Below are 115,343 nucleotides of genomic sequence, written 5' to 3' on the forward strand. Positions count from 1 at the left end.
CATTGGGATATCGTAGTTTACAACCAGGCTGATACGTTCAACGTCCAGACCACGTGCTGCCACGTCAGTTGCAATCAGGATATCCAGACGACCGTCTTTCAGACGTTCCAGAGTCTGCTCGCGCAGTGCCTGGTTCATATCGCCGTTCAGTGCTGCGCTGTTGTAGCCGCTACGTTCCAGAGCTTCAGCCACTTCCAGGGTCGCGTTTTTGGTACGAACGAAGATAATCGCCGCATCAAAATCTTCTGCTTCCAGGAAACGTACCAGCGCTTCATTTTTACGCATGCCGTAAACAGACCAGTAGCTCTGGCTGATGTCCGGGCGAGTCGTAACGCTGGACTGGATACGCACTTCCTGCGGATCTTTCATGAAACGACGGGTAATACGACGGATCGCTTCTGGCATGGTGGCAGAGAACAGAGCGGTCTGATGACCTTCCGGGATCTGCGCCATAATAGTTTCTACGTCTTCGATGAAGCCCATGCGGAGCATTTCGTCAGCTTCATCCAGTACCAGACCGCTCAGTTTAGAGAGATCCAGAGTACCACGCTTCAGGTGATCCAGCAGACGGCCCGGCGTACCGACAACAATCTGTGGGCCCTGGCGCAGGGCGCGTAACTGCACGTCATAACGCTGGCCGCCGTACAGAGCAACCACGTTCACGCCGCGCATGTGTTTAGAGAATTCAGTCATTGCTTCCGCTACCTGAACAGCCAGTTCACGGGTCGGAGCAAGTACGAGGATCTGCGGTGCACGCAGGTCCGGATCAATGTTGTTCAGCAGCGGCAGCGAGAACGCTGCAGTTTTGCCGCTACCAGTCTGGGCCATGCCCAGCACGTCACGACCAGCGAGTAAATGCGGGATGCATTCAGCCTGGATCGGAGATGGTTTTTCGTAACCCAGATCGTTAAGGGATTCAAGGATAGGAGCCTTCAGGCCCAGATCTGCAAAAGTGGTTTCGAATTCAGCCATGTAGTACAAGTGCCTCGATATTAATGGCGGCCAGTCTACATAACTCGTCGTGAAAATGATTAGCAATTTTCATTGAAAAGTGTGAACCGGCTCAAAGTAGGTGTATTGACGAACAACAACGCCCTCACCAATGAAGGTGATGGCAATCAAAAGATTACGGGCTGATGTTTATGTCGTCAGCTATTGCTGGTCCGATTCTGCCAGGTCGTCTTGCTCCTGGCCCAAGAGCGATAATTCCAACAATGCATAACGGTGCTCAACGAAGTTGTGTACGTTGTTAGCAACCGCTAATTTGAACAGTGCCGTGGCGCTGTCCTTATCCCCCAGACTTAGGTAGTACTTACCTAAATAGAAGTTGGTTTCACTGAGATGCTCAGCGAGCGAGGTGTTATCCGTTGCGTCCGCCTTGAGGCGTTCCATCAGCGTTGCTTCGCTAATGTTGCCCAGGTAGAACTCGACAATGTTCCATCCCCACTGTTCCTTATCCGATTTCTCGAAGCGTTGTTTTAACGCATCTTTGGCCTGCTTTTCATCGAGCTTTCGCTCAGCGATGTAAAGCCACAGGCTACGGAAAGGATCATTAGGATCGTCATGATAAAACGCCAGCAGATCATCTTGCGCTAACTTATCACGACCGCCGTAATACAATGCGATACCGCGATTCAAGTGCGCGTAGTTGTAAGTTGGATCAAGCTCAAGTACAGAATCAAACGCTTCATAGGCAGCATCAAAATTGCCTGCCTGCGTTAAATATATGCCTAAATAATTGAATACTTCTGGCATATCAGGTCGGATTGCAAGCGCTTGTGAAAAATCATTACGCGCTAATGCCCTCAGACCGAGACTATCATACAACACTCCGCGCTCATATAAAAGCTGTGCGCGTTCGTCATCGGTTAAAGCCCGACTGGCAAGAATTTGTTCCATGCGTGCCAGAATCACTTCCTGCTGCAAAGTCGGTTGCAATGGCACTGCGAGGACTTCGCTCTTACGCCAGGCAGAGTTGCTGCATCCTGCCAGCGTTAAAGCTGTCGCAACGAAACACCAGCGCAAAAAAGGCTTCATTTCCCACTCCCGAAGACAACTATTGGATGAACGTCCTGTCCCCCGGCGGCTCAACAAGGCGTCCTGCCTGATAATAAGCCCTCCGCAAAGCGGAGGGCAAATGGCAACCTTACTCGCCCTGTTCTGCGGCCGGAGCTTCCGGCGCGGCAGCAGGCTGAGACTGCTCGGTCGCTTCTTTAATGCTTAAACGAATACGGCCCTGGCGGTCAACTTCCAGAACTTTAACCGGTACTTCCTGACCCATCTGCAGGTAATCAGTCACTTTCTCAACACGCTTATCAGCGATCTGAGAGATGTGAACCAGACCTTCTTTACCACCACCGATGGCAACGAATGCACCAAAGTCAACGATACGGGTCACTTTACCGCTGTAGATACGGCCCACTTCGATTTCTGCTGTAATCTCTTCGATACGACGAATAGCAAATTTCGCTTTCTCGCCGTCGGTTGCTGCGATTTTCACAGTACCGTCATCTTCGATTTCGATAGTGGTTCCCGTTTCTTCGGTCAGAGCACGGATAACAGAACCGCCTTTACCGATAACATCTTTGATCTTATCTGGGCTGATCTTGATCGTGTGAATACGCGGTGCGAACTGAGAAATGTCACCACGTGGCGCATTGATCGCCTGTTCCATCACGCCCAGGATGTGCAGACGTGCACCTTTAGCCTGGTTCAGAGCAACCTGCATGATCTCTTTGGTGATCCCTTCAATTTTGATATCCATCTGCAGGGCAGAGATACCTTCGCGGGAACCCGCAACTTTGAAGTCCATATCACCCAGGTGATCTTCGTCGCCCAGGATGTCAGACAGAACGACAAAGTTGTCGCCTTCTTTCACCAGACCCATCGCGATACCTGCGACAGCGGCCTTGATCGGTACACCCGCATCCATCAGCGCCAGAGAAGCACCACATACGGAAGCCATAGAAGAAGAGCCGTTGGATTCGGTGATTTCAGAAACCACACGAACGGTGTACGGGAATTTGTCAGCATCCGGCATTACAGCCAGCACACCGCGCTTCGCCAGACGACCGTGACCAATCTCACGACGCTTCGGCGAACCAACCATACCGGTTTCACCTACGGAGTACGGAGGGAAGTTGTAATGGAACAGGAAGCTGTCAGTACGCTCACCCATCAGTTCATCGATGTTCTGTGCGTCACGTGCCGTACCCAGTGTTGCTGTTACCAGCGCCTGAGTTTCACCACGGGTGAACAGTGCAGAACCGTGAGTACGTGGCAGAACGCCAGTACGAACATCCAGACCACGGATCATGTCCTTTTCACGACCATCAATACGTGGTGCGCCAGACAGCACGCGACTACGAACGACATTTTTCTCGATTGCGTGCAGGATTTCGCCCAGTTCGTTAGCGTCCAGGGCTTCGTCTTCAGCTACCAGCGTGGCGATAGTTTCAGACTTGATCACGTCAACCTGAGCATAACGCTCTTGTTTGTCGGTGATGCGGTAAGCGTCACTCAAACGAGACTCAGCCAGCGCAGCAACGCGCGCGTTCAGCGCTTCGTTTACCGCTTCAGGCTGCCAGTCCCAACGTGGTTTTCCAGCTTCTTTCACCAGATCGTTGATGTTCTGAATAACAACCTGCTGCTGGTCGTGACCAAATACCACAGCGCCCAGCATCTGATCTTCACTCAGCAGTTCAGCTTCAGATTCAACCATCAGAACCGCAGCTTCAGTACCGGCAACAACCAGGTCCAGCTTGCTTTCTTTCAGCTCTTCCTGAGTTGGGTTCAGTACGTACTGGTCGTTGATATAACCCACACGAGCAGCACCAATTGGGCCGTTGAATGGAATACCGGACAGGGAAAGTGCAGCAGATGCACCAATCATAGCAACGATGTCTGGGTTAACCTGTGGGTTAACGGAAACAACGGTAGCAATAACCTGAACTTCGTTAACGAAGCCTTCCGGGAACAGCGGACGAACCGGGCGGTCAATCAGACGCGCAATCAGGGTTTCGCCTTCGCTTGGGCGGCCTTCACGACGGAAGAAACCACCCGGGATTTTACCGGCAGCATAAGTACGCTCCTGGTAGTTTACGGTCAGAGGGAAGAAGTCCTGACCTGGTTTTGCTTTTTTCTGGCCAACAACGGTAACGAATACCGCAGTGTCATCCATGCTCACCATAACGGCAGCAGTAGCCTGACGTGCCATCATGCCGGTTTCCAGCGTGACGGTATGCTGACCATACTGGAATTTACGAACGATCGGATTCAGCAAAGTTCTGTCCTTTCTTAAATGTTTGACAGCACACCATTCGGTGTGCTGACGATTTTAACCCGACCTTCTTCGCATCCTCGCGACTAATGACAACCGACACCCCCATGGGTGAAGCCTCTCATTAGCCGCGCGAACCTCTGCAATGAAGATCATTTATAGCAACAATACAATAGTTTCCAGTGAATTGCTGCCGTCTGGTTGAAAAAAGGGGCCATCAGGCCCCCTTTTCTGAAACTCGCAAGACTTAGCGACGCAGACCCAGACGCTCGATCAGCGCGGTGTAGCGTGCAACATCTTTACGTTTCAGGTAGTCGAGCAGTTTACGACGCTGAGAAACCATGCGCAGCAGACCACGACGGCTGTGGTGATCTTTTTTGTGCTCTGCAAAGTGACCCTGCAGGTGGTTAATCTGTGCAGTCAGCAGTGCAACCTGAACTTCGGTAGAACCGCTGTCGTTAGTACCACGACCAAACTCAGAAACGATTTTAGCTTTAGCTTCAACGCTTAGAGACATTTTAAAACTCCAAAGTATAAAGAATGTAAGGATGCCAATCTCTAATTCAGCAATCCCAGTGTATACACTTCATCCTTCAAGCCGCCTCTGCGTCTGCTCACCTCAGTCACTTACTTGGGTAAGCTTCAGAGGATTCTCAGACTTGTCGCCTTGACGCAACTCGAATGATTTTGTGTATGCGCCCAGCAGATTGTTAAACAATTTGCCGGACGTTAAGCGGCGATATTCTACTCGTCTCCCCTGCTTACCGCAAGGCAAGCCGTTATGCAGGATATTCAACCACCAGACGACGCGGCGCTACACGACCCTCGTCATCCATTTCGCCCATGCCAATGAACGTATTGTTCTCGCCTTCCGTCACACGCACCAAGCCTTCATACGGGGTTTCAGTGGTACGAACTGGGTTACCATTTTTAAAGTAAACAGAAGACGTTAACGGCAAATTGACGACTGGAAAATCAGAGGCCGGACTGTCCATTGGCATCAGCAGCGGATCAAGCAAATCCGCTGTAGGGATCCCTTGTGCTTCAGCCTGCTCAACCAATGAGTAAAGATGCTCAAGCGTTACCATACGCTCAACCGGGTACTTACTCACGGCTAAACGACGCAAATAAATCACATGCGCACCACAACCCAGCTTTTCGCCCAGGTCATCGATGATAGTACGAATATAGGTCCCTTTCGAACAATGAACTTCCAGCTCTAGTTCATCACCTTCATGGCGAATGAAGAGCAGTTCATATACAGTGATTGGGCGAGCTTCGCGCGGAACCTCAATTCCTTGACGCGCATATTCGTAGAGTTTTTTACCCTGAGACTTCAACGCCGAATACATCGACGGAACCTGCAAGGTATCGCCCCGGAAACTTTCCAATGCGGCATCAAGCTGCTCGGCACTAAACGCTATCGGGCGCTCTTCAACGACCAACCCATCAGCATCGGAGGTATCGGTACGTTGGCCAAGTTTCGCAATGACACGGTAGCGTTTATCAGAATCGAGCAGATACTGAGAAAATTTTGTCGCTTCCCCCAGACAGACAGGCAACATACCTGTTGCCAGAGGGTCCAGCGCACCGGTATGTCCGGCACGGTTAGCATTATAAATTCGTTTTACTTTTTGCAGCACGTCATTGCTGGAAGCCCCTTGAGGTTTATCCAGCAGCAACACGCCGTGCACATCGCGACCGCGACGACGAGGACGACTCATCAGTCCTCCTTGCTGTCGTCCGGGTTAACACGACGCTCATCGTCATGCTTAACCACGCTTGTCACCAGGTTGGACATGCGCATACCTTCTACCAGTGAGTTGTCATAGAAGAAAGTCAATTCCGGCACGATACGCAGACGCATCGCTTTACCAAGAAGAGAGCGGATAAATCCTGACGCTTCCTGTAATGCTTTGATGCCGTTTTTCACTGCGGCTTCGTCCTGATCGTTCAGAAACGTCACGAATACTTTGGCATAGGCCAGGTCGCGAGACATTTCAACCCCCGAAACTGTCGTCATCATGCCGACACGTGGGTCTTTAATTTCACGCTGCAGGATGAGCGCAATCTCTTTCTGCATCTCCTGCGCAACGCGCTGCGGGCGACCAAATTCTTTCGCCATAATAAATTCTCCTGACAAAAAAGGGGCTATAAGCCCCTTTTGAAATTTCTTGCCGGGTGGCGCTTCGCTAACCCGGCCTACACGTTCACTAATCCTCTTCGGATTAGTCGATGCTGCGTTGGATCTCGATGATTTCGAACACTTCGATCATATCGCCCACGCGAACGTCGTTGTAGTTCTTAACGCCGATACCACATTCCATGCCGTTACGGACTTCGTTAACATCGTCTTTGAAGCGGCGCAGGGATTCCAGCTCGCCTTCATAGATAACCACGTTATCACGAAGAACGCGGATTGGATTGTGACGCTTAATCGTACCTTCCGTCACCATACAACCTGCGATAGCACCGAATTTCGGCGATTTGAACACGTCACGTACTTCAGCCAGACCGATGATCTGCTGTTTCAGTTCCGGAGACAGCATACCGCTCATTGCCGCTTTCACTTCGTCGATCAGGTTATAGATGACGGAGTAGTAGCGCAGATCCAGGCTTTCAGCCTCAATAACTTTACGCGCAGAAGCATCAGCACGAACGTTGAAGCCAACCAGGATAGCATTGGATGCTGCTGCCAGGGTTGCGTCGGTTTCGGTGATACCACCTACGCCAGAACCGATGATCTTCACTTTAACTTCATCAGTAGACAGTTTCAGCAAGGAATCGGAGATCGCTTCCACAGAACCCTGAACATCCGCTTTCAGAACGATGTTCACTTCGTGAACTTCGCCTTCGGTCATGTTCGCAAACATATTCTCGAGTTTGGATTTCTGCTGACGAGCCAGTTTAACTTCACGGAATTTACCCTGACGATACAGTGCAACTTCACGTGCTTTCTTCTCGTCACGAACGACGGTAACTTCGTCACCCGCAGCAGGAACACCGGACAGACCCAGGATTTCTACTGGAATGGATGGACCCGCTTCCAGAACTTCCTGGCCCAGTTCGTTACGCATCGCACGAACACGACCGTATTCGAAACCACACAGTACGATATCGCCTTTGTTCAGCGTACCTTCACGAACCAGAACTGTGGCTACCGGACCACGACCTTTATCCAGGAAGGATTCGATAACTGCACCGCTCGCCATACCTTTACGGATAGCTTTCAGCTCCAGAACTTCAGCCTGCAGCAGGATTGCGTTAAGGAGGTCGTCGATACCCGTACCCGCTTTTGCAGAAACAGGGATGAACTGAGCCTCACCGCCCCACTCTTCCGGCATAACACCGTACTGAGACAGTTCGTTTTTAACGCGATCCAGATCGGCTTCTGGTTTATCGATCTTGTTCACAGCAACAACCAGCGGAACCTGCGCTGCTTTCGCATGCTGGATAGCTTCGATAGTCTGCGGCATCACGCCGTCGTCTGCTGCAACAACCAGAACAACGATATCTGTAGCCTGAGCACCACGAGCACGCATTGAGGTAAATGCGGCGTGACCTGGGGTATCCAGGAAGGTGATCATGCCATTTTCAGTTTCTACATGGTATGCACCGATATGCTGTGTAATACCACCCGCTTCACCGGAGGCTACTTTCGTAGAACGAATGTAGTCGAGCAGAGATGTTTTACCATGGTCAACGTGGCCCATGATGGTCACAACTGGTGCACGTGGCTCAGCTGCAGCGCCGGTGTCACGGTCGCTCATTACTGCTTCTTCCAGCTCGTTTTCACGACGCAGGATAACTTTATGGCCCATCTCTTCAGCAACCAGCTGTGCTGTTTCCTGATCGATAACCTGGTTGATGGTTGCCATTGCACCCAGTTTCATCATCGCTTTGATGACCTGAGAACCTTTAACTGCCATCTTGTTCGCCAAATCGCCAACGGTGATGGTTTCGCCGATGACAACATCACGGTTAACAGCCTGAACCGGCTTCTGGAAGCCCTGCTGCAGAGCGGAGCCTTTACGCTTACCGCCTTTACCGCCACGAACCGCTGCACGCGCTTCTTCGCGATCAGCTTTAGATTCAGCGTGCTTGTTGCCTTTCTTCTGAGGACGCGCAGCTTTTGAAGCTGTACGGGCACGACCACGACCACCTTCAACTTCACGGTCATTGTCGTCTTCAGCCTGGCGAGCATGCTGGGAAGTGGTTACATGATAGTCACTGGAATCTTCTGAAGGTGCTTCAGTCGTTTCAGTCCAGCCTTTCTCATTTGATTCCGCCATGCGACGAGCTTCTTCAGCTACGCGACGAGCATCTTCTTCGAGCTTGCGACGGGCTTCTTCTTCCGCTTTACGCTTCAGCTCGGCAGCTTCATTTTCACGGCGGGCTTTTTCTGCCTGGGCGGTTTTGGTCATTTCGTCTGTCTGTTGATTGCTCACTTTGTCTTTTTCCGCAGCTTCACGCTTCGCTTTATCACTTGCGTCGCGTTTCGCTTTTTCTGCGGCCTCACGTTCAGCTTTTAATTCTGCCTCACGTTTGGCGATTGCTTCCGCCTCACGCTGAGCTTGTTCTTCCGCTTCACGCTGTGCCTGCTCTTCCGCAGCGAGGCGTTCAGCCTCTTGCGGATCACGTTTTACAAAGGTGCGCGTCTTGCGGACTTCGATTTGTACCGATTTACTTTTTCCACCGGTACCTGGAATATTCAACGTGCTGCGCGTTTTACGCTGCAACGTCAGCTTGTCAGGCGTAGAACCGTGTTCACGGTTCAAATGCGCTAACAGCGTTTGTTTCTCGTGCGCAGTCACCGAGTCATCAGCGGACTTCGGGATCCCTGCATCAGCAAATTGCTGTACCAGGCGGTCCACGGAGGTCTGAATCTCGGCAGCCAGCGATTTTACAGTTACATCAGTCATGCTGTTCCTTCCTGCTACAGTTTATTACGCTTCGTCGCCGAACCAGCAAATATTACGTGCGGCCATGATGAGTTCGCCGGCTTTCTCGTCGGTTAAACCTTCGATATCAGCCAGGTCATCAACGCCTTGCTCAGCGAGATCTTCCAGCGTACAAACACCACGGGCAGCCAGCTTGAACGCAATCGCACGATCAAGACCTTCCAGATTCAGCAGGTCATCAGCCGGCTTGTTATCACCTAGGCTTTCTTCCTGAGCCAGTGCCAGGGTGGTCAGTGCGTTTTTAGCGCGTTCACGCAGGGCTTCAACGGTGGATTCATCCAGACCGTCAATTTCCAGCAGCTCTTTCATTGGCACATAGGCCAGTTCTTCCAGCGTAGAGAAGCCTTCTTCGACCAGGACAGTGGCGAAATCTTCGTCAATATCCAGGTATTTCGTGAAGGTATCAATTGCCGCATGGGCTTCAGCCTGATGCTTAGCCTGCAGGTCATCAACCGTCATTACGTTGAGTTCCCAGCCACTCAGTTGCGAAGCCAGACGAACGTTCTGACCGTTACGACCGATAGCCTGTGCAAGGTTACCAGCTTCAACGGCGATATCCATGGTGTGCTTATCTTCGTCTACCACGATGGACGCAACATCTGCCGGAGCCATCGCATTGATCACGAACTGCGCCGGATTATCATCCCACAGAACAATATCGATACGCTCGCCGCCCAGCTCTGTAGAAACAGCCTGAACACGCGCACCACGCATGCCGACACAAGCACCTACTGGATCGATACGTTTGTCATTGGTTTTCACAGCGATTTTCGCACGAGAACCAGGATCACGAGCCGCAGCTTTAATTTCGATTACTTCTTCGCCGATTTCTGGCACTTCGATACGGAACAGTTCAACCAGCATTTCTGGTTTAGAACGGGTCACGAACAGCTGTGCACCACGAGCTTCCGGACGGACGGCATACAGAACACCACGGATACGGTCGCCTGGACGGAAGTTTTCACGTGGCAACATATCTTCACGCAGGATAACCGCTTCAGCGTTGCTACCCAGATCCAGAGAGATATTGTCACGGTTAACTTTTTTCACCACACCAGTGATGATTTCGCCTTCATGCTCACGGAACTGATCGACAACCATAGCTCGTTCAGCTTCACGTACTTTCTGTACGATAACCTGTTTTGCCGTTTGGGTCGTGATACGGTCGAAAGTGACAGATTCAATCTGATCTTCAACATACTCACCGACATTCAGGCTTTCGTCTTCAAAACGCGCCGCTTCCAGCGTGATTTCTTTGGTCGGTTGAGTCACTTCTTCAACAATCACCCAACGACGGAAAGTATCGAAGTCACCGCTTCTACGATCGATTTCTACGCGAACATCGATCTCTTGTTCATATTTTTTCTTGGTTGCTGTAGCCAGTGCACTTTCCAGCGCTTCGAAAATCTTCTCACGCGGCAGTGATTTCTCGTTGGAGACGGCTTCAACAACAGCCAAAATTTCTTTGTTCATCGCGGGCTTTTCACCTCAATCCAGACTGTTAAAAGTGGGGAACCAGGTTCGCCTTCTGGATATTACTCAGCGCGAACACTTCATCTTTGCCTTCGACTGTTACTGTGATCATCTCACCATCAACGGCCTTGATTATACCCTGCCATTTACGGCGGTTCTGTACAGCCATACGCAGAACAACTGCCACTTCTTCCCCGGTATAGCGGGTGTAGTGTTCAGCAGTGAACATAGGGCGATCGAGGCCAGGCGAGGAAACTTCCAGGTTATACGCAACAGTAATAGGATCTTCAACGTCAAGAACCGCACTAACCTGGTGGCTAACATCAGCACAATCATCAACATTGATGCCATCTTCACTATCAATGTAGATGCGCAGCGTGGATGTACGGCTGCGAATAAATTCGATGCCGACCAGTTCGTAGCCCAGTGCTTCGACTGGTGCTGTAATCATCTCTGTTAATTTTTGCTCTAATGTGGACAAGCCCACCCCCAAGACATAAAAAAAGGGCATAAAGCCCAGTTATTCTGTAGTCAGATAACAAAAAACCCCGATAAATCGGGGCTTTAGATAACTGAACCCTATAGCCGCAACTGCGGCCTGGAGCACTTTCCGAAAGAATTTTTTCAAATCCAGCTACGAAGGCGCTAAGTCTTCACAGTATATTTGAAAAAGAACTTTATAGGAAAATGGTTGCGGGGGCCGGATTTGAACCGACGACCTTCGGGTTATGAGCCCGACGAGCTACCAGGCTGCTCCACCCCGCGCCTGAAACGTGGCAAATTCTACGCGTTTTAGGTAGAAAATGCAAATAATGCTGGGATTTGGTACCGAAGACGGGACGTAAAACCGGCGCTCAGTATATTGATAGTTGACCCTGACTGTCAACCCTGTGAACTATGCGCTTTGTTGAATACACCAACGCACACTATTCTGTTCTGACACTACTGCGCCAACTGGCTTGCCGTGAGGGAAATTTTTACAAAAAACACACGAATGTCTTCCGGTCATCGGCAAAAGATGATTAAATGAAAACTCACTTATTTTGCATAAAAATGCAATAAGCGCGAAAGTGGTCTCTCTCAGTCAATCAAGCAGGGTTTTATTTTATGACGACGATTCTCAAGCATCTTCCAGCAGGTCAACGTATAGGCATCGCCTTTTCCGGTGGACTAGATACCAGCGCTGCACTGCTGTGGATGCGCCAAAAGGGAGCGGTTCCTTATGCATATACAGCGAACCTGGGTCAGCCAGATGAGGACGATTATGATGCGATTCCTCGTCGTGCCATGGAATATGGTGCAGAGAACGCACGTCTGATTGACTGCCGTAAACAACTGGTGGCTGAAGGTATTGCGGCTATCCAGTGCGGGGCATTCCATAACACGACCGGCGGCCTCACCTATTTTAACACCACGCCTTTGGGTCGTGCTGTTACCGGTACAATGCTGGTTGCAGCAATGAAAGACGATGGAGTTAACATCTGGGGCGATGGCAGCACCTATAAGGGCAACGATATTGAACGTTTTTATCGTTATGGCCTGCTGACCAATGCCGAACTGCAGATTTACAAGCCGTGGCTGGATACTGACTTCATCGACGAGCTGGGTGGCCGTCATGAAATGTCTGAGTTCATGATCGCCTGCGGTTTTGATTACAAAATGTCAGTGGAAAAAGCTTATTCCACCGACTCCAACATGCTGGGTGCAACACACGAAGCAAAAGATCTCGAATTCCTTAACTCCAGCGTGAAGATCGTTAACCCGATCATGGGTGTGAAATTCTGGGATGAAGACGTCAAAATCCCGGCAGAAGAAGTGACTGTACGTTTTGAACGTGGCCATCCGGTTGCCCTGAACGGCAAAACCTTCTCCGATGATGTAGAGCTAATGCTGGAAGCTAACCGTATCGGTGGTCGTCACGGTCTGGGTATGAGCGATCAGATTGAGAACCGTATTATCGAAGCAAAAAGCCGTGGCATCTATGAAGCTCCGGGGATGGCGCTGCTGCATATCGCTTACGAGCGTTTACTGACGGGTATTCATAACGAAGATACTATCGAACAGTATCACTCCCATGGCCGCCAGTTGGGTAAACTGCTGTATCAGGGCCGCTGGTTTGATCCGCAGGCACTGATGTTGCGTGATGCTCTGCAGCGTTGGGTTGCAAGTGCAATCACGGGTGAAGTCACACTGGAACTGCGTCGTGGTAACGACTACTCCATTCTGAATACTGTATCAGACAATCTGACTTACAAAGCAGAGCGTCTGACCATGGAGAAAGGTGAGTCTGTGTTCTCTCCTGACGATCGTATTGGTCAATTGACCATGCGTAATCTGGACATTACCGATACCCGCGAGAAGCTGTTCAACTATATTGAAACAGGTCTGCTTTCCGCTAGCTCCGGTAACGGTCTGCCGCAGGTCGAAAATCTGGAACACAGCGATAAGAAATAATCGCTAAGACAGAATGCAAAAAGCACCTTCGGGTGCTTTTTTTGTTGTGCACAGAAAACCCCCAGCTAGGCTGGGGGTTCCGGAAAGCTTTCAGCTTTGAGCCAGTTATTAAAACCCCTTTTGATTTGTTAAAACACCTTGCGGTCTGGCAACTGCAAGAGTCAAACAAGAAATCAAAAGGGGGTCCCAATGAGGGACGAAAAGAGCTTAGCGCACACCCGATGGAACTGTAAATATCACATAGTTTTTGCGCCGAAATACCGAAGGCAGGCGTTCTACGGAGAGAAGCGTAGAGCAATAGGCGGGATTTTGAGAAAGCTATGTAAATGGAAAAACGTACGAATTCTGGAAGCGGAATGTTGCGCAGATCATATCCATATGCTTGTGGAGATCCCACCGAAAATGAGTGTGTCGGGTTTTATGGGATATCTGAAGGGAAAGAGTAGCCTGATGCTGTATGAGCAGTTTGGAGATCTGAAGTTCAAATACAGAAACAGGGAGTTCTGGTGTCGGGGTTACTATGTGGATACGGTAGGGAAGAACACGGCGAAGATACAGGAATACATAAAGCACCAGCTTGAAGAGGATAAAATGGGAGAGCAGTTATCGATCCCTTATCCGGGTAGCCCGTTTACGGGCCGTAAGTAAAGAAGTTGGATGCAAATGTCAGATCGTATGCGCCTGTTAGGGCGCGGCTGGTAACAGAGCCTTACAGGCGCATTTGAAAAACCTCCGGCTATGCCGGAGGATATTTATTTAACGGCCAAGGAGAACCGATCCATGTACTTTTCTTCAGGCGAAAAAAAGACATCTTTCGATGTCTCTTTTTCGGAATATTGGTACCGAGGACGGGACTTGAACCCGTAAGCCCAATCGGGCACTACCACCTCAAGGTAGCGTGTCTACCAATTCCACCACCTCGGCACAGATACAACTTTTAGTGCGGGATATCGCTGGTCGGCTTAGCCGGTTCAGCTGGCTGAGTCTGCTCAGTTTTAGACGGAGCATTCAGATTTTCCCACTCGCTTCCTTTACTGGTCTTGTTGCTGTTGATATTGCCCAGCGCCAGACTGATGATGAAGAACAGCGTAGCCAGAATCGCCGTTGTGCGGGTCATGAAGTTCGCAGAACCACTTGAACCAAACAGCGTACCAGAAGCGCCTGCTCCGAAGGAGGCTCCCATATCAGCGCCTTTACCTTGCTGCAGCATAATCAGCGCTACAAGAGCGATGGCTACAATAAGGAAAACAACCAAAAGAGCTTCGTACATAATCAACCTGTTCCTTGCGGATTTGCCGCATACCAATGCTTCGACCAATTTAGCAGGATTTTTGTTTCCCACTGAAGCGGGTGTGAATACTAACCAAAGCGCATGACCCACGCAAGCGCAATTTTGATGCATTGTATCAAGTGAGGAAAAAAACAGCAAAAAGCGATTATTTGCTCAAAACAAAGGCGGCAAGCGCCGCCTTTTTAAACACTTACAGTGCAACGTTATGCAGCTTTCACCGCATCTGCAATACGATGCGCAAATTCATTGACCTGCGTTTCGTCTTCACCTTCCACCATGACACGGATTAGCGGTTCAGTTCCTGACTTACGCAGAAGGACGCGCCCACGATTACCCAGTGACGCTTCGACTTCTGCCATCACCGCTTTCACATTCTCATTCTCCAGCGGATCGCCGTGACCTGCAGTGAATCGAACGTTGACCAAAATCTGTGGGAACATTTTCATTCCACTGCACAGGTCATGCAGGCTCATATGATTACGCACCATCGCTGCAACCACCTGAAGCCCAGCCACAATCCCATCACCAGTGGTGGTTTTATCAAGCAGGATCACATGACCAGAGTTTTCAGCACCAATACGCCAGCCTTTCTCCTGGAGTTTTTCCAGTACGTAGCGGTCACCTACTTTTGCACGTGCAAACGGTATGCCTAGCTGTTTCAGCGCCAGTTCAAGCCCCATGTTGCTCATCAGGGTCCCAACAGCACCACCACGCAGTTGCCCCTGACGAAGGCCTTCACGGGCAATGATATACAGGATCTGATCGCCATCGACCTTGTTGCCTTCATGATCAACCATGATGACACGGTCACCATCACCATCCAGGGCAATCCCCAAATCGGCTTTTTCAGCAAGGACACGCGCCTGCAGGGCACGAACGTCCGTCGCCCCCACTTCTTCGTTGATATTCAGACCATCAGGCTCGCAGCCAATGGTGATGACCTTCGCACCCAGCTCGCGGAAAACATTCGGTGCAATGTGGTAGGTCGCACCATTAGCGCAGTCCACCACAATCTTCAGATGAGCCAGGCTTAATTCGTTAGGGAATGTCCCTTTGCAAAATTCGATGTAACGACCAGCAGCATCAACAATACGGCTGGCTTTACCCAGTTCCGCTGAGTCTACACAGGTAATCTCTTTTTCCATTTCAGCTTCAATGGCCTCTTCGACTTCATCCGGCAGCTTAGTGCCGTCAATGGAGAAGAACTTGATCCCATTATCATAAAATGGGTTATGGGATGCTGAGATCACAATCCCTGCTTCCGCACGAAAAGCACGCGTCAGATAAGCCACTGCGGGTGTTGGCATTGGGCCAGTGAAAGAGGCTGACAGCCCGGCAGCGGCAAGACCCGCTTCCAGAGCTGACTCCAGCATATAGCCCGAAATGCGGGTGTCTTTGCCAATAATGATTTTACGGGAGCCGTGGCGCGCCAGCACCTTCCCCGCAGCCCAACCCAGCTTCAGGACAAAATCTGGAGTGATTGGTGTATCGCCCACACGACCACGGATACCATCAGTGCCAAAATATTTACGATTACTCATAGCGTTTGTTTTCCTTCGCTGCCAGTGTAGCTTCAACCACACGCATGGCTTCTACTGTCTCTTTAACGTCGTGGACACGAATAATGTGCGCACCTTGCATTGCCGCAATCACCGCGCAAGCCAGACTGCCACTCAGGCGTTCACTTGGCCCAACATTCAATAATTGCCCTACCATCGACTTTCTCGACATGCCCACCAAGAGGGGCAAGTCAAAATGGTGAAATTCGGATAAACGAGCAAGTAACGCGTAATTATGCGACAGATTTTTACCGAAACCGAACCCTGGGTCGAGCAGCAATTTCTCTTTTGCGATACCCGCACGTTCACAACGGTCGATTTGCTCAATAAAGTAGCGATTCACATCGGCATAAACATCGTCATATTTTGGGGCTTCCTGCATGGTTTTTGGCTGCCCCTGCATGTGCATCAGACACACAGGTAAACCTGTTTCGGCGGCAGCGTTCAGCGCCCCCGGTTCAGTCAGCGAGCGAATATCATTAATAATGTGGACGCCAGCTCGCGCCGATTCGCGGATAACGTCTGGTTTTGAGGTATCGACAGAAATCCATACCTCAAAACGCTGAGCAATAGCTTCGACGACAGGGATAACGCGGGCCAGTTCCTCTTCGACGGAGACGTCTGCAGCACCAGGACGAGTCGACTCCCCACCGATGTCAATGATTGTCGCGCCCGCGTTAATCATCAGATTCGCGTGTTTAACGGCCTCAATCAACGTGTTATGCGTTCCGCCATCAGAAAAGGAGTCAGGCGTAACGTTCAGGATCCCCATCACATGTGGATGTGAGAGATCGAGAAACGAATCCTGGGCATAAAGTTTCATGGCTAACTCCCTGTTATTTTTATGGTTAAACGAATAAGAAAAACCCCGGAGCAAGCTCCAGGGTTTCAGGCGAAGATATCATCATCTACAGCAGTGACTTACTTGTCATCCAACTGTTCTGACATGGTATTACCCGGGTTCGGCGTACGAGGTTCATCAACCGGACGCGGCGCACGCGGAGTGCCATTATTGTCAGAATTATTGGACGTACCTGGATCTTCCCAGCCCGCTGGCGGACGCACTTCACGGCGAGCCATCAGGTCATCAATCTGAGGAGCATCAATAGTCTCATATTTCATGAGCGCATCTTTCATTGAGTGCAGAATATCCAGATTGTCGTTCAGAATCTCACGAGCACGGCCATAGTTACGTTCAACCAGTAATTTTACTTCCTGGTCAATGATACGTGCTGTCTCATCAGACATGTGTTTTGCCTTCGCGACAGAACGGCCCAGGAATACTTCACCCTCTTCCTCTGCATACAGCAGTGGACCAAGTTTGTCGGAGAAGCCCCACTGAGTCACCATGTTACGCGCCAGGTTAGTCGCAACTTTAATATCGTTAGACGCACCGGTAGAAACATGCTCTACGCCGTAGATAATCTCTTCTGCCAGACGACCGCCATACAACGTTGAAATCTGACTTTCCAGTTTCTGACGACTTGCACTGATTGCATCACCTTCCGGAAGGAAGAATGTGACACCCAGAGCACGACCACGAGGGATGATCGTCACTTTATGCACCGGATCGTGTTCCGGAACCAGACGACCAATGATCGCGTGACCTGCTTCGTGGTACGCCGTAGATTCTTTCTGCGCTTCCGTCATCACCATGGAGCGACGTTCCGCACCCATCATGATTTTGTCTTTCGCTTTCTCGAACTCCACCATGGAGACCACACGCTTGTTACCACGAGCCGCAAACAGTGCTGCTTCGTTGACAAGGTTAGCCAGATCCGCGCCGGAGAAGCCCGGAGTACCACGCGCAATGATTGCCGCGTCAATGTCTGGGGCCAGTGGTACACGACGCATATGAACTTTCAGGATCTGTTCACGGCCACGCACATCTGGCAGACCAACCACAACCTGGCGGTCGAAACGGCCTGGACGCAGCAGCGCTGGGTCAAGTACGTCAGGACGGTTAGTCGCGGCGATAACGATAATACCCTCGTTACCTTCGAAACCATCCATCTCAACCAGCATCTGGTTCAGTGTCTGTTCACGTTCATCGTGACCGCCACCCAGACCTGCGCCACGCTGGCGGCCTACGGCGTCGATTTCATCGATAAAGATAATACAAGGGGCTGCTTTCTTGGCCTGTTCGAACATGTCACGCACACGAGATGCGCCGACACCCACGAACATTTCAACGAAATCAGAACCCGAAATAGTAAAGAACGGAACTTTAGCTTCACCCGCGATGGCTTTCGCCAACAGCGTTTTACCGGTCCCTGGAGGCCCCACCATCAGGACACCTTTCGGGATTTTGCCGCCCAGCTTCTGGAAACGACTTGGCTCACGCAGGTATTCAACCAACTCACCCACTTCTTCTTTTGCTTCGTCACAACCCGCGACATCCGCAAATGTGGTCTTGATCTGGTCTTCCGTCAGCATGCGCGCCTTACTTTTACCGAACGACATGGCACCTTTGCCACCTCCGCCCTGCATTTGGCGCATGAAGAAGATCCAGACGCCAATAAGAAGCAGCATCGGGAACCAGGATATGAAGATCGAAGCCAGCAAGCTCGGCTCTTCCGGCGGCTCACCTACCACCTTGACGTTTTTAGTCAGAAGGTTATCAAGCAGCTTAGGATCGTTCACCGGGATGTAAGTCGTGTAACGGTTACTATCTTTCTTGGTAACGTTGATCTCACGTCCGTTGATACGCGCTTCGCGAACCTGGTCCTGATTGACCTCTTGCAGGAAGGTAGAATAATCCACCTTGCGGCCATTCGACTCGCTGGGCCCAAAGCTCTGGAATACTGACATCAGCACAACGGCAATGACCAGCCAGAGAATTAGGTTTTTCGCCATGTCACTCAAGGGATTAACCTCACATTACAACTGTGTTAAAAACAGCGTCAGGATACTCTATATCCAGTTTCATTCAAACTTTCGCCTGAAATCTACCGGTTATCATTTTCGCCCGGACGCTACAATATACACTTCACGAGAACGCGCTCGGGAAGAGTCCGGCTTACGAACTTTCACCTTCGCAAACAGGGAGCGAATTTCCTTCAGATACTCCTCGAAACCTTCGCCTTGAAACACCTTCACAACAAAACTACCACCAGGCGCTAGTACATCACGACACATTTCTAACGCTAGCTCCACCAAATACATGGCGCGGGGGATATCCACCGCCGGTGTTCCACACATATTTGGTGCCATATCTGACATGACAACCTGGACCTTACTATCACCTACGCGTTCAAGTAACGCTTTCAGCACTAATTCATCACGAAAATCGCCCTGAAGGAAGTCCACACCAACGATTGGATCCATCGGTAAAAGATCGCATGCGATGATTCGTCCCGTTCCACCGATCTGCGTTACAGCATACTGAGACCATCCTCCGGGTGCTGCACCGAGGTCGACAACGGTCATTCCCGGTTTAAAAAGTTTGTCACTTTGCTGTATTTCATCAAGTTTAAACCAGGCGCGGGAACGTAACCCCTTTTTCTGCGCCTGGAGAACATATTTATCGCTAAAGTGTTCCTGGAGCCAGCGGCTGGAGCTGGCAGAACGCTTTTTACCTGTCATTTAACATTTCCGTCCTGGTTCATCGTAACGTGCCTGTGACGTAAATTTCTACGCAGCTATTTGGCGATATAAGGGAGATGGCGGTAGAATGAACCGTTTTCAATCCCAACGTAAGCAAAAATATACGATGAATCTGAGTACTAAACAAAAACAGCACCTTAAAGGTCTGGCACATCCGCTCAAGCCTGTAGTTATGCTTGGCAACAATGGTTTGACCGAAGGGGTGCTTGCCGAGATTGAACAAGCGCTGGAACACCACGAGCTGATCAAGGTGAAAATCGCCTCTGAAGACAGAGACACTAAAACCCTGATCGTGGAAGCCATCGTGCGCGAAACCGGTTCCTGTAACGTACAGGTCATCGGTAAAACGCTGGTGCTCTATCGCCCGTCTAAAGAGCGTAAAATCTCGCTGCCACGCTAAGAATATCCTGAATCGAACACATTATCTGTGTAAAACGAGGGATTTCTGTTAGCAGGTGAGCAAAATGCCATGCTCTTTGAGTTGATAAAAGGCCGCTATGCGGCCTTTTTCCTTTCTTTACAATGTATCAACATCTTAGTAGAGATGCGAATTACAGGTACTCAACCTTGATAATTTCGTACTCTACTTCGCCACCCGGTGTACGGATAACGACAACATCATCTTGCTCTTTACCAATCAAACCACGAGCAATAGGTGAGTTCACAGAAATTAAATTCTGCTTAAAATCTGCCTCGTCGTCACCCACGATGCGGTAAGTCTGCTCTTCATCATTATCCAGGTTCAACACCTTCACAGTGGAACCAAAGATCACGCGGCCATTGTTCGGTATCTTAGTGATGTCGATGACCTGTGCATTAGACAATTTAGCTTCGATATCTTTGATCCGACCTTCGCAGAATCCTTGCTGCTCACGCGCGGCGTGATATTCCGCATTCTCTTTCAAATCGCCATGCTCACGCGCGTCTGCGATAGCAGCGATAATTTCAGGGCGACGGACGGATTTCAGAAAATCCAGCTCTTCGCGTAGTTTTTCAGCACCACGTAAGGTCATCGGAATAGCTTGCATTGTTATACCTCTTAAACATTCCTGTTGGGGGAAGCGTCACCTACCCCGGCCCCTGTACTCATGTCTATCAATGCCATGAGTGAGCCAGAAGCAAAAAGAAAACCGACCCGGAAGCAAAGCCCCAGGCCAGCAGCAATTTTTCATTTTGATAAGTATTTTACCCTGAAGTTCACTATGGGTCATCGTTTACTTTGCAGGGGGTTGCGCCGTAGTATGGCGGTTTGTTTCCGGGTTGTTAGCGCGAGATTATGCGATTTTCCAGATTTATCATCGGATTGACTGCCAGTATAACGTTCACCGCTCAGGCCGCGAATGTTGATGAATACATTAATCAGTTGCCAGCTGGGGCTAACCTTGCACTGGTTGTACAAAAAATCGGGGCACAAGCACCCGAGATAGACTATCACAGCCAGCAAATGGCGCTGCCTGCCAGTACCCAGAAAGTGATCACTGCACTTGCTGCACTGCTCCAGTTGGGGCCGGATTTTCGTTTTACCACTACGCTAGAGAGCAAAGGTAACGTTAATGACGGCGTACTGAAAGGCGATCTTATCGCCCGGTTTGGCGGCGATCCAACCTTTAAACGCCAGGATATCCGCAATATGGTTGCGGTATTGAAAAAATCGGGCATTCAGAAAATCGACGGTAATGTGCTGATCGACACGTCGATTTTTGCCAGCCATGATAAAGCACCGGGCTGGCCATGGAACGACATGACACAGTGTTTTAGCGCACCGCCGGCAGCGGCGATTGTCGACCGCAACTGCTTCTCTGTTTCGCTCTATAGCGCCCAAAAACCGGATGATCTCGCATTCATTCGGGTCGCGTCCTATTACCCGGTCACCATGTTCAGCCAGGTTCGCACCCTGGCAAAAGGCTCACCGGATGCACAGTATTGCGAGCTGGATGTCGTACCTGGCGACCTTAATCGCTTTACGCTCACTGGCTGCCTGACACAGCGTACCGATCCGCTGCCCCTGGCATTCGCTATTCAGGACGGTGCGAGCTACGCTGGCGCAATCCTTAAAGACGAACTGAAACAAGCTGGCATAACCTACTCGGGCACGCTTTTGCGTCAGACTCAGGCCAATCAACCCGGTACAGTCATCGCCAGCAAGCAGTCTGCACCTCTGCATGACCTGCTTAAGATTATGCTGAAAAAATCGGACAACATGATTGCCGATACTGTCTTTCGTATGATTGGACATGCACGTTTCGGCGTGCCTGGAACATGGCGAGCGGGATCCGATGCCGTACGTCAGATCCTGCGTCAGCAGGCCGGGATCGACCTTGGCAATACGATTGCCGTCGATGGTTCAGGGTTATCGCGCCATAATTTGATTTCCCCGGCAACAATGATGCAAGTTCTTCAGTACATTGCTCAACACGACACTGAGCTAAACTTTATCTCAATGCTGCCTCTTGCCGGGTACGACGGCTCACTCCAGTACCGCGCAGGTCTTCATGCTGCGGGTGTAGATGGTAAAGTCTCAGCGAAAACAGGTTCACTGCAAGGGGTGTACAACCTTGCAGGCTTTATCACTACTGCCAGCGGCCAACGCATGGCTTTTGTGCAGTATCTTTCCGGCTATGCCGTCGAACCGACAGACCAGCGAAATCGTCGTATCCCACTGGTACGCTTCGAGAGCAGGCTCTATAAGGACATCTACCAGAATAACTAGTGATGAAACTACTCATTGTTGAAGACGATTTATTGCTCCAGGAAGGGCTGGCTCTTGCACTCACGAGTGAAGGATACGCACTGGACTGTGCGGCTACCGCCGCAGAAGCAGACTCACTGATCCAAAGTGGTGAGTACAGCCTGGTGATCCTGGATTTGGGTTTGCCTGACAAAGACGGTGCAACGCTATTGAGTCAATGGCGTCGACGCGGTGTAAGTAATCCCGTACTGATCCTGACAGCACGCGATGCACTTGAAGACCGAATCAACGGACTGGACTCCGGTGCTGATGACTATCTGGTAAAACCCTTTGCTCTGGCAGAATTACAGGCGCGTGCCCGCGCCTTGATTCGTCGTTATCAGGGACACAGTGATAATCAGCTTACCGATGGCGATCTCACGCTAAACCTGCAAACCCAGCAGGTGTTACGTCAATCTCAGCCGGTTGAAGTCACTCCAAAAGAATTCGCGTTGTTAGCACGCCTGATAATGCGTTCAGGCCAAACGGTGCACCGCGAAACATTACAGCAGGACATCTATTCCTGGCAGGACGATCCGGGATCAAACACGCTTGAAGTTCATATTCATAACCTGCGGCGTAAGCTGGGCAAAGACAGAATCAAAACTGTTCGCGGTGTTGGCTATCGCCTGGAGAGCCAGAAATGAACAGCATGCGTCGGCGATTAATGGTGCTGCTGGCGCTAATTCTGCTCTTCTTCCAGTTGATCAGCGTCGTCTGGCTCTGGCACGAAAGCCGCGAGCAAATCAGCTTTCTGGTCAATGAAACACTCTCAGCAAAATCACGAAATCATCATGTAGAGAAAGAAATCAGGGAAGCAATCGCTTCGTTGCTGGTTCCTTCTCTGGTGATGGTGAGTTTCACCTTGCTCTTCTCCTTCTGGGCCGTGACCTGGATAACGCGGCCACTTAACAAATTGCGCGATAGCCTTGCTAACCGTTCAGCGGATAATCTCACTCCTCTTCCTATGTATTCTGATATGGAAGAGATTGGGGCCGTCACCACCTCCTTAAATCAGTTACTGGCCCGGCTCGACCATACGATCCAGCAGGAACGCCTGTTTACCGCCGATGCCGCCCATGAACTACGTACGCCACTGGCAGGCATCCGCCTTCACCTTGAGCTAATGGCCCAGTCAGGCACTGCGCAAGCGACTTCGCTGGTTAATCGTATCGATCAGCTCATGCACACCGTAGAACAACTTCTGATGCTGGCTCGAGCAGGACAGGCGATGGCGAGCGGCCACTACGATACCGTGCGCTGGACCGAGAATATTATTACGCCGTTATCACTGGAGCATGATTTCAGAGAGCACAATGTCGTTTGGCCTGCCAATAGCGAACTGATCGTTCAGGGAGATGCGGTTTTATTACGATTGATGTTGCGTAACTTACTGGAGAATGCTGCCCGGTATAGCCCGGAAAAGACAACTATTACCGTCTCACTGGAAGCGGTCGACGGAGGAACACAGGTCAGTGTGCGTGATCAAGGTCCGGGCATTGACGAAGCGCACAGGCAGTCGATAACCGAACCTTTCCGCCGACTGGATCAACGTTATGGAGGGAGCGGGCTTGGGTTAAGCATCGTTCAGCGTATTGTTCAACTCCATCACGGCAAACTCACGCTTGATAACCACCCTGATGGCGGGCTGTTAGTCAGTTGCTGGTTACCCTCAACATTGAGTTAAAAAAAAGCCCCCTTTGAACAGGGGGCTTTTTGCAGGAATTAGTGCTTGTAGATGAATTCGACGCCTTCTTCGTCGTCTTCATCCCAATCATCATCCCAGTCTTCATCATCTTCTTCAGTTTCCAGCTCTTCGAGCTGCTGGCGATGGTAGTCATCCCACATGAATTCCACTTTTTCAGGCTGTTTAACGTCTTCAGCCTGAGCAACTGGATTCTCGATGATAAAGGTCATCACATCCCAGCACAGATCTTTCACGCCGACCTGGCTTGCAGCGGAAATCAGGTAGTATTTCTCTTCCCAACCCATCGCTTCAGCAATCGCTTTCGCTTTCGCCTCAGCTTCTGCTTTATCCATCAGGTCGATTTTGTTAAAGACCAGCCAGCGTGGCTTAGATGCCAGCTTATCGCTGTATTTTTCCAGCTCGCCAATGATGATACGGGCGTTCTCAACCGGGTCAGAACCGTCGATTGGGTCGATATCAATGAGATGCAGCAACACACGGCAACGCTCGAGGTGTTTCAGGAAACGAATCCCCAGACCTGCACCTTCAGCAGCCCCTTCTATCAGACCTGGAATATCTGCAACCACGAAGCTCTTCTCGTTATCCATACGAACAACGCCAAGGCTTGGTACAAGCGTGGTAAATGGATAATCCGCCACTTTCGGCTTGGCTGCAGAAACAGCGCGGATGAAAGTCGATTTACCCGCGTTTGGCATACCCAGCATACCGACGTCTGCCAGCAGCATCAGCTCCAGTTGCAGGTCGCGTTTGTCGCCCGGCGTCCCCATCGTCTTCTGGCGCGGAGAACGGTTCACAGATGATTTAAAACGACTGTTGCCCAGGCCATGCCAACCGCCCTTTGCCACCATCAGACGCTGACCATGCTTGGTCATATCACCCATGGTTTCACCAGTCCCCTGGTCGATGACACGTGTACCTACAGGTACTTTGATAGTGACATCCTTACCACGTTTGCCAGTACAATCGCGGCTCTGGCCATTTTGGCCACGTTCAGCACGGAAGGACTTTTCAAAGCGGTAGTCGATCAGTGTATTGAGGTTTTCGTCCGCCTCTAACCACACGTCACCACCATCACCGCCGTCGCCGCCGTCAGGACCGCCACGGGGTATATATTTTTCACGGCGGAAGCTCACGCAACCATTACCGCCATCACCTGCTACCACCAGGATCGTTGCTTCATCAACAAACTTCATTTTACTCTCCGTAAATCATTCGCCTGAGCGGGGGACAACTACAACCGCTTCATTTTTGCGCCAACGCCCCCAGAGACGATGACCAATGGCGGAATACATCGCGCCCGCAACCACGACAAACGCACCGAGATAACCCAACAGGTTTAACATCGGCTTGACGAAGAAATCGGGCCAGGCCATTGATAACAAATCTGAAAATAACAGCGTAAACAGCGGAGTCAGCGTAATTAACGCACTCACCTGCGCTGCCTGCCAACGCGCCATAGCTTCAGCTAGCGCGCCATAACCGACCAGCGTATTAAGCCCACAGAAAATGAGGCACGCCAGTTGCCAGTCGCTTAGCTGAGAAATCACACCCGGCTTTGCTAACGGCAATAATGCTATTGTACACAAAGTGTACAGTAAAAAGAGGATCTGCTGTGAGGCTAGTCTACGCAATAACACCTTTTGCGCGACGCCGTAGCTCACCCATACTGTTGCCGCGCCTACACCAAAAATCACACCCCAGGTGTAATCTGTCAGGCGGGTAAAAATTTCTACCAAACTGGTGTTAAAGAACATCACCAGGCCACACAACAGCATACTCGCCCCGACAATCTGCGTGCCGCGCATCTTCTCTTTCAGGATGAAGACACTGGCGACCATCATGCCAACGGGTGAAAGTTGACCGATCACCTGCGACGCGGTAGGGCTAAGATATTGCAGGGAAGAACTGAACAGAATGAAATTACCGAACAGACCACCTGTTGCAATGGCAAGCAGCACAAGCCAACGAGGTTTGCGAAAAACCCGCAGTGGCGGAAGCTTTCCTTTGATAGCCAGGATAGCACCAAGGCCAATGCTTGCCATCAGGAAGCGATAGAACACCACCGTAGGGGGTTCCATCACTTCCAAAACCTGCTTCATTGCAATTGGCAATGCCCCCCAGCATATCGCTGTTGTAAGCGCCAAAAGGATACCAATGCCGGCCTGCTGCTTCATGCCCGTTTTCCCTGCAGAAAATTTTACGGACTTCTAATGTAAAAAGCCCCGCAACACGTTGCGGGGCTTTAATCCGTTACCGGACCACGAAAAACTTACTCAGCAACGATGCTGATGTATTTACGGTTGTTCGGGCCTTTAACTTCAAATTTCACTTTACCGTCTGCTTTAGCAAACAGAGTGTGGTCACGACCGCAACCTACGTTGTTGCCAGCGTGGAATTTAGTACCACGTTGACGAACGATGATGCTACCCGCCAGAACGGATTCGCCACCGAAACGCTTAACGCCGAGGCGTTTAGCTTCTGAATCGCGACCGTTACGAGTTGAGCCGCCAGCCTTTTTATGTGCCATTTAAATCTCTCCTCAGGTCTTAGGCGCTGATGCCAGTAATTTTCACATCAGTGAACCACTGACGATGGCCCTGCTGCTTACGGTAGTGTTTACGACGACGAAACTTAACGATTTTAACTTTCTCGCCACGACCATGAGCAACAACTTCAGCTTTGATAACGCCGCCATCAACGAAAGGAACGCCGATTTTGACTTCTTCACCGTTTGCGATCATCAGCACTTCAGCGAATTCAACAGATTCGCCAGTTGCGATGTCCAGCTTTTCCAGGCGAACGGTCTGACCTTCGCTTACTCGGTGTTGTTTACCACCACTTTGGAAAACCGCGTACATATAGAACTCCGCTTCCGCGCACATCCTCGTATGATTCAGAGTGCGCTATAAATATTCACAATAGGGCGCGAATATTACGCAAAACACGAGCCTTTGACAAGTGCTACCGTCAATACATGAAGAAAAAAAACACAACACGCACGGTAACGTTTATCTGAGCCATTTTTTCAGTACAATCAGAGGTACTATTGATAAACTGAAACCCTTCGTTAACCCATTTGTAATGGGATAAACAGGATAAAAAGCCCGGCTTTTGCGATGAATCTAGAAAAAATCAATGAGTTAACCGCGCAAGATATGGCGGGTGTAAATGCAGCAATCCTGGAGCAACTCAACTCTGACGTTCAGCTGATCAATCAGTTAGGTTATTACATCGTCAGCGGCGGCGGTAAACGCATTCGTCCTATGATTGCCATTCTGGCTGCAAGAGCCGTGGGTTATCAGGGAAATGCTCATGTCAGCATTGCTGCCCTGATCGAATTTATCCACACCGCCACACTATTGCATGATGACGTGGTAGACGAATCAGATATGCGTCGTGGAAAAGCCACCGCAAACGCGGCCTTTGGCAACGCTGCCAGCGTTTTGGTGGGGGATTTTATCTATACCCGTGCCTTCCAGATGATGACCCGTCTTGGTTCATTAAAAGTGCTGGAAGTCATGTCTGAGGCCGTTAATGTGATCGCTGAAGGCGAAGTCCTTCAGTTGATGAATGTTAACGATCCGGACATCACTGAAGAAAACTACATGCGTGTGATTTACAGTAAAACCGCGCGTCTGTTTGAAGCAGCAGCACAGTGTTCTGGTATTCTTGCCGACTGCACGGAAGAACAAGAGCGTGGCCTGCAAGACTATGGTCGCTATCTGGGTACAGCATTCCAGCTGATTGATGATTTACTGGACTACAGCGCCGATGGTGAAACGCTGGGCAAAAATGTGGGTGATGACCTGAATGAAGGTAAACCGACCTTGCCGCTTCTCCACGCCATGCGCAATGGCTCCCCGGACCAGGCAAAAATGATCCGTGAAGCTATCGAACAAGGGAATGGTCGACATCTTCTTGAACCAGTACTGGAAACAATGGCTATCTGTGGTTCGCTTGCCTGGACGCGACAGCGTGCGGAAGAAGAAGCAGATAAAGCAATTTCTGCCATTCAGGTGATTCCAGACAGCCCATGGCGGGATGCCCTCATCGCCCTTGCCCACATCGCAGTACAACGCGATCGCTAGCCTTTCACGCTCTCCCCGCAGCCCTTGCGGGGAGATTCCAATAAGCGCCAATAAACACCATATTCATATTAAATCATCAGCTTACATGCCGCATGAATAAAGCTGCGCCATATTCTGAATATTGCTTCCAGTAACTCGAACTTTTTAGAACCCGTGTTCGAAGAAGGTATAGTAACGCTGTTATTTCATGAGAAATGACGTGGAAGGCATACGAACACAAGGACAGCATATGGATACGAAATTTATCGACTGGCATTCAGCCGATATTATCGCGGCGCTACGTAAAAAAGGGACATCGCTGGCGGCGGAATCTCGTCGCAGTGGGTTAAGTTCTTCGACACTTGCGAATGCACTGACTCGCCCATGGCCAAAAGGGGAATTGATTATCGCAACCGCACTGGAAACACATCCGTGGGTAATCTGGCCATCGCGTTATCACGATCCCATCACACATGAGTTTATCGACAGAACACGCATGATGCGTAACAGAAGACAAGAACAAGCCCAAAAGAGCTGATAGTTGTATTTTAACAGGAACAGCAACCCCCCGGTCATCTCTGGCAGGGGGCTGCCGGTACGATTACTCGCCCTTCACACGTTCGATATTCGCACCTAACGCACGCAGTTTATCTTCGATGCGCTCATAGCCACGATCGATATGATAAATACGATCAACAATCGTCGTACCTTCGGCAATACAACCCGCCAGTACCAGGCTCGCAGAAGCGCGGAGATCGGTTGCCATCACCTGCGCACCCGACAGTTTTTCTACTCCATGGCAAATCACGGTGTTGCTTTCAATTTCAGCACGTGCGCCCATACGGATAAGTTCCGGTACGTGCATGAAACGGTTTTCAAAAATCGTTTCAGTAATGAATCCCGTCCCTTCAGCCACCAGGTTCAGCAGGGTAAACTGCGCCTGCATATCCGTCGGGAAAGCTGGATGCGGAGCCGTGCGGACATTAACCGCTTTCGGACGTTGACCATGCATATCCAGGCTGATCCAGTCTTCACCGGTTTCGATATCAGCACCAGCATCACGCAGCTTAGCCAACACGGCATCAAGCGTATCAGGCTGAGCATTGCGGCATACAATTTTGCCACCCGAAATAGCCGCAGCGATCAGGAATGTACCTGTTTCGATACGGTCAGGCAGAACACGGTAAACACCACCACCCAGACGTTCAACACCTTCGATCGTAATGCGATCGGTTCCCTGGCCGGTGATCTTAGCGCCCAACGCAACGAGGAAGTTCGCTGTGTCGACAATTTCAGGCTCACGCGCGGCGTTCTCAATAACTGTCGTTCCTTCAGCCAGCGTTGCCGCAGACATGATCGTTACCGTCGCACCTACGCTCACTTTATCCATTACAATGTGTGCGCCTTTTAAACGACCATTGACGGATGCTTTAACGTAACCTTCTTCGAGTTTGATCTCTGCGCCCAGTTTTTCCAGACCAAAGATGTGCAGATCAACCGGACGAGCACCAATTGCACAACCACCAGGCAGAGACACCTGGCCCTGACCAAAACGCGCCACCAACGGACCAAGGGCCCAGATAGAAGCACGCATAGTTTTCACCAGATCATACGGCGCACAAAAGATGTTAACGTTGCTGGCATCGATCCAGACTGAGCCATTGCGCTCTACTTTCGTACCCAACTGGCTGAGCAGTTTCATGGTCGTGTCGATGTCTTTCAGTTTCGGTACGTTCTGGATTTCTACCGGTTCTTCTGCGAGCAGCGCTGCAAAGAGGATAGGCAGCGCGGCGTTTTTGGCGCCAGAAATTGTGACTTCGCCCTGGAGACGCGTTGGCCCCTGTACACGAAATTTGTCCATGATATTGCTCTCTTATAAATTCAACCGTGCCGCGAGCCTGAAGCTCTCAGCTCAAAAACCGTTTAGCTTGCGATCGCGAGCCCACTCTTGCGGCGTGAACGCTTTAATCGACAGGGCGTGGATGCGGTTATCCGCAATGTATTCCATCAGTGGCGCGTAGACAGCCTGCTGTTTCTTCACACGGCTCATACCGTCGAAAATCTCACCCACAGCAATAACCTGGAAGTGACTGCCATCGCCAGAAACGTGGGCTTCCTGAAGGGAGAGTGCATTCATCAGCACTGTCTGGATTTCATTATTTTCCATGGGTTCTATATCATCTGATCGTGAAAACAAGCCCAACATCTTAGAGCAAAGTTGCGCCGTCTTAAACAAACAAAAAGCCCCGACAATGAAACAGTCAGGGCTTTCAGAAGTAACGTACTGAAAAAGTTAGCGAGGTAATACGTCGTCAGGCAAATTATAGAGCTGTGCAAGAGTCACTACATTGTCGCTGACGCCTGAAAGCGTAACGTGTGCGCCCTGCTTTTTACCCACCGCAACCAAATGCGTCAACAACGCAATACCTGCCGTATCCACACGAGAAACGCCGCTTAAATCAATCAATTGAATGCCTTGCATCGCTTCATGCCGCGCATCCCAAAGAGGATTCAGCAGATCCTGATCAAGCTCGCCAGACAGCCGTAATGTGTCACCTTCACGCGACCAGCTTAATTGCTGCGGCATTACTTTTTCTCGTCCAGAGTAATTTTCTGACGGGAGATGGACTGTAATTGCGCAGTCAAACCGTCAATGCCTTTGGTGCGTAGCAGATCGCTCCACTCATTCTGTTTCGTGGTAATCATACTCACCCCTTCAGCGATCATGTCATACGCCTGCCAGTTTCCCGTCTGGCTGTTTTTACGCCACTGAAAATCAAGACGAACCGGCGGCCGACCATTAGGGTCCAGAATAGTTACGCGGATAGGAATAATGGTTGCATCGCCCAGCGGTTGCTCTGGCGCGATCTGATAAGTCTGGCCATGGTACATCGCCAGTGCCTGACCATAGGCCTGTTTCAGATATTCCCGGAAAGCGGCAAAGTAGGCATCACGCTGAGCAGGCGTCGCATCTTTATAATAACGCCCTAACACAAGCGCACCGGCGTATTTGATTTGTACGTAAGGCAACAGTTCCTGATCGACCACTTCACGCAAATAATCCGGATTAGCACGAATTTTTGATTGTTCATTTTTCAAACGGTCAAACGTTTTCTGTGCAGCTTCATCCATCTGTTTATACGGATTAGTCGCATCAGCGGCAATTGCTGCCGTCAGGGGGGCGATCATCAACATCGCAACCATTAACAGTCGTTTAATCATAAATTACTTCTCCTGCGATGAATTCGTTGTGCCTTGAGCAGGCTCACTATCAGCTTTCTTATCATCACCACCTTTACTGCTGTAAAGGAACTGACCGATCATATCTTCCAGCACCATGGCTGATTTCGTATCCTGAATCACGCTACCGTCTTTAAGGATAGTCGTTCCCAGTTCAGGGTCCTCAAAACCGACGTTTAGCGCCAGATATTGTTCGCCCAGAAGACCTGAAGTCCGGATAGAAAGCGAACTGGTATCAGGAATGTGGTTGTAACGTTCTTCAATATCCATCGCAACGCGTGGCAGGTAGGTTTTCTCATCCAGTGTGATATCTGCCACCCTTCCAATAACCACACCGCCAATACGCACCGGTGAGCGCGCCTTCAGCCCTCCGATATTATCGAACGTTGCGAAAATACGATAAGTAGGTTCGGTGCGAATGGACGTAATATCTGCAGCCCGCAGGCAGATAAACAGTGCAGCCAACAGTGCCAGCAACAGAAACACGCCTACCCAAATTTCATTTTTTCTCGTTTGCATGAACTCAATTCCCAAACATCAGTGCGGTGAGCACAAAATCCAGACCCAGTACGGCCAGCGACGAATGAACGACAGTACGTGTTGTTGCGCGGCTAATGCCCGCTGACGTTGGAATGGCATCATAGCCATTAAACAACGCAATCCAGGTGACCGTAATGGCAAATACAACGCTCTTAATCAGACAGTTAACTAAATCCATACGCAGGTCGATAGCATCCTGCATGGCAGACCAGAAGAAACCAGCATCAATCCCTTTCCAGTGTACACCGACCAGCGATCCCCCCCAGATACCCACTGCCACAAAGAGAATCGTCAGCAGAGGTAAAGAGATAACGCCCGCCCAAAAGCGAGGTGAGATCACCCGGCGTAGCGGATCAACCGCCATCATCTCCATACTGGAAAGTTGCTCAGTGGCGCGCATCAGGCCAATTTCTGCAGTTAACGCCGAACCCGCGCGCCCGGCAAACAGAAGTGCAGCAACCACAGGTCCCAGCTCACGCAGCAAGGAGAGTGCCACCAGCATGCCGAGGCTGGTTTCCGCACTGTAAGTCGTCAGAACGAGATAGCCCTGAAGCCCAAGCACCATACCGATAAACAGTCCGGAGACAATGATAATGATCATCGACAGAACGCCGACATTATAAAGCTGCCGCACCAGCAGAGGGGCATGCTTACGGAATTCCGGCTTGCCGACCAGCGCGTTGAATAACATCAATCCAGCGCGCCCGAACGTCCTGATGGTTTTTACGCCACGGTGTCCAAGAGCGGCCAACGCATTTAACAACATGAGTGGCTTAACTCCCTATTCCCAATAAATCGTCACGATAGTCACCCGATGGGTAGCGGAATGGCACAGGGCCATCCGCGATACCGTCCAGGAACTGTCGTACTCGTGGATCGCCATTCTCCTGCAAGGCCTGAGCGCTACCGTGCGCGACGATCTTCTGGTCTGCCACAATATACGCGTAATCGGCAATGCTCAGTACTTCCGGCACGTCGTGAGATACCACGACACAGGTAACGCCCAGTGCACTGTTCAGCTCAGAAATGAGCTTCACCAGCACACCCATGGTGATAGGGTCTTGTCCGACGAAAGGTTCGTCAAACATAATTAAATCAGGTTCTAAGGCAATAGCACGCGCCAGTGCGGCACGCCGCGCCATGCCACCAGAAAGCTCTGATGGCATCAATTTAGCTGCACCACGTAAACCTACCGCTTCGAGTTTCATCATTACCGTGCTTTTAAGCAGCTCGGGGGGCAGACGCGTATGCTCACGCAGCGGGTAAGCCACGTTATCAAAGACGTTCATATCGGTGAATAATGCGCCTGACTGAAAGAGCATACTCATACGCTTGCGGACGGTGTAAAGACGCGAGCGCGACATGACCGGGATGTTCTCACCATCAAACAGGATCTCGCCGCTGTCTGGTGGGATCTGCCCACCAATAAGACGCAACAATGTCGTTTTACCGATCCCGGACGGGCCCATAATGGCCGTGATCTTACCACGCGGTACAGTCAGCGATATATCATCAAAGATCAATCGGTTGCCGCGAGAAAAGCTGACGCCACGGACATCGACTAAATTCGCCATAGTTTGGCTCATTTATGGTTCCTTTCTTACTCTACTTCACGTTAAGCACATCGCTTAAATCAGCCCTAATCTCAGCATTTTTACAGAATAATGCCTGGTGAGGTTAGCGAAAGCTGGCATTTGTTTTACTTTTCCGGCGCATAAAGTCAAAATTAGGAATTCGTTACGTCTCAGACTGTATGCAGCGCCAAAGATTCATTCGCTGTGGACCGGCGAGTATACCTGAATAAAGGACTTTTGATGCTTTTAGCAACGGCACTGTTAATAATTGGTTTACTTTTGGTGGTCTACAGTGCTGACCGTTTGGTATTTGCTGCATCGATCCTGTGCCGCCTTCTTGGCGTACCACCCATTATTATTGGATTAACGGTTGTCAGCGTTGGGACATCGCTTCCAGAAATTATCGTCGCTGTCTCAGCCTCGCTACACGGCCAGGTCGATCTTGCTATCGGCACTGCCATTGGCTCCAATATCGTCAATATTTTACTGATTCTTGGCCTGGCGGCATTACTGCACTCATTTCGCGTGCATTCTGATGTCTTGCGCCGTGAATTGCCGCTAATGTTAATCGTAAGTTTACTGGCAGGTTGCGTGCTTTATGACGGAGAGCTGAGCTATGGCGATGGCATCTTTTTGCTGACGCTGGCAGGAATATGGCTTCTGTATAGTGTGAAGATTGCCCGACTTGCGGAAAAACAAGGTGATGACAGCCTGATGCGTGAGCATATTGCCGAGCTACCGCGCGAAGGAACTTTACCTGTCGCGCTGCTTTGGCTTGGCGTTGCGCTCATTATCATGCCGATGGCAACACGTATGGTCGTGGATAACGCGACGGTGCTGGCGAACTATTTCGCCATGAGTGAACTGACGATGGGCCTGACCGTGATTGCCATTGGAACCAGCTTACCTGAACTGGCAACAGCCATTGCTGGCGCACGTAAAGGTGAAGATGATATCGCGATTGGCAATATCATTGGCTCAAACATTTTTAATATTGCGATCGTGACTGGCCTGCCAGCGCTGATATCGCCAGGGCCATTTAATCCACTGGCCTTCTCGCGCGATTACGGCGTGATGTTGCTGGTCAGTGTTATTTTTGCCCTGCTCTGCTGGCGACGAAAACAGCAGATAGGTAAAAGTGCAGGCGCATTGCTTACAGGTGGATTTATCGTATGGATGGCGATGCTGTACTGGCTGTCGCCTCTTCTCTCTGGGTAAACGGAAACGCATTATGTCGCAAATAGAATTGCAGCCGGATTTTGACTTTCAGAAAGCAGGCAAAGAAGTTCTGGAGATTGAACGTGAAGGTCTGGCGCAGTTAGATCAGTACATTAACCATGATTTCAGCCAGGCATGTGAGAAAATGTTCCACTGCTCAGGCAAAGTCGTGGTAATGGGCATGGGCAAATCGGGTCACATTGGCCGCAAGATGGCTGCAACCTTTGCCAGTACAGGCACATCGTCATTCTTTGTACATCCAGGTGAGGCCGCGCACGGTGACCTGGGGATGGTCACACCACAGGATATCGTGATTGCGCTGTCTAATTCCGGTGAGTCCAATGAAATACTGGCATTGATCCCTGTACTGAAACGACTGCAGGTTCCGCTTATCTGCATGACCAGTCGCCCGGAAAGCAGCATGGCCCGTGCCGCCGATATCCACCTGTGCGTCAAAGTCCCCAAAGAGGCATGTCCTCTCGGACTGGCCCCAACCTCCAGCACGACTGCCGCGCTGGTGATGGGTGATGCACTTGCCGTTGCGCTCCTCGAAGCCCGAGGTTTTACACCCGAAGATTTTGCGCTCTCTCATCCCGGCGGGGCGTTGGGACGCAAACTACTGCTTCGGGTAAACGACATTATGCATACAGGCGATGAGATCCCTCACGTCAGTAAAACTGCCTCACTTCGGGATGCATTACTGGAAATCACCCATAAAAATCTCGGTATGACTGTCATCTGTGATGAGCAGATGAAGATTGATGGGATTTTCACTGATGGCGACTTACGTCGTGTGTTCGATATGGGCGTTGATGTCCGGACATTGGGTATCGCCGATGTGATGACCCCCGGCGGAATTCGCGTTCGTCCAGGCACGCTGGCAGTGGATGTTCTCAACCTGATGCAGTCGCGCCACATCACCGCGGTAATGGTTGCCGATGGCGACCAACTGCTGGGTGTGGTACATATGCATGATCTGCTACGCGCTGGCGTAGTGTAATGAAGGATAAGACAATGAGTAATGCGGGTGCATCCCTTGCAACCTGTTATGGCCCGGTGAGTGCCCACATGATGGCGCAGGCGGAAAAGATCCGTCTGCTGATCCTGGATGTCGATGGCGTCCTCTCCGATGGCTTGATTTATATGGGCAATAATGGCGAAGAGCTGAAAGCATTTAATGTTCGTGATGGTTACGGTATTCGCTGCGCGCTCACATCGGGCATCGAAGTTGCTATCATCACCGGACGGAAGGCTAAACTGGTAGAAGACCGCTGTGAAACACTGGGCATTACCCATCTGTATCAGGGACAATCCGATAAGATGGTCGCGTTCAGGGATTTACTGACGAAACTGTCCATCGCGCCAGAACATGTTGCCTACGTCGGCGACGATCTGATCGACTGGCCAGTCATGGCTGAAGTGGGCCTGAGTATCGCGGTCGCGGATGCACATCCGCTGTTGATCCCGCGTGCCGACTACGTTACCCATATCAACGGTGGTCGTGGTGCTGTCCGTGAAGTATGCGATTTACTGCTGCTGGCGCAGGGTAAGCTTGATGAGGCCAAAGGGCAATCGATATGAGTAAAACCAGACGTTGGGTTATCATTCTGCTTTCACTTGTTGCATTGATCCTGATTGGCGTGAACCTTGCTGACCGTGACGATACGCCAACAGAAGTGGTCAACACTAATGATCCAACATATAAAAGCGATCACAGTGACACCGTGGTCTATAGCCCGGAAGGTGCGCTGAACTATCGCCTGATTGCCCAGCATGTTGAATATTTTTCGGAGCAAGGTGTTTCGTGGTTTACCCAGCCGGTAATGACTACCTTTGATACCGATAAAACACCGACATGGTCGATTAAAGCTGACAGAGCAAAATTGACAAATGACCGTATGCTTTATCTGTATGGTCATGTTGAGGTCAATGCCCTGACCGCAGACTCTCAACTGCGCAAAATTACTACGGATAATGCCCAGATCAACCTGGTCACTCAGGATGTCACTTCGCAGGATCTGGTCACATTGTACGGTACAACATTTAATTCCAGCGGTCTGAGAATGCGCGGGAACTTACGCAGCAAAAACGCCGAGCTGATTGAAAAGGTTAGAACCTCCTATGAAATTCAAAACAAACAAACTCAGCCTTAATTTCGTGATTGCCAGCGCACTGCTGGCCGCCAGTCTTCCCGCGCTTGCTGTGACTGGTGATACCGAACAACCGATTCATATTGAATCCGACACTCAGTCGCTTGATATGCAGGGTAACGTCGTCACCTTCACTGGCAACGTCGTCATGACCCAGGGCACAATCAAAATTAATGCCGATAAAGTGGTCGTCACCCGTCCGGGCGGCGAGCAGGGCAAAGAAATTATTGATGGCTATGGCAACCCTGCCACCTTCTATCAAATGCAGGATAACGGTAAGCCAGTAAAAGGCCGCGCCACACATATGCACTATGAGCTGGCGAAAGACCTTGTCATCCTGACAGGTAATGCTTATCTGGAACAACTGGATAGCAATATCACCGGTGACAAAATCACCTATCTGGTGAAAGAGCAGAAGATGCAAGCGTCCAGCGAGAAAGGCAAACGCGTGACAACCGTGCTTGTTCCATCACAGCTGCAGGACAAAGGCCAAAGCCAGGCCCCGGCACAGAAGAAGAGTAACTAATTCGTTATGGCAACATTAACTGCAAAGAACCTCGCCAAAGCCTATAAAGGCCGTCGCGTCGTAGAAGATGTCAGTCTGACCGTAAATTCTGGCGAAATTGTTGGCCTTTTAGGCCCTAACGGTGCAGGTAAAACCACTACATTTTATATGGTGGTGGGCATTGTCCCACGCGATGCAGGCAACATTATCATTGATGATGATGACATTAGCTTGCTGCCACTGCACGCGCGTGCGCGCCGTGGTATTGGCTATCTGCCTCAGGAAGCTTCCATTTTCCGCCGCTTGAGCGTCTTCGATAACCTGATGGCAGTCCTGCAGATCCGCGACGATCTTAGCGCCGAACAACGTCAGGATCGCGCCAACGAGTTGATGGAAGAGTTCCATATCGAACATCTGCGCGATAACCTTGGGCAGGCACTCTCTGGTGGTGAACGTCGCCGTGTCGAGATAGCTCGTGCGCTGGCTGCAAATCCTAAATTTATCCTTCTGGATGAGCCCTTTGCGGGTGTTGACCCCATATCGGTTATCGACATCAAACGCATTATTGAACACCTGCGCGATAGCGGGCTCGGCGTACTTATCACTGACCATAACGTCCGTGAAACGCTGGCTGTCTGCGAACGTGCATATATTGTTAGCCAGGGCCATCTGATTGCTCATGGCACGCCTCAACAGATCCTCGAAGATGAACATGTTAAGCGCGTGTACCTTGGGGAAGACTTCAGACTCTGATAGGGTAGAGGTATTGTCACGCCGAACCGGAGAATAATGCTCTGAACATGAAGCAAGGTTTGCAATTAAGGCTCAGCCAACAACTGGCAATGACGCCACAGCTACAGCAGGCTATTCGCCTGTTGCAACTGTCCACGCTAGAACTTCAGCAAGAACTCCAGCAAGCGCTGGATAGCAACCCATTGCTGGAGCAAACCGATCTTCATGACGAGGTAGAAACCCAGCAGACACAAGATACAGAAGCGCTCGACACCGTTGATGCTCTCGAACAAAAAGAGATGCCGGACGAGCTGCCTCTGGATGCCAGTTGGGATGAAATCTACACCGCAGGAACGCCATCTGGAACGCGCGTGGACTATCAGGACGACGAATTACCTGTCTATCAGGGTGAAACAACCCAGTCGTTGCAAGATTATCTAATGTGGCAAGTCGAGCTGACGCCGTTTTCTGACACCGATCGCGCTATTGCGACGTCCATTGTCGATGCCGTTGATGATACCGGTTATTTAACGGTGACGCTGGACGATATCCTGGAAAGCATCGGCAATGATGAGATTGATCTTGAAGAGATTGAAGCGGTTCTGAAACGTATCCAGCGCTTTGATCCGGTTGGCGTCGCCGCTAAAGATCTGCGCGACTGCCTGTTGATCCAGCTTTCTCAGTTTGCCAGGGAAACACCATGGATTGACGAGGCGCGATTAATCATCAGCGAACACCTGGATCTCCTGGCAAACCATGATTTCCGCACACTGATGCGCGTAACACGCCTGAAAGAAGACGTACTTAAAGAAGCGGTCAACCTGATCCAATCACTGGATCCGCGCCCTGGCCAATCGATCCAGACCAGTGAACCTGAATACGTTATCCCTGATGTGCTGGTCAGAAAACATAATGACCGCTGGGTTGTTGAACTGAATTCTGACAGTATTCCTCGCCTGCAAATCAACCAGCAGTATGCTTCGATGTGTACCAGTGTGCGCAACGACTCTGACAATCAATACATTCGTAGCAACCTTCAGGAAGCACGATGGTTGATCAAAAGCCTGGAGAGCCGAAACGATACCCTGCTACGTGTAAGTCGCTGTATCGTTGAGCAACAGCAGGCATTCTTTGAGCAGGGTGAAGAGTTTATGAAACCGATGGTGCTGGCAGATATTGCTCAGGCCGTCGAGATGCATGAATCGACGATTTCCCGTGTGACCACACAAAAGTATCTGCACAGTCCACGCGGTATTTTTGAGCTTAAGTATTTCTTCTCCAGTCATGTGAATACCGAAGGCGGTGGCGAAGCCTCGTCGACGGCGATTCGCGCACTGGTGAAGAAGTTGATCGCCGCGGAAAATCCCGCGAAGCCACTGAGTGACAGTAAGTTAACCACCATGCTGTCCGATCAGGGTATTATGGTGGCACGCCGTACTGTTGCGAAGTATCGAGAGTCTTTATCCATTCCGCCGTCTAACCAGCGTAAACAACTGGTCTGACACAACCGATAAGGAAGACACTATGCAGCTCAACATCACAGGACACAATGTCGAAATTACTGATGCTTTACGCGATTTTGTGAATGCTAAATTCGCGAAACTTGAGCAGTATTTCGAAAGGATAAACCAGGTCTACATTGTGTTAAAAGTGGAGAAAGTGACTCATATCTCGGACGCAACCCTGCATGTTAATGGGGGCGAGCTTCATGCCAGTGCGGAAGGGCAAGACATGTATGCGGCTATCGACGGCTTGATTGACAAGCTTGCGCGACAGCTTAATAAACATAAAGATAAACTAAAACAACACTAATTGTCCGGGCAGTTAACGGGTGCAGGAAGGCCTGTTGTGAAACACAACGGGCCATTTGTACAGTTAGCGCTTAGGTGAAATTATGATGAACAACGATTCCGCTCTCCAACTGAGCAACGTCCTTAACCAGGAATGTACCCGCAGTGGTGTCCACTGCCAGAGCAAAAAACGTGCGCTGGAAATCATCAGTGAACTGGCTGCAAAACAGCTGGGCCTACCACCGCAGGTCGTGTTCGAAGCTATTCTGACCCGTGAAAAAATGGGCAGTACTGGCATCGGCAACGGCATTGCAATTCCTCATGGCAAGCTGGAAGAAGATACCTTGCGTGCCGTCGGTGTTTTTGTACAACTGGAAACACCTATCGCCTTTGACGCCATTGATAACCAGCCGGTCGATCTCCTCTTCGCACTGTTGGTTCCGGCCGATCAGACAAAAACCCATCTGCACACGCTTTCTCTGGTCGCCAAACGCCTGGCAGATAAAACCATTTGCCGCCGACTGCGCTCAGCCCAAAGTGATGAAGAGCTGTATCAAATTATCACTGAAGCAGAAGGCAGTCAGGATGATGCATAACAATGAGATGGCCTTCACATCTGTTGTCCTGAGGAGAACCGGAACATGGTGTTGATGATTGTTAGCGGTCGCTCGGGGTCCGGGAAATCCGTCGCCCTTCGTGCGCTCGAGGATATGGGCTTTTACTGCGTGGATAACCTGCCGGTTGTGCTGCTGCCCGACCTTGCGCGGACGCTTGCAGACAGACAAATCTCTGCTGCCGTCAGTATCGACGTCCGTAACATGCCTGAATCACCTGAAGTCTTTGAGCAGGCAATGAATAGCCTGCCAGAAGCCTTCTCACCGCAACTGCTGTTCCTCGACGCAGATCGGAACACGCTTATCCGTCGTTACAGTGATACACGCCGTTTGCATCCACTTTCCAGTAAAAATCTGTCCCTGGAGAGCGCGATCGACGAAGAGAGCGATCTGTTGGAGCCGCTGCGCTCACGTGCAGATCTGATTGTCGACACATCAGAGATGTCAGTTCATGAACTGGCCGAAATGCTGAGAACGCGTTTGCTGGGTAAACGTGAGCGTGAACTGACGATGGTGTTTGAGTCCTTTGGCTTTAAACACGGTATTCCCATCGATGCGGATTATGTTTTTGATGTGCGCTTCCTGCCTAACCCGCACTGGGACCCTAAATTACGCCCAATGACCGGCCTTGATAAGCCCGTCGCAGCATTCCTCGACAGACACACAGAAGTTCACAATTTTATCTACCAGACGCGAAGCTACCTTGAGCTATGGTTACCTATGCTGGAGACAAACAATCGTAGCTACCTGACAGTGGCGATTGGTTGTACTGGCGGTAAACATCGTTCGGTTTATATTGCCGAGCAACTGGCCGATTACTTCCGTTCACGCGGAAAGAACGTTCAGTCCCGTCATCGCACGCTGGAAAAACGTAAAACATGACTGTAAAACAAACTGTTGAGATCACCAATAAGCTAGGTATGCATGCACGCCCGGCAATGAAGTTGTTTGAACTGATGCAGGGATTTGAAGCAGAGGTTCTGTTGCGTAACGATGAGGGAACAGAAGCAGAAGCCAATAGCGTCATTGCACTACTGATGCTCGACTCTGCGAAAGGTCGACAGATTGAAGTCGAAGCGACCGGCCCGCAGGAAGAAGAAGCTCTGGCTGCCGTCATTGCGTTATTTAATGCCGGGTTCGACGAAGACTGAACTTCTTACCCTCTCCCGCCAGGAGAGGGACATCAATACAGTTTATGCTCCACCATAAAGCTCTCCCCACCCAGTTGCCTCATCTGACGCATTATCCATGCCTGACGGCTGCGTACATATCCTGAAGGTGCATTCACCTTAAAACGGATCGGATTCGGTAGAACGGCGGCAAGTAGCGCCGCCTCGGAGAGTGTCAGCCTGCTGGCAGGTTTATGGAAGTAGCGTTGCGCCGCCGCTTCCACGCCAAATACACCCTCACCAAACTCCGCAATATTCAGGTAGACGGTCAAAATACGCTTTTTGCTCCAGACGGTTTCCATTCCGAGCGTCAAACCCGCTTCCAGTCCTTTTCGTAACCAGCTACGCCCGTCCCACAAAAACAGATTTTTGGCCGTCTGCTGTGACAATGTCGACGCACCTCGAACGCGATTCTCATGACGTTCGTTGTGCGCCAGCGCTTTCTCAATGGCCGCCACGTCAAAACCCCAGTGTTCCGGGAATTTCTGATCTTCTGCTGCAATGACCGCCAGCCCCATCAGCGGTGACATTTCATCCATGCTCACCCAATCAGAGTGCGCAACATAGCTGAAATCGCCCGATACCCATGCACCAAGCTGGCGTTCGATCATCACTGCGGAAAAGGGAACGGGCACAACACTGAATAACGCAATACCGCCCCCCCAGAATACGGCGAGCACCAGGACAATGCGGAGCAGGAGATGTTTTACCCATGCGCTCACTGCAAATTTGCGACTCATTCAGTCAGAACCAGCACTCGATCCACCAGCTTTTCAATACCCGTTGCGGCTTCCGCAATATTCTGCGCGAGCATATACGCTGGCGTGGTGACAATCTTGTTATCTTCATCAACAACAATATCGTCAACCGGGCAAGGAACATGCTCGCCCCCCATGTCCTCGATAATTTCAGCCGTATCAATATCCGTTCCAATGGTCAGGCGTAGCGGGAAATCAAAGATTTTAGGTAGCATCGCTGGCGCAATACAGATAAAACCCAGCGGCTTACCGGCACTATGCATCGCCAGTGCCAGCGCTTTCAACTCGCTATCAACATGGCATTCACTTCCCTGGGAGGCAAAGGTGCTTAAATTTTTTGCCGCGCCAAAACCGCCTGGCACAATGAGTGCATCCAGTGCAGTCGCATTTGCCTGCGCCAGAGGCTGGATGTTGCCTCGGGCAATACGCGCCGCTTCAGTCAGAACGTTACGGGTCTCCGGCATCACTTCGCCTGTTAAATGATTGATAACATCTACCTGATTTTTATCCGGAGCAAAACAAATCACTTCTGCGCCATGCCGGGCTAATGCCAGCAACGTTAATACCGATTCATGTATTTCTGCACCGTCGTAAACACCGCATCCACTCAGCACAACACCAATCTTTTTCATCATGACGATCCTTCTTTGCAACCCACTGACGGACATTAATAATTCTGATTAAACCGCTATGCTTCACACATTTCACTGATTCATGTAACAAACCATTTAAGATTTGCTATCTTATCTGCGTGCGGCCTAAATATTCAGGCTGCGTCTATGCGAAAACAACATGATAAATCAGGCGCAGCCACGATTTCCCTGGTGTTGGCGCAGTATTCGCGCACCCCGGTTTATCCGGGGTCATTTTTTTGTATTTTCCACCCACGCTTTGAGCACCGCCACATCGTTTTGCCATTCCTGTTTCATCTCTTCAACCCATTCACCAACGTTATCTTCCCATGCCGGGAGATCGGGAGATTGAATCTGTTGACCCAGTTGCTGCAAGTGGCGTAAACCAATCGAACCGGCTGCACCTTTGATCTTATGACCTTCTTCAACAATCCCTTTCTGATCGCGAGCCGTCAGATTTGACTCCAGCACGCTCAAGTAACCTGGCATCATTTTTTCAAACACAGCCAGTCCATCAGTAATCAGTTTTGGGCCAACCAACTCGATATATTGCTCAAGCATGGCGGTATCCAGTATCGCTTGTGCTTTAGCGCTATCAACAGATGTCATGGTGCTCTCCTCTTCATCACAGGTATCCCAGAACTTCTTAATCATGGCGGTTAATGCAGGGACCGCCAGAGGCTTGCTAAGTACATCGTCCATACCGGCATCAAGGTACTCTTTTTTATCCTTCAGGACGTTGGCCGTCAGAGCAACCAGTGGCGGCAACTCATCAGCAGCATATTTCCCGGTCAACTCACGAGAGATATCCAGCCCTGTCATGTCCGGCAACTGAATATCCAGCAAAACGAGGTCATACTCACCAGGCGTAAACATCTCCAGTGCCGCTTTGCCAGTCATCGCCACGTCCACACTGCTACCCAGTTTTTCCAGCACAGAACGGGCCACGATCACGTTCAGTTCAATGTCTTCCACCAGCAGCACATGCAACGCAGGGAGCGGCATATCATCACTGTCGAAGGTATCCTCTACTTCCTCAGCCACAGCGGGCGCATGGACTGTCAGCGTAAAGGTCGAACCACTGCCAGGGTGACTGGTAACGGTGATGTCGCCACCCATACTCTTCGCCAGACGTTTTGAAACCGCAAGGCCAATACCGGTTCCGGTCGCCGGTTTACCCCCATGGCTGTCCTTCACCTGATAATACATAGCAAAGATTTTATCCTGCTCTTCGTGCGGAATGCCGATACCTGAGTCTTCTACCTCAAAGTGCAGCATGTCACCTTCGTCATAGCGGATACGCACCGCAACCTTACCATTCTGGGTAAACTTCACGGCATTGCTGATGAGATTCCACAGAATTTGTCGCAGGCGTGTTCCATCTGTCACCACTTTATGCGGCAGTGGCAAGGTTGGCTCCATCACAAAGCGCAGCCCTTTTTGCTGCGCCTGTAATCCTGAGAGGTTCTCGAGATCCGCCAGGAAACTGGTGAAATCGATCGGCTGGTTATCGAGCTGAACTTTGCGGCGTTCCATTTTATCCATGTCGATAATATCATTGAAGATATTGCCAAGCGTAACAGCAGAAACATGGATCGTTTTGAGGTATTTCTCCTGCTCCCCCGTCAACTCAGTGTCCAACAGAATACGGCTTAAGCCGACAATCCCATTCAGCGGAGTACGAAGCTCATGGCTGATGGTGGAGATGAAGGTCGTCTTGTCGCGGCTCGCACGTTCCAGAGCGTCCTGATAACGCTTACGTTCAGTAATGTCGCGCCCAAAGCCCATCAGGCCATGGCGTTTACCCACACGGTCGTAATAAGGCACTTTACGGATTTCAAAGCAGGCTTTGCGCCCATCAGGATAATCCAGCCACTGTTCATAGGTGAGGGAAACATTGTGGCGGAAGACTTTTTCATCGGTCTCCATTACCTTGGCGGCCGCCTCTTCGGAATAGACATCCTGCGGCTTCAGGTTAATCAGCTGTTTTTCACTTTTCCCCGTGAGCAGCTCCATTGCCCGGTTGCAGCCTGAAAACTCTTTGTCTTCGTTGCGATAGAAAACGAGATCCGGTGACGCATCCAGGAATGAGCGCAGGAAAGACGATTGCTGTTCGAGCTGGATTTGTGTCACTTCACGCTCTTTCATCTCAATCTTGAGCTGTTCCAGCGTGGTCTGGCGCTCGGCTTCTGCTTTTTCGCGATCCGAAATCTCCTGGTTAAGCTGCGCAATATTGTCTTTCAACTGAACATTGAGTTTGAGATCGCGTTCACGCATCTCTTCCAGTTTCTCAACCAGCCGTGAAAGACGCTGACGGGACTCTTCCAGTTGCTCGACCACCACGGACAGAAAATAGACCGCCCACGGTGTGATCAACAGGCCAAAGAAGATCGAGCGAATTACGTCGATACTTTCGACCTGGCCATGCAAGACCATCGTCACGGCCATCTGCACGACAATGGCCAGCACGACTAATGCCAGTGCCAGCAACATAGAAAATCGCACCAGGCCGAGCTTCATCATCAGATCGACATAGTACTGAGCAAGCATTCGAATTTGCTTCATAGAGGATACCTTCACGACTACATCGCTCAATAATACTCAAATTCGGGGCAAGACGTTGAGGGTTGTGAGAAAAAGTGCGGGGTGAAACAGGAGATTAGCCTCACTCCGGATGTTCAGGAGTGAGGTGAAGTGTTGATCAGGAGCGTTTAAGCAGCAGCCAGAGGCTAATCAGCAGGAAGCTGGCGCTTGGCAGCAGCGCACCAATAATCGGTGGGATCCCGTAAACAAGAGTCAACGGACCAAAAATCTGATCGAGTACATAGAACACGAAGCCAAAGCTGATACCAGTGACGACACGCATCCCCATTGCGACACTTCGGAGTGGCCCGAAGATAAACGACAGTGCCATCAACATCATGACCGCAACGGACATCGGCTGGAAGATTTTACTCCACATGTTGAGCTGGTAACGCCCGGCATCCTGTCCACTCGCCTTCAGATACTTCACATAGTTATGCAAGCCGCTTATCGATAGCGCATCAGGATCCAGGGCAACCACGCCGAGTTTGTCCGGTGTCAGGTTAGTCTTCCACGTGCCAGAAACCGTTTGCGAACCGGTAATTTGTTTCGGATCTTCGAGGTTAGATTCATCAACCTGCGACAAGCGCCAAAGTTTGTTGCTGGCATCGAATTTAGCCGAGGCCGCATAGCGCACAGACTGTAAACGACGGTGCTCATTAAAAGCGTAAATGCTCACACCGCCCAGTTCATCGTCCCCTTTTACGCGTTCGATGTAGACAAAGTTATGACCGTCTTTTGCCCATAATCCCTGCTGGGTCGACAACAATGAGCCGCCATACATAGCCTGAGCACGATAGTTACGAGCCATCTGCTCGCCCTGAGGGGCAACCCACTCACCAATGGCCATGGTCAGCAAAACCAGCGGAATTGCCGTTTTCATTACCGACAGCGCAACTTGCATACGGGTGTAGCCGGAGGCTTGCATCACCACCAGTTCACTACGTTGTGCCAGCATACCCAACCCAAGCAGCGCGCCTAGCAAAGCCGCCATTGGGAAGAAAATCTGCACATCTTTTGGCACACTGAGCAGGGTATACATCCCCGCGCCCAGCGCATCGTAGCTCCCCTGACCTGCTTTTTTTAACTGGTCGACAAACTTAATGATGCCGGAAAGCGACACCAGCATGAACAAGGTCATCATGATGGTGGAAAAAATCGTTTTACCGATGTAGCGATCGAGAACGCCAAATGCCTGCATTACAACGCTCCTTTACGCGAGAACCGGGCACGAATGCGGCGCATGAGCACTGTATCCCAAAGGTTTAATGCCAAAGCCAGCAGGATATACACGCTATTTACTGCCCATGTCCAGACCATAGGATCAAGCTTGCCTTTCGCGCCATTGGAACGAATAGAGGTTTGCAGCAGGAAATAGACCAGGTAAAGCAGCATCGCCGGGAGCATTGAAAGCACACGCCCCTGACGCGGGTTGACCACGCTCAGCGGAACGACAATCAGCGCCATCATAAATACGGTAAATACGAGGGTAATACGCCAGTGGAATTCCGCACGAGCCCGGTCAGTATCCGTATTCCACAACGTACGCATATCCATCTGTTCCGTGTCGCTTGGGTCCAGCGCCACCGCCTGATGGCCAATAATGGCCTGGTAGTTCTGGAAATCCGTAATACGGAAATCACGTAGCATCGCGGTCCCTTCAAAACGCGTCCCTTTATTCAGGGTCACGATCTGAGAGCCATCTTTACTCTGAGCAAGTTGACCGGAATCCGCAACGACGACCGATGGACGTGCATTGCCTTTGGTACGCAGTTGAGCGAGGAACACGTCATTGAATTTACTGCCGTCGACACTCTCAATGAACAACACTGAGTTGCCGTCAGTCGCCTGCTGGAACTGTCCCTGTGCCAACGCGGCCATACCTGGGTTCGCTTTAGCTTCGGCTAACACTTCATCCTGATGACGAGAAGACATGGGGCCTGCCCACATCACATTCACCGCCGCCACAATTCCGGTAAACAGTGCTAATACCATTGCGGCTTTGATCAGCACGGCTTTACTCAGACCGCAGGCGTGCATGACCGTGATTTCACTTTCGGTATAGAGCTTACCGAGCGTCATGAGAAGCCCCAGGAAAAGGCTTAACGGCAGAATAAGCTGAGCCATCTCAGGCACGCCTAATCCGAGCAGAGAAAGCACCAGATTTGTTGGGATTTCGCCGTCAACGGCCGCACCGAGGATCTTGACCAGCTTCTGACAGAAAAAGATCAGCAGCAGGATGAAAAGGATCGCCAGCTGGCTTTTGAGCGTCTCCCGTACCAAATATCTTATGATTATCACTTTAAATACGCCCGTAAAAACCCGTCTCTTTGCTGGAAAATTGCTTGTTTCATGGCTTAAACGTCATTTATTCTCTTGAGTCGTCGAAATCATCGCTAAGATTATAAAACCCGGCGGATTCACGCTTCAGGACATTTTCTGACGTGCTGAAACCGTAGTAACGTAAGATTAACACGAAGTCACCACAACAGCGGACATGAGTTACGAAAGGTTTCAATTCTATCTGTAGCCGCCGCCGTTGTCTTTAAGATTCAGGAGCGTAGTGCATGGAGTTCAGTGTAAAAAGCGGTAGCCCGGAGAAACAGCGGAGTGCCTGCATCGTTGTGGGTGTCTTTGAACCACGCCGCCTCTCCCCGATCGCCGAACAACTCGATAAAATCAGTGATGGCTATATCAGCGCCCTGTTGCGCCGTGGCGAACTGGAAGGCAAACCTGGGCAGACGCTGTTACTGCACCATGTTCCTAACGTGCTGTCCGAACGTATTTTGCTGATTGGCTGTGGCAAAGAGCGCGAGCTGGATGAGCGTCAGTACAAGCAGGTTATTCAGAAAACAATCAATACGCTGAATGATACCGGCTCAATGGAAGCCGTCTGCTTCCTGACTGAACTGCACGTCAAAGGCCGTAACACTTACTGGAAAGTACGTCAGGCGGTAGAGACCGCCAAAGAAAGTCTGTATAGCTTCGATCAACTGAAGACGAATAAAAGCGAGCCACGCCGCCCACTGCGCAAAATGGTCTTCAACGTGCCTACGCGTCGTGAGCTGACCAGCGGGGAACGTGCGATTCAGCACGGTCTGGCGATTGCAGCAGGCATTAAAGCAGCAAAAGATCTGGGCAACATGCCGCCAAATATTTGCAACGCGGCTTACCTCGCCTCTCAGGCTCGTCAACTGGCAGACTCATACAGCAAGAACGTCATCACCCGCGTGATTGGCGAGCAGCAGATGAAAGAGCTGGGCATGCATTCGTATCTGGCGGTGGGCAACGGCTCCCAGAATGAATCCCTGATGTCGGTTATCGAATACAAAGGCAACCCGTCTGAAGACGCACGCCCGATCGTTTTGGTCGGTAAAGGTCTGACCTTCGACTCCGGTGGTATCTCCATCAAACCTGCCGAAGGCATGGACGAGATGAAGTACGACATGTGTGGCGCGGCTGCAGTCTACGGCGTGATGAGAATGGTGGCGGAACTTCAGTTACCGATTAACGTTATTGGCGTGCTTGCGGGCTGTGAAAACATGCCTGGCGGTCGCGCATACCGTCCGGGTGATGTTCTGACCACCATGTCCGGTCAAACCGTTGAAGTGCTGAATACCGATGCTGAAGGGCGTCTGGTACTGTGCGACGTACTGACCTACGTTGAGCGTTTCGAACCTGAAGCGGTTATCGACGTCGCCACACTTACCGGTGCGTGCGTGATTGCTCTGGGCCACCACATCACGGGCCTGATGTCGAACCACAACCCGTTGGCGCATGAACTGATTGGTGCATCTGAGCAGGCTGGCGATCGCGCATGGCGTCTGCCGCTGGGTGATGAATATCAGGAGCAGTTAGAGTCCAACTTTGCCGATATGGCGAATATTGGTGGTCGTCCTGGCGGTGCAATTACGGCGGGCTGCTTCCTGTCACGCTTTACCCGTAAGTACAACTGGGCTCACCTGGACATTGCCGGAACGGCATGGCGCTCCGGTAAAGCCAAAGGTGCTACGGGTCGTCCAGTAGCCTTGCTGTCGCAGTTCCTGCTGAATCGCGCCGGGTTTAACGGCGAAGAGTAAGTTAAGAACGGCAGCAAACTATAGGCCGGGTAAGGCGATGCCGCCACCCGGCTTAAGCATTTAAAGTGAGCAAAAGAAACCCCATATATGAAGAATGCAACGTTCTACCTTCTGGACAATGACACTACCGCAGACGGTTTAAGCGCCGTCGAGCAACTGGTGTGTGAAATTGCCGCAGAACGTTGGCGCAACGGGAAACGCGTCCTGATCGCCTGTGAAGATGAACAGCAGGCCATTCGTCTGGACGAGGCGCTGTGGGCACGACCACCTGAAAGTTTTGTCCCACACAATCTGTCGGGCGAAGGGCCACGAGGCGGTGCACCCGTCGAAATTGCCTGGCCGCAAAAGCGCAACAGCAGTGCACGCGATATTCTGATTAGCCTGCGTACAAGCTTTGCAGATTTTGCCACCGCTTTCACAGAAGTGGTAGACTTCGTCCCTTACGAAGACTCTCTGAAACAACTGGCGCGCGAACGTTATAAAGCGTACCGCCTGGCTGGTTTTAACCTGAATACGGCAACCTGGAAATAATGGAAAAGACATACAACCCACGAGATATCGAACAGCCGCTTTACGAGCACTGGGAGCAGCAGGGCTATTTCAAGCCTAATGGCGATGAAAGCAAAGAGTCCTTCTGCATCATGATCCCGCCGCCGAACGTCACCGGCAGTTTGCATATGGGTCATGCCTTCCAGCAGACTATCATGGACACCATGATCCGTTACCAGCGCATGCAGGGCAAAAACACCCTGTGGCAGGCTGGTACTGACCATGCGGGTATCGCAACCCAAATGGTAGTTGAGCGTAAGATTGCCGCTGAAGAAGGTAAAACTCGCCACGACTACGGTCGCGATGCCTTCATCGACAAAATTTGGCAGTGGAAAGCAGAATCTGGCGGCACGATTACTCGTCAAATGCGCCGTCTCGGCAACTCCGTGGACTGGGAGCGTGAGCGCTTCACCATGGATGAAGGTCTTTCCAATGCGGTTAAAGAAGTGTTCGTCCGTCTGTACAAAGAAGATCTGATTTACCGAGGCAAACGCCTGGTAAACTGGGATCCGAAACTGCGTACCGCCATCTCTGACCTGGAAGTGGAAAACCGCGAGTCTAAAGGCTCCATGTGGCATATCCGCTATCCGCTGGCTGATGGCGCGAAAACGGCTGACGGGAAAGATTACCTGGTTGTCGCCACCACGCGCCCAGAAACCCTGCTCGGCGATACCGGCGTAGCGGTGAATCCGGAAGATCCGCGCTATAAAGATCTGATCGGTAAGTTCGTGGTACTGCCGCTGGTGAACCGCCGCATTCCAATCCTCGGTGACGAACATGCCGACATGGAAAAAGGCACAGGTTGCGTAAAAATCACCCCTGCACATGACTTTAACGACTACGAAGTTGGCCGTCGTCATGCCCTGCCGATGATCAACATTCTGACCTTTGATGGCGATATCCGTGAAAGCGCGGAAGTGTACGATACCAAAGGGGAAGAGTCTGACGTCTACTCCAGTGAAATCCCGGCTGAATTCCAGAAACTGGAACGTTTTGCCGCACGTAAAGCGGTAGTCGCTGCTGTTGACGCACTCGGCTTGCTGGAAGAGATCAAACCTCACGATCTGACCGTGCCGTACGGCGATCGTGGCGGTGTGGTTATCGAGCCGATGCTGACTGACCAGTGGTATGTCCGTGCTGACGTACTGGCGAAGCCAGCCGTTGAAGCCGTTGAAAACGGTGACATCCAGTTCGTACCAAAACAGTACGAAAACATGTACTTCTCCTGGATGCGTGATATTCAGGACTGGTGTATCTCCCGTCAGCTATGGTGGGGTCACCGTATCCCGGCATGGTACGACGAAGCGGGCAACGTTTACGTAGGCCGTACTGAAGAGGAAGTGCGTCAGGAAAACAACCTGAGCGCCGACATCGCGCTGCGTCAGGACGAAGACGTTCTGGATACCTGGTTCTCCTCCGCGCTGTGGACGTTCTCCACTCTCGGCTGGCCGGAAAACACCGACGCACTGCGTCAGTTCCACCCTACCAGCGTGATGGTTTCTGGCTTTGATATCATCTTCTTCTGGATTGCCCGCATGATCATGATGACCATGCACTTCATCAAAGATGAAAATGGCAAACCTCAGGTTCCGTTCCATACCGTCTACATGACCGGTCTGATCCGTGACGACGAAGGTCAGAAGATGTCCAAATCCAAGGGCAACGTGATTGACCCACTGGATATGGTTGACGGGATCTCGCTGGAAGAGCTGCTGGAAAAACGTACCGGCAACATGATGCAGCCACAACTGGCAGAGAAAATCCGCAAACGTACCGAGAAACAGTTCCCGAACGGCATTGAATCTCACGGTACTGATGCCCTGCGTTTCACCCTGGCAGCGCTGGCCTCTACGGGTCGCGACATCAACTGGGACATGAAACGTCTGGAAGGTTACCGTAACTTCTGTAACAAGCTGTGGAACGCCAGCCGCTTCGTGTTGATGAACACCGAAGATCAGGATTGCGGATTCAACGGCGGCGAAATGGTTCTCTCTCTGGCCGACCGCTGGATCCTGGCCGAGTTTAACCAGACGGTGAAAGCGTATCGTGAAGCGTTGGACAGCTTCCGCTTCGATATTGCGGCGGGAATCCTGTACGAATTCACCTGGAACCAGTTCTGTGACTGGTATCTGGAGCTGGCTAAACCGGTGATGAACGGCGGTACAGATGCGGAACTGCGCGGCACGCGCAACACGCTGATCACCGTTCTGGAAGGTCTGCTGCGCCTTGCACACCCAATCATTCCATTCATCACCGAAACCATCTGGCAGCGTGTGAAAGTGATTGCAGGTATCGAGGCCGACACTATCATGCTGCAGCCGTTCCCGGCATTCGATGCTTCCCGTGTTGATGAAGCCGCCGCGGCCGATACCGAATGGCTGAAACAGGCGATCGTGGCTGTACGTAACATTCGTGCAGAAATGAACATTGCCCCAGGCAAACCACTGGAGCTGCTGCTGCGTGGTTGCAGCGAGGCTGCTGTTCGTCGTGTCACCGAGAACAACACCTTCCTGAAGACGATGGCTCGTCTGGAAAGCATCACAGTATTACCTGCCGATGACAGAGGTCCGGTCTCTGTGACCAAAATCATCGACGGCGCAGAACTGCTGATTCCGATGGCTGGCCTGATCGACAAAGATGCCGAGCTGGCTCGTCTGGCGAAAGAAGTGGCGAAAGTCGATGTGGAAATCGGCAAAATCGAAAGCAAACTGGCAAACGAAGGCTTTGTTGCCCGTGCGCCGGAAGCGGTCATCGCCAAAGAGCGTGAACGTCTGGTTGCTTTTGCTGATGCGAAAACTAAGCTGATCGAGCAGCAGGCCGTTATCGCTGCCCTGTAATGCTTTTACCCCTTACGCTTCATAGCGTAAGGGGTATCCTTCCTGAAATATCCTCGCTTGCACTCCCCTTTTTACGGTGCTATTAACAGCAATTGTGTGTCATTTTTGTCATGAGTAATACTATGAGCGTGATTACCCCCGTCGCCACCACCATGCGTCGGATCACTGAGCAGGACAACGCAGCCATTGCGGCGGTGATCCGTATCGTTTCAGCGGAATATGGTCTGACAGCCGATAAAGGCTATACCGTTGCCGACCCTAATCTGGATGAGTTATTCCAGCTTTATACCCAACCCGGTCATGCATATTGGGTGATTGAGCAGGATGGGAAAGTCGTGGGCGGAGGTGGTGTTGCACCGCTCAGTTGCAGTGAACCGGATATCTGCGAACTGCAGAAAATGTATTTCCTGCCCAGCGTACGCGGACAAGGTCTGGCGAAAAAACTGGCGCTGGCCGCCCTCGATCATGCCCGCACCCAGGGCTTTAAACGCTGTTACCTCGAAACCACCGAATTCCTCAAAGAGGCGATTGGCCTGTATGAGCACCTGGGCTTTGCGCATATCGATGCACCGCTGGGTTGCACCGGGCACGTAGACTGTGAAGTCAGGATGCTGAAAAGTCTGTAAATTTCGTTCCTGCCCTCTTCTGTTAAGCGGCTGTAAACTGAATGCTCTACACTCTCAGTTCACACCATAACGGGGGAAATACGATGTCGAAGATAAAAAGCTACGCCGCACCGCAGGCGGGTGCAGAGCTGGAACTGTATGAATACGATGCGGGCGATCTCAAAGCAGAAGACGTCGAAGTACAGGTTGATTACTGCGGGATCTGCCATTCAGACCTCTCGATGATCGATAACGAATGGGGCTTTTCACAGTATCCCCTGGTTGCCGGACACGAAGTGATTGGTCATGTCGTTGCCCTGGGCGCGGCAGCACAGGATAAAGGGCTGAAGATTGGTCAGCGTGTCGGTATCGGCTGGACGGCTCGCAGCTGCGGACACTGTGATGCCTGTATCAGCGGCAACCAGATCAACTGCCTCGAAGGCTCCGTCCCCACCATTCTGAACAAAGGCGGTTTCGCCGATAAACTGCGCGCCGACTGGCAATGGGTCATTCCTCTGCCAGAAAGCATTGATATCGAATCCGCCGGCCCGCTGCTTTGCGGGGGTATCACCGTCTTCAAACCACTGCTGATGCACCACATCACCGCCACCAGCCGCGTGGGTGTGATTGGTATTGGCGGTCTGGGTCACATCGCCATCAAACTGCTGCATGCCATGGGCTGTGAAGTGACCGCCTTTAGCTCTAACCCGGCAAAAGAGAAAGAAGTGCTGGCGATGGGTGCAGATAAAGTGGTTAACAGCCGCGATCCAGAAGCGCTGAAAGCACTCGCAGGTCAGTTTGATCTAATCATCAACACCGTCAACGTCGATCTCGACTGGCAGCCATATTTCGAAGCCCTGGCCTACGGCGGTAATTTCCACACCGTGGGTGCAGTGCTGAAACCGCTGCCGGTTCCGGCATTTACACTGATCGGCGGCGATCGCAGCGTTTCAGGCTCCGCAACCGGTACGCCGTTCGAGTTGCGCAAACTGATGAAATTTGCCGGTCGCACCAAAGTTGCACCAACAACCGAACTGTATCCAATGTCAAAAATCAATGAAGCAATCCAGCACGTACGCGACGGTAAAGCTCGTTACCGCGTGGTGCTAAAAGCCGATTTCTGATAGCCGTTTGCCGGAGCAACGAGCGGCCTGATGCCCTCACCTCAACCCTCTCCTTGTGGGAGAGGGTGCAAACATGAATAACGGTAACGGGTGTTACCGTTTTGCTTTTACCATGGCCTTAAAGACTTCAGCCACCGCTACCGCACCCGGATCGGTGACCCCTTCCAGATTGTCTTTATTCACATACGACGAACGCCCCGCCCCGGCTTTCACCATTTTCGCGGTCGCGTCAGCCCCTGCTTGCGCAGCCTGCGCTGCTGACTGAAGATCGCCTCGCTGTAATGCCTCCAGCGCTGGTTGCAGTGCGTCGATCAATGTACGATCGCCGAGATCCGCCCCCCCATATTGCTTCATCTGCGCAAGACCGCTCAATAACGCCTCGGGGAGTGATTGACCATCATGCAGCTTCTGCCCGGCCGCCGCGAAGAAGATCGACATCAATACGCCACTAGATCCCCCCATTACCGTCGCCAGACGCTCTCCCGTCAACAACAGCAACGCGGGCACATCGTTAAGCGGAAGTTGTTGTTTCTCAAGGCGCTGCGCAATATCACGCGCCCCTTGTGCAAAGGTTGACCCCGTATCACCATCACCCACTTTCGCATCCAGTGCATTCAACCGATTCTCCAGAGCCAGAAGTGTCTGGGTTCCCACCGCAACCAACGCACCTACCCCGGCATTCTCCGACGGCGTAAATTCAACGCGATCATGAATCGCGGTATGGGGCAATGTACGCAACGGCGCAAACGCCACAGGTTTCTGCCAGCCCAGCGTTTCAACACTTTCGTTTATCGCCTGCTCAAAGGTAGCGTTGAGCTTTAACAGCGACAGCGAAAAGCCTTTCATGTCCAGCGAACTGACCAGCGGAGCAGGGCCAATCAGGTAGGCGATATCCTCTTTCAATGCCGAGTGGGCCAGCTCTTTAGTCAGCAGAGCCATTTCCAGTGCCGACACGCCACCGAGATTATTGATTAGCACCGCAAATCGTCCCTTCCCTGCCTGCGCTTTGAGTGGTGTGACAAGCGTATCGATTATGGCTTTACTGTTTTGCGTATCGACAACAGAAGCACCTGGCTCGCCATGGATCCCCAACCCCAGTTCAACATGCCCTTTCCGGATACGCCCTTCATCGTCATCACTGCCCGGCAGATTGCAGGTTTGCATCGCGACTCCCAGGCTCCAGAGGTTATCGCAGGCCTGCCGGGCAATATCGCGCACTTCACCGAGCGATTTACCGTGTTCCGCCGCGAAGCCTGCGATTTTGTGTACCAACGCCGTCCCGGCAATTCCCCGCGGCTGTTTGTTATCCGGCAGGGCGATATCATCCGCGACGATCACCATCTCAACCTTCAGGCCATACCGCTTAGCCTTTTCTGCTGCCAGGCCAAAGTTAAGGCGATCCCCTGTATAGTTTTTCACGATCAGCAGACAGCCGCGATCGCCTGTGACCGCAACAATGGCATTGAGCACGGCGTCCACGCTCGGCGAGGCAAACAGATCCCCACAAACTGCAGCCGTGAGCATGCCTTTACCCACAAAACCAGCATGCGCAGGCTCATGACCGGAACCGCCACCGGAAATCACCGCCACGCGGCTTTTATCCCAGTCACTGCGCGCGATGACACGAATAGCCGGGTCGATATCAAGTTTGACGAGATTACCGTGCGGGGCAGAAATCAAAATACCTTCAATGGCGTCGTTGACCAGCTGTTTGCGGTCATTAAAAAAGAATCTGGACATAGTTTCCCAAAATGTTGTGAACCCTATGCAAAAGCATAGTCCGCACTGGGTAATACGCCGCAAAGTAAGGAATTTTCTGCGTCACATTGCCGTCGGTTTGCCTATACTCCACGCATGACAATGAGAGGACGTGCATCATGAGTACACCACTATTGATCGCCAGGACGCTGGAGAAAGAGTTGTTTTTACTGCCTGCAATGGCAAACCGCCACGGGCTGATTACCGGTGCAACCGGGACGGGTAAAACCGTCACCCTGCAAAAGCTGGCGGAGTCCTTTTCTGCCATTGGCGTTCCGGTGTTTATGGCCGATGTGAAAGGTGATTTAACTGGCGTTGCTCAGGAAGGAACGGCATCGGAAAAACTGCTCGAGCGTCTGCAAAATATTGGCGTGAACGACTGGCAACCGCAGGCCAGCCCGGTCGTTGTCTGGGACATTTTCGGTGAGAAAGGCCATCCCGTGCGCGCTACCGTTTCCGATCTCGGTCCCTTGCTGCTGGCGCGGCTTCTGAATTTGAACGATGTGCAGTCCGGCGTGCTGAATATTATCTTCCGTATTGCCGACGACCAGGGGTTACTGCTGCTTGATTTCAAAGATCTGCGGGCGATAACTCAGTACATCGGGGAGAACGCCAAATCTTTCCAGAATCAGTATGGCAATATCAGCGCTGCTTCCATTGGTGCTATTCAGCGTGGGTTACTGACGCTTGAACAACAAGGCGCAGAGCACTTCTTCGGCGAACCGATGCTGGACATCAGGGACTGGATGCGTACAGACAGCAACGGCCACGGCATCCTCAATATTCTGAGTGCGGAAAAACTCTACCAGATGCCAAAACTCTACGCCGCGAGTCTGCTGTGGATGCTCTCCGAGCTCTATGAACAATTGCCAGAGGCAGGCGATCTGGAAAAACCGAAACTGGTGTTCTTCTTTGACGAGGCCCACCTGCTGTTCAGCGATGCTCCGCAGGTGCTGCTGGATAAGATCGAACAGGTGATCCGTCTGATACGTTCCAAAGGGGTGGGCGTTTACTTCGTTTCGCAAAACCCGTCGGATATCCCCGATAACGTTCTGGGGCAACTCGGGAACCGTGTGCAACATGCCCTGCGAGCCTTCACGCCTAAAGATCAGAAGGCCGTCAAAGCCGCAGCGCAAACCATGCGGGCGAATCCTGCATTTGATACTGAAGCAGCCATCCAGGCTTTAGGGACCGGTGAAGCACTGATCTCCTTCCTGGACGCGAAAGGCAGCCCGTCCGTGGTAGAACGTGCAATGGTGATTGCCCCCTACTCACGTATGGGACCAGTCACCGATGACGAGCGCAACAGCCTGATAAACCACTCTCCTGTCTACGGTAAGTATGAAGATGAAGTAGACAGAGAATCAGCGTTCGAGATGCTGCAAAAAGGGGTACAAGCGACGACGGACTCACAAGGCGCCGCCGCCACCAAAGAGGTATCAGATTCCACAGATGATGGGCTCCTCGGGGGGCTGAAAGACATTCTGTTTGGCAGTACAGGGCCTCGTGGTGGCAAGCGCGATGGCGTGGTACAGACCATGGCTAAAAGCGCGGCGCGGCAGGTTACCAATCAAATTGTGCGCGGCATGCTGGGAAGCCTGCTAGGGGGCCGTCGCAGGTAGTAAAGGACTCCACGGACGTCCAATAGCCGATCCCTGAACCCCGTGCTCATTCAGGTAACGGTCAATTTCAACCATCCCCGTCCAGCGGTTCTCACACCACAGTGGTGCGAGGAGCGTTGGCCGGCGAGCACTGGCTGAGATGCGATGATAAATAATCTCGGGTGGAGTATGCCGAATCATCTCACCCGCCGTCACGGTATAGTCTTCCAGCGCAATACCGTTAAGCCGCCCGGCCTCCCACGCTTTCGCCATCGTACTGCCTTTCACGATATGCAACGGGTGCAGCTTAATCCCGTCAACACCCGTCTCAACCACCTTCTCCAGTGTCTCAAGACTGTGCTGAAGCCCTTCGCCTGGCAAACCGACAATCAGGTGCGAGCACACCTTGAGCCCGCGTTCACGGGCCAAACGCGTGGTTTGCTGATAACAGGCAAAGTCGTGACCACGATTGATACGGTGCAAGGTTTTGTCATGTGCCGTTTGTAACCCCAACTCCAGCCAAATTTCATAACCCAGAGCGTTGTACTCACTCAGCAAATCCAGCACCGCTTCTGGCACACAGTCCGGGCGCGTACCCACACATAACCCCACGATACTGGCCTGACTTACCGCCTGCTGGTACATCGAACGCAGCACCTGCACTTCCGCCCAGGTGCTGGTATACGCCTGAAAATAGGCCAGATACTGCTTTGCGCGATTCACCCGCTTTGCCTGATGGGTAAGTTGCTCAGCGATGGAATGATGTTGCTGCGCCTCATCAGCAAACGAGGCGACATTACAGAAAGTACAGCCACCACGGCCAATCGTCCCGTCACGATTTGGACAGCTAAAACCACCGTGTAATGTCAGCTTATGAACCTTTTGTCCGTATCGACGTGAAAGATCCCCACCAAACATATTGACTAATTTCTGTAACTGCATAATCTGTTAGACCGCCCCGGAGAAAGGGGATAAGCCTGCCATTTTTAGCTTCAGTCGGCGATGACCTGGATCAAGCGCCCTGGACTGCTATTATTCATTTGAATAAAAACTCACGATTACTGCAATTTCATTCATACGACCTGCAATTACTTTTCCTTATGTTCTGATTGTTTTTTTCACTTATAGCATCACAGCTGAAAAACAGTGTGATTATGCGGGTTAGAGCATAATACCAGATTATAATTCTGCAAAAAAAACACCATTCAGCATGCTGCATTGATAATACCGCTTTCATATAGTGAGTCAGATCACACTCCCTGGTGACTTTGTTTGAGGTTTATTGGATGTAAAAATAGTGAAATACTTTTTACATTCAATAAGATAACCATCCTTTAGCACATTTTTGTATAAATAAGTTTGCCATTTGACCTGTGTACCAATTCCCGATAAGTTGGAAATCCGCTGGAAGCTTTCTGGATGAGCCACTGCTCATCATATTTATGCAGTAATTGAGATTCCCTCTGAAGCAAGTCCTCAAACTTGTTTGACCTGTGCGAAAAGGATATTAAGAGGGCGAATGCGAGGTACGCGTATGAAGCGCAAACCCCGTCGCCATGCTCTTTCTGTGCCTGTGCGCCACGGTCCAGATAGGATCCCGAAGAGCCTGGGGAGGTTCACTGATATGTTGTACGATAAATCCCTTGAGAAGGATAACTGTGGTTTCGGCCTGATCGCCCACATAGAAGGCGAACCTAGCCACAAGGTAGTGCGTACCGCAATACACGCACTGGCCCGTATGCAGCACCGAGGCGCGATCCTTGCCGATGGTAAAACCGGCGACGGTTGCGGTCTGCTGCTGCAAAAACCCGATCGTTTCTTCCGTATCGTTGCGGAAGAGCGCGGCTGGCGTTTAGCCAAAAACTATGCTGTCGGCATGTTGTTCCTGAATCAGGACCCAGACAAAGCCGCCGCTTCACGCCGCATCGTCGAAGAAGAACTTCAACGTGAAACCCTGTCAATTGTCGGCTGGCGCGATGTGCCAACCAACGAAGGGGTGCTCGGTGAAATCGCCCTCTCCTCGCTGCCTCGTATTGAGCAAATCTTTGTTAACGCGCCTGCGGGCTGGCGTCCACGTGATATGGAACGTCGCCTGTTTATCGCCCGCCGTCGCATTGAAAAACGTCTCCAGGAAGATAAAGAGTTCTACGTCTGTAGCCTCTCGAACCTGGTGAACATCTATAAAGGTCTGTGTATGCCGGCTGACCTGCCGCGCTTTTACCTGGACCTGGCGGATCTGCGTCTGGAATCGGCCATTTGCCTGTTCCACCAGCGCTTCTCCACCAACACCGTTCCACGCTGGCCGCTGGCCCAGCCGTTCCGCTACCTTGCGCATAACGGCGAGATCAACACCATCACTGGTAACCGCCAGTGGGCACGCGCTCGTACTTATAAGTTCCAGACACCACTGATCCCAGACCTGCACGATGCTGCGCCGTTCGTTAACGAAACCGGCTCGGACTCCAGCTCCATGGATAACATGCTGGAACTGCTGCTGGCAGGCGGGATGGATATCGTCCGCGCGATGCGTCTGCTCGTGCCACCGGCATGGCAGAACAACCCGGATATGGATCCAGAGCTGCGCTCTTTCTTCGACTTTAACTCCATGCATATGGAGCCGTGGGATGGCCCTGCGGGCATCGTCATGTCCGATGGTCGTTTTGCTGCCTGTAACCTGGACCGTAATGGTCTGCGTCCGGCGCGCTACGTCATTACCAAGGACAAGCTGATCACCTGTGCCTCTGAAGTTGGGATCTGGGATTACCAGCCGGATGAAGTGGTTGAGAAAGGGCGTGTCGGTCCTGGCGAGCTGATGGTGATTGATACCCGTGGCGGTCGCATCCTGCACTCAGCTGAAACGGATGACGATCTGAAAAGCCGTCACCCGTATAAAGAGTGGATGGAGAAAAACGTCCGCCGTCTCGTGCCATTTGAAGACTTGCCAGACGAAGATGTCGGCAGCCGCGAAATGGACGACGATACGCTGTTCAGCTACCAGAAACAGTTTAACTACAGCGCCGAAGAGCTGGATTCTGTTATCCGTGTTCTCGGTGAAAATGGCCAGGAAGCGGTCGGCTCTATGGGTGATGACACCCCGTTTGCCGTGCTCTCCAGCCAGCCGCGCATTATTTACGATTACTTCCGTCAGCAGTTTGCGCAGGTAACAAACCCGCCTATCGATCCGCTGCGTGAAGCGCACGTCATGTCGCTCGCCACCAGCATCGGCCGCGAGATGAACGTCTTCTGTGAAGCAGAAGGCCAGGCACACCGCCTGAGCTTTAAATCGCCGATCCTGCTGTACTCCGATTTCAAACAGCTCACCACCATGAAAGAGGAACATTATCGCGCCGATACGCTCGATATTACTTTCGACGTGACCGAAGCCAGTCTCGAAGAGACGGTGAATGCGCTGTGCGATAAAGCCGAACAAATGGTGCGTAACGGCACGGTATTGCTGGTGCTGTCCGACCGTAACATCGCGAAGAACCGTCTGCCGGTTCCTGCGCCAATGGCCGTTGGCGCAATCCAGACCCGTCTGGTCGATAAGAGCCTGCGCTGCGACGCCAACATTATCGTTGAGACCGCCAGTGCGCGCGATCCGCACCACTTTGCTGTGCTGTTAGGCTTTGGTGCGACGGCTATCTACCCGTATCTCGCCTACGAAACGCTGGCAAGACTGGTCGATACCCGTGCGATCGAGAAAGAGTACCGTACAGTGATGCTGAACTACCGTAACGGCATCAACAAAGGCCTGTACAAAATCATGTCCAAAATGGGCATCTCGACCATCGCCTCTTATCGCTGCTCGAAACTGTTCGAAGCCGTTGGCTTGCATGATGACGTTGCCAATCTGTGTTTCCAGGGTGTGATCAGCCGTATCGGCGGAGCCGGTTTTACCGACTTCCAGCAGGATCTGGTTAACCTGTCAAAACGCGCCTGGCTGGCACGTAAGCCGCTGGATCAAGGCGGCTTGCTGAAATATGTCCACGGTGGTGAATACCACGCTTACAACCCGGATGTGGTGCGTACGCTGCAACAGGCGGTTCAGAGTGGCGAGTACAGCGATTATCAGCAATATGCTGAGCTGGTTAACAACCGTCCGGCGGCAACACTGCGCGACCTGTTAGCGCTGAATCCTGGTGATGAAGCCATCAGCATTAACGATGTTGAACCCGCTACAGAACTGTTCAAACGCTTTGATACCGCGGCGATGTCCATCGGCGCGCTGAGTCCGGAAGCCCACGAAGCGCTGGCTGAGGCGATGAACAGCATCGGTGGTAATTCAAACTCCGGCGAAGGCGGCGAAGATCCTGCCCGTTACGGCACAAACAAAGTGTCCCGTATTAAGCAGGTGGCATCCGGTCGCTTTGGCGTAACGCCAGCGTACCTGGTCAACGCCGACGTGATTCAGATTAAAGTCGCTCAGGGTGCAAAACCGGGCGAAGGCGGTCAGTTACCGGGTGACAAAGTGACCCCGTATATCGCCAAACTGCGCTATTCCGTACCGGGCGTGACACTGATTTCCCCACCGCCGCACCACGATATCTACTCTATCGAGGATTTAGCGCAGCTGATTTTTGACCTGAAACAGGTCAACCCGAAAGCGATGATCTCCGTGAAGCTGGTGTCCGAACCGGGTGTCGGCACAATCGCAACCGGTGTTGCTAAAGCCTATGCAGACCTTATCACCATTGCCGGTTACGACGGTGGTACAGGGGCAAGCCCGCTTTCCTCCGTGAAATATGCAGGTTGTCCGTGGGAGCTGGGTCTGGTGGAAACGCAACAGGCTCTGGTCGCTAACGGACTGCGTCACAAGATCCGTCTGCAGGTGGATGGCGGCCTGAAAACGGGCCTCGATATCATCAAAGCGGCAATTCTGGGTGCAGAGAGCTTTGGCTTTGGTACGGGTCCAATGGTTGCTCTGGGGTGTAAATACCTGCGTATTTGCCACCTGAACAACTGCGCAACCGGTGTAGCAACCCAGGACGAGAAGCTGCGCAAGAACCATTACCACGGTCTGCCGTTTAAAGTGACAAACTACTTTGATTTTATCGCCCGTGAAACCCGCGAGCTGATGGCACAGTTGGGTGTGAAACGTCTGGTGGATCTGATTGGCCGTACAGACCTGCTGAAAGAGCTGGAAGGCTTTACCGCCAAGCAGCAGAAACTGGAGTTGTCGAAACTGCTGGAAACTGCACAGCCTCATCCAGGCAAAGCGGTTTACTGCACCGAGAACAACCCACCGTTCGACAACGGTGTATTGAACGCACAGCTGCTGCACCAGGCGAAATCTTATGTTGATGACAAACAGAGCAAAACGTTCTGGTTTGACATCCGCAACACTGACCGCTCGGTTGGCGCCTCGTTGTCTGGTTACATCGCACAGACGCATGGCGACCAGGGTCTGGCGGCCGATCCGATCACCGCGCACTTCAGCGGTACTGCGGGTCAGAGCTTCGGCGTGTGGAACGCAGGCGGTGTTGAGCTGTACCTGACTGGCGACGCTAACGACTATGTCGGTAAAGGTATGGCTGGTGGCCTGCTGGCAGTTCGCCCACCGGTGGGCTCCGCGTTCCCAAGCCACAAAGCCAGCATTATCGGCAACACCTGCTTATACGGTGCAACCGGCGGTCGCCTGTTTGCGGCAGGCCGCGCGGGTGAACGTTTTGCCGTACGTAACTCCGGTGCTATCACGGTGGTGGAAGGCATTGGCGATAACGGTTGTGAATACATGACGGGCGGGATTGTTTGCGTACTGGGTAAAACCGGCGTGAACTTCGGCGCAGGCATGACGGGCGGTTTTGCATACGTCCTGGATGAAGACGGTGAGTTCCGCAAACGCGTGAACCCGGAGCTGGTGGAAGTCTTGGGCGTTGAAACCTTGCCTATCCACGAAGAGCATCTGCGCGGTTTGATTACCGAGCACGTGCAGCATACCGGTTCTTCGCGTGGCGAAGAGATCCTGGCGAACTGGCCAGCGTTCTCTGCGAACTTCGCGCTGGTTAAACCGAAGTCCAGCGATGTTAAAGCACTGTTGGGTCACCGTAGTCGTAGCGCAGCAGAGCTGCGTGTGCAGGCGCAGTAAGGGGTAGCAATGAGTCAGAACGTATACCAGTTTATCGACCTGCAGCGTGTTGATCCGCCAAAGAAACCGCTGAAGATCCGTAAAATTGAATTTATTGAAATCTACGAGCCGTTTTCAGAAGGCCAGGCCAAAGCACAGGCAGACCGCTGCCTGTCCTGCGGTAACCCTTACTGTGAGTGGAAATGTCCGGTTCATAACTACATCCCGAACTGGCTGAAGCTGGCCAACGAAGGGCGTATTTTTGAAGCTGCGGAGCTGTCTCACCAGACCAACACCCTGCCGGAAGTCTGTGGTCGCGTGTGTCCACAGGATCGTCTGTGTGAAGGTTCCTGTACGCTGAACGACGAGTTTGGTGCGGTGACTATCGGCAACATCGAACGCTATATCAACGATAAAGCCTTCGAAATGGGCTGGCGTCCGGATATGACGGGCGTGCGTCAGACCGACAAACGCGTAGCCATCATTGGCGCAGGCCCTGCGGGCCTGGCCTGTGCAGACGTATTGACCCGTAACGGCGTGAAAGCGGTAGTGTTTGACCGTCACCCAGAAATTGGCGGTCTGCTAACCTTCGGTATTCCCGCCTTCAAGCTGGAAAAAGAGGTGATGACTCGCCGCCGCGAAATCTTCACCGGCATGGGTATTGAGTTCAAACTGAATATCGAAGTGGGCCGCGATGTGCAGCTCGACGATTTGCTGAAAGAGTACGACGCAGTGTTCCTGGGCGTGGGTACATATCAGTCCATGCGCGGTGGTCTGGAAAATGAAGAAGCCCCAGGCGTATTCGATGCCCTGCCGTTCCTGATTGCCAATACCAAGCAGATTATGGGCTTCGGCGAAACAGCCGAAGAGCCTTATGTCAGCATGGAAGGCAAACGCGTGGTTGTCCTGGGCGGTGGTGATACCGCGATGGACTGTGTCCGTACATCCATTCGTCAGAATGCTGCCCACGTGATTTGTGCTTACCGCCGTGACGAAGAAAACATGCCTGGCTCTAAACGTGAAGTCAAAAACGCGCGTGAAGAAGGTGTGGAATTCCAGTTCAACATCCAGCCTTTGGGTATTGAAGTGAATGCCAACGGCAAAGTGAGCGGCGTGAAGATGGCACGCACTGAAATGGGTGCACCCGATGCGAAAGGCCGTCGTCGTGCAGAAATCGTGGCAGGCTCCGAACATGTGATCCCGGCTGATGCCGTCGTGATGGCGTTTGGTTTCCGTCCTCACAGCATGGAATGGCTGGCGAAACACAGCGTTGAGCTGGACTCTCAGGGCCGTATCATTGCCCCTGAAGGCAGCGAAAACGCGTTCCAGACCAGCAACCCGAAAATCTTCGCGGGTGGCGATATCGTTCGCGGTTCTGACCTGGTGGTTACCGCCATTGCTGAAGGTCGCAAAGCGGCTGATGGCATCATGAACTACCTGGAAGTGTAAGTCGCAAAAAGTAAAAAGCCGGATGGGTAACCATCCGGCTTTTTTTCGCCAACATCGCGGCACTATTTCGTCGCTAATCGCCAGGTTAACTCGCTTTCCAGGGACGTCTCATCAGTGTTATTACTAAAAGCAGAGTCATTAAGGACAGGAAAAACCGTCACCTTAAAACTCATCTGTTGGCCTGAGGGAACTTGATCATTCTCTACAGCGATCACGCCTTCGTTATTGCGAATATAGAAAGGTGATTCCGCTTTGCTATCAGGCGTAAAGTTCACCTGGTCGAGCGTCTTGCCAACACTGTAGCTTTTTCCGTCAAGGGTCAAACTATCGACTTTTACCCCCAGCCCCCCATTCTGCCCAAACTGAAAACGTCCTTTCTCTCCCGCTGCACCTTGCACAAAAACGGCCATTTTCTGTTTTTCTGGGCAAAAAACATTTACGCTAACTTCACGCTCAGGCATCTTGTGCCAGCTATCTTGTGTTTTCACTATGTCATCCCGTCGTATTTGACGGTAATCCACTACTGGCTGCGATAGCGTGATCTGACAATCCTCTGCATGCGATAGCTCTGGCAGGCACAACGTAAGTAAAAACAAGATCCCCATTAAACGCTGCATTTTCATCGGCACACTCCATTCACTTCTTCGTAGAAAACATCTTCATCCCGCTTGTCGCTTAATGTGTAATCAATCTTACAGAGGCGGTTATTGTTATCATCCATGGCATAAATGGCGGTGAGCTGCTGAGCATCGTTGATAAAGACGTGCCCATCATCAACCGTGGTAACAACGTAGTTTCCTTTGTCATCCACAACCGAGAGCCCTTTAGCCAGAGGTTTGCCATCTTGTCGTTTTACACGCAGCATGACACGTCGACTATTCAGGACGTTAAACGTCACTTCGCTTACTGACGCATTGGCGGCGGCGATATATTTCGTCCCGTTCGCTAACGTCATACTCGGGGGTAACTTGTTGGCATTGACCTCTATGCGGGAATTTCGCCATTCATTCAGGCCAGGAACGACGGCCTGTCCCCATCGATCCGTCCAGACGGTTCCCTGAGGCGTAGACATTTCTACGCCACTTTTCGGCTCATTCAGTTTGGCAATCGCAAAGGTGTCTCTGATGGTATAAGGCGAGAAGGTGACGCCATCTTTGTGCATCGCAATACCGCCGGACAGCGTGGTGCTGTAGTTACGCTGTTGACTACCGTTACTGCCAGCCCCCACACTCAACTGCGTGTAGTGCAGGTTGGTATTGATGTTGCCGTTAAAGCTATTGTCCTGTGACTCTTGATCGCGATCGGCAGAAATATAGTAATTCGTGTTATCTCCCAGTGAGCCACTGTTCGCGACGCCATAATTCGTTCTGTCACCTTGTTTGCGCATATACGTACTGACGCTTTGTGACCTTCCAAGCGGGATGCTCAGGTTCACGTACAGCAGATCATCGTCCTGATCATCATCGACGCTGCCGACCGCTCTTTGCCAGTTAACCGTCACAGAAGCATATTTGAAGGTTTTCCCCCATGAAAGCAGGACGTAACGGGTATCTTTTTCACCGCTGTTGCTTTGGTTGTAGTTAAATCCAAAACTGAAACTACCGGCCAGAGGGGAGGCAAAACTCAACGTTGATGAGTACGTATTGTCATACCCCTGGTAGTCATCATCCATCGCCTCAGCCAGTTCGCGGTAATTCCCGCTAAAGTGCGCTGCGCTTGCTGATAATCCAACCTGTTTACCCAGCGCAATCGTACTTTGTAATTCCGTTTTCAGCCCACTGTTTTCATCACCGAACTGTTCTTTGCTTGCCGCCACGGTGGAGGAAACACCCCATCCCTCCATAAGCTGGAGCTCAGCACTCCCTCCTGCCGCCTGATACTTTTCAGCCGCGACACCCGAAGCCAAAAAATTCATCCAGGGCAAAAATCTCCAGCCGTTTGAAATATTCAGGACCAGCGGATCACCATAATCGCTGTCAATACTGCGCACCTGACCCGCTGACACAGTAAGCCCCTGTGGGCGCGATAAATTCTGCGCTTTTACCGCAGAAGCCGGAACAATGTAATGACTGGTTGCCCCATCGGACTCCACAACGGTGACATCCAGATCCACGTTGCTGCGGACCATTGGGACATCATCTAAGGTGAACGGCCCTGCGGGGACTAACGTACTGAAGATAAGCCGGTTGTTTTGCCGTACCTCAACGCGCGCCTGCGCGGAGCGAGCAATACCTGAAACACTGACACCGGAACCCTCTTTCTGTAGTTCACGGGTTGGCATAAGTTGCACCCCCGTGATAGGCACACCGCTCAGGACTGTAGAATAGGCATTAATTTCACCGACCTGCATAGTCAGCTTCTGCAAAGCAAAAACATGCTCAGCGTAGGTGTAAATACTGTCAGCATTTTTTTTGCCATCATCATCCGTCAGGATATAGCGACTGCGCAGCGACCAGTCCATGGCATTCAACCCAGCTTCAAGGCTTGCCTGCGAATAACGACTGGCATCACTGCCTTCATACTCGTTTCGCGTACTGAAAAGGGAGTAATTAAGCAACCCTGCTGTGCCACCATGCTGGAAATTTTTGATATCCGTATCCAGGCCATTGATCGCTTCTTGTGGCAGATACAGTTCAACCGCTTCCTGATTAGGTAATGCATTCACTACCGCCTGCGCATAATCATGGCGAATATCATGGCAAGCGTCATCTGCCTTCAGCGGAACAGGAACCAGCCCTGCAAACTCAATAAAATCTGCATCGATACACAGCACACCGTCATCGTTAAAGCGCACAGCAGCCGTTCCACGATCTTTACCATTCACCTTGACTGAAACTGAGTGAACTCCGGGTAAAAAACGCGGGGCTTTGGCAAAATAACGGTTAAGGTCTGCATTCAACCCGCGAGATTCCAGAATCCCGGTATCGAATGTCACCTCTCTTGCCAATACGTCGGAAGGAGGAAGGAGTACCAGAGGTAACGTGCCGCAAAGAATAGCGCGGACACAAAATGCAAGGTGGTTAATTTTATGCACCACTATTTCCCTTTTTTAATTATTTAGTTCAGAGATAAAACTGGGTACTTCAACGCCATAACGGCTTGCAGGGAAAAACTTCACTTTTTTGTCACTGCCAGACACTTTCGTTAACGTAGCCGAGAGCGTTTCGCCAGGCAGAATATAGGTTTTCGGTAACGTGCCACCCACACCAGAGGGCTGTAACACAATATTTTGCGCAAGGCGGACGACGTATTTACTAGGGTTTTTTACCTGGACTGATGATCCTACAGTTGACCACTTCAAATATTTCCAGGCGTCAGTCACCACGGCCAGTTTTGCCGGGCGGATCAGTACCGGGATATCCTGGCGAATATTGATACCGATTTTAATTTTATTGTCGTCACTTTTTGGTGGAATACCTTCGAATGTCACACGTTTATAATGCTCGACATCCAAAGGGACACTATTTTGTAAAATAAAACGAAGTTGTTGTGTTTGCTCTGGTTCAAGACGTACCACTGGCTGTGTAACAATGAGTTTTAACCCTTTATCATCGGGCAAATCAACGACATTGGTATAAAGCAGCGCAGGATGACTGTCCGTGTTTTTAATATTAATCGTGCCACTATGAGTTGCCTCATCAATTACCAGCAAACTTGTTTCAGGAACCATTCCCGCGGCATGCACTGTTAATTGCAAAGATAACAGCGCCGTAGTCAGCATGGTCTTTAAAAAAACAGACTTAGAACAGAACATAATAAAATCCCTTGCATATGACACGATAACACTCCGTGTCTATCGTGTGTTTAAAAAAGAGTCAATGCTCTGCATTGACTCTCGGTAATAGAAGAAATTAAATATCGACGATTTTAATTACAGATATTTCAGGCTGATAGTGATCTGTCCATCCAGCGGGGTATCATCAGTAATTGCCAGGGTAGCCGTATCTTTAATCGCCAGAGACGTCACCAGAGGGAAGGTCGCCTCCTTGAATGCCAACGGTTCTACAGTACCCGCAGCAGCAACGGTGAAATCAACAGCGTTATATCCCATCGTTGAACCATTAACATTCTTAGTCCAGTTTGGAGCTCCAGACAGCTGAGAGATTGAGTCAACAACGTTGCCATCGGCCTCTACACTGTCAGTCTTAACAAACAAGCTATAATTGCCAATTTTTTCACCACCAGCAGTAGTAGTACCAACACCATAAAGACGGCTAGATATTGTCATTGTTTCACCTACAAATGTGCCATCCTCTACCGCAACACCAGCCCTGGACTGCTCGCGGTCATCAACCATGTTCCATGATACTTTGGTTGGCGCAGTACAACTGATCGTGAGATCAATATCTTTATGCCCCAACTGATTAACCTCCGTTGCAGACAGTTCGGCTAAATGAATAACGCCATAATCAACAACACCACCATTGCCTAATGAAGGTGTACATGCAGCATTAGTGAGCAATCCTTTTACCTGTAATACCGTGCTTGGTGCTGCGAATGCTGAGTTGACACAAAGAGCAAGAGTAGTTGCTAAAATAATCTTTTTCATTAGTTAATCCTTAACATGTGAATTTTTATAGTTTATGCAAAAATATTAATTATAAATTTTACATTCTAAAACTGAAAAACATCACTCTAACAGAGTGATGTTTTAAAATTATACATCATCAACAAATGCATTCAATTTAGAATTTTTAACAATCGTTTGCAGTAACATTCAATAAATTTACTGTAAGTATGAATCGAAGTATAAAAAAGGAATCAGACAGACAAACAATTCACAAAATCAATATTTCATTACATATAAATTTCACCACGTCATTTTCACTAATATATAACTTTACTTATCTAGTTATTCCACTCACTAAATATTATTACCCCTCGCGCCATGTAATATAATAGTTACCAACATGGCGTCACTCATTATATATACACTAAATTTCCCATGCCATTTAATAGCAATTATGAATACAAACCAACAAAAAATGTTCTTACTTCGTAGTAGATAACTTAAACATCATTATCAAATGATTTTTTAAAAAACATATAGTTATGTTAATTTTAACTGCATCGCTTACTATAAAATTACCCCCATAAAAAAACCAGTCAAGACTACTCTTGACTGGTTTTATAAATAAACACATTCAGTTTATTTTACAACGCGTAAGGCCGGACGACCGCCGCGCGGAGGCGGATCGTCATCAGGGTCGTTGTCGTGATCATGATCGGGCTTATCGCCATCGATAAGGGACATCACTGTGTCGCTTTCGCGTTCATCAGAGACGTCATCATCGTTGAGACTGGCAACATCTTCATCATAAGCCGTTTCTGGCTCAAACATCGTTCCAGCACCGTTCTCACGGGCATAGATCGCCAGCACCGCAGCCAACGGAACGGACACCTGACGCGGCACACCACCAAAGCGCGCATTAAAGCGCACTTCGTCGTTAGCCAACTCCAGATTACCCACCGCACGGGGGGCAATATTCAGAACAATTTGTCCGTCACGGGCGTATTCCATAGGAACAAGCACTCCCGGCAACGTCACATCCACCACCAGGTGCGGCGTGAGCTGGTTATCCAGCAACCATTCATAGAATGCACGCAGCAGATACGGGCGGCGGGGAGATAGCTGTGACATTTCCACAATCATTAACCCCGGCCGAGACGCATTTCACGTTCAGGCTCAGTCAAAGACGCCAGGAAAGAGTCACGTTCAAACACACGCGTCATATAACCTTTCAGCTCTTTAGAACCAGGGCCACTGAATTCCACACCCAGCGTCGGCAGACGCCACAGCAGTGGAGCCAGGTAGCAATCAACCAGGCTGAACTCATCGCTCAGGAAAAACGGTTTCTGACCGAACACTGGCGCAATTGCCAGCAGCTCTTCACGCAGTTGCTTACGTGCAGCATCCGCTTCAGAAGACGAACCGTTAACGATAACGTTCATCAGCGAGTACCAGTCTTTCTCGATGCGCTGCATGTACAGGCGGCTTTCACCACGTGCAACAGGGTAAACAGGCATCAGTGGTGGATGCGGGAAACGCTCATCCAGATATTCCATAATGATACGGGATTCCCACAAGGTCAGCTCACGATCAACCAACGTCGGAACACTTTGGCTCGGGTTGAGATCGATAAGATCCTGAGGTGGGTTATCCTTTTCCACATGCTCGATCTCAAAACTGACACCCTTCTCGGCCAGCACGATACGAACCTGATGGCTATAAATGTCAGTAGGACCAGAAAACAGCGTCATTACCGAACGTTTGTTGGCAGCGACAGCCATGAAAACCTCCAGGTATATTCAGAATTTTTACTGCTACCAGCCCAACAAGGGCCAGCCAGATGTTGTATCGCCCATTCAAGAGCAAACACTACTGTTCATAAATCGAACAAAAACCGAGTGTTCATCGATATTTGGGCAGAAAATTGGATGATAGTTTACCAGATTTTACGACCTTTGTGGTGAGGGGATTCTGGAAATGAGGAAAAAGAGGAGATATATGCGTTCATATTGTGGATAACATGGGCATTATCCATAAAAAAACCCGCCGGAGCGGGTTTTTCGCCAATCGTTCTGCAATAAGCAGAAAGCAGATTAACGTTTGGAGAACTGTGGACGACGACGTGCTTTACGCAGACCCACTTTCTTACGTTCAACCTGACGAGCGTCACGAGTAACGAAGCCAGCTTTACGCAGTTCAGAACGCAGGGATTCGTCGTACTCCATCAGAGCGCGGGTGATACCGTGACGGATCGCACCTGCCTGACCGGAGATACCACCACCTTTAACAGTGATGTACAGATCCAGTTTTTCTACCATATCAACCAGTTCCAGCGGCTGGCGAACTACCATGCGGGCAGTTTCACGACCGAAGTACTGTTCCAGAGAACGTTGGTTGATTACGATTTTACCACTGCCCGGTTTGATGAACACGCGAGCTGCGGAACTTTTGCGGCGACCAGTGCCGTAGTATTGATTTTCAGCCATTGCCTATAATCCCGATTAGATGTCAAGAACTTGCGGTTGCTGTGCCGCGTGGTTGTGCTCGTTACCCGCGTAAACTTTCAGTTTACGGTACATAGCACGACCCAGCGGGCCTTTTGGCAGCATGCCTTTAACCGCGATTTCAATCACACGCTCAGGACGGCGGGCAATCATCTCTTCAAAGGTCGCTTCTTTGATACCACCGATGTGGCCGGTGTGGTGGTAATACATTTTGTCTTCGCGCTTGTTGCCGGTTACAGCAACTTTTTCTGCGTTCAGAACGATGATGTAATCACCAGTATCAACGTGCGGAGTGTATTCCGCTTTGTGCTTACCGCGCAGGCGACGAGCCAGTTCGGAAGCCAGACGGCCCAGAGTTTTACCGGTCGCGTCAACAACATACCAGTCGCGTTTTACGGTTTCTGGTTTAGCTGTAAAAGTTTTCATTAAAAGCTTACCCAAATAATAAGTTACACGTTGGTGAACACCCAAACGTTTAGTCAGTTGAGGTTCACACGACATTGTCCAGCAAACCTACCCCTTCGAATAGCCTATGCCGGCGCATAGAAAGTTTTGGGAAAAAAACCTTCTCGTAACGTGGGGTCGCAAGATTATAGAGAAGTCAGGGTCAAAGGTCGACCCCTAAATGTGATTCGGTGCGGGTTTTTCGGTGGGTGGGTTTTGTGCGGCCTGATGCTCTCTCCTCCGACCCTTCTCCCGCGGGGAGAGGGGCGCATTTATGGCATATGCTGGCGCTTCAGGTACTCTTCGCTTTGCATCTCCTGCAAGCGCGACAAACAACGCTGGAACTCAAATTTCAGTCTTTCACCCTGGTATACCTCATATAAAGGTACAGCAGAACTCACCACGAGCTTTACATGCCGCTCATAAAACTCATCCACCAGTGCGATAAATCGACGCGCTTCACTCTCCATTAGCGGCGTCATCACTGGCACATCGTGAAGCATTACCGTATGGAAAAGGCGTGAAAGCGCAATGTAATCATGCTGGCTACGGGCATCGACACAAAGTGTTGCAAAGGATACTGCGAGCGTTTGATTTTCCACACCCAGAGTCTGTAGCGGCCGGTGATTGATTTCCAGCTCTGGAGCTGTATTGTGCTTCGCCCCAGCCAGTGCCAGCCATAGTTTATCCATCTGGCTTTGCGTCTCATCATTTAACGGCGACAACCACAAATGCGCCTGAGTCAGTGTACGCAGACGATAATCTACCCCGGCATCGACGTTCATGATGTCGCAGTGTTGTTTAATCGCATCGATGGCGGGCAGGAATCTGGCCCGTTGTAAGCCGTTACGGTACAGATCATCGGGTGGAATATTCGACGTCGCCACGAGCGTGATACCGCGGGCAAACAGCGCTTTCATCAAGCCACCCAGCAGCATGGCATCAGTGATATCAGAGACAAAGAACTCGTCAAAACACAGCACGTCAGTTTCTGCCTTGAACCGATCGGCAACAATCTCCAGCGGGTCACTTTTACCTTGCAACGCCGTCAGTTCTTCATGAACCCGAAGCATAAATCGATGGAAGTGCAGGCGCTGTTTCCGCGTTCCCGGCAAGCTCTGGTAGAACATGTCCATCAACCAGGTTTTTCCACGTCCGACACCGCCCCACATATATAAACCACGGGCGGGTGCATTGACCTGCTGCTCTTTTTTTCCCAGTAACCGGCTAAACGCCGCCTTCAACCCACCGCGACTCACCAGTTCTTCGGGTTTGACCGTGAGTTCCTGATAAATAATATCCAGTTGGTTTACGGCTTCGCGCTGGACGTCATCGGGCTGATGTGACCCCTCATTCAGGGCCAGTTGATATCGCGATAAGGGAGAAAGGCTTTGCATAATATTGTTGTTATTCCTTCGGTTAACACTCATCAATACGTACAACTGATGAAAAAAAGGCCGTTCTACACTACGCGATGATACGTCAGGATTCCACTTCTGCGGAAATAGCGGTTATAGTGGCAATATCAGGCACAGGCAGGAGCCGAGCCAACACCCTACGGAACCACAAGATAACGGGAGAAGTTCATGACCTGGGAATATGCGCTAATCGGTTTAGTCGTCGGCATCGTCATCGGTGCTGTGGCCATGCGTTTCGGTAATCGCAAATTACGTCAGCAGCAGTCCTTACAGTACGAACTGGAAAAGAATAAAGCTGAACTGGAAGAGTATCGTGAAGAGCTGGTTAGCCACTTTGCCCGTAGCGCCGAGCTGCTGGATAACATGGCAACCGACTATCGTCAGTTGTATCAACACATGGCAAAAAGCTCAAGCAACCTGCTGCCGGAAATGACCGCGGAAACCAATCCGTTCCGTAACCGTCTGGCAGAGTCCGAAGCCAGTAACGATCAGGCTCCTGTGCAAATGCCACGCGATTACTCTGATGGTGCGTCCGGCCTTCTGCGCGGTGGCGCAAAACGCGATTAATCGCACAACCTAAATATATTTTACGGGCGCATGTATTGCGCCCGTCCTTTCTTTCCGACCCCAGCTATTATTTAGTCAAACACCTCATTGTTCAGCGGTTTAAAATTCAATAACATCAAAGTGTTTTTGGGGCCGTTCTTCTTTCATTCCAGGATACGAGAGTCAGCATCAATGAAGAAAAAAAACCAGCTGTTGAGCGCATTAGCGTTAAGTGTCGGGTTATCTCTCTCGGCATCCTTCCCTGCCTCCGCTACTCTACCCGCGCAAGTTCCAGGGCAAGCGGCGATTCCTAGTCTCGCGCCAATGCTGGAGAAAGTCTTACCTGCCGTGGTCAGCGTGAAAGTGGAAGGTACTGCGCTGCAAAATCAGCGTGTACCAGAAGAACTGAAAAAGTATTTTGGCGATGAATCGCCTGACCAGCAGGCACAACCTTTTGAAGGCCTGGGTTCAGGCGTGGTAATCGATGCCGCAAAAGGTTATATCCTGACCAACAACCACGTCATCAGCCAGGCAGATAAGATCAGCGTGCAGATGAATGATGGCCGGGAATTTGACGCCAAGTTGATCGGTGGTGATGACCAAAGTGACATCGCATTATTACAGATTCAAAACCCCAGCAATCTGACACAAATAACGATTGCAGACTCTGACAAACTGCGCGTCGGTGATTTCGCCGTGGCTGTCGGAAATCCATTCGGTTTAGGGCAAACCGCCACGTCCGGGATCATCTCCGCACTGGGTCGCAGCGGCCTGAACCTGGAAGGTCTTGAGAACTTTATCCAGACAGATGCCTCCATTAACAGAGGTAACTCCGGTGGTGCATTGCTCAACCTTAATGGTGAATTGATTGGTATCAATACCGCAATTCTGGCCCCTGGCGGCGGCAGTATAGGCATCGGTTTTGCTATCCCAAGTAACATGGCCAAAACTCTGGCGCAGCAACTCATTCAGTTTGGTGAGGTCAAACGTGGACTGCTGGGTATCAAAGGGATGGAGATGAGTGCGGATATCGCCAAAGCCTTTAACATTAACGTGCAGCGCGGGGCATTTGTCAGTGAAGTTCTGCCTAATTCTGGTTCTGCCAAAGCGGGTGTAAAATCGGGTGATGTCATTGTTAGCCTGAACGGTAAGCCTCTAAGCAGCTTTGCTGAACTACGTTCCCGTATTGCCACCACCGAGCCTGGCGCTAAAGTGAAGTTAGGTCTGATTCGCGATGGGAAACCGCTGGACGTCGAGGTTACCCTGGATAAGAGCACCTCGTCATCCGCCAGTGCTGAACTTATCGCTCCAGCCTTGCAGGGGGCGACTCTGAGCGACGGGCAACTCAAAGATGGAACCAAAGGTATTACCATCGACACCGTCGAGAAGAGCAGCCCAGCGGCCCAGGCTGGCTTACATCAGGATGATGTGATCATCGGTGTGAACCGCGACCGCGTGCAGTCGATTGCCGATATGCGCAAAGTGCTGGAGAGCAAGCCGACAGTCATTGCCCTGCAAATTGTCCGCGGCAACGACACTATCTATATTTTACTGCGCTAAGCATTTGCGAATCCGGACATCACCGCTGCGTGTGATGTCCGGATAACTCATGCTATGCTGCAAATCGTTCCTTTTTTAACGACACGCGCATCATGCTTTTAAAGCTTTTTCGTTCAATTGCTATCGGTTTGATCGTCGGCGGCCTGTTATTGGCGGCCATGCCGTCTTTGCGTCAGTTCAACAAACTGACGACGCCACAGTTTGACAGTACGGATGAAACGCCTGCGACCTACAACCAGGCCGTCCGCCGTGCCGCACCTGCGGTGGTTAACGTTTATAACCGGGGTCTTAACAGTACAACCCATAACCAACTGGAGATCCGAACTCTCGGCTCTGGCGTGATCATGGATGAACGTGGCTACATTATTACCAACAAACACGTGATCAACGATGCCGACCAGATCATTGTTGCTCTGCAGGATGGTCGTGTGTTCGAAGCCCTGTTGGTCGGCTCTGATAGCCTGACCGACCTGGCGGTATTGAAAATCAACGCAAATAACGGCTTGCCCGTCATCCCGATTAATCGCAAACGCACGCCACATATTGGTGATGTGGTCCTGGCTATCGGTAACCCGTATAACCTGGGACAAACCATCACACAGGGGATCATCAGCGCCACCGGTAGAATCGGCCTGAACCCATCAGGCAGGCAAAACTTCCTGCAAACGGATGCTTCCATTAACCATGGTAACTCCGGCGGCGCGCTGGTTAACTCGTTGGGCGAGCTCATGGGCATCAATACATTATCATTTGATAAGAGCAATGATGGTGAGACACCCGAAGGGATTGGCTTTGCCATCCCGTTTCAGTTGGCCACCAAGATTATGGACAAACTTATCCGAGATGGTCGCGTCATCCGTGGTTACATTGGAATTGGCGGTCGTGAAATTGCCCCTATGCACACGCAGGGTGGCGGCATTGATCAGATCCAGGGCATCGTGGTCAACGAAGTAACGCCTGGCGGTCCTGCGGCAAATGCAGGCCTTCAGGTTAATGATGTGATTGTTTCAGTGAATGGCACACCTGCGGTATCTGCATTAGAGACCATGGATCAGGTTGCTGAAATCCGTCCGGGTTCCATCATCCCAGTCGAAGTCATGCGAAATGATAAAAAACTGACGCTTCAAGTGACGATTCAGGAATACCCCGCCACCAACTGACAGAGATAAAAAAACCGGAGCCAATGACAATGGCTCCGGTTTTTTACATCCCGAGCGTTCGTTTACTTGTTAACGAACTCTTCACCCAGGGTAATATCTTTACGCAGCGTATCCAGCATGCCTTCCATCGCATTTTGTTCAAATGCGCTCAGCTTGCCAATAGACTGACGCTCTTCGACACCATTTTTACCCAGCAGCAAAGGCTGAGAGAAGAAACGCGCATGCTCGCCGTCACCTTCGACGTACGCACATTCCACAACGCCTTTCTCACCTTGCATAGCGCGAACCAGTGACAGACCAAAACGTGCAGCCGCCTGGCCCATAGACAGGGTTGCTGACCCGCCACCCGCCTTCGCTTCCACCACTTCAGTACCCGCGTTTTGAATACGTTTGGTCAGGTCCGCGACTTCCTGCTCGGTAAAGCTCACACCAGGGATCTGCGACAACAGCGGCAGAATAGTCACACCAGAATGGCCGCCGATAACCGGTACTTCGATTTCATCAGGCTGTTTGCCTTTCAGTTCAGCAACAAAGGTGTTGGAACGGATGATATCCAGTGTGGTCACGCCAAACAGTTTATTTTTGTCGTAAACACCGGCTTTCTTCAACACTTCAGCAGCGATAGCAACCGTGGTGTTTACTGGGTTAGTGATGATGCCAATGCACGCTTTAGGGCAGGTTTCTGCAATCTGCTGTACCAGGTTTTTTACGATCCCAGCGTTGACGTTAAACAGGTCTGAACGATCCATACCGGGTTTACGCGCCACACCTGCAGAGATCAGCACCACGTCAGCACCTTGCAGTGCTGGACGAGCATCTTCACCGGAGAAGCCTTTGATTTTCACAGCTGTCGGGATGTGGCTCAGGTCAACCGCCACACCTGGGGTCACCGGAGCAATATCGTACAGGGAGAGTTCTGAGCCTGAAGGCAGTTGGGTTTTCAGTAGTAGGGCAAGCGCCTGGCCGATACCACCAGCAGCGCCGAGGACTGCGACTTTCATCCTAAACTCCTTATTATGGTTAACTTAAGTATCTGTAACTCTGTTGCGGCGACCATAATTCAGCAGGTAAATAATTACAATTTTCGTAGCTAAAGAATTTGAGGTCACGCGCCTTTCGCTATCGCCAGAATGCTATCGGGCAATAGGCGGCAACGAATTAAGAGGTGGTTACAATACACCCTGCTGCGTCACCAAAACAACATCATTTTGATAACATTTAGTTTACTTTTAAGCTTATTTACGCGCCGTGACCCAGGCATGTTTTCTGATAACGAAATTTGATAAAATCAGTCTCTTTCATAACATTATTTCAGCCTAACCTCAGGCAGATTAATTGCATAAAAATTCATCTACATGCATAATAATGGTGTTTCTATCGTCATACTCCGGGTGATTTATGCGAAGCTCGTCTAAGCAAGAAGAATTAGTGAGGGCGTTTAAAGCGCTGCTCAAAGAAGAGAAATTCAGTTCTCAGGGAGAGATTGTTCAGGCGTTGCAGGAACAAGGCTTCGAAAACATCAATCAGTCGAAAGTCTCCCGCATGTTAACCAAATTTGGCGCAGTGCGTACGCGTAATGCCAAAATGGAAATGGTCTATTGTTTACCCGCTGAACTGGGCGTCCCTACGACATCCAGCCCGCTGAAAAATCTGGTGCTGGATATCGACTACAACGATGCTGTTGTGGTTATCCACACAAGCCCTGGTGCTGCACAGCTTATTGCTCGTCTGCTCGACTCACTGGGTAAAGCGGAAGGTATCCTGGGTACAATCGCGGGTGATGACACCATCTTTACCACCCCGGCGAACAGCTTCTCGGTAAAAGATCTCTACGAAGCGATTCTTGTTCTGTTCGAACAAGAGCTGTAAACCATCTCCCCGTAGCACCGTGCTGCGGGGATCATCCTGCTCCCGCCTCGTTACTCCCTACTTTCTATCGTCATTTAATTTCGCAAATAGTGCTTTTTACTGCCTTTTCACATTCACCCAGTGAATACACATCCAATAAACCGCACAAAAAATCAAAGTATCATATCCATATGATTTTTTTAGACATAACCTAATATTGTGACGATAAAATGACCATTTTTATGCAATTTAGTTATAAAAACTCTGTTGATTAACACCTTATAACGCAGGAAACAATTAGTCTGGTATTAATTTTTGACGTTATTAGTGTATACTTGATTTTGTGATGAGGGTCACGAAACAAAGACCCCAATAAAAAATTCGACGAGGTAAAAATCATGAAAATCAAAACAACTGTAGCGACTCTGAGTATCCTGTCAGTCCTGTCATTCGGTGCTTTCGCGGCCGATTCCATCAACGCAGATCAGGCGCAATCCCGCCAGGCAATCGGTACAGTTTCTGTTGGCTCAGTCAGTGCTTCGCCAATGGATATGCGTGACATGCTGAACAAAAAAGCAGAAGAACAGGGTGCGTCATCTTATCGCATCATTGAAGCACGCACTGGCGACCACTGGCATGCAACAGCTGAACTGTACAAATAAGATTTGCTGATATCTGAAGATAAATGACCACTCAACGGCACCAGGCATAAAAAAAGCTGTTTAACCCTTCTCTCCGTTGAGAAAACCTGATTATGGAGTAAAGACTATGAACACTAAATTAATCATCGCAACCCTTGGCTTAGCTTCCGTTCTTTCATTTGGCGCAAGCGCAGCTGTGCATCAGGTTTCATCTGATCAAGCACAGAACCTGCAGCCAATGGGTAGCGTATCAGTAACATCCGTTGCGGGCTCGCCGATGGATATCCGTCAGGAACTGTCCGCAAAAGCTGAAAAAGCAGGGGCCAGTAGCTACCGTATCACCGAACTGAATCAGGGTGATCACTGGCACGCAACGGCTGAACTGTATAAATAAACCCTCGTCGTATCTCATCATACGACTTGCCCCTGGCCTTTTGGTCAGGGGCTTTTTTTATCTGTGTTTCAGTGGCGGGCATTGAAGCGTAGCTGCCCTTCCAGCTCTTCTTCCGCTTCATCAAACAACAAAATCAGTGCACCGAAACGCCTGCGCAGTTTGTCGGGTAAATGGATAAACTCGATCTCCAGCGGTAATGGCAACTGCCCGCTGGTAACAACATCCCACAGTGAATCAAGGTTAGTGACGCTTTCCCGTCCGAGTTCAAATGTCCGAATAAACTCACGATAGAAGTCTTCCTGACTGTCGATCTCGTCAAAATCAAAAGTATAGATTTTCATTGCCAGCCACCCAATCCAGGCGGGCGACGCACGCCGCCCTGATTATTATAATCCCCCGATATGCAGGGTTTTGACTTCCAGAAATTCATCCAGCCCCAGTACCGATCCCTCACGCCCCAGCCCAGACTCTTTCACCCCCCCGAAAGGCCCAAGCTCTGTGGATACGGCACATTCATTGATACCAATCATGCCGCTTTCTATCGCCTGTGAGACGCGAAAAACACGCGACAAGTTCTGGGTATAGAAATAGGCTGCCAGTCCGAATGGTGTGTTATTGGCACGCATAATCACTTCATCTTCCGAGGTAAACCTGAAGCAGGCGGCAACCGGGCCGAATGTCTCTTCCTCCGCCAACTTCATCCCTTCATGGCAATCACCCAGTACGGTCGGCATCCAGAAATTTCCGCCAAGATCATGCAGTTTCCCGCCAGCCAGAACGGTCGCACCTTTCGCAATCGCATCTTCAACGTGCTCCCGGACTTTACTCACCGCCGACGGTTCGATAAGTGGACCAACCACAACACCTTCATCAAGCCCATTCCCGACTTTAAGCGCTTTCACCGCCTCAGCAAGCTGGTTAACAAAGGTGTCATAGACATTTTCCTGAATGTAGAAACGGTTAACGCTGACGCAGACCTGCCCTGCATTGCGGAATTTATTGGCGATTGCGCCTTTGACGGCAGCAGCAATATCAGCATCGTCAAACACGATATAAGGGGCATTTCCCCCGAGTTCCATAGAGACTTTTTTCATTGTCTCAGCGGCATTACGCACCAGCGTTTTTCCGACGGCGGTCGATCCGGTAAACGAGATTTTACGCACGTCATGACTGGCCATAATGGCATCGCTAATCTCGTGCGTGTTTCCGGCGACGGCGTTTAATACACCATCAGGAACCCCCGCCTGCTTTGCCAGCGTCAGCAGTGCAAACGCACTGAGTGGTGTGTTATTGGCGGGCTTGATAACACCGGTGCAGCCGGCCGCCAGCGCCGGACCAAGCTTGCGCGTCAACATTGCCATCGGGAAATTCCATGGCGTAATCGCGGCGACAACGCCAACCGGTTCGCGCGTAGCCAGGATACGGGAACCCGGTTTGATCGGCGGAATGATTTCCCCGTTGGCGCGTTTCGCCTGTTCCGCGAACCACTGGATAAAGCTGGCGGCATACTCCACTTCGCCTTCAGCTTCCTTCAGCGGCTTACCTTGTTCGGTAGTCATCAGACGCCCAAGCCAGCTTTTGTTTTCAAGTATGAGTTCATACCAGCGATAGAGGATCGCCGAACGCTCTTTCGCCGTTTTCGCTCGCCATGCGGGGAACGCTTTGGTCGCTGCCGCGATGGCATCTTCGGTTTCTTTTTTACCTGCCTTCGCGACTTTTGCGATCACCTCACCCGTTGCCGGGTTTAGTACATCGAATGTGGTATCCAGCGTTTTCCATAGGCCGTTTACCAGATATCCGGTCTGAAAAAGCGCATTATCCTGGAGAGCCTGCATAGTCATGTGTCCTCCCTTTCTGAGTTTAAGAACCTGCAAGACTAAGTATAGCCACAAAAAAACCGACGCTTTTGGCGTCGGTTTTTACAGTGCTCAGCTGTCGGTAAGGGCATTTTGATAACGATGCAGCATGCCCACCAGCCGCCCTACCGGTTCCGTCACCTGAGGTGGCGCTTCCCAGACCCGCAGTTTTTCCTGATAAATATCCAGTTCTTCAAGTAATTGCCTGAAGTAGCGACGGCGTTTGTCATCGCTGGATGCCGATATCACCTGATCAGCCGTGCGCCGAAGCTGGCGGTGGAATGACGAAAGATCGTCATTGATGGGCACTGGTGCATCGCGCAGACGTTGATGTGCGATGATCATCGTCAACGCCAGACGGAATTTGGCAATATCGCCAGGGAACTTATTCAGCAGTAAAAACAGCTGCTGATAAAGCGCTGGCAGGTGATTCTCTTTCCGCCGCGCGGTATTAGTCGTCAGGGACGATACCGCAGCAGAAACAAACTGATTCAACAATACGCGCCCTGTACGTGCCTGAGAATTATCGCGTACCAGCAGGATCACCATCATAGCCAGGAAACAGCCCACCAGTTGCCCCAACGCACTGTCGAGGAACTGGCTAAAGTGGAACGTCATCGGGTTATCCAGCACGATGATGTTGATGGTACTCGCCAGCGCCCCCAGTGAACCAATACGACGTTTCTGCACCTCGATACCAATAAAGAACGCCAGCACGGCGAGGCTAATACAGAGCAATAACATGCTTTGTTGAGTCGAGGGGATCACAACAAGGAAGTAAAATGCCCCCAGAGGCAGCGCGGCTAAAGTCCCGTATAAAAAATCGATCGCGACCATTCGCGGATTTGGCAAACGCATGGCCAGCGAAGTCACAACGGCAATCATCACCATTGCCCCGCTTCCCGATGTCCAGCCTGTCCACAACCAGAACAGCGTCCCGAGCATACAGGCAAGCGTAGTTCGCCAGAAGTTGACCATCGCGTGATGACGCTCTGCCGACTCGGCCTTGATGACCACTTCCCCTTGCAACACCTCTTCTTCTGCAGCACTGATTTTTGTGTTGCTGATAACACCGCGCTTGAGTAACAGGTAACGTGTCGCCGCCCCGACCCAGGTGTAGATTGTCTCTGGCGTGTCTCGTTCGCCAGTCCAGGCGATAACCCGACGCATACGTTTGAGCTGTTTGTGGATATCCTGTACCGTTTCAACAGGTTCTTCAAAAAGCTCGCGAAAGGTATTGGTAATGGCTTCTGGCCGCGTGTTCTGGATCAGGTACGTTTCACACGCCTGAGTGATGAGGGTTAATCCCAGCGTATTAATCACTTTCAGACGGCGGTTTGCACGAGCCCAACGCGAAGACTCCATATTCAGGTTACTGCGCATCCCCTCCAGCGCCGTAGTACGACGCACCAGCCCGCTCCAGGCCTTATCCACCTCTTCGCTATCACCATGCTTAATGCACAGTTGCATCAGTTGATAGTGGGCAACAAGAAGTGCATCCAGCTCACGGTCGACTTCCTGCTTGATGGAGCGTGGAGAGAACAACAGATCGGCCACAATGGCACAGACAATACCAATGACAATTTCGCTACAGCGCTCCACCGCAAACTGTGGCGCAAGCAGCGGATCGGTCTGAATCGTAATCACAATAATGAGCGCGGTATATCCGGAAAGTCCCCAGGCGTAGGAGTTTTCAACTCTCACCAGAGAGGAAACCCAGGTACAAAAACCGGCCCAGATGCAACACACCATCAACATCAATAACGGGGTACGGATCATCAGGATAATGATCGTGAGCGCGGCAATACACCCAATAAACGTCCCGACGATACGCAGCATCCCGCGATAACGGATTGCCCCCGAATACGGCTCACCGCCTGCTGCAAACGCAGGGCCCGCCGCGACAATCGCTGCCGTCAGCACAGCCCAGCGTGGCGTTTCCAGTTGAAAGTGAAAGCCAACAAACAGCGCCAGCACAATGGCACTCGCCAGCTTCACGGCAAAGCGGATGTGCTGGCTGGCGATGGAGAAGATGCCCATAGCGATTAACCAAACTCACGCAGGCGATGTGCGATTTTACGGAAAATAGAGTCCTGGCTGGCGTCTCTGTCTTTCTCGCCGGTGATCACCACGGTCGCCGTCGTACCAGCGGGCCACAAGTTACCCTGCTGCTCATCCAGGCGGATACGTACAGGCACACGCTGCGCCAGACGCACCCATTCGAGGTTAGAGTCAACGGTGGCCATCCCTTTGCTATCACGGGTAGCGCTCGAATTGGTCACACCTGCTGCGATACTGTCCACAGTGCCCTTCAGCACACGGTTGCTGCCAAGCGGGGTAATCTCCGCGCGAAAACCTGGGCGTACGCCCTCAAGTTTGGTCTCTTCCATGTAGGCCAGCACGTAGAAGGAGTGTTGTTTGACCAGAGCAACGGCTGTTGATCCGCGTGTAATGAATTCGCCGGTATAGACATTCAGGTTTGTCACCCAACCATCAGAAGGGGCGCGGATCACTGTACGTTCCAGATCCAGTTTTGCGAGGTCGCGTGAGGCTTCAGATTTTGCCAACTGGTGCAGTACGGTTTGCAGCACGTTATTGGACTGGTCGATCTCTTCGCGTGACATCGCCTGAATACCCAATTGATTACGACGCCCTGCTTCACGGCGTTTCTCTGCGGCCAGCGCCTGGTAATACGCTACATCCGCTTCTGATTCCTCTAGCGCTTTCTGATAACGTGGCTGATCAATGGTGAACAGCACCTGATCTTTTTTGACGAGCTGGTTATCACGAACATTAACCGCCGTAATCAGTCCGGCGACATCTGGTGCAATCGCGACGATATCGGCGCTAAAGCGCGCATCACGCGTCCACGGCGACTCGGTGTAATACACCCAGGCACGAAAGATAGCGATGAAGGCCAGGATAACCAGCGCCATGGTAATGGCAGTGCGGGAGATTTTTCTTGTTAGCGTTTTCACATCAACCTCAAACAAACATGCGCGATATCAGATAAAACAGGCAGCAATAGAGCGCGGTATTAAACAATGCAGGATGCCAGACGAAATCGTAGATCCCGGTAGGGACCAGCATCTTGCGCACCAGCCAGAAGATCGCCAGTGATAAAAGAAGTTCGAAAAATATCGGTGGGAACGACAGACCGAACGCCACGATAACGGGAAACAGACTCATGTTGACCTTGATTAGAGAGCGAGCAGGCGACAGAATTTTTAAGCATGCACCACCGCAGGAAGAGCAAGAAATGCCGGGCGAGAGTGGCGTAGCCGTTATGTAATTAATAATATATTAACGTAACTGTTATGCTGTTATCTATAATATGTGATCTAAATCACTTTTAAGCCAGAGTGAACAATGGAACGTTTAAAACGCATGTCGGTATTTGCCAAAGTCGTCGAATTTGGCTCCTTTACCGCCGCTGCCAGACAGCTTCAAATGAGTGTCTCATCCATCAGTCAGACCGTCTCAAAACTGGAAGATGAGCTGCAGGTCAAGCTGCTAAACCGCAGCACCCGCAGCATTGGGCTGACGGAGGCAGGCAAAATTTACTATCAGGGTTGCCGTCGCATGCTGCAGGAAGTGCAGGAGGTACATGAGCAACTCTATGCATTTAACAACACCCCCATCGGTACGCTCCGCATTGGGTGTTCTTCAACTATGGCACAAAATGTGCTCGCGGGTATGACCGCAGAAATGCTGAAAGAGTACCCAGGGTTAACCGTCAACCTGGTGACCGGCATCCCCGCACCAGACCTGATTGCCGACGGCCTGGATGTGGTGATTCGTGTTGGGGCATTACAGGATTCCAGCCTCTTCTCCCGCCGCCTGGGCAGTATGCCGATGGTGGTCTGCGCGTCGAAAAGCTATCTGGCACAATACGGTACGCCTGAAAAACCCGCCGATCTGAGCAACCATTCCTGGCTGGAATACAGCGTGCGTCCTGATAACGAATTTGAGCTGATTGCTCCGGAGGGGATCTCGACCAAACTGCTACCACAGGGGCGGTTCGTCACCAACGATCCGATGACAATTTCACGCTGGCTGGTTGCGGGGGCGGGGATCGCCTACGCGCCGCTAATGTGGGTGATCAATGAGATCAACAATGGTGAACTTGAGATCCTGTTCCCGCGCTATCAATCCGATCCACGCCCGGTCTACGCGCTGTATACCGAAAAGGACAAGTTACCGCTGAAAGTCCAGGTGTGTATTAACTACCTGACTGACTATTTTGTGGAAGTAGCGGAGCTGTATCAGGGAATGCGCGGAAGGCGAAAAGAGTAGCTCAGACCTGACAAGACACCTTGTCATCAACATCAGGCGATTTTTTCACTTTCATTATTCATGAACTTATATTTTTCATGAATATATACTGAATGGCTGCATCAGTCATTCAGACATTCCCCTTCACACAATAAAAGAGGGTTAATTGACACCAGGGTCACTACCCATTTACCGTGTAACTCACCGAAATACAGTAATATATCAAGGCATAGTTAATGTCTCTGATAATTATTGCTTTGGGGAATATATAAATTACAAAAATAATTTTCAGGAATATATTTAAACAAGGAATAAATATGAATATGTTTGAACAAACACCCCCTTCGCGCAGGCGATACGGACTGGCTGCGTTCATCGGCTTGATTGCCGGTATTGTCTCTTCATTTGTAAAATGGGGCGCAGAGGTTCCTTTGCCACCACGTAGCCCCACTGATTTATTTAGCAATGCGTGCGTGCCAGAACAATTGATAAGAGCCGTAAGTCAGATTGATTGCTCACGTAATTTTCTTAATCCGCCTTATATATTTCTCCGTGACTGGTTAGGTGTTGTTGATCCTAATACAGCCGTTTATACATTTGCAGGACATATATTTAACTGGGTTGGCGTCACGCATATTATTTTTTCTGTCGTCTTTGCCGTAGGGTATTGTGTAGTGGCAGAGGTCTTCCCGAAAATAAAGCTCTGGCAGGGGTTACTCGCGGGTGCATTAGCTCAGCTTTTTGTCCACATGCTTACCTTCCCTTTGATGAACCTTACGCCACCGCTCTTTGATCTTCCCTGGTACGAACACGTCTCAGAAATTGTGGGTCACCTGGTCTGGTTTTGGTCTATTGAAATTATTCGTCGTGATTTACGCAACCGTATTACTCACGAGCCCGATCCTGAAATTCCATTGGGCGATGTACGCCAGGACTAACCTGTAAAAATGGCGCTCCTTTTTGGGGAGCGCCATTGGTCTTGATATAGATAAACGTCAGACCGTGCCGCCCACCGTCAGATTATCGACCTTCAGCGTCGGCTGGCCTACACCCACTGGCAGGCTCTGGCCTTCTTTACCGCAGACACCCACGCCGTTATCCAGTTTAAGATCGTTGCCAACCATTGAAATCTGCTGCATGGCTTCAATACCGGAGCCAATCAGGGTTGCACCTTTCACCGCTTTGGTCACTTTGCCCTTCTCAATCAGATACGCTTCTGATGTTGAGAAAACAAACTTACCAGAGGTGATATCCACCTGACCACCGCCGAAGTTTGGCGCATAGATCCCAAACTCAACAGATTCGATAATCTCTTGTGGAGTCGACTGGCCCGGTAGCATGTAAGTGTTGGTCATACGTGGCATTGGCAGGTGCGCATAAGACTCGCGACGACCGTTACCCGTCGGGGCAACGCCCATCAGGCGTGCGTTAAGTTTGTCCTGCATGTAGCCTTTCAGTACACCGTTTTCGATCAGTGTGTTGTACTGACCCGGCGTACCTTCATCATCAATGGATACAGAGCCGCGGCGATCGGCCATCGTACCGTCATCCACAACGGTACAAAGCTCTGAAGCCACCAGCTCACCCATTTGACCACTGAATACAGACGTGCCTCGACGGTTAAAATCGCCTTCCAGGCCATGACCGACCGCTTCGTGCAACAACACGCCCGGCCATCCCGCGCCAAGCACAACCGGCAATGTACCAGCAGGAGCAGCAACTGCAGAAAGATTTACCAGCGCCATACGCACAGCTTCTTTCGCCCACGCATCAGCACGAGCTTCGCCGTCGACATCACCAAGGAACCAGTCATAACCAAAACGACCGCCACCGCCACTGGAGCCACGCTCGCGCTTGCCATCGTCTTCCACCTGGACGCTCACGGAAAGGCGCACCAGCGGACGGACATCCGCAGCCAGCGTACCGTCTGTCGCCGCAACCAGAATCAATTCGTATACGCCACTCAGGCTGGCTGACACTTCGTGCACACGCTTATCAGCAGCACGCGCTACTTTGTCCACGCGACGCAAAATATCCAGCTTCTCTTCACGGCTCATGCTTTGCAGTGGATCGATGCTGGTGTAGAGCGCGGAATGCTGAACTTCACCCAGCGTTTTAACCCGACCATCCCCCGTTTCACGCACGATCGTACGCGCAGCCTGAGCACTTTGCTCCAGCGCGGTGAGGCTTATCTGATCCGCGTAAGCAAAACCGGTTTTTTCGCCACTGACCGCGCGAACACCCACGCCCTGGTCAATGTTATAAGAACCATCTTTGATGATGCTGTCTTCTAAAACCCAGGATTCGTGATAGCTCGACTGAAAATAGAGATCGCCGTAGTCGAGACGGCGTTCGGTCAATTGACCAAGAATGGAAAACAGGTCCTGATGGCTCAGGCCGTTCGCTGCCAGCAAATGTTCACTTACCAGGTTCAGACTCATCGTTTTGCTACTCGTTCGTTGCCGCTCAAGGCGGTAAAAATAAAACGTATTTATTGAGAGTGAGGCAATTATTAGCCCGCGTCAAATCATTGCTGTGCATCTTTGCGTGGCTGACGCAGCACCTCATTAATCTGCGGCTTGTCAACCGGGCCTGTAATGCGGTAACGCAGAATTGAGACTTTACTCCACAACGGCCCCAGAACCTTACTTGCGGCAAAGACCGCTGCCCCGACTATCGGGTTCACCGCAAAAGCAGCTGCAACGCCGACGGTTGCCGAAATCTCCGGCGCAACGACCGCTTCCATATCAAGCTGGCGGCGCACGAGATCCACCGAGCCTTTCATGGCAATATCCGCCTCCAGGCCATCTACCAGCGTATCGTCCGTGTGCAGTACCCCGTCTTTGATCCAGGCCGTACTGCGAATGGAGTCAAAGTAGAAACCTTCATTAAAGGTATCGCTAAAATCAAAACGCAATTTGCGCATCAGCGCATCAACGCTGAGCAAACGTAACAGCTGCCCGGCATGCCCGGTGCTCAAATCTGCAATCTCGCCCTTACCAAGCCGGGTTTTCAGTATCCCGTTAAGCGAGGCTTCATCCGGCTGCCACGGGGCATCACGCCAGTGGAGATCGTAATTAACGTCGAAAGAGGAGCCCTGAATTGGCGTTGAGACACCAAAGAAACCGGTCGCAGCATCCAGTTTATTTCCCTTAATGTCCCCTTTCAGCGAGGTGCGTTGCTCACCAGGGTTATTGACCCATTCGCCCTCGGCCGTCAGACGCCCAAATCCGGTATCAACCAGCCCGCCAGCAAGCGTCAGCGTATTACCCTTAACCGCCAGATCACCATCGATACGCCCATATTTTTGCCCCCACAACCAGCATTCCGCACAGCGCAGTTGTAAGTCAGGCCAGCCACTGAAATTCACACGAGTCGAGCGACTAAAAGGTGAGCCATTTCCCGCGAGTTCCTTTCCGGACGTACTCGCCGGGTTGTAATAGAGATAGCGTATCGCAGCTTGCCACGGCGCATTATTACGCATGGTCAGCGTACCGTTGATTTCCCTGCCCTGCGCTTCAACCTTTGGCCCGGCTACCGTGGGCTGCGAAACAATACTCAAATTATTCCACTGCTGACCACCCAGCGTCAGCGCTGGCGTACGCATGGTGATCGTCTGTGGGAACTGCACGGTATCATCAACATTCTGCCCTACGCCTGTCTGGAACAATGCCAGCCATTGCGCGCCGTCCATCGGCGGCAAATTCAGCTCAATACCCGCCTGCGGCGGCAGAGGCGGTATTGTACGGCTATCCGTTGTCCAGATAGCTTTATCGAGCGTCAGCTTATGCGTCAGCAACCAGCGGCTGTTAAAGTGGTTCGTGCTACCCGCATTACCCGTTAATTCAAAGCTATTAAGATTGCCATCAACATTGATCTTCACCGGGAGCGACTGCCCGGATTTCTTATCCAGCGGTGCGGGTAAACTGCTACTGATGTTTTTCAAATCACCAGTGATATCAACTTTATACTGGGCGCTGGCATGATAAGGCAGGTCTATCGCAACCTTGCCATTCCAGGACACTCCGCCACCGATGGCTTCAGCAATTGGCTTAGGTAACACGTCCATTCGCGACGGGTTCCAGTTGGCATCCATATTAACTGCCACCTGATAGGCTTTTTCACCTTCAGTGGTCGAAAAGTCAATATTGACGGGCTGATTAAACCAGTTAGCTTTCAGCGGCTCGCTCTTGAGATTGCCGTTCACAAAGCTGAACTGCCCGCTCAGATTTTTCAGCGTACTGGAGAGCGGCTTAATATACAGGCTGTTGTTGCTGAGTCTGACATCACCTTTAGCGGTCGTCATTTCGCCATCAAGTGGAATATCAAGATGTAAGCGAGCATTCACGTCGCCATCAAGCTGGAGTTGCTGAAGCGTGGCCGCCAGCGACTCTTTCAGTGGTGTTTCTTCAAAGTATGGACCGACCGCTTTACCCGGCCCGTTAATGTCCGCATCTATGAGCAACTTCTCTTTTGAATAGTCAGGAATGTTCGCCGTCAGGTTGCTGGCGTTAACCCCACCAAGCGCAACGCTGTCTGTCTTCATCCACAATCCGTCATTGAGAAAGTTAAGCTCGATATCCAGATTTTTCAGCGCGGGCCAGTCTGGCTGGAAGGCAAAGGTTGCATTGCGCAGGGGAACAAGAACCTGGAACTGGCCTTCATTGTGTTTATAAGGGAACAGATGTGGGTTGCCGCCGTAAACCAGCGTAGCGTTATCCGCCTGGCCGCCCTGGATTGCACCGCTCAGGTAATCCACCAGCGCTTTCCCCATCAGATTTTCCGGGAAGTAACGCCAGGCCTGAGAGCCATCATCGGTGCTAATTCCTGCGAGGATCCCCAACCATGGCTCTTCACCCTCTGGTTGCAAATAGCGGAAATCCCCTCGCGCATGTACGGCTTTGGCTTTGACGTCAATATGACGGCCATCAAGTTGAAAGCCCTTTTCGTTACTCTGCCAGTTGAGCGTGGCCGTTCCTTTCTCGATTTCAAGCGGGGCACGGAAAACCGTTTCGTAAGGCATTTTGGCATCGACCATTTCTGCCGTCAGCCTGCCGTCTTCAACGCTCCCCTCAAGCTTGCCGCTAAAATGTTCTGCACCCGGCAGTAATTTCCACTGCTTCCAGGCGAGATCTTTCCAGGACGCCTGGAAGCGGGTTTTTTCTGTCGCCTGTAGTGGAATGTCCAGCGCCAGCGACTCTATTTGGCCGCTCGGTTGCGTTGCCAGCCAGATCTCCCCCAGATCAGGGGAGAGTTTCGCCGCCATTGAACGCAACCCTTCCACCGCAGCCAGGTCCAGGTTACTGGCTCGAATACGCAACTCATCACTGCGTTTACCATTAGCGCCGCCAACATCTTGCTCTGGGAGCCATGCCATCGTCAGCGCGCCGCGCGGCCAGGGTTTGCTGTCCATCGTGATGCGCGTGTCCGGGATAGCGAACTGCCAGCCCTCTTTTGCTTTGGTAACGTGCGCAGTGAGGTTATCGACGGAAAGTTGGTGTTGCTGTTTTTCACCTTTCCAGCTCGCGCCCCCCTGTTTCAGCCAGATATCACCGCTGGCAAATTCGCCTTTCGTTAACGTCATCCAGCCTTCAAGGCTGAAACGCGCCGTTTCCAGTTGCATATTTTTCTGCAACCAGTCTCCCAACCACGGTTTTACATCGACATCGTCAGCCTGCAGCCATACTTTGCCATTATTCAGCAGGCCATTATCGTCACGCAGATCCATACGAACCTGCATTACACCATGCTGCCCGTTTAGACTGGAAAGGTTGACTTGTCCTTCAGCGCGGTGTCGGTCTTTACCGTTAAGCCAGGTAAGTTGCGGGATAGCCAGTTCGGCCCGCTGCCCTGAGAGGGTAATAAAGCTCACCTCGCTATCGCGCAGATCAAAATGATCAAACTGACGCAAGAAGAGATCGCTGATACGGTTGGTTTCAATCCCCTGGCTGCTGTCACCACTACGCAAAGGAGAGTTGGTCAGAAAATGCAGCTGGTAAAAGGTGAGATCGCGAAACTGCCAGCGCAGATGCAGCAAACTTTGCCAGACATCCAGCGCCAGAGTTACACGTTTGATTTTCAGGTAGCCGCCATCTTTCAGGCTGGCATTGATATCCCGTACATCAAGGGTAGGACCAAAATTTTGCCAGTTCGCGGTAATCTGGCTCACATCCACCGGCACACCAGTGGCGGATTCGATTTTCGCCAACACCTGCGGACGCCAGCTATCCAGATGAGGTAACACGAGACGCAGCCCGCTTACGAGCAACGCGACAATCACGACAAGCGTTGCCCCTGTAAGCAGTAAAATCCCCGGCAATCGCCTCACCCATCTCTCCTTGTCAGCCGTTCTGGTCTCGCAGCTCGCTGCGTCTTACATCATCACTACGTCGAACTGCTCCTGGTTGTAGAGCGGTTCGATTTGTACTTTTACCTGTTTGCCGACAAAGATTTCCACTTCCGCCAGCGCGTGCGACTCTTCTCCTTTCAGAGCCTCAGCCACCGCAGGGGAAGCATAGACCAGAAAACGGTCAGAGTCGTAAGCATGATGCACGCGGACCACTTCACGCATGATTTCGTAGCACACCGTCTCGACCGTCTTTACCGTACCGCGCCCGTGGCAAGTTGGACATTCATTGCACAGCACATGTTCCACGCTTTCACGAGTGCGTTTGCGCGTCATCTCAACCAAACCCAGTTGAGAGAAACCGTTGATACTGGTTTTGACGCGGTCTTTACTCAGCGCCTGTTCCAGGGAATGCAGCACGCGACGACGGTGATCTTCATTGTTCATATCAATGAAGTCGATAATGATGATGCCGCCAAGATTGCGCAGACGAAGCTGACGTGCGATAGCCTGTGTCGCTTCAATATTGGTATTAAAAATCGTGTCATCCAGATTGCGATGGCCAACAAATGCTCCGGTGTTGATATCCACGGTGGTCATCGCTTCGGTTTGATCGATAATCAGATAGCCACCGGATTTCAGCTCAACTTTGCGCTCCAGCGCACGCTGGATCTCGTTTTCAACATCATAGAGATCGAAGATTGGCTGACGGCCGGCGTAATGTTCCAGCAAACCCGGCATTTCAGGAATGTATTCCGCCGTGAATTCCAGCAGGGCTTCATACGTCAGGCGCGAGTCGACACGGATCCTGTCGAGCTGTGCGTCGGCAAAGTCCCGTAATACACGCTGCGCAAGCGCGAGTTCACCATACAGTTGATAACGGGTCTGGTTGCGCTTTTTGCGCTCCATCACTTTGGTCCAGACACGCTTCAGGTAAGCGGCGTCAGAGGCAAGATCATCTTCGCTGATTCCCTCTGCGGCGGTACGGATAATAAATCCGCCTTGCTCATCGCAGTACGCGCTCACCACTTTTTTCAGGCGTTCACGCTCGGTTTCGCTCTCAATACGCTGTGAGACACCAACATGGGATGCACCTGGCATGAAGACCAGATAGCGGGAAGGAAGTGTAATATCGGTCGTTAAACGCGCGCCTTTTGTGCCCAGTGGATCTTTCACCACTTGCACCATCAGATCCTGACCCTGACGGACCAGTTCAGAGATATCGCGAACGGCGAACTGTTTTTGTTCTTCACCTGCGACACACTCGGTATGCGGCATAATGTCGGAGGCGTGCAGGAATGCCGCCTTGTCGAGTCCAATATCTACAAAAGCCGCCTGCATACCCGGTAGTACACGACTGACACGACCTTTGTAGATATTGCCTACTATTCCGCGTCGTGCTTCACGCTCAATATGGATTTCCTGGAGAATGCCACCGTCAATATAGGCCACACGGGTTTCCGATGGTGTTACGTTTACCAACAATTCAGCCGTCATAATTATCCCTTCCCTCACGCAGTGAGTTAAAATTGCTCAGCAACTCATACGTTTCCACCAGCGGTAAGCCGACTACGGCGTGATAGCTGCCATTAATCTTCCTGACAAAACAGCCACCCAGCCCCTGAATACCGTATGCACCTGCTTTATCCATAGGTTCACCGCTGGCGATATAAGCGGCGATCTCTTCGTCGGTAAGCACTCTAAACGTGACATCCGTAATGACCAGGCAATCCAGTACATTCTGACTATCAGCCAGCGCCACCGCCGTCATCACCTGATGCGTTTGTCCGGACATTTTGCGCAACATATGCGCCGCATGTTCTGCGTCGCGTGGTTTCTCCAGCACCTCACCGTTAAGAATCACGATGGTATCCGCCCCCAACACCGGCAAATCGCGTGGCGTTTGCGCCACACCAGCCTGCGCTTTTTCCCGCGCCAGACGGGAAACGTACTGCTGAGCGCTTTCGCCCTCAGCACGTTTTTCTTCGATACCCGTGACGATACGTTCAAAGATGACGCCCAATTGAGTGAGCAACTCCTGACGACGCGGTGAACCGGAGGCAAGATAGAGAGATGTCATAGAAACCTTTTATTGCACCTTATTGCACCGCAAACTGCTGGCGAATTTTACGCATCAGCAGGAACAGCCATGGCCAGAGCACACCGTTTACTACACTACTCCAGAACACTTCCGGTCGGAAAGAGACGTTGATCACTAAAAACTCTGCCCAGAAAACAACAATATCCGCAGCAAGCGACAACAGCATCACCACCAGCGCCTGTTGCCAGAGCGCGAGATTACGAAAGAGCTGGAATTTTAGCGCGACGAGATACGCAATAATGCTCATGGATAAAGCGCGGACGCCAAGCGTAGAGCCACTAATGAGATCCAGTATGGCACCCATCACAAAACCTGTTCCGACATTTACGCGGTGCGGCAGGGCGAGGATCCAGTACAACAGAATGAGCAATACCCAATTTGGCCGGAAAACGAGAATGTCGTCCGGCCAGGGCATAATTTGCAGCAACAGTGCAATAAGAAACGAGAGCCAAATAACCCAACGTCCCTGGCTACGATAACTTGCCACTACTGCCCTCCCTGAGAGAGTCGCGGCGGTGGCGGTGCATCCGAAGTCGGTTGTGTTAAACCCGTTGCAGGTGCTGGCACAGGCGCTGGCGGCCCCATCGTATTCGGCGGCGGCAGAACCTGAGGCATCATTTGCATTAGGCGTTCATTCGCAACACGGTGGACATCTTCCGGTGTCATTGGGTTGGTTCCGTTACGATCGGCGCCCCAGAGCAGCAGCAGGTAACGCAGACGCTGTAAACCCGCCGTTGGACGAGCCTGAATAACAGTATAAGCGCGTTGCGTATCCAGCTTAACGGATGAGACAACCGCAACAGGGTAGCCTTCAGGGAAACGTCCACCCAGGCCTGATGTCACCAGCACGTCACCGACACGAATATCGGTATTGGCTGGCAAGTGTTCCAGTTGCAGATCGTCAGTACAACCATTACCCGCGGCAATCACGCGAATATCGTTACGCAGCACCTGAATAGGCAGGGCATGAGTTGCATCGCAAATCAACAGGACACGGCTGGTCAATTTAGCGACAGCAACCACCTGGCCAACCACACCTTTATCGCTGATCACCGGCTGGCCTTCGTAAACACCGTTTACGCTACCTTTGTCGATCACCACCTGATCGCTATACGGATCGTTAACGGTGGAGATCACCTGTGTGACCATTTTCTGCTCATCCTGACGTAACGGCGAGCCAAGCAGTTCACGCAGACGCGCGTTTTCCTGCTTATATTGACCCAGCATCAGCAGCTCACTGTTTTTCAACAGCAGTTCCTGACGCAAAGCCCGGTTTTCGAGTTCGAGTTGATCGCGTGAAGACAAGGTTTGGGAAACGGTGTCGAGTAATTCACGAGGACCATTTGATACAAAGTAGAAAGGACTGACGGCGGTATCCATGTACGTTCTGATCTGGCTGAACGTACCGAGGCGGCTATCGGCAATAATGACACCAAGCGCCACCAGCACCGCCAGAATAAGGCGAAACTGTAGCGACGGGCCACGGCTAAAAATTGGCTTCATAGGCTATGCGTATTCTCGCGTCAGAGAGAAAGGGTAGCTATCTGCTACCCTTTCTCTACCGACTACTCTTCGCTGAACAAGTCGCCGCCGTGCATGTCGATCATTTCCAGCGCCTTGCCACCACCACGGGCGACGCAAGTCAGTGGATCTTCTGCAACTACGACAGGAATACCTGTCTCTTCCATTAACAGGCGGTCGAGGTTACGCAACAGCGCACCACCACCAGTCAGAACCATGCCGCGTTCGGAGATATCAGAAGCCAGCTCCGGCGGGCACTGTTCCAGCGCAACCATCACCGCGCTTACGATACCGGTCAGCGGCTCTTGCAGCGCTTCCAGGATTTCGTTGGAGTTCAGAGTAAAGCCGCGCGGAACACCTTCAGCCAGGTTACGACCGCGAACTTCGATTTCGCGCACTTCATCACCTGGGTAAGCAGAACCGATTTCGTGCTTGATACGCTCTGCGGTGGCTTCACCGATCAGAGAGCCGTAGTTACGGCGCACATAATTAATAATGGCTTCATCAAAGCGGTCACCGCCGATACGCACAGAAGAGGAGTAAACTACGCCGTTCAGGGAGATAACGGCGACTTCCGTCGTACCACCACCAATATCAACCACCATAGAACCGGTTGCTTCTGACACTGGCAGACCTGCACCAATAGCGGCAGCCATCGGCTCTTCAATCAGGAACACTTCACGAGCGCCTGCGCCCTGAGCGGATTCACGGATTGCGCGACGTTCAACCTGCGTCGCACCAACCGGTACACACACCAACACACGCGGACTTGGGCGCATGAAGCTGTTGCTGTGAACCTGCTTGATAAAGTGCTGCAGCATTTTTTCAGTCACGAAGAAGTCAGCGATAACACCGTCTTTCATTGGGCGGATCGCGGCGATGTTGCCTGGGGTACGACCCAGCATCTGCTTCGCGTCATGACCTACTGCGGCCACGCTTTTTGGCGAGCCTGCACGATCCTGACGAATGGCCACAACGGAAGGCTCATTCAATACGATGCCTTGTCCTTTTACATAAATAAGGGTATTCGCGGTACCCAGGTCAATGGACAGGTCATTGGAAAACATGCCACGAAATTTTTTCAACATACTAAGGGATAATCCTGAAAGCTGGGGCGGAAAACAAAATCCGCTTACTTTACCAACCACACGCAGCAGCGACAAGGCGCAAAAATCGTCTGCTACGGTGAAAATTAGTGCAGTACGTTTCCTTTGTTACAAATTCATCCCCTGAATCCATCAGGGCTGAGTAAAGAGTGCGTCCCTCACTTTCATTTGTAACCAGTTAAAGGTCGTTCACTGGCGTTTTGCTCGACATACTCAAAGCTACAGGCGCGATATTCTACGTGAAAACAAATTAAACGGCAGGTCAAACAGAGTATCTTTGCAAATATTTTTTCACATTGGTGTCAAGCGGCTGAGAGGAGGCAAAAAAATCGCCCTGACCACCCGCCACACCGCGCTCTGTCAACATCTGCCATTCGCTCCGTGAGCGCACACCCGTGGCAAATACTTGCGTTCGCGTTCCCTTGCACGCTTCGACCAGGCTCTGAACCAGCAGCTGATTTTCCGTGCGTTTTTCGATATTCCTTACCAGCCCTGGATGTAGTTTCAATAATTCGACATCCAGCTCCTTGATCCAACTGGTACTGACCAGTGTCAAACCCGCCTGAGTCACCGCAACGCGAGCACCCAGCGCATTCATCAAACGCACCACCGGTCGTAAACGGCTGATGTGTTGACAAACATCCGCCTCTGCAAGTTCAAAAATAATGCGCTTACGTTGCGATTTTTCGCATTGCATTAATACATCGCGCAGCCAACGCTGAAAACGCGGGCGAATAAGCGACTCTACAGTAACCTGTAATGCCAGATTTTCCTCAGGCCAAAACGATAAAAATGGAATAAGGCGTGTAATTTGCTGACGATCGTACTCTTCTGACAGACCGAATTGCAGGACCATAGGCAGATATTCCGCAGAAATTACCTCTTCGGTCCCATCAAAAATACGGCACATTAATTCGCGATGATGGACTTGACCATTTTTCAATACCGCCGGTTTTTGGTAAATCCGAGGCCCGCCACGGCTCAACATCTGCTCAATCAACGTTCTCCAGCGTACATTACCACGCCCTTTTTCTGGCAGCGAATCATCGTAAACCGCCCAGCCATTTGCTCCCTGCAACACCGCGTTACGCGTTGCTGCTTCGGCATGTTCCATCACCTGCTCTGTTGCCTGGCCATCACGCCAGGCGCAGATGCCAATGTGTACCATATCGTCCCGGTCGAGCATTTTACTTGGGGGAAGCGCATCAACAGCCTTCAAAAGCTGGTTGGCAATACTTTCAGACTCTTTCAGCGTGCGGTGGGGTAACAACACGGCAAAATCACTTCGGTGATAACGGGCAAGTAATGAGCCGGGATAACGCATAATGAAAGTTGAAAGCAGGTTAATCAGCGTGAAAAGATTGTCTTCCGCCGCCTTACGCCCCCAGGAGTCACGCAGCAGATCAAAATCAGGCAGGCGAATCATCATGACCACACCATGAGTCCCAACCTTTTCCGGATCGTCCAATAGCGTAGCGAGTTGGTTATCAAAGAAGAGACGGTTGTTGAGGCCCGTTTTATTATCTTGTGCGGCATACGAACGAATCAGTGTATCCATCCGACTACGCTGATCGCTGGCGAACTGGATTTCAGAAAGGAGCATATCCAGTGCGCTGCTGGTCCGCGATGGCCATTCATAAACGGAGCCCCGCACCTGAGGGCCGCGCTCACCGTTTAAGATCCGCACAGAACGTGTTTCCAGTAACTCCTGGCCCGCAAGCTGACGACGCAGCCAACGAACGGCAAGGAAAATCAGCAACACAATAAAAGCAACAGAGACGGTAAGTGGCGCAGTGGTCATCAACGAATGGAAATAATTCGCCATCGGGTCCTGGTAAACCATGCGCAGGGTCATGCCGGGATTTTTGAGTGAATGCACAGTCACTTCACGGTATTGAATTAACGTCCCGGCGGGGCGATAAGTGCCCTGGCGCATATGGCTGAAGACCGTATGTTGCCCTTGTTTAATGTCGACCTGGACAATATCGACAGGGACCATCAATTCATCCAACTCGCGCGACAGCGCAGGAAATGATGTGGTGATAAGCCGGGTATCGATAACCGATGCCACTGACTGAACCCGATTGACCAGTTTGTCCTGAATCGCGTTATAAAAACTCAGGGAACACCCAATCAGGGTAACGAATATAGTAAGCCCCGTCAGCAACGTGATAAAAGCTGAAAACTTCGTCGTTAATCGCATCCTTGAGATTACTCCGTGGGTTGATGGGGATAGCTAGTGAGCACTAACTTTCATTACAGGTGCGGCATACTACCAAACCTGGTGTATCTGGCAATTTATTGCGTTAAATCGGCATCGTGTTTCACTGAGCGAGTATAGTCTTCAGAAATTATTTTCCAATCATCATGCGAAGTGAGGACCCTGTATGCAGGCTTTGATCTTAGAACAGCAAGAAGGCAAAACGCTTGCCTCGGTGCAAACCATTGAGGGAAATCGTCTGCCAGAAGGCGACGTTACCGTCGACATCGACTGGTCCAGTCTGAATTATAAAGACGCACTGGCCATCACAGGCAAAGGTAAAATCATCCGCAATTTCCCGATGATTCCTGGTATCGATTTCGCCGGTCGTGTGCATACCAGCGAAGATCCTCGCTTCCATGCCGGACAGCACGTTCTGCTCACCGGATGGGGAGTTGGCGAAAACCACTGGGGTGGGCTGGCCGCTCAGGCACGTGTCAAAGGTGACTGGTTGGTTCCGATGCCGGCAGGCCTGGATGGCCGCAAAGCGATGATCATTGGCACTGCAGGATTTACCGCAATGCTGTGTGTCATGGCGCTGGAAGAGGCCGGTATTCGTCCTGAATCAGGCGAAATCGTAGTCACAGGCGCGAGTGGCGGCGTGGGCAGTACCGCCGTTGCCCTGTTACATAAACTGGGTTACCAGATCGCGGCAGTTTCTGGTCGTGAAAGCACCCATGATTATCTGCGCCGACTCGGTGCAAACCGTATTTTGAGCCGTGAAGAGTTTGCTGAAACTCGCCCGCTGGAAAAACAAGTTTGGGCTGGTGCTGTCGATACCGTTGGAGACAAGGTCCTCGCCAAAGTGCTGGCGCAGATGAACTACGGTGGCTGCGTGGCAGCCTGTGGTCTGGCCGGTGGATTTGCTCTGCCCACAACGGTGATGCCATTTATTCTGCGCAACGTACGTTTGCAGGGTGTCGATTCCGTCATGACTCCTGCGGCACGTCGTGCAGAGGCCTGGGCTCGTCTGGAACGAGATTTACCGGATGCGTTTTATGCTCAGAGTGCCACCGAAATCAGCCTGAGCCAGGCTCCGGAATACGCTAATAAGATCATAAATAACACGTTCCAGGGCCGCGCCCTGGTGAAGATTGCCTAATCTTCAAATTTTCGTGACATATTCGCGCTAACCCTTCTCCTCCGTCATGCTTAGAAAAACGCATGACGGAGGATGCCATGAAAACCAGAAAACTGACGGAAGCCGACGTAACGTCCGAATCTGTCTTTATGTTACAGCGCCGCCAGATCCTGAAAATGCTGGGCATCAGTGCCACGGCTTTAACCCTTTCACCTGCCGCCCACGCCAATCTGCTTGACTGGTTTAAAGGTAACGATCGTCCTAAAGCCCCTTCCGGCCAGCCATTGACGTTCACGAAACCGGAACAATGGCAAAATAACCTCGCACTGACACCAGAAGACAAAGTTACTGGCTACAACAATTTCTACGAGTTTGGCCTTGATAAGGCCGACCCTGCCGCCAACGCTGGTGGAATGAAAACCGATCCCTGGACGCTTAAAATTGATGGGGAGGTGGCAAAACCGCTGACGCTGGATCACCACGAACTCACCACTCGCTTCCCGCTGGAAGAGCGAATTTATCGTATGCGCTGTGTAGAGGCATGGTCGATGGTGGTTCCCTGGGTGGGTTTCCCGCTACATAAATTGCTGGCTATGGTGGAGCCCACCAGTGATGCTAAATATGTCTCTTTCCAGACTCGCTATTCGCCAGAGGAAATGCCGGGACAAAAGGATCGCTTTATCGGCGGTGGTCTTGAATATCCTTATGTGGAAGGATTGCGACTCGACGAGGCGATGCATCCACTGACCCTGCTTACCGTTGGCGTATACGGTAAAGCGCTTCCGCCGCAAAACGGCGCGCCGATTCGCTTAACTGTCCCGTGGAAATACGGCTTTAAAGGCATAAAATCTATCGTCAGCATCAAGCTGACCCGTGAACGTCCACCGACAACCTGGAATCTCGCCGCTCCTGACGAGTACGGTTTTTTCGCCAACGTAAACCCACATGTTGATCATCCTCGCTGGTCGCAAGCGACGGAGCGGTTTATTGGATCAGGCGGCGCACTCGACGTAAAACGTCAACCCACTCTGCTGTTTAATGGCTATGCGGAGGAAGTTGCCTCCCTTTATCGTGGGCTTAATTTACGGGAGAACTTTTAAGTGCGACTGACCGTAAAACAGATCGTCTGGCTGAAAGTGCTATTGCATTTAGCCGGTTTGCTTCCTTTTATCTGGCTGTTTTGGGCAGCCAGTCACGGCTATTTCAGTGCCGACCCGGCCAAAGACATTCAGCACTTTACCGGTAGGATGGCTCTGAAATTTTTACTGGCGACCTTGCTGATTTCACCTTTAGCGCGCTACGCTAAACAGCCACTATTGATACGAACCCGTCGGCTGTTAGGGTTATGGTGCTTTGCCTGGGCGACAATACACCTCACCAGTTATGCATTGCTGGAGCTGGGTATTAACAATCTGGCCTTGCTGAGCCGCGAACTGGCTACACGCCCTTACCTGACTCTGGGCATCATTAGTTGGTTCATCTTACTGGCGCTGACGCTGACGTCGACGCAGTACGCGCAGCGAAAACTGGGCAGACGCTGGCAACTGTTACATAATTTCGTCTATCTTGTCGCGATCCTCGCACCTGTACATTACCTGTGGTCGGTGAAGATCTTATCTCCACAGCCGATCATCTACGCCCTGCTGGCTTTGATGCTTTTAGTCTGGCGTTACAAGAAGTTCCGCCAGTGGTGGAGATAGTTAACGAAACTGTGCGTTTTCCCGCAGATTACTTATCCACCGCGACTCTTTTTCGGATAGCGGTTGATAATCTTCCCTGATAAGACCAGTATTTAGCTGCCAAATGCTACGAAATCGTTATAATGTGCGACCTTGGTTTTCCTGACAGGGGTTTTCAGCCTCTGAAAAGGTGACAATCGCGCATCGAAGGTATATTTTGTTTTTTACCGGAGAATCGCAGGAGATAGCAGCACAATGGCTGACAAGTTCCAGATCTTAGTTTTGAACGGACCGAACCTCAACATGCTCGGAACCCGCGAGCCAGAGAAGTACGGCACGCTGACGCTTAGTGAAATTGTTAACCGTCTGAGTACGGAAGCAGCTTCGCTGAATGTGGATTTGGATCATTTTCAGTCAAATGCGGAGTACGCAATCATCGACCGTATTCATCAGGCTAAAGACAATGTGGACTATATCCTGATCAATCCGGCCGCGTTTACGCACACCAGTGTCGCTATCCGTGACGCCTTGCTGGCGGTGAGTATCCCGTTTATCGAGATCCACCTGAGCAATGTGCATGCGCGGGAGCCGTTCCGCCACCATTCGTATCTGTCTGATATTGCTACAGGCGTTATCTGCGGGCTTGGCGCGGACGGTTATTCATACGCTTTACAGACAGCGGTCAAACGCTTGTCACAATCACACTAAACAAGAGTACGGAACCCACTCATGGATATTCGTAAGATTAAAAAACTGATCGAGCTGGTTGAAGAATCAGGCATCTCCGAACTGGAAATTTCTGAAGGCGAAGAGTCTGTACGCATCAGTCGCGCAGCCCCTGCCGCTAGCTTCCCGGTTATGCAGCAGGCTTATGCTGCACCGATGATGCAGCAGCAACCAGCCCTGTCTAACGCCGTTGCCCCGGCAGCAGAAGCACCGGTTGCAGCAGCCGCAGAAATCAGTGGTCACATCGTACGTTCCCCGATGGTTGGTACTTTCTACCGCACCCCGAGCCCGGACGCTAAAGCGTTCATCGAAATCGGTCAGAAAGTCAACGTAGGCGATACCCTGTGCATCGTTGAAGCCATGAAAATGATGAACCAGATCGAAGCTGACAAGTCAGGCACTGTGAAAGCGATTCTGGTCGAAAGTGGTCAGCCGGTTGAATTTGACGAGCCGCTGGTCGTCATCGAGTAACGAGGCGAACATGCTGGATAAAATTGTTATCGCCAACCGTGGCGAGATTGCTCTGCGTATCCTTCGTGCCTGTAAAGAACTGGGCATTAAGACCGTCGCTGTGCACTCAAGCGCGGATCGCGATTTAAAACACGTATTGCTGGCGGATGAGACGGTCTGTATTGGCCCGGCTCCATCCGTAAAAAGCTATCTGAATATCCCGGCTATCATCAGCGCCGCTGAAATCACCGGCGCGGTGGCAATTCATCCGGGTTATGGCTTCCTTTCTGAGAATGCCAACTTTGCTGAACAAGTTGAACGCTCTGGCTTCATCTTCATCGGCCCGAAAGCTGACACTATCCGCCTGATGGGCGATAAAGTGTCTGCAATCACCGCAATGAAGAAAGCAGGCGTCCCAACTGTACCGGGTTCAGACGGCCCTCTGACCGACGATATGGATGCTAACCGTGCTCATGCTAAACGCATTGGCTACCCGGTTATCATCAAAGCGTCCGGCGGCGGCGGCGGTCGTGGTATGCGCGTTGTGCGTAGCGATACCGAACTGGCGCAATCCATCTCCATGACCAAAGCTGAAGCGAAAGCCGCTTTCAGCAACGACATGGTTTACATGGAAAAATACCTGGAAAACCCACGTCACATCGAAATTCAGGTGCTGGCTGACGGTCAGGGTAACGCTATTTATCTGGCAGAACGTGACTGCTCTATGCAGCGTCGTCACCAGAAAGTGGTCGAAGAAGCACCTGCGCCAGGCATCACGCCAGAATTGCGCCGCTATATCGGTGAACGTTGCTCTAAAGCGTGCGTTGACATCGGCTATCGCGGTGCTGGTACGTTCGAATTCCTGTTCGAAAACGGCGAGTTCTATTTCATTGAGATGAACACCCGTATCCAGGTAGAACACCCGGTTACTGAAATGATCACCGGCGTAGACCTGATCAAAGAACAGCTGCGTATTGCAGCGGGTCAACCTCTGTCCATCAAACAGGAAGAAGTTCAGGTTAAAGGCCATGCGGTAGAATGCCGTATCAATGCCGAAGACCCGAACACCTTCCTGCCAAGCCCGGGTAAAATTACGCGTTTCCACGCGCCGGGTGGCTTTGGTGTACGTTGGGAATCTCATATCTACGCGGGCTATACCGTACCGCCGTACTATGACTCAATGATCGGCAAACTGATTTGCTACGGCGAAACCCGTGATGTGGCAATTGCCCGCATGAAGAACGCCCTGCAAGAACTGATCATCGATGGCATTAAAACCAACGTTGACCTGCAGGTTCGCATCATGAATGACGAGCACTTCCAGCATGGTGGAACTAACATCCACTATCTGGAGAAGAAACTCGGGCTTCAGGAAAAGTAATCGTGCATTAACGTTAAAAGGCCGGATATTCCGGCCTTTTTTATTTCTGGGGATCGTAAACCCCCATAATGTACAATCCCCGCTTTCTTCATCCACAAGGGACAAAAAATGGACACGCGTTTTGTTCAGGCCCATAAAGAAGCGCGCTGGGCGCTGTGGCTGACCCTTCTTTATCTTATTGCATGGTTAGTGACTGCTTACTTACCAGATTCATCGACCGGTTTTACTGGCTTGCCACACTGGTTCGAAATGGCCTGCCTGCTAATGCCACTGGTTTTTATTCTGCTGTGCTGGCTCATGGTTCGATTTGTCTTCCGGGATATTTCGCTGGAGGATAACGATGCAAACTGAAATTATCGCCGTGCTGGTGATCTACCTGATCATCGTGTTTGGCCTTTCAGCTTATGCCATGCGCAAACGTAGCACCGGCTCTTTCCTCAGTGAGTATTTCCTGGGAAGCCGTTCAATGGGCGGTTTCGTCCTGGCAATGACGCTCACAGCAACGTACATCAGCGCCAGCTCGTTTATTGGTGGCCCGGGTGCTGCCTATAAATATGGTCTGGGCTGGGTATTGCTGGCGATGATCCAGGTTCCTACGATCTGGCTGTCACTCGGTATTCTGGGCAAAAAGTTTGCCATACTCGCCAGGCGTTATAACGCCATCACGCTCAATGACATGCTGCAAGCGCGCTATCAGAATCGTGCCGTCGTCTGGATCGCCAGCGTCAGTCTGCTGGTTGCGTTTGTCGGGGCAATTGCCGTTCAGTTTATTGGCGGTGCACGTTTGCTGGAAACCGCGGCCGGTATTAAATATGAAACCGGACTGCTCATTTTCGGGATCACTATTGCGCTCTACACCGCGTTTGGAGGATTTCGCGCCAGCGTCCTGAATGACACGATGCAAGGCATGGTGATGCTGATCGGCACGCTGGTTTTGTTAGTCGGCGTTATTTACGCTGCGGGTGGCCTGCATAATGCGGTACAAACGCTGGAGCAGATCGATCCAAAACTGGTGAGCCCTCACGGGGCTGATGACATCCTTACGCCAACCTTTATGACCTCATTCTGGGTGCTGGTCTGTTTTGGCGTCATTGGTTTACCCCACACTGCCGTGCGCTGTATTTCCTATAAAGACAGTAAAGCCGTCCATCGGGGCATCATCATCGGGACCATTGTGGTGTCGCTGTTAATGCTGGGGATGCATCTGGCTGGTGCACTGGGTCGCGCCGTGTTGCCGCATCTCACCGTTCCGGATCAGGTGATCCCCACGTTGATGGTTCAGGTGCTCCCACCGTGGGCAGCGGGCTTGTTCCTTGCTGCGCCAATGGCGGCCATTATGTCGAACGTCAATGCGCATTTATTGCAGGCCTCAGCCACACTCGTCAAAGATCTGTGGCTCAGCTCGCAGCCGACTAAACTACACAATGAGCATCGCCTGAAGCGAATCTCAACGTGGACCACGCTAATCCTGGGCGTACTGATGATGCTCGCGGCCTGGCGTCCACCAGAGATGATCATCTGGCTAAACCTGCTCGCCTTTGGCGGCCTGGAGGCCGTGTTCCTGTGGCCGCTGGTGCTTGGGCTGTACTGGGAGCGTGCAAACGCCGCTGGCGCATTGAGCGGTATGATTGTAGGCGGTGTGCTTTACGCCCTTCTTGCGACATTTAAAATTCAGTATCTGGGCTTCCATCCGATAGTGCCTTCGTTACTGTTAAGTTTGCTGGCGTTTGTGGTGGGGAACCGTTTCGGTCAGCCCGTCCCGCAGGCCGCTGTAATTTCTACTGATAAATAAAGAGTTTTGCCATGCCGTGGATCCAATTAAAACTGAATACAACCGGCGCAAACGCCGAAGACCTGAGTGATGCATTGATGGAAGCGGGTTCGGTTTCTATCACCTTCCAGGACACACATGACACCCCGGTGTTTGAGCCTCTGCCAGGTGAAACGCGCCTGTGGGGCGATACTGATGTTATCGGCCTGTTTGATGCAGAAACCGACATGAAAGAAGTGGTGGCGATTCTGGAGAATCATCCTCTGCTGGGCGTCGGGTTTGCACATAAAATTGAGCAACTGGAAGACAAAGACTGGGAACGCGAGTGGATGGACAACTTCCATCCGATGCAATTCGGTAAGCGCCTGTGGATCTGTCCAAGCTGGCGCGCCGTGCCAGATGAAAACGCGGTCAACGTAATGCTTGACCCTGGTCTGGCGTTTGGTACGGGTACGCACCCAACGACCTCACTGTGTCTACAGTGGCTGGATGGCCTGGATCTGGAAGGTAAAACGGTGATCGACTTTGGTTGCGGCTCAGGGATCCTCGCCATTGCGGCACTGAAGCTGGGGGCATCCAAAGCCATCGGGATCGATATCGATCCACAAGCCATTCAGGCCAGCCGTGATAATGCCCAACGTAACGGTGTCTCCGATCGTCTTGAGCTGTATCTGCCCGATGCTCAGCCAGAGGTCATGAAAGCCGACGTCGTGGTCGCTAACATCCTGGCTGGCCCATTACGTGAACTCGCACCATTAATCAGCGTACTGCCCGTTGAAGGCGGTTTACTGGGTCTTTCTGGAATCCTGGCCAGTCAGGCCGAGAGTGTCTGTGACGCTTATGCCGATCTCTTTGCGCTTGATCCCGTCGTCGAGAAGGAAGAGTGGTGTCGCATCACGGGTCGTAAGAAGTAAATTCTCTGGCGTGACCACAGCGGTCACGCCGTCTTAACCCGTACGAACCGTTCAAAATAACCTCACCTCATGCAGAATGATCATGTTCTAAAATGCGATACAGATCGCAAAGAAGGCCGATAATCTGCTGCTAAAAACAGCAGATTATCCCGAACAAGTGATTCATTTATTCAGAAATGATGAGAAGTTACGGGAATTTGTAAGCGTCCACAAAATAACCATAAACACATAACATAATGATTTAAATCATTAATAATTTCCTCAATGCACGCTGAGCGGCTATTCCATGATCTACAACAGTGGATTGTTCAAAGTTTGGCCTTTCATCTCGTGCGAAAAATGCGTAATATACGCCGCCTTGCAGTCACAGTATGGTCATTTCTTAACTCATGCGCATCGGACACCACCAGCTCAGAAATCGCCTGATCGCAGCGCCTATGGCAGGTATTACCGACCGGCCGTTCAGGACGTTGTGCTACGAGATGGGAGCCGGGTTAACCGTTTCCGAGATGATGTCGTCTAACCCACAGGTGTGGGAAAGCGATAAATCCCGTCTGCGGATGGTGCACATTGATGAACCAGGTATTCGTACCGTGCAAATTGCCGGAAGCGTACCTGAAGAAATGGCAGATGCCGCGCGTATCAACGTGGAAAGTGGTGCCCAAATTATTGATATCAATATGGGTTGCCCGGCCAAGAAAGTGAATCGCAAGCTTGCAGGTTCAGCCCTTCTGCAATACCCCGACCAGGTGAAATCTATCCTGACGGCGGTTGTGAGTGCGGTGGACGTTCCTGTTACGTTGAAGATTCGCACGGGTTGGTCGCCGGAACACCGTAACTGTGTAGAGATTGCCCAACTGGCCGAAGACTGTGGCATTCAGGCCCTGACCATTCATGGACGCACTCGCGCCTGTTTGTTCAATGGTGAAGCTGAATACGACAGCATTCGGGTAGTTAAGCAGAAAGTTTCCATTCCGGTTATCGCGAATGGTGACATTACTGACCCGCTTAAAGCCAGAGCTGTGCTCGACTATACGGGAGCTGATGCTCTGATGATAGGACGTGCAGCTCAGGGAAGACCCTGGATCTTTCGGGAAATCCAGCATTATCTGGACACTGGGGAGCTGCTTGCCCCACTGCCACTGGCAGAGGTTAAGCGCTTGCTTTGTTCGCACGTTCGGGAATTGCATGACTTTTATGGTCAGGCAAAAGGGTACCGAATTGCGCGTAAACACGTCTCCTGGTATCTCCAGGAGCACGCTCCAAATGACCAGTTTCGGCGCACATTCAACGCCATAGAGGATGCCAGCGTACAGCTGGAGGCGTTGGAGGCATACTTCGAAAATCTTGCGTAATGAAATAAAGAGCTGACAGAACTATGTTCGAACAACGCGTAAATTCTGACGTACTGACCGTTTCCACCGTTAACTCTCAGGACCAGGTAACTCAAAAGCCCCTGCGTGACTCGGTTAAACAGGCACTGAAGAACTATTTTGCTCAACTGAATGGTCAGGATGTTAATGACCTGTATGAGCTGGTATTGGCTGAAGTTGAACAGCCACTGTTGGACATGGTGATGCAATACACCCGCGGTAACCAAACCCGCGCTGCGCTGATGATGGGTATCAACCGTGGTACTCTGCGTAAGAAACTGAAAAAATACGGCATGAACTAATTTCGATTAGCGAAATGCTTGTTTAAAAAGGCGCTACTCGGCATGGGGAAGCGCCTTTTTTATTGCCTTCAACGCGTAGCGTCAAGGGTTTGTAAACCTTCTTTGCTCTCGCTTTTAAACCTCTGCTTTTCGTGTATATTTCCACCACCCTACTGATTCTCTTCTCCTGGAATGGCGCAATGATACGTAAATACTGGTGGCTGGTTGTGTTTGCTGTGTCGGTTTTTATTTTTGACGCACTACTGATGCAGTGGATTGAACTGCTTTCCACCGAGACGGATAAGTGCCGCAACATGAACTCCGTGAATCCTCTCAAACTGGTAAATTGCTCAGATCTCGATTGACCCAAAAATCGCACGAAGATCCTCCTATCTCCTTGATAAAAACAGGGACTTAAATCCCTTTTCGTCATATCGTGACGATGATAATGTCTCAGCCCTTCCCATCTGCCATTGCATCATGCTGCACTGAGAATGAGTTGAACACACCATGCTGGTTAGCCAATACAACCAAATCCTCGTCGTCCTCTCCTTTGTCGTCGCTATCCTTGCTGCCTATACAGCACTGAACATGGCTGCACGCGTTGCCGGAAGCCAGGGCGTTTCTGCTCGCATCTGGCTAGCTGGAGGTGGCGTTGCCATGGGGATCGGTGTGTGGGCGATGCATTTCATCGGCATGCTGGCAATGGAGTTGTCTATGAGCATGAGCTATAGCCCTGGACTGACTCTACTCTCAATGGCGATTGCTATTGGTTCGTCATTGTTTGCGCTTTGGCTCGTCAGTTGTGAGAAGCTTCGTTTGCGCCGGCTTCTGCCCGGCGCACTGGTGATGGGAATGGGTATCGTCGCCATGCATTACACCGGTATGGCCGCGCTGGAAACCACTCCAGGGATTGTATGGGATAAAACCTGGGTGGCTATTTCCGTGCTGATTGCTCTCGCTGCCTCACTTGCTGCACTATGGCTGACATTTCGCCTGCGGCATGAAGCCGCTCAGGTAGCACTGATGCGTCTGGGTGCGGCTATCACAATGGGGATAGCCATTGCGGGTATGCACTACGCAGGCATGAAGGCCGCACAGTTCCCGACCGCCACCATGATGCATCACGATGGTATTAACGGCAGTTGGCTGGCTGTGCTGGTGAGCGTCGTTGCACTGTCCATTCTGGGTATTACGTTGCTCGTCTCTATGCTGGATGCCCGCCTGCAGGCGAGAACCTCTTTGCTGGCCTCTTCTCTCGCTGAGGCCAACCGCGAGCTGGCACAACTGGCGCTACACGATACCCTGACCCGGCTGCCAAACCGGATTCTGCTGGAAGACCGACTCGATCAGGCCATCAGCAAGGCTGATCGTGAAGGGACACATTTCGCCCTGATGTTTATGGATCTTGATGGCTTCAAAACGATCAACGATGCCTATGGGCATGACGTCGGGGATAAGTTGTTAGTCGCTGTGACTCAGCGCTTATTACAGCCCTTGAAAGGCCAATACACGCTTGCACGTATCGGTGGCGATGAGTTCGTTATGTTGGCCGAAATTGGAGGCCCTGATGATGCCGCCTCGCTGGCAAACTCGCTGGTACGTGCGATTGATAGTCCCTTCAATCTGGATCCTTATGAACTGGTCGTCACCCTCAGTATCGGCATCGCACTCTACCCTCATGATGGTCAGAACGATCGTGAACTGATGTTTAACGCAGATGCTGCGATGTATCACACCAAACATATGGGCCGAAACGGCTATCACTTTTTCCAGCCCTCGATGAACACACTGGCGCAGACACATTTACAGTTAATGAATGATCTGTGGCTGGCGATTGATCGTAATGAATTACGTCTGCTCTATCAGCCGAAATTCCACGCACCAGCAGGCCCGATTCTCGGTTTCGAAGCACTGCTTCGCTGGCAGCATCCAAAACAAGGTTTACTCACTCCGGATATGTTCCTGCCCCTGGCTGAAAAAACAGGGCTGATCATTCCTATCGGTAACTGGGTGATAAATGAAGCCTGCCGCCAGCTACGTGAATGGCATATTCAGGGGCATCATGACTGGTCAATGGCCGTCAACTTATCAACATTGCAGTTCGAGCAACCGTCGCTGGTTAAGTCAGTTCTTGACTGCCTGGCACGCCACAATGTGCCACCCGAAATGCTGATCCTTGAAGTGACTGAAACCACAGCGATGAGCAATCCTGATGAAAGCGTACGCGTCCTCACTGAACTGACTGATGCAGGCGTGAAAGCGTCAATCGATGACTTTGGTACGGGGTATTCCAGTTTGTTGTATCTCAAACGACTCCCTGCCTGCGAACTCAAAATCGATCGTGCTTTTGTTAAGGAGTTAAGCGGAGAAAGCGATGATGCCACAATTGTCTCAGCTATTGTCGCGCTGGCAAAAACGTTAAATCTGAAAGTGGTTGCTGAGGGGGTTGAAACCGAAGCACAGCAGGAATTTCTCACTGAGTTGGGTTGTAATACACTGCAAGGATATCTGTTAGGCAAACCGGTTACTGCTCAAACCGTCGAAGAGCTTTGCCTTCGCGGAGAAATACCGGCATATAAACATGACATGCCGTTATGACGCGGCATCATAAGTCACATACGGCATTCGCGTAATATGCAGTGTCGTCAGGATGTTATCCACCAATGCAGGAGCCTGCTGGTAAAGGTTAAAACTGTCGCGATTCATTAACCAGTTTTTAATTAATCCGCTAAAGAATCCATGAAAGACGATCAACGCAAGATCAATGTTCACGTGTGATGAGATAACTTTTTTTGAAATGCACAACTCGAGTGTTTTACGAAGATAATCATCACTAATACCAATACGTTTCCGAATTTCACACTCTGAAACCATATCATTATTAAATTCACACTTATGATACAGAATTTGTAAAAGTGCACACTGCCGTGGTTCATGAGCGATATATTGCAATGCCGTTATAAATTGCTCACGAAGCATTAATAAGGGATCATCTCCTGCCGAAAGTAACAAACGATCGCTAATCATGTCACGTAGTGGCATTTGCTGTTCCCATATTGCATTAAATATCTCTGCTTTACTGGAAAAGTGCCAGTATACCGCACCACGTGTTACGTTCGCGGCATCAGCAATATCGGTAAGCGTCGTATTTGCCACCCCTCGCGTAGCAAATTGTCCAATAGCCGCTTCAATCAACGACTGCCGAGTCTGTTGTGCCTCTTCTTTCTTCCTGCGCACCATAAATTGTTACTCACTACTCATAGGATTGTGACACTACCTGGAATCACCGAAATGGTTTTATAAGAAGTATTCACCATAATCAGAATTAATGATGTACAAAAAAAGTCAGCGGTCATATTCATAATAACGACAAATAATTATGCAAATCAAATTCACCAAACAAATAAATTACGTTACTAAAAACACATTTGCGCCGTTACTTTGCCAGAATTGTGTTGCTGATTATACTGGGCTTGATTCTGATTTTTATGCACTGACCTTACCTCCGCACTTATAAATTAAAGAATATTAAATACTCTCATTATTATACGCGGCACTTTTTGGTCTTCTTGCTCATCAATTTCTCACCGATTCACGGCAATTATCGGTTAATTGGTATTTAAAGGAACAGTAATGACAATTCATTTCAGGCTCTTACCCTTATCCGGTTTTATTGTCTGTGCCGCACTACTCAGCGGATGCGATGGACAGGAAAACCAGCAACAACATGCCCAGGCTCCTCAGGTCACAGTCCACATAGTGAAAAGTGCACCACTGGCGGTGACAACAGAATTACCCGGCAGAACAGATGCTTTTCGCGTAGCAGAAGTGCGTCCTCAGGTTAACGGAATCGTTCTGCGCCGCAATTTTACGGAAGGGAGTGATGTGAAAGCAGGTGAATCCCTTTATCAAATTGACCCTGCAACATACCAAGCGGCCTATGACAGCGCAAAAGGTGAACTGGTGAAAGCCCAGGCGGCAGCGAATATTGCCCACCTGACGGTGAAACGTTATATCCCTCTTGTGGGTACGCAGTATGTCAGTAAGCAAGAGTACGATCAGGCCGTTGCGACCGCTCAACAAGCGGAGGCGGGTGTCATCGCCGCACAGGCCGGTGTGGAAAGTGCGCGAATCAACCTTGCCTATACCAAAGTCACCTCCCCTATCGACGGACGTATTGGAAAATCCAGTGTCACCGAAGGGGCGTTGGTCACGAACGGGCAGGCTACGGCACTGGCAACCGTACAACAGCTAGATCCAATATATGTCGATGTAACACAATCCAGTACGGATTTTATGCATCTGAAGCAGTCGAGCCTGCAAAAAGGGGAAAGCACCAGTACCGTTGAACTGCTAATGGAAAACGGGCAGCCCTATCCGCTGAAAGGCACGCTGCAATTTTCTGATGTGACGGTAGACGAAAGCACTGGCTCTATCACCCTTCGGGCGATCTTCCCAAACCCTCAGCACATGTTACTGCCAGGTATGTTCGTACGCGCTCGCATCGACGAGGGTCTGCAGCCTGATGCCATTCTGGTTCCGCAGCAGGGCGTTACTCGTACACCTCGCGGTGATGCCACCGTGCTTGTCGTCAATGAAAAAAACCAGGTTGAGTCACGCACCGTGGTTGCGGCGCAGGCCATTGGCGATCGCTGGCTGATTACCGAAGGTTTGAAGAACGGTGAGCGTGTCATTGTCAGTGGTCTCCAGAAAGTCCACCCTGGGGCCATTGTCGTGGCAACGCCGGATATATCAGCCAATACAGCCAGTAAGGGTTGAGAATATGGCTAATTTCTTTATTCAAAGGCCCGTTTTTGCGTGGGTGCTCGCCATCATCCTGATGATCGCCGGTGGACTGGCAATTCTGAAACTACCAGTCGCCCAGTATCCAACCATTGCACCGCCTGCTGTGGCTGTAACGGCAACCTATCCTGGTGCTGATGCCCAAACCGTGCAGGATACCGTTACACAGGTTATCGAACAGAACATGAACGGTATCGATAACCTGATGTACATGTCATCCACCAGCGATGCATCCGGTAGCGTCACCATAACACTCACCTTCCAGTCGGGAACCGATCCGGATATCGCCCAGGTTCAGGTTCAGAACAAGCTTCAGCTCGCCATGCCGTTGCTGCCACAGGAAGTACAGCAGCAGGGGATCGGCGTGGAGAAATCCAGCAGTAGCTTCCTGCTGGTTGCAGGCTTTGTGTCGGACAATAAAAATCTGACGCAGGATGATATCTCCGATTACGTTGCCTCCAACGTCAAGGATGCTATCAGCCGTACAACAGGTGTCGGTGATGTTCAATTATTTGGTGCGCAATATGCGATGCGTATCTGGCTCGACAGTAATGCGTTGAATAAGTACCAGTTAACGCCGCTGGATGTTATCAACCAGCTAAAAACGCAGAATAATCAGATTGCTGCAGGACAGTTGGGCGGGACACCTTCAGTACCTGGGCAGCAGTTAAACGCCTCTATCATTGCCCAGACC

The 115,343-nt window shown here is 51.1% G+C and carries 108 protein-coding genes and 2 tRNA genes (2 of these 110 cut by a window edge); 50 read left to right on the forward strand and 60 right to left on the reverse strand.

Features of this window, described 5'->3' with window-relative positions:
* The 11 genes from GF617_RS02645 to GF617_RS02695 form a co-directional block, all read right to left on the reverse strand.
* Positions 1-972 carry the 5' portion of a DEAD/DEAH family ATP-dependent RNA helicase gene (locus GF617_RS02645; RefSeq protein WP_181620936.1) on the reverse strand. Its footprint begins 963 nt before the window's first position, so 972 of the gene's 1,935 nt are visible here — the first part of the coding sequence; its start codon is at positions 970-972; its stop codon lies beyond the left edge, outside the window.
* Positions 965-1,045, reverse strand: a complete 81-nt coding sequence (gene yrbN / locus GF617_RS02650; protein WP_097919743.1) for a protein YrbN — start codon at positions 1,043-1,045, stop codon at positions 965-967. The genes GF617_RS02645 and yrbN overlap by 8 nt, the downstream gene beginning before the upstream one ends.
* Positions 1,046-1,152: 107 nt before the next feature.
* Positions 1,153-2,037: a lipoprotein NlpI gene (nlpI, locus tag GF617_RS02655; RefSeq protein WP_181620937.1), complete on the reverse strand. Its 885-nt coding sequence runs from the start codon at positions 2,035-2,037 to the stop codon at positions 1,153-1,155.
* 109 nt (positions 2,038-2,146) lie between these two features.
* The gene (gene pnp, locus GF617_RS02660) at positions 2,147-4,282 is read right to left on the reverse strand and encodes a polyribonucleotide nucleotidyltransferase (RefSeq protein WP_181620938.1); all 2,136 of its coding nucleotides are present in this window, start codon (positions 4,280-4,282) and stop codon (positions 2,147-2,149) included.
* Between the two features lie 244 nt (positions 4,283-4,526).
* Positions 4,527-4,796 (reverse strand): 30S ribosomal protein S15, encoded by a 270-nt coding sequence (rpsO, locus tag GF617_RS02665; RefSeq protein ID WP_003861789.1) that lies wholly within the window; start codon positions 4,794-4,796, stop codon positions 4,527-4,529.
* A gap of 262 nt (positions 4,797-5,058) precedes the next feature.
* Entirely contained in the window at positions 5,059-6,003 is a 945-nt protein-coding gene (gene truB, locus GF617_RS02670) for a tRNA pseudouridine(55) synthase TruB (RefSeq protein ID WP_203451009.1), read from the reverse strand.
* Positions 6,003-6,404: a 30S ribosome-binding factor RbfA gene (gene rbfA / locus GF617_RS02675; protein WP_181620940.1), complete on the reverse strand. Its 402-nt coding sequence runs from the start codon at positions 6,402-6,404 to the stop codon at positions 6,003-6,005. The genes truB and rbfA overlap by 1 nt, the downstream gene beginning before the upstream one ends.
* A gap of 103 nt (positions 6,405-6,507) precedes the next feature.
* Complete coding sequence (infB, locus tag GF617_RS02680) at positions 6,508-9,201, reverse strand: translation initiation factor IF-2 (RefSeq protein ID WP_181620941.1); 2,694 nt, start codon at positions 9,199-9,201, stop codon at positions 6,508-6,510.
* A gap of 24 nt (positions 9,202-9,225) precedes the next feature.
* Complete coding sequence (gene nusA, locus GF617_RS02685; RefSeq protein ID WP_181620942.1) at positions 9,226-10,713, reverse strand: transcription termination factor NusA; 1,488 nt, start codon at positions 10,711-10,713, stop codon at positions 9,226-9,228.
* A gap of 28 nt (positions 10,714-10,741) precedes the next feature.
* Positions 10,742-11,194: a ribosome maturation factor RimP gene (rimP, locus tag GF617_RS02690; RefSeq protein WP_181620943.1), complete on the reverse strand. Its 453-nt coding sequence runs from the start codon at positions 11,192-11,194 to the stop codon at positions 10,742-10,744.
* A gap of 207 nt (positions 11,195-11,401) precedes the next feature.
* Positions 11,402-11,478: transfer RNA gene (locus GF617_RS02695), tRNA-Met, on the reverse strand.
* A 342-nt stretch (positions 11,479-11,820) separates the two neighbouring features.
* Between GF617_RS02695 and argG the strand changes: the two genes are divergently transcribed.
* Complete coding sequence (gene argG, locus GF617_RS02700; protein ID WP_203451010.1) at positions 11,821-13,167, forward strand: argininosuccinate synthase; 1,347 nt, start codon at positions 11,821-11,823, stop codon at positions 13,165-13,167.
* Positions 13,168-13,356: 189 nt separating this feature from the next.
* Positions 13,357-13,815: an IS200/IS605 family transposase gene (gene tnpA, locus GF617_RS02705; RefSeq protein WP_203451011.1), complete on the forward strand. Its 459-nt coding sequence runs from the start codon at positions 13,357-13,359 to the stop codon at positions 13,813-13,815.
* Positions 13,816-14,004: 189 nt separating this feature from the next.
* On the opposite strand, the gene GF617_RS02710 is transcribed toward tnpA, so the two are convergent.
* The 6 genes from GF617_RS02710 to rlmE form a co-directional block, all read right to left on the reverse strand.
* Positions 14,005-14,091, reverse strand: a tRNA-Leu gene (locus GF617_RS02710).
* A 13-nt stretch (positions 14,092-14,104) separates the two neighbouring features.
* Positions 14,105-14,437: a preprotein translocase subunit SecG gene (gene secG / locus GF617_RS02715; RefSeq protein ID WP_181620945.1), complete on the reverse strand. Its 333-nt coding sequence runs from the start codon at positions 14,435-14,437 to the stop codon at positions 14,105-14,107.
* Between the two features lie 224 nt (positions 14,438-14,661).
* Positions 14,662-15,999, reverse strand: coding sequence for a phosphoglucosamine mutase (gene glmM / locus GF617_RS02720; protein WP_181620946.1), 1,338 nt, complete (start codon positions 15,997-15,999; stop codon positions 14,662-14,664).
* Positions 15,992-16,840: a dihydropteroate synthase gene (folP, locus tag GF617_RS02725; protein WP_181620947.1), complete on the reverse strand. Its 849-nt coding sequence runs from the start codon at positions 16,838-16,840 to the stop codon at positions 15,992-15,994. Before folP ends, glmM begins: the two co-directional genes overlap by 8 nt.
* A gap of 98 nt (positions 16,841-16,938) precedes the next feature.
* Complete coding sequence (ftsH, locus tag GF617_RS02730; RefSeq protein ID WP_181620948.1) at positions 16,939-18,873, reverse strand: ATP-dependent zinc metalloprotease FtsH; 1,935 nt, start codon at positions 18,871-18,873, stop codon at positions 16,939-16,941.
* Positions 18,874-18,975: 102 nt separating this feature from the next.
* A complete protein-coding gene (gene rlmE, locus GF617_RS02735; RefSeq protein ID WP_181620949.1) occupies positions 18,976-19,602 on the reverse strand; it encodes a 23S rRNA (uridine(2552)-2'-O)-methyltransferase RlmE in 627 nt (208 codons plus the stop codon).
* Between the two features lie 127 nt (positions 19,603-19,729).
* Between rlmE and yhbY the strand changes: the two genes are divergently transcribed.
* Positions 19,730-20,023 carry a ribosome assembly RNA-binding protein YhbY gene (yhbY, locus tag GF617_RS02740; RefSeq protein WP_181623842.1) on the forward strand — a complete coding sequence of 98 codons (294 nt, stop codon included), beginning with the start codon at positions 19,730-19,732 and terminating at the stop codon, positions 20,021-20,023.
* 151 nt (positions 20,024-20,174) lie between these two features.
* Here yhbY and greA read toward each other — a convergent pair whose 3' ends face one another.
* The gene (gene greA / locus GF617_RS02745) at positions 20,175-20,651 is read right to left on the reverse strand and encodes a transcription elongation factor GreA (protein ID WP_181620950.1); all 477 of its coding nucleotides are present in this window, start codon (positions 20,649-20,651) and stop codon (positions 20,175-20,177) included.
* Between the two features lie 248 nt (positions 20,652-20,899).
* On the opposite strand from greA, the gene dacB reads away from it, so the two are divergent.
* Genes dacB through pmrB form a run of 3 tightly spaced genes read left to right on the forward strand, consistent with a single transcriptional unit; the run spans position 20,900 to position 24,038 of the window.
* Complete coding sequence (dacB, locus tag GF617_RS02750; RefSeq protein ID WP_181620951.1) at positions 20,900-22,333, forward strand: serine-type D-Ala-D-Ala carboxypeptidase; 1,434 nt, start codon at positions 20,900-20,902, stop codon at positions 22,331-22,333.
* 2 nt (positions 22,334-22,335) lie between these two features.
* Entirely contained in the window at positions 22,336-22,998 is a 663-nt protein-coding gene (gene pmrA / locus GF617_RS02755) for a two-component system response regulator PmrA (RefSeq protein ID WP_181620952.1), read from the forward strand.
* A complete protein-coding gene (gene pmrB, locus GF617_RS02760) occupies positions 22,995-24,038 on the forward strand; it encodes a two-component system sensor histidine kinase PmrB (RefSeq protein ID WP_181620953.1) in 1,044 nt (347 codons plus the stop codon). Before pmrA ends, pmrB begins: the two co-directional genes overlap by 4 nt.
* 38 nt (positions 24,039-24,076) lie before the next feature.
* Here pmrB and cgtA read toward each other — a convergent pair whose 3' ends face one another.
* The 4 genes from cgtA to rplU all read right to left on the reverse strand — a co-directional run bounded on the left by cgtA (position 24,077) and on the right by rplU (position 26,917).
* On the reverse strand, positions 24,077-25,252 hold the full coding sequence (gene cgtA / locus GF617_RS02765; RefSeq protein ID WP_181620954.1) for an Obg family GTPase CgtA: 1,176 nt from the start codon (positions 25,250-25,252) through the stop codon (positions 24,077-24,079).
* A gap of 15 nt (positions 25,253-25,267) precedes the next feature.
* Positions 25,268-26,233 carry a DMT family transporter gene (locus GF617_RS02770; RefSeq protein ID WP_181620955.1) on the reverse strand — a complete coding sequence of 322 codons (966 nt, stop codon included), beginning with the start codon at positions 26,231-26,233 and terminating at the stop codon, positions 25,268-25,270.
* A 95-nt stretch (positions 26,234-26,328) separates the two neighbouring features.
* Positions 26,329-26,586 carry a 50S ribosomal protein L27 gene (gene rpmA / locus GF617_RS02775; RefSeq protein ID WP_004385076.1) on the reverse strand — a complete coding sequence of 86 codons (258 nt, stop codon included), beginning with the start codon at positions 26,584-26,586 and terminating at the stop codon, positions 26,329-26,331.
* A 19-nt stretch (positions 26,587-26,605) separates the two neighbouring features.
* Positions 26,606-26,917, reverse strand: a complete 312-nt coding sequence (rplU, locus tag GF617_RS02780; RefSeq protein WP_003025032.1) for a 50S ribosomal protein L21 — start codon at positions 26,915-26,917, stop codon at positions 26,606-26,608.
* Between the two features lie 258 nt (positions 26,918-27,175).
* Here rplU and ispB point away from each other — a divergent pair, with 258 nt between their 5' ends.
* Both ispB and sfsB read left to right on the forward strand, forming a co-directional pair.
* On the forward strand, positions 27,176-28,147 hold the full coding sequence (ispB, locus tag GF617_RS02785; RefSeq protein ID WP_181620956.1) for an octaprenyl diphosphate synthase: 972 nt from the start codon (positions 27,176-27,178) through the stop codon (positions 28,145-28,147).
* 229 nt (positions 28,148-28,376) lie between these two features.
* A complete protein-coding gene (sfsB, locus tag GF617_RS02790) occupies positions 28,377-28,664 on the forward strand; it encodes a DNA-binding transcriptional regulator SfsB (RefSeq protein ID WP_181620957.1) in 288 nt (95 codons plus the stop codon).
* Between the two features lie 63 nt (positions 28,665-28,727).
* On the opposite strand, the gene murA is transcribed toward sfsB, so the two are convergent.
* From murA to mlaF, 7 genes are all read right to left on the reverse strand, one after another.
* Positions 28,728-29,987, reverse strand: a complete 1,260-nt coding sequence (gene murA / locus GF617_RS02795; protein ID WP_181620958.1) for a UDP-N-acetylglucosamine 1-carboxyvinyltransferase — start codon at positions 29,985-29,987, stop codon at positions 28,728-28,730.
* Between the two features lie 51 nt (positions 29,988-30,038).
* On the reverse strand, positions 30,039-30,293 hold the full coding sequence (gene ibaG / locus GF617_RS02800) for a BolA family iron metabolism protein IbaG (RefSeq protein ID WP_042322109.1): 255 nt from the start codon (positions 30,291-30,293) through the stop codon (positions 30,039-30,041).
* Positions 30,294-30,419: 126 nt separating this feature from the next.
* On the reverse strand, positions 30,420-30,713 hold the full coding sequence (mlaB, locus tag GF617_RS02805; RefSeq protein ID WP_181620959.1) for a lipid asymmetry maintenance protein MlaB: 294 nt from the start codon (positions 30,711-30,713) through the stop codon (positions 30,420-30,422).
* Positions 30,713-31,348 carry a phospholipid-binding protein MlaC gene (mlaC, locus tag GF617_RS02810; protein ID WP_203451012.1) on the reverse strand — a complete coding sequence of 212 codons (636 nt, stop codon included), beginning with the start codon at positions 31,346-31,348 and terminating at the stop codon, positions 30,713-30,715. The genes mlaB and mlaC overlap by 1 nt, the downstream gene beginning before the upstream one ends.
* A 3-nt stretch (positions 31,349-31,351) precedes the next feature.
* Positions 31,352-31,885 carry an outer membrane lipid asymmetry maintenance protein MlaD gene (gene mlaD, locus GF617_RS02815; RefSeq protein WP_181620961.1) on the reverse strand — a complete coding sequence of 178 codons (534 nt, stop codon included), beginning with the start codon at positions 31,883-31,885 and terminating at the stop codon, positions 31,352-31,354.
* A gap of 4 nt (positions 31,886-31,889) precedes the next feature.
* Positions 31,890-32,672, reverse strand: coding sequence for a lipid asymmetry maintenance ABC transporter permease subunit MlaE (mlaE, locus tag GF617_RS02820; RefSeq protein WP_181620962.1), 783 nt, complete (start codon positions 32,670-32,672; stop codon positions 31,890-31,892).
* Positions 32,673-32,679: 7 nt separating this feature from the next.
* Positions 32,680-33,492: a phospholipid ABC transporter ATP-binding protein MlaF gene (gene mlaF / locus GF617_RS02825; RefSeq protein ID WP_203451013.1), complete on the reverse strand. Its 813-nt coding sequence runs from the start codon at positions 33,490-33,492 to the stop codon at positions 32,680-32,682.
* Between the two features lie 228 nt (positions 33,493-33,720).
* On the opposite strand from mlaF, the gene GF617_RS02830 reads away from it, so the two are divergent.
* The 11 genes from GF617_RS02830 to npr all read left to right on the forward strand — a co-directional run bounded on the left by GF617_RS02830 (position 33,721) and on the right by npr (position 41,640).
* Positions 33,721-34,698, forward strand: coding sequence for a calcium/sodium antiporter (locus GF617_RS02830; protein ID WP_181620964.1), 978 nt, complete (start codon positions 33,721-33,723; stop codon positions 34,696-34,698).
* Between the two features lie 13 nt (positions 34,699-34,711).
* Positions 34,712-35,698 carry an arabinose-5-phosphate isomerase KdsD gene (gene kdsD / locus GF617_RS02835; protein WP_181620965.1) on the forward strand — a complete coding sequence of 329 codons (987 nt, stop codon included), beginning with the start codon at positions 34,712-34,714 and terminating at the stop codon, positions 35,696-35,698.
* Between the two features lie 14 nt (positions 35,699-35,712).
* Positions 35,713-36,279, forward strand: a complete 567-nt coding sequence (gene kdsC / locus GF617_RS02840; protein ID WP_181623843.1) for a 3-deoxy-manno-octulosonate-8-phosphatase KdsC — start codon at positions 35,713-35,715, stop codon at positions 36,277-36,279.
* Positions 36,276-36,851 (forward strand): LPS export ABC transporter periplasmic protein LptC, encoded by a 576-nt coding sequence (gene lptC, locus GF617_RS02845; RefSeq protein WP_181620966.1) that lies wholly within the window; start codon positions 36,276-36,278, stop codon positions 36,849-36,851. Before kdsC ends, lptC begins: the two co-directional genes overlap by 4 nt.
* Positions 36,820-37,374 carry a lipopolysaccharide ABC transporter substrate-binding protein LptA gene (gene lptA, locus GF617_RS02850; protein WP_181620967.1) on the forward strand — a complete coding sequence of 185 codons (555 nt, stop codon included), beginning with the start codon at positions 36,820-36,822 and terminating at the stop codon, positions 37,372-37,374. Before lptC ends, lptA begins: the two co-directional genes overlap by 32 nt.
* A 6-nt stretch (positions 37,375-37,380) precedes the next feature.
* Positions 37,381-38,106 (forward strand): LPS export ABC transporter ATP-binding protein, encoded by a 726-nt coding sequence (gene lptB / locus GF617_RS02855; RefSeq protein WP_181620968.1) that lies wholly within the window; start codon positions 37,381-37,383, stop codon positions 38,104-38,106.
* Positions 38,107-38,153: 47 nt separating this feature from the next.
* The gene (gene rpoN, locus GF617_RS02860; protein WP_181620969.1) at positions 38,154-39,587 is read left to right on the forward strand and encodes an RNA polymerase factor sigma-54; all 1,434 of its coding nucleotides are present in this window, start codon (positions 38,154-38,156) and stop codon (positions 39,585-39,587) included.
* Between the two features lie 22 nt (positions 39,588-39,609).
* Positions 39,610-39,897 carry a ribosome hibernation promoting factor gene (gene hpf, locus GF617_RS02865; protein ID WP_014071954.1) on the forward strand — a complete coding sequence of 96 codons (288 nt, stop codon included), beginning with the start codon at positions 39,610-39,612 and terminating at the stop codon, positions 39,895-39,897.
* Positions 39,898-39,979: 82 nt separating this feature from the next.
* Positions 39,980-40,471, forward strand: coding sequence for a PTS IIA-like nitrogen regulatory protein PtsN (gene ptsN, locus GF617_RS02870; protein ID WP_014833457.1), 492 nt, complete (start codon positions 39,980-39,982; stop codon positions 40,469-40,471).
* A 45-nt stretch (positions 40,472-40,516) separates the two neighbouring features.
* Positions 40,517-41,371, forward strand: a complete 855-nt coding sequence (gene rapZ, locus GF617_RS02875) for an RNase adapter RapZ (protein WP_112010916.1) — start codon at positions 40,517-40,519, stop codon at positions 41,369-41,371.
* Positions 41,368-41,640 (forward strand): PTS phosphocarrier protein NPr, encoded by a 273-nt coding sequence (gene npr, locus GF617_RS02880; protein WP_181620970.1) that lies wholly within the window; start codon positions 41,368-41,370, stop codon positions 41,638-41,640. The genes rapZ and npr overlap by 4 nt, the downstream gene beginning before the upstream one ends.
* Positions 41,641-41,672: 32 nt before the next feature.
* Here npr and mtgA read toward each other — a convergent pair whose 3' ends face one another.
* From mtgA to lptF, 5 genes are all read right to left on the reverse strand, one after another.
* Positions 41,673-42,398 (reverse strand): monofunctional biosynthetic peptidoglycan transglycosylase, encoded by a 726-nt coding sequence (gene mtgA, locus GF617_RS02885; RefSeq protein WP_181620971.1) that lies wholly within the window; start codon positions 42,396-42,398, stop codon positions 41,673-41,675.
* The gene (gene elbB, locus GF617_RS02890; protein ID WP_203451034.1) at positions 42,395-43,048 is read right to left on the reverse strand and encodes an isoprenoid biosynthesis glyoxalase ElbB; all 654 of its coding nucleotides are present in this window, start codon (positions 43,046-43,048) and stop codon (positions 42,395-42,397) included. Before elbB ends, mtgA begins: the two co-directional genes overlap by 4 nt.
* Before the next feature lie 231 nt (positions 43,049-43,279).
* Positions 43,280-45,613 (reverse strand): aerobic respiration two-component sensor histidine kinase ArcB, encoded by a 2,334-nt coding sequence (gene arcB / locus GF617_RS02895; protein WP_181620972.1) that lies wholly within the window; start codon positions 45,611-45,613, stop codon positions 43,280-43,282.
* A gap of 136 nt (positions 45,614-45,749) precedes the next feature.
* Positions 45,750-46,832 (reverse strand): LPS export ABC transporter permease LptG, encoded by a 1,083-nt coding sequence (gene lptG / locus GF617_RS02900; protein WP_181620973.1) that lies wholly within the window; start codon positions 46,830-46,832, stop codon positions 45,750-45,752.
* Entirely contained in the window at positions 46,832-47,932 is a 1,101-nt protein-coding gene (lptF, locus tag GF617_RS02905) for an LPS export ABC transporter permease LptF (protein WP_181620974.1), read from the reverse strand. Before lptF ends, lptG begins: the two co-directional genes overlap by 1 nt.
* Before the next feature lie 266 nt (positions 47,933-48,198).
* Between lptF and pepA the strand changes: the two genes are divergently transcribed.
* From pepA to GF617_RS02930, 5 genes are all read left to right on the forward strand, one after another.
* The gene (pepA, locus tag GF617_RS02910) at positions 48,199-49,710 is read left to right on the forward strand and encodes a leucyl aminopeptidase (protein WP_181620975.1); all 1,512 of its coding nucleotides are present in this window, start codon (positions 48,199-48,201) and stop codon (positions 49,708-49,710) included.
* A gap of 87 nt (positions 49,711-49,797) precedes the next feature.
* Entirely contained in the window at positions 49,798-50,241 is a 444-nt protein-coding gene (gene holC / locus GF617_RS02915) for a DNA polymerase III subunit chi (protein ID WP_181620976.1), read from the forward strand.
* Positions 50,241-53,096 (forward strand): valine--tRNA ligase, encoded by a 2,856-nt coding sequence (locus tag GF617_RS02920; protein ID WP_203451014.1) that lies wholly within the window; start codon positions 50,241-50,243, stop codon positions 53,094-53,096. Before holC ends, GF617_RS02920 begins: the two co-directional genes overlap by 1 nt.
* A 122-nt stretch (positions 53,097-53,218) precedes the next feature.
* Positions 53,219-53,722, forward strand: coding sequence for a GNAT family N-acetyltransferase (locus GF617_RS02925; protein ID WP_203451015.1), 504 nt, complete (start codon positions 53,219-53,221; stop codon positions 53,720-53,722).
* An 83-nt stretch (positions 53,723-53,805) separates the two neighbouring features.
* Entirely contained in the window at positions 53,806-54,825 is a 1,020-nt protein-coding gene (locus tag GF617_RS02930; protein WP_181620979.1) for an NAD(P)-dependent alcohol dehydrogenase, read from the forward strand.
* A 93-nt stretch (positions 54,826-54,918) separates the two neighbouring features.
* Here the strand turns inward: GF617_RS02930 and GF617_RS02935 are convergent, their stop codons facing one another.
* The gene (locus GF617_RS02935; protein ID WP_203451016.1) at positions 54,919-56,565 is read right to left on the reverse strand and encodes a dihydroxyacetone kinase subunit DhaK; all 1,647 of its coding nucleotides are present in this window, start codon (positions 56,563-56,565) and stop codon (positions 54,919-54,921) included.
* A gap of 137 nt (positions 56,566-56,702) precedes the next feature.
* On the opposite strand from GF617_RS02935, the gene GF617_RS02940 reads away from it, so the two are divergent.
* Positions 56,703-58,205, forward strand: coding sequence for a helicase HerA-like C-terminal domain-containing protein (locus tag GF617_RS02940; RefSeq protein ID WP_203451017.1), 1,503 nt, complete (start codon positions 56,703-56,705; stop codon positions 58,203-58,205).
* Here the strand turns inward: GF617_RS02940 and GF617_RS02945 are convergent.
* Positions 58,185-59,126, reverse strand: coding sequence for a TIGR01212 family radical SAM protein (locus tag GF617_RS02945; protein ID WP_181620982.1), 942 nt, complete (start codon positions 59,124-59,126; stop codon positions 58,185-58,187). The two genes, GF617_RS02940 and GF617_RS02945, sit on opposite strands and share 21 nt — an antisense overlap.
* Positions 59,127-59,808: 682 nt before the next feature.
* Between GF617_RS02945 and gltB the strand changes: the two genes are divergently transcribed.
* The gene (gltB, locus tag GF617_RS02950; protein WP_181623845.1) at positions 59,809-64,269 is read left to right on the forward strand and encodes a glutamate synthase large subunit; all 4,461 of its coding nucleotides are present in this window, start codon (positions 59,809-59,811) and stop codon (positions 64,267-64,269) included.
* Between the two features lie 9 nt (positions 64,270-64,278).
* Positions 64,279-65,697 carry a glutamate synthase small subunit gene (locus GF617_RS02955; RefSeq protein ID WP_181620983.1) on the forward strand — a complete coding sequence of 473 codons (1,419 nt, stop codon included), beginning with the start codon at positions 64,279-64,281 and terminating at the stop codon, positions 65,695-65,697.
* Between the two features lie 62 nt (positions 65,698-65,759).
* On the opposite strand, the gene GF617_RS02960 is transcribed toward GF617_RS02955, so the two are convergent.
* The 9 genes from GF617_RS02960 to zapE all read right to left on the reverse strand — a co-directional run bounded on the left by GF617_RS02960 (position 65,760) and on the right by zapE (position 74,552).
* The gene (locus GF617_RS02960; protein WP_203451018.1) at positions 65,760-66,320 is read right to left on the reverse strand and encodes a hypothetical protein; all 561 of its coding nucleotides are present in this window, start codon (positions 66,318-66,320) and stop codon (positions 65,760-65,762) included.
* Positions 66,317-68,731 (reverse strand): fimbrial biogenesis usher protein, encoded by a 2,415-nt coding sequence (locus GF617_RS02965; protein ID WP_375289376.1) that lies wholly within the window; start codon positions 68,729-68,731, stop codon positions 66,317-66,319. The genes GF617_RS02960 and GF617_RS02965 overlap by 4 nt, the downstream gene beginning before the upstream one ends.
* Before the next feature lie 15 nt (positions 68,732-68,746).
* The gene (locus tag GF617_RS02970) at positions 68,747-69,451 is read right to left on the reverse strand and encodes a fimbria/pilus chaperone family protein (RefSeq protein WP_203451019.1); all 705 of its coding nucleotides are present in this window, start codon (positions 69,449-69,451) and stop codon (positions 68,747-68,749) included.
* Between the two features lie 117 nt (positions 69,452-69,568).
* Positions 69,569-70,246 carry a DUF1120 domain-containing protein gene (locus tag GF617_RS02975; protein WP_203451020.1) on the reverse strand — a complete coding sequence of 226 codons (678 nt, stop codon included), beginning with the start codon at positions 70,244-70,246 and terminating at the stop codon, positions 69,569-69,571.
* A gap of 600 nt (positions 70,247-70,846) precedes the next feature.
* Positions 70,847-71,344, reverse strand: a complete 498-nt coding sequence (gene sspB / locus GF617_RS02980; protein ID WP_181623847.1) for a ClpXP protease specificity-enhancing factor — start codon at positions 71,342-71,344, stop codon at positions 70,847-70,849.
* A 5-nt stretch (positions 71,345-71,349) separates the two neighbouring features.
* Positions 71,350-71,988 carry a stringent starvation protein SspA gene (gene sspA, locus GF617_RS02985; RefSeq protein WP_181620989.1) on the reverse strand — a complete coding sequence of 213 codons (639 nt, stop codon included), beginning with the start codon at positions 71,986-71,988 and terminating at the stop codon, positions 71,350-71,352.
* A gap of 312 nt (positions 71,989-72,300) precedes the next feature.
* Positions 72,301-72,693: a 30S ribosomal protein S9 gene (gene rpsI, locus GF617_RS02990; protein ID WP_003860436.1), complete on the reverse strand. Its 393-nt coding sequence runs from the start codon at positions 72,691-72,693 to the stop codon at positions 72,301-72,303.
* 15 nt (positions 72,694-72,708) lie between these two features.
* On the reverse strand, positions 72,709-73,137 hold the full coding sequence (gene rplM / locus GF617_RS02995) for a 50S ribosomal protein L13 (RefSeq protein WP_004868222.1): 429 nt from the start codon (positions 73,135-73,137) through the stop codon (positions 72,709-72,711).
* A gap of 290 nt (positions 73,138-73,427) precedes the next feature.
* Entirely contained in the window at positions 73,428-74,552 is a 1,125-nt protein-coding gene (gene zapE, locus GF617_RS03000; protein ID WP_181620990.1) for a cell division protein ZapE, read from the reverse strand.
* A 189-nt stretch (positions 74,553-74,741) separates the two neighbouring features.
* On the opposite strand from zapE, the gene zapG reads away from it, so the two are divergent.
* From zapG to degS, 3 genes are all read left to right on the forward strand, one after another.
* Positions 74,742-75,140, forward strand: a complete 399-nt coding sequence (gene zapG / locus GF617_RS03005) for a Z-ring associated protein ZapG (RefSeq protein ID WP_181620991.1) — start codon at positions 74,742-74,744, stop codon at positions 75,138-75,140.
* 171 nt (positions 75,141-75,311) lie between these two features.
* A complete protein-coding gene (gene degQ, locus GF617_RS03010; RefSeq protein WP_203451021.1) occupies positions 75,312-76,679 on the forward strand; it encodes a serine endoprotease DegQ in 1,368 nt (455 codons plus the stop codon).
* A gap of 92 nt (positions 76,680-76,771) precedes the next feature.
* Positions 76,772-77,839 (forward strand): outer membrane-stress sensor serine endopeptidase DegS, encoded by a 1,068-nt coding sequence (gene degS, locus GF617_RS03015; RefSeq protein WP_181620993.1) that lies wholly within the window; start codon positions 76,772-76,774, stop codon positions 77,837-77,839.
* 62 nt (positions 77,840-77,901) lie between these two features.
* On the opposite strand, the gene mdh is transcribed toward degS, so the two are convergent.
* Entirely contained in the window at positions 77,902-78,840 is a 939-nt protein-coding gene (gene mdh / locus GF617_RS03020; protein ID WP_181620994.1) for a malate dehydrogenase, read from the reverse strand.
* Positions 78,841-79,237: 397 nt separating this feature from the next.
* Between mdh and argR the strand changes: the two genes are divergently transcribed.
* From argR to yhcN (GF617_RS03035), 3 genes are all read left to right on the forward strand, one after another.
* On the forward strand, positions 79,238-79,708 hold the full coding sequence (argR, locus tag GF617_RS03025) for a transcriptional regulator ArgR (protein WP_181620995.1): 471 nt from the start codon (positions 79,238-79,240) through the stop codon (positions 79,706-79,708).
* 377 nt (positions 79,709-80,085) lie between these two features.
* Positions 80,086-80,349 (forward strand): peroxide/acid stress response protein YhcN, encoded by a 264-nt coding sequence (gene yhcN / locus GF617_RS03030; protein WP_181620996.1) that lies wholly within the window; start codon positions 80,086-80,088, stop codon positions 80,347-80,349.
* A 106-nt stretch (positions 80,350-80,455) separates the two neighbouring features.
* Positions 80,456-80,722 (forward strand): peroxide/acid stress response protein YhcN, encoded by a 267-nt coding sequence (gene yhcN, locus GF617_RS03035; protein WP_181620997.1) that lies wholly within the window; start codon positions 80,456-80,458, stop codon positions 80,720-80,722.
* A gap of 68 nt (positions 80,723-80,790) precedes the next feature.
* Here the strand turns inward: yhcN (GF617_RS03035) and GF617_RS03040 are convergent, their stop codons facing one another.
* The 5 genes from GF617_RS03040 to aaeX all read right to left on the reverse strand — a co-directional run bounded on the left by GF617_RS03040 (position 80,791) and on the right by aaeX (position 85,767).
* Positions 80,791-81,063 (reverse strand): barstar family protein, encoded by a 273-nt coding sequence (locus tag GF617_RS03040; protein WP_181620998.1) that lies wholly within the window; start codon positions 81,061-81,063, stop codon positions 80,791-80,793.
* A 45-nt stretch (positions 81,064-81,108) separates the two neighbouring features.
* Positions 81,109-82,563 carry an NAD-dependent succinate-semialdehyde dehydrogenase gene (locus GF617_RS03045; RefSeq protein ID WP_203451022.1) on the reverse strand — a complete coding sequence of 485 codons (1,455 nt, stop codon included), beginning with the start codon at positions 82,561-82,563 and terminating at the stop codon, positions 81,109-81,111.
* A gap of 87 nt (positions 82,564-82,650) precedes the next feature.
* On the reverse strand, positions 82,651-84,618 hold the full coding sequence (aaeB, locus tag GF617_RS03050; protein ID WP_181621000.1) for a p-hydroxybenzoic acid efflux pump subunit AaeB: 1,968 nt from the start codon (positions 84,616-84,618) through the stop codon (positions 82,651-82,653).
* Between the two features lie 5 nt (positions 84,619-84,623).
* Positions 84,624-85,556 (reverse strand): p-hydroxybenzoic acid efflux pump subunit AaeA, encoded by a 933-nt coding sequence (gene aaeA, locus GF617_RS03055; protein WP_181621002.1) that lies wholly within the window; start codon positions 85,554-85,556, stop codon positions 84,624-84,626.
* A 7-nt stretch (positions 85,557-85,563) separates the two neighbouring features.
* Positions 85,564-85,767, reverse strand: a complete 204-nt coding sequence (aaeX, locus tag GF617_RS03060; protein ID WP_181621004.1) for a p-hydroxybenzoic acid efflux pump operon protein AaeX — start codon at positions 85,765-85,767, stop codon at positions 85,564-85,566.
* Positions 85,768-85,947: 180 nt separating this feature from the next.
* On the opposite strand from aaeX, the gene aaeR reads away from it, so the two are divergent.
* Together aaeR and GF617_RS03070 are read left to right on the forward strand one after the other, a co-directional pair.
* On the forward strand, positions 85,948-86,874 hold the full coding sequence (gene aaeR, locus GF617_RS03065) for an HTH-type transcriptional activator AaeR (RefSeq protein ID WP_181621006.1): 927 nt from the start codon (positions 85,948-85,950) through the stop codon (positions 86,872-86,874).
* A gap of 296 nt (positions 86,875-87,170) precedes the next feature.
* Positions 87,171-87,791, forward strand: coding sequence for a YagU family protein (locus tag GF617_RS03070; protein WP_203451023.1), 621 nt, complete (start codon positions 87,171-87,173; stop codon positions 87,789-87,791).
* A gap of 57 nt (positions 87,792-87,848) precedes the next feature.
* Here GF617_RS03070 and tldD read toward each other — a convergent pair whose 3' ends face one another.
* The 8 genes from tldD to csrD form a co-directional block, all read right to left on the reverse strand.
* Positions 87,849-89,294 (reverse strand): metalloprotease TldD, encoded by a 1,446-nt coding sequence (tldD, locus tag GF617_RS03075; RefSeq protein WP_203451024.1) that lies wholly within the window; start codon positions 89,292-89,294, stop codon positions 87,849-87,851.
* Positions 89,295-89,380: 86 nt separating this feature from the next.
* Positions 89,381-93,181, reverse strand: a complete 3,801-nt coding sequence (gene yhdP, locus GF617_RS03080; RefSeq protein WP_203451025.1) for an AsmA2 domain-containing protein YhdP — start codon at positions 93,179-93,181, stop codon at positions 89,381-89,383.
* Between the two features lie 45 nt (positions 93,182-93,226).
* Positions 93,227-94,696 (reverse strand): ribonuclease G, encoded by a 1,470-nt coding sequence (gene rng / locus GF617_RS03085; protein ID WP_181621010.1) that lies wholly within the window; start codon positions 94,694-94,696, stop codon positions 93,227-93,229.
* Entirely contained in the window at positions 94,686-95,279 is a 594-nt protein-coding gene (locus GF617_RS03090) for a nucleoside triphosphate pyrophosphatase (protein WP_203451026.1), read from the reverse strand. The genes rng and GF617_RS03090 overlap by 11 nt, the downstream gene beginning before the upstream one ends.
* 19 nt (positions 95,280-95,298) lie before the next feature.
* Positions 95,299-95,787: a rod shape-determining protein MreD gene (mreD, locus tag GF617_RS03095; RefSeq protein WP_010436160.1), complete on the reverse strand. Its 489-nt coding sequence runs from the start codon at positions 95,785-95,787 to the stop codon at positions 95,299-95,301.
* Positions 95,787-96,803: a rod shape-determining protein MreC gene (mreC, locus tag GF617_RS03100; protein ID WP_181621012.1), complete on the reverse strand. Its 1,017-nt coding sequence runs from the start codon at positions 96,801-96,803 to the stop codon at positions 95,787-95,789. The genes mreD and mreC overlap by 1 nt, the downstream gene beginning before the upstream one ends.
* A 62-nt stretch (positions 96,804-96,865) precedes the next feature.
* The gene (gene mreB / locus GF617_RS03105) at positions 96,866-97,909 is read right to left on the reverse strand and encodes a rod shape-determining protein MreB (protein WP_000913396.1); all 1,044 of its coding nucleotides are present in this window, start codon (positions 97,907-97,909) and stop codon (positions 96,866-96,868) included.
* Positions 97,910-98,189: 280 nt separating this feature from the next.
* Complete coding sequence (csrD, locus tag GF617_RS03110) at positions 98,190-100,130, reverse strand: RNase E specificity factor CsrD (protein WP_203451027.1); 1,941 nt, start codon at positions 100,128-100,130, stop codon at positions 98,190-98,192.
* 184 nt (positions 100,131-100,314) lie between these two features.
* Here csrD and GF617_RS03115 point away from each other — a divergent pair, with 184 nt between their 5' ends.
* The 13 genes from GF617_RS03115 to GF617_RS03175 all read left to right on the forward strand — a co-directional run bounded on the left by GF617_RS03115 (position 100,315) and on the right by GF617_RS03175 (position 112,444).
* Positions 100,315-101,289 (forward strand): MDR family oxidoreductase, encoded by a 975-nt coding sequence (locus tag GF617_RS03115; protein WP_181621015.1) that lies wholly within the window; start codon positions 100,315-100,317, stop codon positions 101,287-101,289.
* 77 nt (positions 101,290-101,366) lie between these two features.
* Positions 101,367-102,368, forward strand: coding sequence for a protein-methionine-sulfoxide reductase catalytic subunit MsrP (msrP, locus tag GF617_RS03120; protein ID WP_181621017.1), 1,002 nt, complete (start codon positions 101,367-101,369; stop codon positions 102,366-102,368).
* Positions 102,369-102,968 carry a protein-methionine-sulfoxide reductase heme-binding subunit MsrQ gene (msrQ, locus tag GF617_RS03125; RefSeq protein WP_181621018.1) on the forward strand — a complete coding sequence of 200 codons (600 nt, stop codon included), beginning with the start codon at positions 102,369-102,371 and terminating at the stop codon, positions 102,966-102,968.
* A 234-nt stretch (positions 102,969-103,202) separates the two neighbouring features.
* Positions 103,203-103,655 carry a type II 3-dehydroquinate dehydratase gene (gene aroQ, locus GF617_RS03130; protein WP_203451028.1) on the forward strand — a complete coding sequence of 151 codons (453 nt, stop codon included), beginning with the start codon at positions 103,203-103,205 and terminating at the stop codon, positions 103,653-103,655.
* A gap of 21 nt (positions 103,656-103,676) precedes the next feature.
* Complete coding sequence (accB, locus tag GF617_RS03135) at positions 103,677-104,144, forward strand: acetyl-CoA carboxylase biotin carboxyl carrier protein (RefSeq protein ID WP_181621021.1); 468 nt, start codon at positions 103,677-103,679, stop codon at positions 104,142-104,144.
* A 10-nt stretch (positions 104,145-104,154) separates the two neighbouring features.
* Entirely contained in the window at positions 104,155-105,504 is a 1,350-nt protein-coding gene (accC, locus tag GF617_RS03140; protein ID WP_181621023.1) for an acetyl-CoA carboxylase biotin carboxylase subunit, read from the forward strand.
* A 108-nt stretch (positions 105,505-105,612) separates the two neighbouring features.
* Positions 105,613-105,855 carry a YhdT family protein gene (locus GF617_RS03145; RefSeq protein WP_181621025.1) on the forward strand — a complete coding sequence of 81 codons (243 nt, stop codon included), beginning with the start codon at positions 105,613-105,615 and terminating at the stop codon, positions 105,853-105,855.
* Complete coding sequence (gene panF, locus GF617_RS03150) at positions 105,845-107,296, forward strand: sodium/pantothenate symporter (protein ID WP_181621026.1); 1,452 nt, start codon at positions 105,845-105,847, stop codon at positions 107,294-107,296. The genes GF617_RS03145 and panF overlap by 11 nt, the downstream gene beginning before the upstream one ends.
* 11 nt (positions 107,297-107,307) lie before the next feature.
* A complete protein-coding gene (gene prmA, locus GF617_RS03155; RefSeq protein ID WP_203451029.1) occupies positions 107,308-108,189 on the forward strand; it encodes a 50S ribosomal protein L11 methyltransferase in 882 nt (293 codons plus the stop codon).
* Positions 108,190-108,578: 389 nt separating this feature from the next.
* A complete protein-coding gene (dusB, locus tag GF617_RS03160) occupies positions 108,579-109,544 on the forward strand; it encodes a tRNA dihydrouridine synthase DusB (protein WP_181621030.1) in 966 nt (321 codons plus the stop codon).
* Positions 109,545-109,567: 23 nt separating this feature from the next.
* Positions 109,568-109,864, forward strand: a complete 297-nt coding sequence (gene fis / locus GF617_RS03165; RefSeq protein WP_000462905.1) for a DNA-binding transcriptional regulator Fis — start codon at positions 109,568-109,570, stop codon at positions 109,862-109,864.
* 179 nt (positions 109,865-110,043) lie between these two features.
* On the forward strand, positions 110,044-110,208 hold the full coding sequence (locus GF617_RS03170; protein WP_181621031.1) for a DUF2556 family protein: 165 nt from the start codon (positions 110,044-110,046) through the stop codon (positions 110,206-110,208).
* A gap of 145 nt (positions 110,209-110,353) precedes the next feature.
* Entirely contained in the window at positions 110,354-112,444 is a 2,091-nt protein-coding gene (locus GF617_RS03175; protein ID WP_181621033.1) for a bifunctional diguanylate cyclase/phosphodiesterase, read from the forward strand.
* Here GF617_RS03175 and envR read toward each other — a convergent pair.
* A complete protein-coding gene (gene envR, locus GF617_RS03180; protein ID WP_181621035.1) occupies positions 112,439-113,086 on the reverse strand; it encodes an acrEF/envCD operon transcriptional regulator in 648 nt (215 codons plus the stop codon). The genes GF617_RS03175 and envR overlap by 6 nt on opposite strands.
* Positions 113,087-113,479: 393 nt before the next feature.
* Between envR and GF617_RS03185 the strand changes: the two genes are divergently transcribed.
* Positions 113,480-114,625, forward strand: a complete 1,146-nt coding sequence (locus tag GF617_RS03185; RefSeq protein ID WP_181621037.1) for an efflux RND transporter periplasmic adaptor subunit — start codon at positions 113,480-113,482, stop codon at positions 114,623-114,625.
* 4 nt (positions 114,626-114,629) lie between these two features.
* A protein-coding gene (locus GF617_RS03190) for an efflux RND transporter permease subunit (protein WP_181621039.1) crosses the window boundary here: on the forward strand, positions 114,630-115,343 show its 5' end (the start). The gene runs 2,400 nt beyond the window's last position; 714 of the gene's 3,114 nt are visible here — the first part of the coding sequence; its start codon is at positions 114,630-114,632; its stop codon lies beyond the right edge, outside the window.

This window comes from Lelliottia sp. RWM.1 (genome assembly GCF_016859735.1).
Taxonomy (GTDB): domain Bacteria; phylum Pseudomonadota; class Gammaproteobacteria; order Enterobacterales; family Enterobacteriaceae; genus Enterobacter.

What these genes read in the sequence shown, in the direction of transcription:
- gltB (WP_181623845.1), top strand. Translation starts at nt 59,809, where the DNA reads ATGTTGTACGATAAATCCCTTGAGAAGGATAACTGTGGTTTCGGCCTG.
- accC (WP_181621023.1), top strand. Translation starts at nt 104,155, where the DNA reads ATGCTGGATAAAATTGTTATCGCCAACCGTGGCGAGATTGCTCTGCGT.
- GF617_RS03145 (WP_181621025.1), top strand. Translation starts at nt 105,613, where the DNA reads ATGGACACGCGTTTTGTTCAGGCCCATAAAGAAGCGCGCTGGGCGCTG.
- murA (WP_181620958.1), bottom strand. Translation starts at nt 29,987, where the DNA reads ATGGACAAATTTCGTGTACAGGGGCCAACGCGTCTCCAGGGCGAAGTC.
- mlaC (WP_203451012.1), bottom strand. Translation starts at nt 31,348, where the DNA reads ATGATTAAACGACTGTTAATGGTTGCGATGTTGATGATCGCCCCCCTG.
- kdsD (WP_181620965.1), top strand. Translation starts at nt 34,712, where the DNA reads ATGTCGCAAATAGAATTGCAGCCGGATTTTGACTTTCAGAAAGCAGGC.
- holC (WP_181620976.1), top strand. Translation starts at nt 49,798, where the DNA reads ATGAAGAATGCAACGTTCTACCTTCTGGACAATGACACTACCGCAGAC.
- lptA (WP_181620967.1), top strand. Translation starts at nt 36,820, where the DNA reads ATGAAATTCAAAACAAACAAACTCAGCCTTAATTTCGTGATTGCCAGC.
- lptC (WP_181620966.1), top strand. Translation starts at nt 36,276, where the DNA reads ATGAGTAAAACCAGACGTTGGGTTATCATTCTGCTTTCACTTGTTGCA.
- cgtA (WP_181620954.1), bottom strand. Translation starts at nt 25,252, where the DNA reads ATGAAGTTTGTTGATGAAGCAACGATCCTGGTGGTAGCAGGTGATGGC.
- sfsB (WP_181620957.1), top strand. Translation starts at nt 28,377, where the DNA reads ATGGATACGAAATTTATCGACTGGCATTCAGCCGATATTATCGCGGCG.
- GF617_RS02830 (WP_181620964.1), top strand. Translation starts at nt 33,721, where the DNA reads ATGCTTTTAGCAACGGCACTGTTAATAATTGGTTTACTTTTGGTGGTC.
- tldD (WP_203451024.1), bottom strand. Translation starts at nt 89,294, where the DNA reads ATGAGTCTGAACCTGGTAAGTGAACATTTGCTGGCAGCGAACGGCCTG.
- GF617_RS02945 (WP_181620982.1), bottom strand. Translation starts at nt 59,126, where the DNA reads ATGCAGTTACAGAAATTAGTCAATATGTTTGGTGGGGATCTTTCACGT.
- arcB (WP_181620972.1), bottom strand. Translation starts at nt 45,613, where the DNA reads ATGAAGCAAATTCGAATGCTTGCTCAGTACTATGTCGATCTGATGATG.
- rbfA (WP_181620940.1), bottom strand. Translation starts at nt 6,404, where the DNA reads ATGGCGAAAGAATTTGGTCGCCCGCAGCGCGTTGCGCAGGAGATGCAG.
- ibaG (WP_042322109.1), bottom strand. Translation starts at nt 30,293, where the DNA reads ATGGAAAATAATGAAATCCAGACAGTGCTGATGAATGCACTCTCCCTT.
- mlaE (WP_181620962.1), bottom strand. Translation starts at nt 32,672, where the DNA reads ATGTTGTTAAATGCGTTGGCCGCTCTTGGACACCGTGGCGTAAAAACC.
- lptG (WP_181620973.1), bottom strand. Translation starts at nt 46,832, where the DNA reads ATGCAGGCATTTGGCGTTCTCGATCGCTACATCGGTAAAACGATTTTT.
- panF (WP_181621026.1), top strand. Translation starts at nt 105,845, where the DNA reads ATGCAAACTGAAATTATCGCCGTGCTGGTGATCTACCTGATCATCGTG.
- rpsO (WP_003861789.1), bottom strand. Translation starts at nt 4,796, where the DNA reads ATGTCTCTAAGCGTTGAAGCTAAAGCTAAAATCGTTTCTGAGTTTGGT.
- accB (WP_181621021.1), top strand. Translation starts at nt 103,677, where the DNA reads ATGGATATTCGTAAGATTAAAAAACTGATCGAGCTGGTTGAAGAATCA.
- GF617_RS03045 (WP_203451022.1), bottom strand. Translation starts at nt 82,563, where the DNA reads ATGACTATGCAGGCTCTCCAGGATAATGCGCTTTTTCAGACCGGATAT.
- aaeX (WP_181621004.1), bottom strand. Translation starts at nt 85,767, where the DNA reads ATGAGTCTGTTTCCCGTTATCGTGGCGTTCGGTCTGTCGTTCCCACCG.
- GF617_RS02970 (WP_203451019.1), bottom strand. Translation starts at nt 69,451, where the DNA reads ATGTTCTGTTCTAAGTCTGTTTTTTTAAAGACCATGCTGACTACGGCG.
- aroQ (WP_203451028.1), top strand. Translation starts at nt 103,203, where the DNA reads ATGGCTGACAAGTTCCAGATCTTAGTTTTGAACGGACCGAACCTCAAC.
- degS (WP_181620993.1), top strand. Translation starts at nt 76,772, where the DNA reads ATGCTTTTAAAGCTTTTTCGTTCAATTGCTATCGGTTTGATCGTCGGC.
- csrD (WP_203451027.1), bottom strand. Translation starts at nt 100,130, where the DNA reads ATGCGATTAACGACGAAGTTTTCAGCTTTTATCACGTTGCTGACGGGG.
- fis (WP_000462905.1), top strand. Translation starts at nt 109,568, where the DNA reads ATGTTCGAACAACGCGTAAATTCTGACGTACTGACCGTTTCCACCGTT.
- npr (WP_181620970.1), top strand. Translation starts at nt 41,368, where the DNA reads ATGACTGTAAAACAAACTGTTGAGATCACCAATAAGCTAGGTATGCAT.
- GF617_RS03040 (WP_181620998.1), bottom strand. Translation starts at nt 81,063, where the DNA reads ATGAAAATCTATACTTTTGATTTTGACGAGATCGACAGTCAGGAAGAC.
- elbB (WP_203451034.1), bottom strand. Translation starts at nt 43,048, where the DNA reads ATGAAAAAGATTGGTGTTGTGCTGAGTGGATGCGGTGTTTACGACGGT.
- msrP (WP_181621017.1), top strand. Translation starts at nt 101,367, where the DNA reads ATGAAAACCAGAAAACTGACGGAAGCCGACGTAACGTCCGAATCTGTC.
- GF617_RS02770 (WP_181620955.1), bottom strand. Translation starts at nt 26,233, where the DNA reads ATGAAGCAGCAGGCCGGCATTGGTATCCTTTTGGCGCTTACAACAGCG.
- mtgA (WP_181620971.1), bottom strand. Translation starts at nt 42,398, where the DNA reads ATGAGTCGCAAATTTGCAGTGAGCGCATGGGTAAAACATCTCCTGCTC.
- hpf (WP_014071954.1), top strand. Translation starts at nt 39,610, where the DNA reads ATGCAGCTCAACATCACAGGACACAATGTCGAAATTACTGATGCTTTA.
- rpmA (WP_004385076.1), bottom strand. Translation starts at nt 26,586, where the DNA reads ATGGCACATAAAAAGGCTGGCGGCTCAACTCGTAACGGTCGCGATTCA.
- GF617_RS03170 (WP_181621031.1), top strand. Translation starts at nt 110,044, where the DNA reads ATGATACGTAAATACTGGTGGCTGGTTGTGTTTGCTGTGTCGGTTTTT.
- GF617_RS02955 (WP_181620983.1), top strand. Translation starts at nt 64,279, where the DNA reads ATGAGTCAGAACGTATACCAGTTTATCGACCTGCAGCGTGTTGATCCG.
- mdh (WP_181620994.1), bottom strand. Translation starts at nt 78,840, where the DNA reads ATGAAAGTCGCAGTCCTCGGCGCTGCTGGTGGTATCGGCCAGGCGCTT.
- yhcN (WP_181620996.1), top strand. Translation starts at nt 80,086, where the DNA reads ATGAAAATCAAAACAACTGTAGCGACTCTGAGTATCCTGTCAGTCCTG.
- mlaB (WP_181620959.1), bottom strand. Translation starts at nt 30,713, where the DNA reads ATGCCGCAGCAATTAAGCTGGTCGCGTGAAGGTGACACATTACGGCTG.
- pmrB (WP_181620953.1), top strand. Translation starts at nt 22,995, where the DNA reads ATGAACAGCATGCGTCGGCGATTAATGGTGCTGCTGGCGCTAATTCTG.
- rapZ (WP_112010916.1), top strand. Translation starts at nt 40,517, where the DNA reads ATGGTGTTGATGATTGTTAGCGGTCGCTCGGGGTCCGGGAAATCCGTC.
- infB (WP_181620941.1), bottom strand. Translation starts at nt 9,201, where the DNA reads ATGACTGATGTAACTGTAAAATCGCTGGCTGCCGAGATTCAGACCTCC.
- GF617_RS03070 (WP_203451023.1), top strand. Translation starts at nt 87,171, where the DNA reads ATGAATATGTTTGAACAAACACCCCCTTCGCGCAGGCGATACGGACTG.
- rplU (WP_003025032.1), bottom strand. Translation starts at nt 26,917, where the DNA reads ATGTACGCGGTTTTCCAAAGTGGTGGTAAACAACACCGAGTAAGCGAA.
- aaeR (WP_181621006.1), top strand. Translation starts at nt 85,948, where the DNA reads ATGGAACGTTTAAAACGCATGTCGGTATTTGCCAAAGTCGTCGAATTT.
- zapE (WP_181620990.1), bottom strand. Translation starts at nt 74,552, where the DNA reads ATGCAAAGCCTTTCTCCCTTATCGCGATATCAACTGGCCCTGAATGAG.
- rlmE (WP_181620949.1), bottom strand. Translation starts at nt 19,602, where the DNA reads ATGACAGGTAAAAAGCGTTCTGCCAGCTCCAGCCGCTGGCTCCAGGAA.
- yhcN (WP_181620997.1), top strand. Translation starts at nt 80,456, where the DNA reads ATGAACACTAAATTAATCATCGCAACCCTTGGCTTAGCTTCCGTTCTT.
- yhbY (WP_181623842.1), top strand. Translation starts at nt 19,730, where the DNA reads ATGAATCTGAGTACTAAACAAAAACAGCACCTTAAAGGTCTGGCACAT.
- greA (WP_181620950.1), bottom strand. Translation starts at nt 20,651, where the DNA reads ATGCAAGCTATTCCGATGACCTTACGTGGTGCTGAAAAACTACGCGAA.
- GF617_RS03185 (WP_181621037.1), top strand. Translation starts at nt 113,480, where the DNA reads ATGACAATTCATTTCAGGCTCTTACCCTTATCCGGTTTTATTGTCTGT.
- rpoN (WP_181620969.1), top strand. Translation starts at nt 38,154, where the DNA reads ATGAAGCAAGGTTTGCAATTAAGGCTCAGCCAACAACTGGCAATGACG.
- tnpA (WP_203451011.1), top strand. Translation starts at nt 13,357, where the DNA reads ATGAGGGACGAAAAGAGCTTAGCGCACACCCGATGGAACTGTAAATAT.
- GF617_RS03115 (WP_181621015.1), top strand. Translation starts at nt 100,315, where the DNA reads ATGCAGGCTTTGATCTTAGAACAGCAAGAAGGCAAAACGCTTGCCTCG.
- nusA (WP_181620942.1), bottom strand. Translation starts at nt 10,713, where the DNA reads ATGAACAAAGAAATTTTGGCTGTTGTTGAAGCCGTCTCCAACGAGAAA.
- argR (WP_181620995.1), top strand. Translation starts at nt 79,238, where the DNA reads ATGCGAAGCTCGTCTAAGCAAGAAGAATTAGTGAGGGCGTTTAAAGCG.
- GF617_RS03090 (WP_203451026.1), bottom strand. Translation starts at nt 95,279, where the DNA reads ATGACATCTCTCTATCTTGCCTCCGGTTCACCGCGTCGTCAGGAGTTG.
- GF617_RS03175 (WP_181621033.1), top strand. Translation starts at nt 110,354, where the DNA reads ATGCTGGTTAGCCAATACAACCAAATCCTCGTCGTCCTCTCCTTTGTC.
- folP (WP_181620947.1), bottom strand. Translation starts at nt 16,840, where the DNA reads ATGAAACTTTATGCCCAGGATTCGTTTCTCGATCTCTCACATCCACAT.
- ptsN (WP_014833457.1), top strand. Translation starts at nt 39,980, where the DNA reads ATGATGAACAACGATTCCGCTCTCCAACTGAGCAACGTCCTTAACCAG.
- zapG (WP_181620991.1), top strand. Translation starts at nt 74,742, where the DNA reads ATGACCTGGGAATATGCGCTAATCGGTTTAGTCGTCGGCATCGTCATC.
- yrbN (WP_097919743.1), bottom strand. Translation starts at nt 1,045, where the DNA reads ATGAAAATTGCTAATCATTTTCACGACGAGTTATGTAGACTGGCCGCC.
- envR (WP_181621035.1), bottom strand. Translation starts at nt 113,086, where the DNA reads ATGGTGCGCAGGAAGAAAGAAGAGGCACAACAGACTCGGCAGTCGTTG.
- GF617_RS02935 (WP_203451016.1), bottom strand. Translation starts at nt 56,565, where the DNA reads ATGTCCAGATTCTTTTTTAATGACCGCAAACAGCTGGTCAACGACGCC.
- glmM (WP_181620946.1), bottom strand. Translation starts at nt 15,999, where the DNA reads ATGAGTAATCGTAAATATTTTGGCACTGATGGTATCCGTGGTCGTGTG.
- mreB (WP_000913396.1), bottom strand. Translation starts at nt 97,909, where the DNA reads ATGTTGAAAAAATTTCGTGGCATGTTTTCCAATGACCTGTCCATTGAC.
- rpsI (WP_003860436.1), bottom strand. Translation starts at nt 72,693, where the DNA reads ATGGCTGAAAATCAATACTACGGCACTGGTCGCCGCAAAAGTTCCGCA.
- GF617_RS02960 (WP_203451018.1), bottom strand. Translation starts at nt 66,320, where the DNA reads ATGAAAATGCAGCGTTTAATGGGGATCTTGTTTTTACTTACGTTGTGC.
- secG (WP_181620945.1), bottom strand. Translation starts at nt 14,437, where the DNA reads ATGTACGAAGCTCTTTTGGTTGTTTTCCTTATTGTAGCCATCGCTCTT.
- pepA (WP_181620975.1), top strand. Translation starts at nt 48,199, where the DNA reads ATGGAGTTCAGTGTAAAAAGCGGTAGCCCGGAGAAACAGCGGAGTGCC.
- GF617_RS02940 (WP_203451017.1), top strand. Translation starts at nt 56,703, where the DNA reads ATGAGTACACCACTATTGATCGCCAGGACGCTGGAGAAAGAGTTGTTT.
- GF617_RS02920 (WP_203451014.1), top strand. Translation starts at nt 50,241, where the DNA reads ATGGAAAAGACATACAACCCACGAGATATCGAACAGCCGCTTTACGAG.
- ftsH (WP_181620948.1), bottom strand. Translation starts at nt 18,873, where the DNA reads ATGGCGAAAAACCTAATTCTCTGGCTGGTCATTGCCGTTGTGCTGATG.
- degQ (WP_203451021.1), top strand. Translation starts at nt 75,312, where the DNA reads ATGAAGAAAAAAAACCAGCTGTTGAGCGCATTAGCGTTAAGTGTCGGG.
- prmA (WP_203451029.1), top strand. Translation starts at nt 107,308, where the DNA reads ATGCCGTGGATCCAATTAAAACTGAATACAACCGGCGCAAACGCCGAA.
- truB (WP_203451009.1), bottom strand. Translation starts at nt 6,003, where the DNA reads ATGAGTCGTCCTCGTCGTCGCGGTCGCGATGTGCACGGCGTGTTGCTG.
- mlaF (WP_203451013.1), bottom strand. Translation starts at nt 33,492, where the DNA reads ATGAGCCAAACTATGGCGAATTTAGTCGATGTCCGTGGCGTCAGCTTT.
- lptB (WP_181620968.1), top strand. Translation starts at nt 37,381, where the DNA reads ATGGCAACATTAACTGCAAAGAACCTCGCCAAAGCCTATAAAGGCCGT.
- aaeB (WP_181621000.1), bottom strand. Translation starts at nt 84,618, where the DNA reads ATGGGCATCTTCTCCATCGCCAGCCAGCACATCCGCTTTGCCGTGAAG.
- pmrA (WP_181620952.1), top strand. Translation starts at nt 22,336, where the DNA reads ATGAAACTACTCATTGTTGAAGACGATTTATTGCTCCAGGAAGGGCTG.
- dusB (WP_181621030.1), top strand. Translation starts at nt 108,579, where the DNA reads ATGCGCATCGGACACCACCAGCTCAGAAATCGCCTGATCGCAGCGCCT.
- kdsC (WP_181623843.1), top strand. Translation starts at nt 35,713, where the DNA reads ATGAGTAATGCGGGTGCATCCCTTGCAACCTGTTATGGCCCGGTGAGT.
- dacB (WP_181620951.1), top strand. Translation starts at nt 20,900, where the DNA reads ATGCGATTTTCCAGATTTATCATCGGATTGACTGCCAGTATAACGTTC.
- mlaD (WP_181620961.1), bottom strand. Translation starts at nt 31,885, where the DNA reads ATGCAAACGAGAAAAAATGAAATTTGGGTAGGCGTGTTTCTGTTGCTG.
- mreC (WP_181621012.1), bottom strand. Translation starts at nt 96,803, where the DNA reads ATGAAGCCAATTTTTAGCCGTGGCCCGTCGCTACAGTTTCGCCTTATT.
- GF617_RS02925 (WP_203451015.1), top strand. Translation starts at nt 53,219, where the DNA reads ATGAGCGTGATTACCCCCGTCGCCACCACCATGCGTCGGATCACTGAG.
- GF617_RS02975 (WP_203451020.1), bottom strand. Translation starts at nt 70,246, where the DNA reads ATGAAAAAGATTATTTTAGCAACTACTCTTGCTCTTTGTGTCAACTCA.
- argG (WP_203451010.1), top strand. Translation starts at nt 11,821, where the DNA reads ATGACGACGATTCTCAAGCATCTTCCAGCAGGTCAACGTATAGGCATC.
- nlpI (WP_181620937.1), bottom strand. Translation starts at nt 2,037, where the DNA reads ATGAAGCCTTTTTTGCGCTGGTGTTTCGTTGCGACAGCTTTAACGCTG.
- rplM (WP_004868222.1), bottom strand. Translation starts at nt 73,137, where the DNA reads ATGAAAACTTTTACAGCTAAACCAGAAACCGTAAAACGCGACTGGTAT.
- rng (WP_181621010.1), bottom strand. Translation starts at nt 94,696, where the DNA reads ATGACGGCTGAATTGTTGGTAAACGTAACACCATCGGAAACCCGTGTG.
- ispB (WP_181620956.1), top strand. Translation starts at nt 27,176, where the DNA reads ATGAATCTAGAAAAAATCAATGAGTTAACCGCGCAAGATATGGCGGGT.
- sspA (WP_181620989.1), bottom strand. Translation starts at nt 71,988, where the DNA reads ATGGCTGTCGCTGCCAACAAACGTTCGGTAATGACGCTGTTTTCTGGT.
- GF617_RS02930 (WP_181620979.1), top strand. Translation starts at nt 53,806, where the DNA reads ATGTCGAAGATAAAAAGCTACGCCGCACCGCAGGCGGGTGCAGAGCTG.